The 95,174-nt window shown below is 68.4% G+C and carries 90 protein-coding genes, 3 tRNA genes and 2 pseudogenes (1 of these 95 cut by a window edge); 54 read left to right on the plus strand and 41 right to left on the minus strand.

Annotated features, from left to right (window positions below; all coding sequences use genetic code 11):
* On the plus strand, window positions 1-603 hold the 3' portion of the coding sequence (locus PKD89_RS05225; protein WP_287376292.1) for a Type 1 glutamine amidotransferase-like domain-containing protein. 81 nt of this gene lie to the left of the window's left edge; the window shows 603 of its 684 coding nt (coding positions 82-684); its start codon lies beyond the left edge, outside the window; its stop codon occupies window positions 601-603.
* 6 nt (window positions 604-609) lie between these two features.
* On the opposite strand, the gene PKD89_RS05230 is transcribed toward PKD89_RS05225, so the two are convergent.
* Window positions 610-1,422 carry a peptidylprolyl isomerase gene (locus PKD89_RS05230; RefSeq protein ID WP_287394280.1) on the minus strand — a complete coding sequence of 271 codons (813 nt, stop codon included), beginning with the start codon at window positions 1,420-1,422 and terminating at the stop codon, window positions 610-612.
* Window positions 1,423-1,464: 42 nt separating this feature from the next.
* On the opposite strand from PKD89_RS05230, the gene PKD89_RS05235 reads away from it, so the two are divergent.
* Window positions 1,465-2,706, plus strand: coding sequence for an aspartate kinase (locus tag PKD89_RS05235; protein WP_287376296.1), 1,242 nt, complete (start codon window positions 1,465-1,467; stop codon window positions 2,704-2,706).
* 57 nt (window positions 2,707-2,763) lie between these two features.
* Complete coding sequence (locus PKD89_RS05240; protein ID WP_289012067.1) at window positions 2,764-3,795, plus strand: aspartate-semialdehyde dehydrogenase; 1,032 nt, start codon at window positions 2,764-2,766, stop codon at window positions 3,793-3,795.
* Window positions 3,796-3,850: 55 nt separating this feature from the next.
* Here the strand turns inward: PKD89_RS05240 and PKD89_RS05245 are convergent, their stop codons facing one another.
* Both PKD89_RS05245 and PKD89_RS05250 read right to left on the minus strand, forming a co-directional pair.
* On the minus strand, window positions 3,851-4,105 hold the full coding sequence (locus PKD89_RS05245; protein ID WP_287376302.1) for a MazG nucleotide pyrophosphohydrolase domain-containing protein: 255 nt from the start codon (window positions 4,103-4,105) through the stop codon (window positions 3,851-3,853).
* Between the two features lie 108 nt (window positions 4,106-4,213).
* A tRNA-Pro gene (locus PKD89_RS05250) sits at window positions 4,214-4,288 on the minus strand.
* A 145-nt stretch (window positions 4,289-4,433) separates the two neighbouring features.
* Between PKD89_RS05250 and PKD89_RS05255 the strand changes: the two genes are divergently transcribed.
* Window positions 4,434-5,543, plus strand: coding sequence for a family 43 glycosylhydrolase (locus PKD89_RS05255; protein ID WP_287394284.1), 1,110 nt, complete (start codon window positions 4,434-4,436; stop codon window positions 5,541-5,543).
* 585 nt (window positions 5,544-6,128) lie between these two features.
* Here PKD89_RS05255 and PKD89_RS05260 read toward each other — a convergent pair.
* A pseudogene (locus PKD89_RS05260) lies at window positions 6,129-6,881 on the minus strand (glycosyltransferase family 39 protein); the annotation flags it as partial.
* Window positions 6,882-6,972: 91 nt separating this feature from the next.
* Between PKD89_RS05260 and PKD89_RS05265 the strand changes: the two are divergent.
* Genes PKD89_RS05265 through PKD89_RS05275 form a run of 3 tightly spaced genes read left to right on the plus strand, consistent with a single transcriptional unit; the run spans window position 6,973 to window position 10,032 of the window.
* The gene (locus PKD89_RS05265; RefSeq protein WP_287376308.1) at window positions 6,973-7,758 is read left to right on the plus strand and encodes an SDR family NAD(P)-dependent oxidoreductase; all 786 of its coding nucleotides are present in this window, start codon (window positions 6,973-6,975) and stop codon (window positions 7,756-7,758) included.
* Window positions 7,759-7,784: 26 nt separating this feature from the next.
* Entirely contained in the window at window positions 7,785-8,678 is an 894-nt protein-coding gene (locus tag PKD89_RS05270; RefSeq protein WP_287394286.1) for a decaprenyl-phosphate phosphoribosyltransferase, read from the plus strand.
* The gene (locus PKD89_RS05275; RefSeq protein WP_287376314.1) at window positions 8,653-10,032 is read left to right on the plus strand and encodes an FAD-binding oxidoreductase; all 1,380 of its coding nucleotides are present in this window, start codon (window positions 8,653-8,655) and stop codon (window positions 10,030-10,032) included. Before PKD89_RS05270 ends, PKD89_RS05275 begins: the two co-directional genes overlap by 26 nt.
* Before the next feature lie 70 nt (window positions 10,033-10,102).
* Here the strand turns inward: PKD89_RS05275 and PKD89_RS05280 are convergent, their stop codons facing one another.
* The gene (locus PKD89_RS05280) at window positions 10,103-10,525 is read right to left on the minus strand and encodes a response regulator (RefSeq protein WP_289012066.1); all 423 of its coding nucleotides are present in this window, start codon (window positions 10,523-10,525) and stop codon (window positions 10,103-10,105) included.
* Window positions 10,526-10,634: 109 nt separating this feature from the next.
* Here PKD89_RS05280 and PKD89_RS05285 point away from each other — a divergent pair, with 109 nt between their 5' ends.
* Complete coding sequence (locus PKD89_RS05285) at window positions 10,635-10,976, plus strand: STAS domain-containing protein (protein ID WP_289012065.1); 342 nt, start codon at window positions 10,635-10,637, stop codon at window positions 10,974-10,976.
* 41 nt (window positions 10,977-11,017) lie between these two features.
* Here the strand turns inward: PKD89_RS05285 and PKD89_RS05290 are convergent, their stop codons facing one another.
* A complete protein-coding gene (locus PKD89_RS05290; protein ID WP_289012064.1) occupies window positions 11,018-12,154 on the minus strand; it encodes an ArsA family ATPase in 1,137 nt (378 codons plus the stop codon).
* Window positions 12,151-13,119 (minus strand): ArsA family ATPase, encoded by a 969-nt coding sequence (locus PKD89_RS05295; RefSeq protein ID WP_289012063.1) that lies wholly within the window; start codon window positions 13,117-13,119, stop codon window positions 12,151-12,153. The genes PKD89_RS05290 and PKD89_RS05295 overlap by 4 nt, the downstream gene beginning before the upstream one ends.
* A gap of 176 nt (window positions 13,120-13,295) precedes the next feature.
* Here PKD89_RS05295 and PKD89_RS05300 point away from each other — a divergent pair, with 176 nt between their 5' ends.
* Window positions 13,296-14,609, plus strand: a complete 1,314-nt coding sequence (locus PKD89_RS05300; RefSeq protein ID WP_289012062.1) for an NfeD family protein — start codon at window positions 13,296-13,298, stop codon at window positions 14,607-14,609.
* Window positions 14,610-14,699: 90 nt separating this feature from the next.
* Window positions 14,700-14,969, plus strand: a complete 270-nt coding sequence (locus PKD89_RS05305; protein WP_287376329.1) for a WhiB family transcriptional regulator — start codon at window positions 14,700-14,702, stop codon at window positions 14,967-14,969.
* 23 nt (window positions 14,970-14,992) lie between these two features.
* On the opposite strand, the gene selB is transcribed toward PKD89_RS05305, so the two are convergent.
* Together selB and selA are read right to left on the minus strand one after the other, a co-directional pair.
* Window positions 14,993-16,741, minus strand: coding sequence for a selenocysteine-specific translation elongation factor (gene selB, locus PKD89_RS05310; protein WP_289012061.1), 1,749 nt, complete (start codon window positions 16,739-16,741; stop codon window positions 14,993-14,995).
* 13 nt (window positions 16,742-16,754) lie between these two features.
* Entirely contained in the window at window positions 16,755-18,062 is a 1,308-nt protein-coding gene (selA, locus tag PKD89_RS05315; protein WP_289012059.1) for an L-seryl-tRNA(Sec) selenium transferase, read from the minus strand.
* Between the two features lie 58 nt (window positions 18,063-18,120).
* Between selA and PKD89_RS05320 the strand changes: the two genes are divergently transcribed.
* Window positions 18,121-19,005, plus strand: a complete 885-nt coding sequence (locus tag PKD89_RS05320; protein WP_289012057.1) for an NUDIX hydrolase — start codon at window positions 18,121-18,123, stop codon at window positions 19,003-19,005.
* Window positions 19,006-19,269: 264 nt separating this feature from the next.
* Here the strand turns inward: PKD89_RS05320 and PKD89_RS05325 are convergent.
* Window positions 19,270-20,394, minus strand: a pseudogene (locus PKD89_RS05325) (P-loop NTPase); the annotation flags it as partial.
* A 39-nt stretch (window positions 20,395-20,433) separates the two neighbouring features.
* On the opposite strand from PKD89_RS05325, the gene PKD89_RS05330 reads away from it, so the two are divergent.
* The 6 genes from PKD89_RS05330 (at window position 20,434) to PKD89_RS05355 (ending at window position 25,110) form a co-directional block, all read left to right on the plus strand.
* A complete protein-coding gene (locus PKD89_RS05330; RefSeq protein ID WP_289012691.1) occupies window positions 20,434-21,108 on the plus strand; it encodes a helix-turn-helix transcriptional regulator in 675 nt (224 codons plus the stop codon).
* Window positions 21,109-21,248: 140 nt separating this feature from the next.
* On the plus strand, window positions 21,249-21,566 hold the full coding sequence (locus PKD89_RS05335; RefSeq protein ID WP_287376349.1) for an iron-sulfur cluster assembly accessory protein: 318 nt from the start codon (window positions 21,249-21,251) through the stop codon (window positions 21,564-21,566).
* Between the two features lie 49 nt (window positions 21,567-21,615).
* Window positions 21,616-23,367, plus strand: a complete 1,752-nt coding sequence (locus PKD89_RS05340; RefSeq protein WP_289012690.1) for a 2Fe-2S iron-sulfur cluster-binding protein — start codon at window positions 21,616-21,618, stop codon at window positions 23,365-23,367.
* The gene (locus PKD89_RS05345) at window positions 23,364-24,329 is read left to right on the plus strand and encodes a hypothetical protein (protein ID WP_289012689.1); all 966 of its coding nucleotides are present in this window, start codon (window positions 23,364-23,366) and stop codon (window positions 24,327-24,329) included. Before PKD89_RS05340 ends, PKD89_RS05345 begins: the two co-directional genes overlap by 4 nt.
* Window positions 24,330-24,561: 232 nt before the next feature.
* Entirely contained in the window at window positions 24,562-24,942 is a 381-nt protein-coding gene (locus tag PKD89_RS05350) for a RidA family protein (protein WP_287376357.1), read from the plus strand.
* Window positions 24,943-24,951: 9 nt separating this feature from the next.
* Window positions 24,952-25,110, plus strand: a complete 159-nt coding sequence (locus PKD89_RS05355; RefSeq protein ID WP_287376360.1) for a hypothetical protein — start codon at window positions 24,952-24,954, stop codon at window positions 25,108-25,110.
* 3 nt (window positions 25,111-25,113) lie between these two features.
* Here PKD89_RS05355 and PKD89_RS05360 read toward each other — a convergent pair whose 3' ends face one another.
* Window positions 25,114-25,875 (minus strand): winged helix-turn-helix domain-containing protein, encoded by a 762-nt coding sequence (locus PKD89_RS05360; RefSeq protein WP_287376363.1) that lies wholly within the window; start codon window positions 25,873-25,875, stop codon window positions 25,114-25,116.
* A gap of 16 nt (window positions 25,876-25,891) precedes the next feature.
* The gene (locus PKD89_RS05365; RefSeq protein WP_287376365.1) at window positions 25,892-27,268 is read right to left on the minus strand and encodes a glutamine synthetase family protein; all 1,377 of its coding nucleotides are present in this window, start codon (window positions 27,266-27,268) and stop codon (window positions 25,892-25,894) included.
* A 177-nt stretch (window positions 27,269-27,445) separates the two neighbouring features.
* On the opposite strand from PKD89_RS05365, the gene glnII reads away from it, so the two are divergent.
* The 9 genes from glnII to PKD89_RS05410 all read left to right on the plus strand — a co-directional run bounded on the left by glnII (window position 27,446) and on the right by PKD89_RS05410 (window position 37,618).
* Window positions 27,446-28,465: a glutamine synthetase GlnII gene (gene glnII / locus PKD89_RS05370; RefSeq protein WP_289012688.1), complete on the plus strand. Its 1,020-nt coding sequence runs from the start codon at window positions 27,446-27,448 to the stop codon at window positions 28,463-28,465.
* Between the two features lie 177 nt (window positions 28,466-28,642).
* Window positions 28,643-30,400: an NAD+ synthase gene (locus tag PKD89_RS05375; RefSeq protein ID WP_289012687.1), complete on the plus strand. Its 1,758-nt coding sequence runs from the start codon at window positions 28,643-28,645 to the stop codon at window positions 30,398-30,400.
* 161 nt (window positions 30,401-30,561) lie between these two features.
* A complete protein-coding gene (locus PKD89_RS05380; protein WP_287376372.1) occupies window positions 30,562-31,683 on the plus strand; it encodes a hypothetical protein in 1,122 nt (373 codons plus the stop codon).
* A gap of 98 nt (window positions 31,684-31,781) precedes the next feature.
* Window positions 31,782-34,016, plus strand: coding sequence for a molybdopterin oxidoreductase family protein (locus PKD89_RS05385; RefSeq protein ID WP_324332301.1), 2,235 nt, complete (start codon window positions 31,782-31,784; stop codon window positions 34,014-34,016).
* Window positions 34,013-34,630 (plus strand): 4Fe-4S dicluster domain-containing protein, encoded by a 618-nt coding sequence (locus PKD89_RS05390; protein WP_287376373.1) that lies wholly within the window; start codon window positions 34,013-34,015, stop codon window positions 34,628-34,630. Before PKD89_RS05385 ends, PKD89_RS05390 begins: the two co-directional genes overlap by 4 nt.
* A complete protein-coding gene (locus tag PKD89_RS05395; protein WP_289010352.1) occupies window positions 34,627-35,169 on the plus strand; it encodes a ubiquinol-cytochrome c reductase iron-sulfur subunit in 543 nt (180 codons plus the stop codon). The genes PKD89_RS05390 and PKD89_RS05395 overlap by 4 nt, the downstream gene beginning before the upstream one ends.
* A gap of 47 nt (window positions 35,170-35,216) precedes the next feature.
* On the plus strand, window positions 35,217-35,489 hold the full coding sequence (locus PKD89_RS05400; protein ID WP_289010351.1) for a hypothetical protein: 273 nt from the start codon (window positions 35,217-35,219) through the stop codon (window positions 35,487-35,489).
* Window positions 35,482-36,162, plus strand: a complete 681-nt coding sequence (locus PKD89_RS05405; protein WP_289010350.1) for an HPP family protein — start codon at window positions 35,482-35,484, stop codon at window positions 36,160-36,162. The genes PKD89_RS05400 and PKD89_RS05405 overlap by 8 nt, the downstream gene beginning before the upstream one ends.
* A 91-nt stretch (window positions 36,163-36,253) precedes the next feature.
* Window positions 36,254-37,618 carry a flavin monoamine oxidase family protein gene (locus tag PKD89_RS05410; RefSeq protein WP_289010349.1) on the plus strand — a complete coding sequence of 455 codons (1,365 nt, stop codon included), beginning with the start codon at window positions 36,254-36,256 and terminating at the stop codon, window positions 37,616-37,618.
* A gap of 1 nt (window position 37,619) precedes the next feature.
* Here the strand turns inward: PKD89_RS05410 and PKD89_RS05415 are convergent, their stop codons facing one another.
* From PKD89_RS05415 to PKD89_RS05425, 3 genes are read right to left on the minus strand one after another with little or no spacing between them, the layout of a single operon-like run.
* Window positions 37,620-37,943 carry a type II toxin-antitoxin system PemK/MazF family toxin gene (locus PKD89_RS05415; RefSeq protein ID WP_324332302.1) on the minus strand — a complete coding sequence of 108 codons (324 nt, stop codon included), beginning with the start codon at window positions 37,941-37,943 and terminating at the stop codon, window positions 37,620-37,622.
* Window positions 37,937-38,182 carry a ribbon-helix-helix protein, CopG family gene (locus PKD89_RS05420; protein ID WP_289010347.1) on the minus strand — a complete coding sequence of 82 codons (246 nt, stop codon included), beginning with the start codon at window positions 38,180-38,182 and terminating at the stop codon, window positions 37,937-37,939. The genes PKD89_RS05415 and PKD89_RS05420 overlap by 7 nt, the downstream gene beginning before the upstream one ends.
* Before the next feature lie 32 nt (window positions 38,183-38,214).
* The gene (locus PKD89_RS05425; protein ID WP_289010346.1) at window positions 38,215-38,652 is read right to left on the minus strand and encodes a hypothetical protein; all 438 of its coding nucleotides are present in this window, start codon (window positions 38,650-38,652) and stop codon (window positions 38,215-38,217) included.
* Between PKD89_RS05425 and PKD89_RS05430 the strand changes: the two genes are divergently transcribed.
* From PKD89_RS05430 to PKD89_RS05440, 3 genes are read left to right on the plus strand one after another with little or no spacing between them, the layout of a single operon-like run.
* Window positions 38,646-38,891, plus strand: coding sequence for a hypothetical protein (locus PKD89_RS05430; RefSeq protein ID WP_289010345.1), 246 nt, complete (start codon window positions 38,646-38,648; stop codon window positions 38,889-38,891). The genes PKD89_RS05425 and PKD89_RS05430 overlap by 7 nt on opposite strands.
* Before the next feature lie 12 nt (window positions 38,892-38,903).
* Window positions 38,904-39,923, plus strand: coding sequence for a class I SAM-dependent methyltransferase (locus PKD89_RS05435; protein WP_289010344.1), 1,020 nt, complete (start codon window positions 38,904-38,906; stop codon window positions 39,921-39,923).
* Between the two features lie 22 nt (window positions 39,924-39,945).
* Window positions 39,946-41,313 (plus strand): TrpB-like pyridoxal phosphate-dependent enzyme, encoded by a 1,368-nt coding sequence (locus tag PKD89_RS05440; RefSeq protein ID WP_289010343.1) that lies wholly within the window; start codon window positions 39,946-39,948, stop codon window positions 41,311-41,313.
* Window positions 41,314-41,321: 8 nt separating this feature from the next.
* On the opposite strand, the gene PKD89_RS05445 is transcribed toward PKD89_RS05440, so the two are convergent.
* Together PKD89_RS05445 and PKD89_RS05450 are read right to left on the minus strand one after the other, a co-directional pair.
* Window positions 41,322-41,762: a type II toxin-antitoxin system VapC family toxin gene (locus PKD89_RS05445; RefSeq protein ID WP_287394318.1), complete on the minus strand. Its 441-nt coding sequence runs from the start codon at window positions 41,760-41,762 to the stop codon at window positions 41,322-41,324.
* Window positions 41,759-42,052 (minus strand): hypothetical protein, encoded by a 294-nt coding sequence (locus PKD89_RS05450; protein WP_287376398.1) that lies wholly within the window; start codon window positions 42,050-42,052, stop codon window positions 41,759-41,761. The genes PKD89_RS05445 and PKD89_RS05450 overlap by 4 nt, the downstream gene beginning before the upstream one ends.
* A 102-nt stretch (window positions 42,053-42,154) precedes the next feature.
* Between PKD89_RS05450 and PKD89_RS05455 the strand changes: the two genes are divergently transcribed.
* Window positions 42,155-45,064, plus strand: coding sequence for a leucine--tRNA ligase (locus PKD89_RS05455; RefSeq protein WP_289010342.1), 2,910 nt, complete (start codon window positions 42,155-42,157; stop codon window positions 45,062-45,064).
* 68 nt (window positions 45,065-45,132) lie between these two features.
* Window positions 45,133-45,576, plus strand: a complete 444-nt coding sequence (gene arfB / locus PKD89_RS05460) for an alternative ribosome rescue aminoacyl-tRNA hydrolase ArfB (RefSeq protein WP_289010341.1) — start codon at window positions 45,133-45,135, stop codon at window positions 45,574-45,576.
* A gap of 25 nt (window positions 45,577-45,601) precedes the next feature.
* On the opposite strand, the gene PKD89_RS05465 is transcribed toward arfB, so the two are convergent.
* The gene (locus PKD89_RS05465) at window positions 45,602-46,102 is read right to left on the minus strand and encodes a GNAT family N-acetyltransferase (protein ID WP_289010340.1); all 501 of its coding nucleotides are present in this window, start codon (window positions 46,100-46,102) and stop codon (window positions 45,602-45,604) included.
* Between the two features lie 226 nt (window positions 46,103-46,328).
* Here PKD89_RS05465 and scpA point away from each other — a divergent pair, with 226 nt between their 5' ends.
* From scpA to PKD89_RS05490, 5 genes are all read left to right on the plus strand, one after another.
* The gene (gene scpA / locus PKD89_RS05470; protein ID WP_289010339.1) at window positions 46,329-48,524 is read left to right on the plus strand and encodes a methylmalonyl-CoA mutase; all 2,196 of its coding nucleotides are present in this window, start codon (window positions 46,329-46,331) and stop codon (window positions 48,522-48,524) included.
* A 54-nt stretch (window positions 48,525-48,578) separates the two neighbouring features.
* Window positions 48,579-49,202, plus strand: a complete 624-nt coding sequence (gene upp / locus PKD89_RS05475; protein WP_287376410.1) for a uracil phosphoribosyltransferase — start codon at window positions 48,579-48,581, stop codon at window positions 49,200-49,202.
* Between the two features lie 17 nt (window positions 49,203-49,219).
* Entirely contained in the window at window positions 49,220-49,807 is a 588-nt protein-coding gene (locus PKD89_RS05480; RefSeq protein ID WP_349257321.1) for a mismatch-specific DNA-glycosylase, read from the plus strand.
* A gap of 75 nt (window positions 49,808-49,882) precedes the next feature.
* Entirely contained in the window at window positions 49,883-50,674 is a 792-nt protein-coding gene (locus PKD89_RS05485; RefSeq protein WP_289010338.1) for an SDR family oxidoreductase, read from the plus strand.
* Window positions 50,675-50,817: 143 nt separating this feature from the next.
* On the plus strand, window positions 50,818-51,717 hold the full coding sequence (locus PKD89_RS05490) for a hypothetical protein (protein WP_324332304.1): 900 nt from the start codon (window positions 50,818-50,820) through the stop codon (window positions 51,715-51,717).
* A gap of 2 nt (window positions 51,718-51,719) precedes the next feature.
* Here the strand turns inward: PKD89_RS05490 and PKD89_RS05495 are convergent, their stop codons facing one another.
* Complete coding sequence (locus tag PKD89_RS05495; protein WP_289010337.1) at window positions 51,720-52,862, minus strand: hemolysin family protein; 1,143 nt, start codon at window positions 52,860-52,862, stop codon at window positions 51,720-51,722.
* A complete protein-coding gene (locus PKD89_RS05500; RefSeq protein WP_289010336.1) occupies window positions 52,859-54,205 on the minus strand; it encodes a hemolysin family protein in 1,347 nt (448 codons plus the stop codon). The genes PKD89_RS05495 and PKD89_RS05500 overlap by 4 nt, the downstream gene beginning before the upstream one ends.
* Window positions 54,206-54,300: 95 nt before the next feature.
* Here PKD89_RS05500 and meaB point away from each other — a divergent pair, with 95 nt between their 5' ends.
* The gene (meaB, locus tag PKD89_RS05505) at window positions 54,301-55,302 is read left to right on the plus strand and encodes a methylmalonyl Co-A mutase-associated GTPase MeaB (protein ID WP_289010335.1); all 1,002 of its coding nucleotides are present in this window, start codon (window positions 54,301-54,303) and stop codon (window positions 55,300-55,302) included.
* Between the two features lie 128 nt (window positions 55,303-55,430).
* Here the strand turns inward: meaB and PKD89_RS05510 are convergent.
* Window positions 55,431-55,514: transfer RNA gene (locus tag PKD89_RS05510), tRNA-Leu, on the minus strand.
* Window positions 55,515-55,673: 159 nt separating this feature from the next.
* Between PKD89_RS05510 and PKD89_RS05515 the strand changes: the two genes are divergently transcribed.
* The 8 genes from PKD89_RS05515 (at window position 55,674) to PKD89_RS05550 (ending at window position 65,720) form a co-directional block, all read left to right on the plus strand.
* Window positions 55,674-56,330 carry a DUF3662 and FHA domain-containing protein gene (locus PKD89_RS05515; RefSeq protein WP_287376423.1) on the plus strand — a complete coding sequence of 219 codons (657 nt, stop codon included), beginning with the start codon at window positions 55,674-55,676 and terminating at the stop codon, window positions 56,328-56,330.
* A 46-nt stretch (window positions 56,331-56,376) separates the two neighbouring features.
* Window positions 56,377-56,841, plus strand: coding sequence for an FHA domain-containing protein (locus tag PKD89_RS05520; protein ID WP_289010334.1), 465 nt, complete (start codon window positions 56,377-56,379; stop codon window positions 56,839-56,841).
* A complete protein-coding gene (locus PKD89_RS05525; protein WP_289010333.1) occupies window positions 56,838-58,286 on the plus strand; it encodes a Stp1/IreP family PP2C-type Ser/Thr phosphatase in 1,449 nt (482 codons plus the stop codon). Before PKD89_RS05520 ends, PKD89_RS05525 begins: the two co-directional genes overlap by 4 nt.
* A 14-nt stretch (window positions 58,287-58,300) precedes the next feature.
* Entirely contained in the window at window positions 58,301-59,632 is a 1,332-nt protein-coding gene (locus PKD89_RS05530; RefSeq protein WP_289010332.1) for an FtsW/RodA/SpoVE family cell cycle protein, read from the plus strand.
* Window positions 59,629-61,185 (plus strand): peptidoglycan D,D-transpeptidase FtsI family protein, encoded by a 1,557-nt coding sequence (locus PKD89_RS05535; protein WP_289010331.1) that lies wholly within the window; start codon window positions 59,629-59,631, stop codon window positions 61,183-61,185. Before PKD89_RS05530 ends, PKD89_RS05535 begins: the two co-directional genes overlap by 4 nt.
* A gap of 103 nt (window positions 61,186-61,288) precedes the next feature.
* A complete protein-coding gene (gene pknB, locus PKD89_RS05540) occupies window positions 61,289-63,355 on the plus strand; it encodes a Stk1 family PASTA domain-containing Ser/Thr kinase (protein ID WP_289010330.1) in 2,067 nt (688 codons plus the stop codon).
* Between the two features lie 77 nt (window positions 63,356-63,432).
* Window positions 63,433-64,401 (plus strand): PASTA domain-containing protein, encoded by a 969-nt coding sequence (locus PKD89_RS05545; RefSeq protein ID WP_287394342.1) that lies wholly within the window; start codon window positions 63,433-63,435, stop codon window positions 64,399-64,401.
* A complete protein-coding gene (locus PKD89_RS05550; RefSeq protein WP_289010329.1) occupies window positions 64,398-65,720 on the plus strand; it encodes a PASTA domain-containing protein in 1,323 nt (440 codons plus the stop codon). Before PKD89_RS05545 ends, PKD89_RS05550 begins: the two co-directional genes overlap by 4 nt.
* Here PKD89_RS05550 and PKD89_RS05555 read toward each other — a convergent pair whose 3' ends face one another.
* Entirely contained in the window at window positions 65,721-66,383 is a 663-nt protein-coding gene (locus PKD89_RS05555) for an anthranilate synthase component II (RefSeq protein WP_289010328.1), read from the minus strand. It abuts the gene before it with no gap.
* A gap of 47 nt (window positions 66,384-66,430) precedes the next feature.
* Here PKD89_RS05555 and PKD89_RS05560 point away from each other — a divergent pair, with 47 nt between their 5' ends.
* Window positions 66,431-66,850 (plus strand): hypothetical protein, encoded by a 420-nt coding sequence (locus tag PKD89_RS05560; RefSeq protein ID WP_287376443.1) that lies wholly within the window; start codon window positions 66,431-66,433, stop codon window positions 66,848-66,850.
* Window positions 66,851-66,988: 138 nt separating this feature from the next.
* Here PKD89_RS05560 and PKD89_RS05565 read toward each other — a convergent pair whose 3' ends face one another.
* The gene (locus PKD89_RS05565; RefSeq protein WP_289010327.1) at window positions 66,989-67,396 is read right to left on the minus strand and encodes a hypothetical protein; all 408 of its coding nucleotides are present in this window, start codon (window positions 67,394-67,396) and stop codon (window positions 66,989-66,991) included.
* 93 nt (window positions 67,397-67,489) lie between these two features.
* On the minus strand, window positions 67,490-68,695 hold the full coding sequence (locus PKD89_RS05570) for a thiolase family protein (RefSeq protein WP_289010326.1): 1,206 nt from the start codon (window positions 68,693-68,695) through the stop codon (window positions 67,490-67,492).
* Window positions 68,696-68,893: 198 nt separating this feature from the next.
* Between PKD89_RS05570 and PKD89_RS05575 the strand changes: the two genes are divergently transcribed.
* A complete protein-coding gene (locus tag PKD89_RS05575) occupies window positions 68,894-70,681 on the plus strand; it encodes an AMP-dependent synthetase/ligase (RefSeq protein WP_289010325.1) in 1,788 nt (595 codons plus the stop codon).
* 43 nt (window positions 70,682-70,724) lie between these two features.
* On the opposite strand, the gene PKD89_RS05580 is transcribed toward PKD89_RS05575, so the two are convergent.
* The 4 genes from PKD89_RS05580 to PKD89_RS05595 all read right to left on the minus strand — a co-directional run bounded on the left by PKD89_RS05580 (window position 70,725) and on the right by PKD89_RS05595 (window position 73,991).
* Complete coding sequence (locus PKD89_RS05580) at window positions 70,725-71,198, minus strand: DUF983 domain-containing protein (RefSeq protein WP_289010324.1); 474 nt, start codon at window positions 71,196-71,198, stop codon at window positions 70,725-70,727.
* A gap of 231 nt (window positions 71,199-71,429) precedes the next feature.
* Complete coding sequence (locus tag PKD89_RS05585; protein WP_289010323.1) at window positions 71,430-72,359, minus strand: hypothetical protein; 930 nt, start codon at window positions 72,357-72,359, stop codon at window positions 71,430-71,432.
* Window positions 72,356-73,636, minus strand: a complete 1,281-nt coding sequence (locus PKD89_RS05590; protein WP_289010322.1) for an ISL3 family transposase — start codon at window positions 73,634-73,636, stop codon at window positions 72,356-72,358. The genes PKD89_RS05585 and PKD89_RS05590 overlap by 4 nt, the downstream gene beginning before the upstream one ends.
* A gap of 55 nt (window positions 73,637-73,691) precedes the next feature.
* Window positions 73,692-73,991: a hypothetical protein gene (locus PKD89_RS05595; RefSeq protein ID WP_289010321.1), complete on the minus strand. Its 300-nt coding sequence runs from the start codon at window positions 73,989-73,991 to the stop codon at window positions 73,692-73,694.
* Window positions 73,992-74,133: 142 nt separating this feature from the next.
* Here PKD89_RS05595 and PKD89_RS05600 point away from each other — a divergent pair, with 142 nt between their 5' ends.
* A complete protein-coding gene (locus PKD89_RS05600; protein WP_289010320.1) occupies window positions 74,134-75,003 on the plus strand; it encodes a maleylpyruvate isomerase family mycothiol-dependent enzyme in 870 nt (289 codons plus the stop codon).
* A gap of 110 nt (window positions 75,004-75,113) precedes the next feature.
* Here PKD89_RS05600 and PKD89_RS05605 read toward each other — a convergent pair.
* Together PKD89_RS05605 and PKD89_RS05610 are read right to left on the minus strand one after the other, a co-directional pair.
* Window positions 75,114-75,187 (minus strand) — tRNA-Ala (locus PKD89_RS05605).
* 71 nt (window positions 75,188-75,258) lie between these two features.
* Complete coding sequence (locus PKD89_RS05610; protein ID WP_287376457.1) at window positions 75,259-76,140, minus strand: AIM24 family protein; 882 nt, start codon at window positions 76,138-76,140, stop codon at window positions 75,259-75,261.
* 112 nt (window positions 76,141-76,252) lie between these two features.
* Here PKD89_RS05610 and PKD89_RS05615 point away from each other — a divergent pair, with 112 nt between their 5' ends.
* Entirely contained in the window at window positions 76,253-77,272 is a 1,020-nt protein-coding gene (locus PKD89_RS05615) for an alpha/beta fold hydrolase (RefSeq protein ID WP_289010319.1), read from the plus strand.
* Here PKD89_RS05615 and PKD89_RS05620 read toward each other — a convergent pair.
* The gene (locus PKD89_RS05620; RefSeq protein WP_289010318.1) at window positions 77,226-78,818 is read right to left on the minus strand and encodes a peptide chain release factor 3; all 1,593 of its coding nucleotides are present in this window, start codon (window positions 78,816-78,818) and stop codon (window positions 77,226-77,228) included. The genes PKD89_RS05615 and PKD89_RS05620 overlap by 47 nt on opposite strands.
* Window positions 78,819-79,128: 310 nt before the next feature.
* Here PKD89_RS05620 and PKD89_RS05625 point away from each other — a divergent pair, with 310 nt between their 5' ends.
* The 4 genes from PKD89_RS05625 to PKD89_RS05640 all read left to right on the plus strand — a co-directional run bounded on the left by PKD89_RS05625 (window position 79,129) and on the right by PKD89_RS05640 (window position 83,113).
* The gene (locus PKD89_RS05625; protein ID WP_289010317.1) at window positions 79,129-80,037 is read left to right on the plus strand and encodes an alpha/beta fold hydrolase; all 909 of its coding nucleotides are present in this window, start codon (window positions 79,129-79,131) and stop codon (window positions 80,035-80,037) included.
* Window positions 80,034-80,729 carry an alpha/beta fold hydrolase gene (locus tag PKD89_RS05630; RefSeq protein WP_289010316.1) on the plus strand — a complete coding sequence of 232 codons (696 nt, stop codon included), beginning with the start codon at window positions 80,034-80,036 and terminating at the stop codon, window positions 80,727-80,729. The genes PKD89_RS05625 and PKD89_RS05630 overlap by 4 nt, the downstream gene beginning before the upstream one ends.
* Window positions 80,730-81,018: 289 nt before the next feature.
* Complete coding sequence (locus PKD89_RS05635) at window positions 81,019-82,719, plus strand: C1 family peptidase (protein WP_324332307.1); 1,701 nt, start codon at window positions 81,019-81,021, stop codon at window positions 82,717-82,719.
* Between the two features lie 61 nt (window positions 82,720-82,780).
* Window positions 82,781-83,113: a protease inhibitor I42 family protein gene (locus tag PKD89_RS05640; protein ID WP_289012685.1), complete on the plus strand. Its 333-nt coding sequence runs from the start codon at window positions 82,781-82,783 to the stop codon at window positions 83,111-83,113.
* Window positions 83,114-83,180: 67 nt separating this feature from the next.
* Here the strand turns inward: PKD89_RS05640 and PKD89_RS05645 are convergent, their stop codons facing one another.
* From PKD89_RS05645 to PKD89_RS05665, 5 genes are all read right to left on the minus strand, one after another.
* Complete coding sequence (locus PKD89_RS05645) at window positions 83,181-83,915, minus strand: endo alpha-1,4 polygalactosaminidase (RefSeq protein WP_289012684.1); 735 nt, start codon at window positions 83,913-83,915, stop codon at window positions 83,181-83,183.
* Complete coding sequence (gene xseB, locus PKD89_RS05650; RefSeq protein ID WP_289012683.1) at window positions 83,912-84,187, minus strand: exodeoxyribonuclease VII small subunit; 276 nt, start codon at window positions 84,185-84,187, stop codon at window positions 83,912-83,914. Before xseB ends, PKD89_RS05645 begins: the two co-directional genes overlap by 4 nt.
* Window positions 84,184-85,722: an exodeoxyribonuclease VII large subunit gene (xseA, locus tag PKD89_RS05655; protein WP_289012682.1), complete on the minus strand. Its 1,539-nt coding sequence runs from the start codon at window positions 85,720-85,722 to the stop codon at window positions 84,184-84,186. The genes xseB and xseA overlap by 4 nt, the downstream gene beginning before the upstream one ends.
* A 114-nt stretch (window positions 85,723-85,836) precedes the next feature.
* Window positions 85,837-87,720 (minus strand): ABC transporter ATP-binding protein, encoded by a 1,884-nt coding sequence (locus PKD89_RS05660; protein WP_289012681.1) that lies wholly within the window; start codon window positions 87,718-87,720, stop codon window positions 85,837-85,839.
* 189 nt (window positions 87,721-87,909) lie between these two features.
* The gene (locus PKD89_RS05665) at window positions 87,910-89,544 is read right to left on the minus strand and encodes an acyl-CoA synthetase (RefSeq protein WP_289012680.1); all 1,635 of its coding nucleotides are present in this window, start codon (window positions 89,542-89,544) and stop codon (window positions 87,910-87,912) included.
* Window positions 89,545-89,744: 200 nt separating this feature from the next.
* On the opposite strand from PKD89_RS05665, the gene PKD89_RS05670 reads away from it, so the two are divergent.
* Window positions 89,745-91,154: a wax ester/triacylglycerol synthase domain-containing protein gene (locus PKD89_RS05670; protein WP_289012679.1), complete on the plus strand. Its 1,410-nt coding sequence runs from the start codon at window positions 89,745-89,747 to the stop codon at window positions 91,152-91,154.
* Window positions 91,155-91,521: 367 nt separating this feature from the next.
* Here the strand turns inward: PKD89_RS05670 and PKD89_RS05675 are convergent, their stop codons facing one another.
* The 5 genes from PKD89_RS05675 to PKD89_RS05695 all read right to left on the minus strand — a co-directional run bounded on the left by PKD89_RS05675 (window position 91,522) and on the right by PKD89_RS05695 (window position 94,545).
* Complete coding sequence (locus tag PKD89_RS05675; protein WP_289012678.1) at window positions 91,522-91,878, minus strand: DoxX family protein; 357 nt, start codon at window positions 91,876-91,878, stop codon at window positions 91,522-91,524.
* A gap of 535 nt (window positions 91,879-92,413) precedes the next feature.
* Window positions 92,414-92,536 (minus strand): hypothetical protein, encoded by a 123-nt coding sequence (locus PKD89_RS05680; protein WP_289012677.1) that lies wholly within the window; start codon window positions 92,534-92,536, stop codon window positions 92,414-92,416.
* 246 nt (window positions 92,537-92,782) lie between these two features.
* Window positions 92,783-92,992 (minus strand): YlcI/YnfO family protein, encoded by a 210-nt coding sequence (locus tag PKD89_RS05685; RefSeq protein ID WP_289012676.1) that lies wholly within the window; start codon window positions 92,990-92,992, stop codon window positions 92,783-92,785.
* Window positions 92,993-93,868: 876 nt separating this feature from the next.
* Window positions 93,869-94,288: a type II toxin-antitoxin system VapC family toxin gene (locus tag PKD89_RS05690; protein ID WP_289012675.1), complete on the minus strand. Its 420-nt coding sequence runs from the start codon at window positions 94,286-94,288 to the stop codon at window positions 93,869-93,871.
* Entirely contained in the window at window positions 94,288-94,545 is a 258-nt protein-coding gene (locus PKD89_RS05695) for a type II toxin-antitoxin system Phd/YefM family antitoxin (protein ID WP_289012674.1), read from the minus strand. The genes PKD89_RS05690 and PKD89_RS05695 overlap by 1 nt, the downstream gene beginning before the upstream one ends.
* Window positions 94,546-95,174: the final 629 nt, after the last annotated feature.

Genomic DNA, 95,174 nt, shown 5'->3' on the forward strand with positions numbered 1-95,174 from the left:
TCGGCCACCGAGGTGGTCGTCCTGCCGACGGCGACCGCCTATGAAAACCCCGGTGCCCGCGTCGAAGCGGCCCGGCGGGCGTTCGAGCCGCTCGGGCTCTCGGTCACGGTCCTTCCGGTGTACAAGCGGGCCCAGGCGATGGAGCCCGAATGGGCCGACCTGGCGGCCGGGGCCTCGTGGCTGTACCTGAGCGGCGGGTCGCCGATGCACCTGCGCTCGGTGCTCCTCGACACACCGCTCTGGGACGGCATCACCGAGGCCTTCGAGCGCGGGGCGACGCTGGTCGGCGCTGGTGAGGCGGCATCGGTGTTCTGCGATGCGTTGCCCGACCCTCGGGGCGGCGCGTTCACCGTGGGCCTCGACATGATCGACACGCTGACCGTGCTGCCCCGCTACGAGCGGTGGTCCGAGGACACGTTGCATCGCACGGTGTCGCTGGCACCCGCCGGGCTGCCGGTGGTCGGGCTCGACGCCAAGACGGCGCTGCTGCGATCGCCCGACGGTACCTGGAGCGCCGAGGGCCCGGGCAGGGTCGCCGTGTTTATCGACGGCCACCGGGCCGAGGTGTCCGATCTACCCTCCGAGCTGCGCCGAGCCTCGTAGGTTGCCCTACTTCTCGGTGATTTGAACCGACTCGATCGTCACCGGTTTCTCGGGCGTGTCGCCGTTGGGCCCGCCGACGGGGGCGTTGCCGATGGCGTCGACGACGTTCTTGCCGTCGGTGACCGTGCCGAACAGCGAGTAGGTGGGGCTGGAATTGAGGGGAGCCGGGTCGCCGGTGACGACGAAGAACTGCGAGCCGGTGCTGTTGGGCTCCTGCGTCTTGGCCATCGCCAGGTCGTAGGTGTCGTAGACGCCGTCGGTGGGTGGCTCCTCGGGGATGGTGTAGCCGGGCCCGCCCGCGCCCAACTGGGTGAGGTCGTCGGTGTCGGTGGGATCGCCCGCCTGAATGACGAAGTCCGGCACCACCCGGTGGAACGGGATGCCGTCATAGAAGTGTGAGCGGGCTAATACCACGAAGTTGTTGACGGTCGTCGGCGCCGCCTGGGCATCGAGCGAGGCGGTAAAATTCCCCGCCGACGTGACGAACTCCGCCGAGTACTCCTTGGACGGGTCGATGCATTCCCGCGGCGGTCCGTCGAAGCTGGTGATGCGCTCGTCGGTGCCCCCCGCAGGTGGACACGGGGCATCGGACGCTGTCTGGCCGGTCGCGTCCGCCACGGTCGTCCCCGAGGCGGTGCTCACCGTGTCGTCGCCGCCCCACAGCGCCCACGCTGCCACCCCGATCACGGCGATGACCGCCACCAGGGCGGCGCCGCCCATCAGGTTGCGGCGCTGCTGTTGTCGCTTGAGCTCCGCCCGGACTGACTCCTGGTGCTGGCGGTGCTGGTCCTTCTGACGATCACGGCGTTCGGTACCCACGTGGGGTCACGCTACTGCCCCCGGCGTGTAGCCTCGCCGCCCGTGGATACCGTCGTGCAGAAGTTCGGTGGAACCTCGGTGGCGGATGCCGATCGCATCCGCGAGGTGGCCGACAACGTCGCCCGCTATCGCCGTCGAGGCGACCGCGTGGTGCTGGTCGTGTCGGCGATGGGCAAGGAGACCGACCACCTGCTGCGGTTGGCCGAAGAGGTTTCCTCGGTGCGCCCGGGTCGCGAGATGGACATGCTGATCACCGCCGGCGAGCGAAAGGCGGTCGCGCTGGTGTCGATGGCGCTGGCCGACATCGGGGTGCCATCGGCGTCGTTCACCGGCAGCCAGGCGGGGTTCATCACCGACACCAACCACATGGCGGCCAAGATCATCGAGGTGAAGGGCGACCGCATCCGAGCGGCCCTCGACGCCGGCCAGGTGCCGGTGGTCGCCGGGTCACAGGGCTATTCCACCGACGGCGACGTGACGTTTCTGGGCCGGGGTGGCTCGGACACGACGGCGGTTGCATTGGCCGAGATGCTCGGCGCCGACAGCTGCGAGCTCTACACCGACGTCTCCGGGGTGTTCACCACCGACCCGCGTCTGGTCCCCGAGGCGACCAAGATCAAGCGGATCAGCTTCGATGAGATGCTGGAGATGGCTGCGACCGGTTGCCCCAAACCGGCGATGCGCTCGGTCGAATACGCCTCGCGTCACGGGGTGGCACTGCACGTTCGTTCGGCATTCACCTGGGAGCCGGGCACCTGGATCGTCGAGGAGGAACCCGACATGGAACAAGCCGTTATCCGTGGGATCACACAGGACCCCAGCCAGGCCAAGGTGACCGTCGCCAACCTGCCGGACCGCCCCGGCGTGGCCGGCACGCTGTTCCGCGCCCTGGCCAACCGTCACGTCAACGTCGACATGATCGTCCAGAACACCTCCGAGGCCCAGAAGACCGACATCTCCTTCACCGTGCCCCACGACGAGCTGGAGGTCACCCTCGAGGAGGCCAACGCCCTGATGGGCGAGCTCGGCGCCAGCGGCGTGTCGGCCTCGGCGGACATCGCCCGGGTGAGCGTGATCGGCGCCGGGATGAAATCCCACCCGGGCGTGGCGGCCACCATGTTCGAGACGCTGGCCGACAACGACATCAACATCGACATGATCTCGACCTCGACGATCCGCATCAGCTGCGTGGTGGCCCAGGTCGACGCCGAGCGGGCGGTCAGGTTGCTGCACAAGTGCTTCGGCCTGGGCGACGGCGACGAAGCGGTCGAGTTCGACGCCTGAGGCCCGCCCCCCGCAACTTGGTTGGGTGCCAAGGCCTCACCGCTTAGCCTGGGTGGCATGAAGATAGGAATCGTAGGAGCCACCGGTCAGGTCGGCGGGGTCATCGCACGCCTGCTCGACGACCGTCACCTGCCCATCGACGAGCTGCGGCTGTTCGCCTCCGCCCGCTCGGTGGGCAAGGTGCTGTCGGCGGCCGGACGCGAGGTGACCGTCGAGGATGCCGCCACGGCCGATTACACCGGCCTCGACGTGGCGCTATTTTCCGCCGGCGGAGCCACCTCGCAGGCGCTGGCGCCCAAGGTCGCCGCTGCCGGTGTGGTCGTCGTCGACAACTCGTCCGCCTGGCGGATGGACCCACGGGTGCCGCTCGTCGTGCCCGAGGTCAACGCCGACGCGCTGGACGACCTGCCGCTTGGGATCATCGCCAACCCCAACTGCACCACGATGGCCGCCATGCCGGTCCTCGGCCCGCTACACGCCGAGGCCCAGCTGACCCACCTGGTCGTCAGCACCTATCAGGCCACCTCCGGCGCCGGCCTGGCCGGGGTGGACGAGCTCGACTCGCAGGTCACCCAACTGGGCGACACCCGCACCGGGCTGACCGAGGACGGGTCGCTGGCCGACGGCCTCACGCCCAAGAAGTTTCCGGCGCCGATCGCCTTCAACGTCGTGCCCCAGGCCGGGAACTACGTCGACGACGGCTCCGGCGAGACCGACGAGGACCAAAAGCTGCGCAACGAGAGCCGCAAGATCCTCGGCATCGACGGCCTCGTCGTCTCCGGCACCTGCGTGCGCGTGCCGGTGTTCACCGGCCACGCCCTGTCGATCAACGCCCGCTTCGCCCGCCCGATCAGCCCCGAGCGGGCCACCGAGGTGCTGGCCGACGCTCCCGGGGTGGAGCTGAGTGACCTGCCCACGCCGCTGGATGCCGCCGGGCGCGACCCGTCGCTGGTCGGACGCATCCGTGTCGACCCCACCGTCGAGCACGGCCTCGCGCTGTTCGTCGTGGGCGACAACCTGCGCAAGGGCGCCGCCCTCAACACGGTGCAGATCGTCGAGGCCCTCGTCGAGCGCGGCCGCTTCGGCTGATCGGCTGAACCCAACAGGTCCACCGCAGTATCACTCCCGCTGGCGGTGTCGGCAGCTACAGCGGCGGGTCGGTGACGTAGCGCCCCATCGCCTCGTCCAAGGTGATGTCGCACTGGTTGGCCAGCGACGCCAGCCAGGCGAGCACGTCGCCGAACTCGTGCACCTGTTGGTCCCGCGTGCCCTTGCGCACCGCCTGGGCCAGCTCGCCCAGCTCCTCGCACAGCCAGGCGACCGTGGCCGGCACGCCGCGCTCGCGGTCGGCCTCGCCGTAGAGACGATCCATGAGGGATTGCACGTCGCTGAGCTCCATCGGGCCAGTCTCTCAGCCCCACTCCGGGCATCGACAACGAGCGGGCCATCCCGAGGCGACGGCTGCCCTGGGGGATCACGTTGACGTGACCCCCCAGGGCGGACGCAGTCGGGGAGGGGAGATTTGAACTCCCGGCCTCCACGTCCCGAACGTGGCGCGCTAACCAAGCTGCGCTACTCCCCGGATGTGGTGGTCATGTTACCGCCGCGTCGCCCTCGCCCGGCAATACGGTTGGGAAGTGGCCTGGTGACTTGAAGAACGCTCATGGTAACTTTCTGCTCGCGAGCTGGCACCGTTGGGGTGTCACCCTGACGGAGAGCAGACCCCCATGACCTCACCGAAGTTTCGTCGAGGGCGCTGCTGGGCGGCCGCAGGTGCTGCCCTATGGCTCCTCGCCGCCTGTGGTCCCGTACCGGGCAACCCCGCCCGTCGCCAGCCAGCGGCCGCCCCCCGGGTGTGGGACCAGTCCGATCCGGCCGTGCTCGTGGCCGGCACGACCACCTACCTGTACGGATCGTCGAACAACAAGAAGCTGCCGGTGCGCAAGGTCACGACCTTTCGAGGTTCGCTGAGCGCCAGCCAATCGGACTGGGCGGCCAATGCACGCGACGCCATGCCGACCCGGCCGGGGTGGATCAACCCCGGCAACGCCGGCATCTGGGCGCCGTCGGTCATCAAGATCGGCAGCCGCTACTGGGCCTACTTCGCCGGTCACCGCGCAGGCGCCACCGATCGCTCCAACGACCAGTGCATCGGCCGGGCCTCGGCCACCTCTCCGATGGGGCCGTTCTCGCCCGAGTCGAGCCCGATCTACTGCGGCCTCACCAAGGAACGGGGTTCGAACTCGTGGGGTCGCGGTGCGCTCGACCCAGAGGTGATCAGGGGGTCGGACAACAAGCTGTACCTGCTGGTGGCGCTGTCGCGCACGAAGGCCAACATCGGGGCGCTCAAGTTGAACACTGCGGGCACGGTGGTCGGCGGCACCAACGCCAAGCCCACCACGTTGGTGTCACAGTCGGCGCCGTGGCACGACGGAGTCGACGACAAGACCATGACGTCCAAGGCGTTTCTGGAGAACCCGTCGATGGTCTACGAGCCCAAGTCGAGGACCTACCTGCTGTTCTACTCGGCAGGCGAGTGGTACTCCGCCCGCTACAACACCGGGTTCGCCCGCTGCTCGAGCCCGGTCGGGCCGTGTTCACCCGATCTGGCCGGCCCGATGCTGATCAGCAGCTCCACGCGCACCGGTCCCGGCGGCCTCACCGCCTTTCGTGACGCGTCCGGGACTCTTCGAGCGGGTTACGCCACCTGGCAGAAGGGGTACGAGAGCCCCCGCAGCAATCCCGGCGGTCGGTACTCCCGCCACCTCAGCTGGGCCACGATCAAGGTGTCCGGGTCCTCGCCGCAGACCCAGGCCGTCTCGCTCGGCGCTCCGTAGCGTTCGGGTCCGGTCTGAGGGCCAGCGCCAATCGGCGAACCAACCGAGCAACAGCCCCAGGCCGATGCTGCAGGCCAGGTCGAACGGCGCCCGCAGGCGCGGAGGAGCGACCAGCAACAGCGACAGCACGACGTACTGGGCCGTGATCGCTGCGATCACGCGAACCCGGTTGTCGCGCCAGTGCCTGGCCAGACCGACCAGCCCCAGGATCGTGGTGAGGAAGAACAACGGTCGCACGAGCGGCAACAGACCGAGGCGTCGGCCGTCGATCCGCTGGGCGACGACCGAACGGCTCGGGTCGATCTCGAAGAACGCCGGCAGGTTGCTGCCGACGACCTGGGGGATGTAGCCGGGGTTGCTGGTGATCCCCTCGATGGCCCGATCGGTGAGTAGCGCGTTCCATTCACCCTCGTTGAACTGGGACAGGCGAACCTCCGGGTCGCTGAACGCCGGACTCAGCACCGGGTCGGTAAAAGTACCGGCGGCCTGGGCGGGTTGGGCGTAGATGGCGGCCAGCGTGAACCCGTCGGAGGTATTCAGGGTCCACGTGCCCAGCTGGACGCGGTTGCGCACCAGCCACGGCACCAGGACACATGCGGCGACGGCGACCAGCGCGACTGCGGCCCGGGGGCCCAGCTTGCGCCACACCCACAACGCCAGGATCGCCACCACCAGGTAGCCGTTGGGGCGGGTGAGCAACAACAGGCCGGTGACGAAGCCGGCCTGGAGGTATCGGCCCTCGTCCAGCAGCAGGATCGCCGCCAGGCCCAGCAACAGTGCCAGCGGTTCGGTGAGGGTGATCGTGTCGTTGGCCAGGAGTGGGGGCGAGAACATCACGACCAGAGCGGCGAGGTAGCCGGCGCGGCGACCGCCGATGCGTGCCGCCAGCACGCCGGCGAGCACCACGACCGTGCTCCCGAGGATCACGCTGAGCAGCCGCCCGGGCCACAGCGCCTCGCCGAACAGCCAGTGGCCGGGGGTCAAGAGCAGCGGCAGCAGCGGTGGCCGGAACGCGGTTGGGTGGTGCACGATCTGCGGGAACTGCAGGCCGTAGCCGGTGCCGTTGGCCAGCGACCTGGCGATCTTGTCGTACTGGTCCGCGTCGGAATCGGGGATCCAGTGGGGTTGGACGACCACCCAGTAGGCGATCCGAACGGCGACCGCGGCCAGAAAGGTCGGACCCCAGCGCCGCACCCGGTCGGACAGCGCCGCACCCGGTCGGGCAGTGACACCTGGTCGGGCAGTGACGTGCGATTCTGCGATGACTGCTTCAGCGGACTCACTCCCCCCGGCCCAACCGGCTGGCCAGCGCCCGACCACCGGTGTCGATTCTGGCACGAGGCCGACACGAAATGGGTGACCGATGCGACTACCTGGGGGTCGGACAACGCATCGGAACTAGTGTCATGCCCGCTCTGACGTCGAGCCGATGAAGGACCCCGCCTTGGAAGACGCACACGGCGAGCCGCGCACCGCCCTGATCTTCGGCGGTACGTCGGAGATCGCACTGGCCATCGCCCGCAAGCTGATCGATGGTCGCCTGCGTCAGGTGGTGCTGGCGGTGCGCGACCCCGAGGACGAGCGCACCGTGCAGGCCCGCGCCGACCTCCAACGGGCGGGCGCCACCTCGGTCGACGTGGTTGCCTTCGACGCGTTGGCCCCCGAGACCCACCAGGCGGTGGTGGCCGCAGCGGTGGAGGCCGTCGGTGACCTCGACCTGGTCGTGTTGGCCCACGGCCAGCTCGGCGATCAGGAGTCGCTGGTCGACGACCCGGTCGGCGCCGCGCTCCTGGTCAACGTCAACTTTGCCGGTGTCGTGTCCGCCGGCCTGGCCGCCGCCGCCCGCCTGCGGGGGCAGGGCCATGGTCGGTTGCTGGTGATCTCGTCGGTCGCCGGCATCCGTCCTCGAGCGACCAACTACCTGTACGGGTCGACCAAGGCCGGGGTGGACGCCTTTGGCCGCGGCCTGTCCGACGACCTCGAGGGCTCCGGGGTGCGGGTGTCGGTGCTGCGTCCCGGGTTCGTGCGTTCCCGCATGACCGAGGGCATGGAGGAGCAACCGTTCACCGTCGACCCCGACGAGGTGGCCGAGGCCGCGGTGACCGGCATGTTGAAGGACCACCGGGTGATCTGGGCGCCCGCTGCGTTGCAGGGTGTCTTCGGTGTGATGTCGGTGTTGCCCGGTCCGATCTGGCGTCGTCTGTCCAAGCGGTGAGCGAACAGCGACCAGCGGTCCGAGCGGTGAGCGAGAAGCAACCGTCGTTGATCGTCGGCCTCCTGCGGGCGCTGCGTCCCCAGCAGTGGACCAAGAACCTGCTGGTGGTGGCCGCGCCGCTGGGCGCGGGCGTCCTGGGCAGCGCCGATGGGCTGGCATCGGTGGTGATCGCGTTCGTCGCGTTCAGCCTGGGGGCGGGCGCCACCTACGTGCTCAACGACCTGCGCGACCTGGAACGCGACCGGATCCACCCACGAAAGCGTCACCGACCGTTCGCCTCCGGTGCGGTGCCGGTGGGCGTTGGTGTGGCCTGGGGGCTGATCGTGTTCGCTGCTGCGATCGGCGTCTCGTTGCTGCGCCCCAACCTGGTGTGGGTGCTGTTGGGCTACGTCGCCCTGACGACGGCGTACTCGCTGTGGCTCAAGCACCTGGCCGTGATCGAGCTGGTGGCGATCGCGGCCGGCTTTGTCGTGCGCGCCGTCGCCGGTGCGGTGGCCGCCGACGTGCCGATCTCCCCCTGGTTTTTCGTGGTCGTCTCGGCCGGGGCGCTGCTGATGGTCACCGGCAAGCGGTCCGCCGAGATGTTTCACCTGGGCGAGGGGGCCGTCGTCGCCCGCCCGGTGCTGGCCGAGTACACCGCCGGCTACCTGCGATCGGTGGAGATCATCGCCGCCTCCCTCGCCCTGATCGGCTATGCCCTGTGGTCCTTCGATTCGGCCGTCGCCCTCCAGGGCGGCCTGGCCGACGTCTTGTTCAAGGTGTCGCTGGCGCCGTTTGCGGCGGCGCTGTTGCGCTTCGTGTTGATCGTCGACCGGGGCGAGGGTTCCGAACCGGAGTACGTGTTGGTTCGTGATCGCCAAATGCTGATCGTCTCGTTGGTGTGGTTGGGTGTGTATGGCGCGGGTGTCCTCCTTACCTGAGCCGCGCCGATCGGCGCTGCTGACCGGCTGGGGGCGCACCAGCCCCACGCGGGCCGAGGTGCTCGCGCCCGTATCGGCCGCCGAGCTCGACCGTGCGCTGTGCGACCCACCGTCGCGGGGGATGGTGGCCCGGGGCCTGGGCCGGTCCTACGGCGACGCCGCCCAACGCTCCGGCGGACGGGTGATCGACCTCACCGGGTGGACCGACGTCGACCTCGACATCGACACGGGCGACTGTCGAGCCCGGGCCGGCACCAGCATCGACACCCTGTTGCGAGTGCTCGTGCCGCGGCGCTTCTTTGTGCCGGTCACCCCCGGTACCCGCTTTGTCACCCTGGGCGGTGCCATCGCCGCCGACATCCACGGCAAGAACCACCACCGCCGGGGTTCGTTCGGCTCGCACGTCAGCTCGATGGTGCTGCGAACCGCCGACGGGCAGAGGCGCACGATCAGCCCCGACCGCGAGCCGGCGCTGTTCTGGGCGACCGTCGGCGGCATGGGGCTGACCGGGGTGATCGAGGAGGCCACGTTCCGTGCCCGCCCGATCGCCTCCTCCCGCATCTCGGTGCTGGCCGAGCGCACCCGCAACCTCGACGAGTCGATCGCCCGCCTGATCGAGCTCGACCAGACCGCCGAGTACACCGTTGCCTGGGTGGACCTGGCCGCCACGGGGGCCAGGGCCGGTCGGTCGGTGATCACCTCCGGTCGTTTCGCTCAGCCCGACGAATTGCCCAAGCGCTGGGTCGGATCCCCGTTTGCGTACGACCCGGGGCTGCCGATCGACGTGCCGGTCACCCCGCCGCCGATCGTGTTGAACCCGCTCTCGATCCGGGCGTTCAACGAGGCCTGGTTTCGCAAGGCACCCCGTCGACCCAAAGAGATGATCAGTTCGATCCCCGGGTTCTTCCACCCCCTCGACCTGGTCGGCAGCTGGAACCGCATCTACGGTCCCAAGGGCTTTTTGCAGTGGCAGTGCGTCGTTCCCGACTCGGCCACCGACGTCCTCGCCGGGATCATGCGGCAGTTCACCCGCACCGGCGGTCGCTCGTTCCTCACCGTCCTCAAGCGTTTCGGTCCCGCGAACGAGGCCCCGCTGTCGTTTCCGCTGGCCGGTTGGACCCTGACGGTCGACGTGCCGGTCGGCGACCCCGACCTGCCCCGTCTGCTCGACCGGTTCGACGAGCAGGTGGCCGAGGTCGGCGGGCGCATCTACCTGGCCAAGGACGCCCGCATGCGTCCAGAGCTCTTGGCGGCGATGTATCCGAGGCTGGCCGAATGGCAGGAGGTGCGGGCATCGGTCGATCCCCACGGCCTGATCCGCAGCGACCTCTCGGAGCGCCTCGGCCTCAGCTGATCCGGAACTCGGGAGCCCGCATGACCGTCAGGGCGCGGTTTGGGCTCCCCGGTTCGGGTCTGAGCCCGGGTCAGACGGCGGGTTCGCCCTCGTCGATCATGCCGTCGGCGTGCTCGAACCAGCTGCGACCGTCGGCGACAGCATCGGCGGCACGTCGCAGCCGAAACGAGTCGATCGGCTTGATCATCCAGCCGTCGGCCTCGGACTCACGGGCCAGAAACACGTCGGCGCCGCGATCGAGGAGCAACAAGATGCGTTGGGGGGCGAGGCGGCGACCGCCGGCCTCGTTGCGGAGGTGCAGCGAGGTGGCCATGCCGCCCATGTTGCCGATCTGCAGGTCGAGGACAACCAGGTCGGGCTGGCGCTCACGCACCGCACCGAACACGGCGGCGCCGCTGTTCACGCGGCCGACCTCGCAGCGGTCGTCGCCCAGAGCGGCGTCGACGTCGTCGAAGAGATCGTCGGAATCGGTGGCGACCAGCACGTATTCCACGAGGGCAGCGTAGTGCAAAGCGGTAGGGGTCGATCTACACTGTCCCGGCAGGTCTCCGTTGCTGGGCTAGCTTCGGTCGGGTTTCGGCAACCGCTGGGGGAGAGGTCGCATGGTAAAGATCGGGTTTGATCACGCAGACGGGTTGACCGTGTGTCAGCCGGTTGGGGAGCTGGACGCCTATACCGTGCCCGACTTTCGTGAGCGCCTCACCGAAGCCGCCACGATGGGCAACGTCATCATCGACCTGTCCGAGGTGCCGTTCATGGACTCGGCCGGCCTCGGCGCACTGGCCGGAGGCATCAGGCGCACGCGCGATGCGGGGGGCGACATCGTCGTGTCCTGCAATCGGGCCACCCTGGTGCGCCTGCTGCAGACGACCGGCTTTGACAAGATCGTCTCGGTGGTCGACAGCGTCGACGAGGCCCGCCTGTCGCTCCAAGGCGACGGTTAGCGCCAGGCCGACCAAACGCTCGGCGACCCCGCCGGCGTCGCTCAGGCGGGGTCGGGGTCGAGCAACGACTCGCCCACGCGGTTGAGGCCGGCCACGTCGTGCACGTCGGTGGCGAGCGACGGCACGTAGACGATGACGGCCGACGCCACCTGGGCGGTGAGCTGGGCCAGGTTGGCCAGTTCCTCGGACGCCAGGCGCCGCAGATCGGCTCGGGCACGGTGGTAGTCGGCCAGCGCGTCGCCGCCCGGTGCCCCTCGCAGCTCACCGTCGGCCTTCTCGTCGGCGGCGGGGTCGGCTTCGCCAAACGGCGGGTGCATTCGGTTGACGATCAGCGCGCGCACGTCGATGTCGTCCTCGGCCAGGCGCTGGGCGAAGAAGCTGGCCTCGGCCACCGAGTCCTCGCGGGGAGCGGTGACGAGCACGAAGGCGGTCACCTCGTCGGCGAAGAGCTCGGTGACCGAAGTCGCGCGCCGGCGAAAGCCCTCCTCCATACCTTCAAAGGCCTGAAAGAACGCCACCGCATCGCTGATCACCTGCGAGCCGACCACCTTGCCCACCTGGCGCAGGGCGGCGCTGGTGGCGGCGTTGAAGACCCGCAACACGCCCCGGCTGGGAGCGGTGACCGCTCGATAGATGCGGTGGTTCAAGAACCGCGACAGCCGCTCGGGTGCTTCGAGAAAGTCCAGCGCGTTTCGGGTGGGGGGCGTGTCGACGACCACCAGGTCGTAGGCCTCGTTCTGGTGCAGCTCGTACAGCTTCTCCGACGCCATGTACTCCTGGGTGCCCGACAGGGTGCCCGAGATGTTGCGGTAAAAGGAGTTGGACAGAATGCTCGATGCCTGGGCGTCGCTGGCGGCGTAGCGTTCGACCAGTGAATCGAAGGTGGACTCGGCGTCGAGCATCAGGGCGGACAGCTCGCCGGGCCACTCACCGTCGATCAGCGACGCCGTCGCACCGATGTGGTCCAGCCCGAGCGCGTCGGCCAGGCGCCGGGCCGGGTCGATCGTGACGACGACCGCCCGGCGGCCGCGCCGGGCGGCGGACAGGCCGATGACCGCAGCGGTGGTCGTCTTGCCCACTCCGCCCGAGCCGCAGCACACGATCACCTCCGCCGTGTCGATCAGCTCGGCCATCGTCGGGCGGGTCCCGCGTGCGTCGTTGGTTCCTGGGACGCTCACAGCGCCGCCCAGTTCGGGTCGAGGGCCTCGATGCCGCTCAACAGGTCGTCGGCCAGCGTCCGCAGGTCGTCGCTCTCCAGCTCGTTGGTGAACACAAAGTCGAGGTCGAGGTGGGGCAGCGGCAGCTCTGTTGCGAGCCGCTCGGTCAGCTCTTGTTGCAGCTCGCTGCGCTCGGTCCGGTAGGCCCCTGCCGAGGCCAGCGACACCCGCTCCTCGGCGGACAGGTCGACCGAGGCCCTACGGGCGGCCTCCGCGAGCGGAGTGTCCAGCCCGGGAAGCGGCGGCCAGGTGCCGTTGAGGATCACCGGGCCCAGCATCACGCCCACTTCCTCCTCCAGGCTGAAGGCGGTTTCGACCAGCTCGTTGATCGGCGTCTCCTCGGGCAGCGTCACCAGCATCACCCGGGCTCGGGATGGGTCGCCCAACATGGCGAGCGCCTCGGTGGCCTGGGTGTGCAGCGCACCGCTGGTGGCGGCTTCGGCCACCCCGGTCGGGCTGCGCAGAAAGCTGATGGCGTGGCCGGCCGGCGCATCCAGGATGATCAGGTCGGCCACCCCCTCCTTCTCCAGCTGACGGATCTTGCCGAGCACCAGCAGGTCGCGGACGCCCGGCGTTGCGGTCGAGACGATCTCGAGGATGCCGGAGCTCACCATCAGCTTGGCCACCCGCTTCAGCCCGTGATCGGCCAGGTAGTCCATCAGCGACTCGTCGGGGGTGATCAGCCTGGTCGTGATGGTGCCGGGCGTGTCGGCGGGGAGGGGCACCTCGACCGGTTCGTAGTCCAGCGGCTCGCAGCCGAGCAGTCGGGACAGGCCGGTCTTGGCGTCCAAGGCCACCAGCAGCACCGACAAACCGCACTTGGCGGCCGCCACGGACAGTGCGGCGCTGGCGGTCGTCTTGCCCACACCCCCCTTGCCAGCGACGATAATGAGTCGCGATGCAGCAAAGAACTGTGTCGGATCCACGTTCTCCCCTCGGAGGCCTGCCTGTGGGCACACTACTTCAACGCATCTCGGGTTCTTTTCCTCGTGCCAACGCGAGGCGTCTCGCCGCGGGTGGACCGGCCGGCCGGGGTCCGATCGGGCAGGAACGGTCCCGTGCTGAGAGGTTCCATAGTGTTCGGGCTCTCATCGGCGCATTCATGGTCGCAGGAGCGGTGTTGGCGCTCGGCGGGGTGGCCGGGGGCTCGCCGGCGGGCGCTCAGAGCGAGCGCTCCGAGATCGCCCAGGGGGGCGACGGCGGCTGTGGCCCGGCCGGTTGCGTCACGGTCATCGCCGTGTCTGGCCTGATCGACCCGCTGGTCGCTGACGGTATCATCGAGGAGCTGGACGAGACGCAACGCTCCGACGACCTGGTCGGCGTGGTGCTCCAGCTCGACAGCCCCGGCGTGGTGCTCACCGACGGGCAGTTCACCAACCTGGCCCGGCGCCTCGACCGCTTTCCCAAGAAGATGTCGGTGTGGGTGGGCCCCAGCGGCGCCGAGGCCATCGGCGGCGCCGCCGAGCTGGTCGCACTCAGCCCGGATGCGTCGATCGCCCCCGGATCGACGGTGCGCTTCGACAGCACCCAGCGGCTGGACCCGGCCGAGTTCGGCGACCTGTTGCCTAGCGAACCAGGGCAGCTCGACACCACGCTCGAGGCCGAACCCGCCCAGAAGGCGGGCGTGGTCGCCGTGGTGGCGCCCACGCTGGGTGACGCGCTGGTCGGCCTCGATTGGTTCGAGACCAAGGTGGTCGACGTCGGCGGCGAGAGTCGGCGCGAGCCGGTCACCGTCGTGCGCTTCGTCAAGCTGCCACTGCCCAAGCAGCTGCTGCACACCGCCGCCAGCCCGGCGGTGGCCTACCTGGCCTTCGTGATCGGCCTGGGCCTGTTGTTGTTCGAGTTCTACACCGCCGGTGTGGGCGTCGCCGGGGTGGTGGGTGCGGTTGCCCTGCTGCTCGGCGGGTACGGCCTGGGGGTGCTGCCGGTGCGGAACTGGGCGGTGGCGCTGGTGGTGGCGTCGATGATCGCGTTTGCCGTCGACGTGCAGACGGGCATTCCCCGATTCTGGGCGGCGGTGGGCATGGCCGGGTTCATCGTCGGGTCGCTCACGCTTTTCGACGGCGTCCCCTTCCCGTGGATCGCCGTTGTCGTCGGGATCATCGGCATGGCGTCGATGATGTTCTCCGGCATGCCGTCGATGGTGCGGGCCCGGTTCGGCACCCCGACGATCGGGCGGACCTGGATGGTCGGCGAGATGGGGGAGGTCACCGAGTCGGTCGACCCCGAGGGCATGGTGCGCATTCAGGGTGGGCTGTGGAAGGCCCGCGCCAACCGGTCCACGCCGCTCAGCGTGGGTGACCGGGCGCGCGTGGTGGACGTGGACGGCCTGTTGTTGGAGGTCGAGCCCGAGGAGGGCGGCGCCAAGGACTACCGCGAGCTGCGCAAAAACCGCGGCGGAGATGCCGCCGAGTAGTGCCGTCGGGCACGCCTGACTTTCGCTGCGCGGGGCGGGCTCTCTACAGTCGTCGGGGTAGTCATCAGCGAGCTCATCGGGGGATAGAGCGTGAGCATTCAGTTGTCGCCAGTCGCTTGGCAGTTACGGGCCGCCTGTCGTGGTCCGCAGTCCGAGGTGTTTTTCCCGCCTGCACAGACCGAACGCAAGCACGAGCGCCTTGAGCGTGAAAGGCGGGCGAAGGCCATCTGCGGGATCTGTCCGGTTCGGTCGGACTGCCTCAGCTACGCAATCGAGATACACGAACCTCACGGCATCTGGGGCGGGCTCAGCGAGAGCGAGCGTAAGTCGATGCTCGAACGCCAGCTCGCTGCCAGCTGATCCAGCAGGGAGCCGGTCGAGGCTCAGCGGGCGTCGAGCGGCTCGCCGTCGGCGACCGCTGCGAGCCGCGGCCCGGCGACGCGCAGGTCGCCGCGCCGACGGGTGATGCCGTTGGCGTCGAAGAGGCCGAGCACTGCCAGGGTGGGCTTTCGCGAGCTGTCCAAGGCATCGCGCACCTCGGCGACCGTGATGCCGTCCGGGCGGTCACCGAGCGCGGCGGTCACCCGACGGGCGGCCTCGGCAACAGCGGTGGCGGCCCACCAGGCGTCACCCACTTTGACGACCCGGCCGTCGGCCACCCAACTGCGCAGCGCCGCGGTCTCGATGCCGGTCGGGGGTGGCGGGTCGAACCCCGCCTGCGCGATCTCGTCCAACCATGGATGATGGAGGTCGACGCCGGGCAGGACGAGGCGGCCGTCGCGCAGCGCCAGGCGTTCGCCTCGGTCGGCCAGCACCTCGGCCAGCGCCCGGTCGCGGTCGTCGAGCTCTGCGAGGGCCAGCCCGAGGGCGCCGGCCGCGTGTGTCCGGGCCTCGAGTTCCGTCTCGGCACGGTGGCGCACCCCGGGGTCGACCAGCCAGTCGCCGACGTCGGCCGGCCGGGCGACGCCGGTCAGCCGTCGGAACTCCTCGGCCCGCACCCACCCTCGGTCGGCGATCACGCGCTCGGGGTCGGCGCTCGGGTCGGCCAACGCGGCGCGACGCTGCGGTGCGACCTCGAGGATCGTGCCCCCACCCTGGGTTTCGCCCCGCCCGCTCTCGCGCAGCACGTAACGGTCGCCCGGGGCGAGCGGGAGCGGCTGGGGCAGGTGGATGCGCAGGTAGCCCTCCTCACCCGGTTCGAGCGCCTCGCCGCCGAGCACCCGCACCTTCACCGGCCACTCGCCCGACCCGAGGTGCAAGACGTGGGCGCCGCGCCGCGACAGGGAATGGTCGAGGCTGGGCAGCACGGTCACCGTGGCGTCAACCATCGTCGTCGGTGACCAGTCCTCAGGGCCGACGACCGCGACGCCACGACCCACCAGGTCGCGGGGCACGCCGCTGAGCGCCAGGGCATAGCGGTTGCCCGGCTCGGCCCGCTGCACGGGCGCATGGTCGCTGTGCAGGTCGCGGATGCGGGCGCTGCGGCCTCCCGGCGCCAGCACGATCGGGTCGCCGATCGCCAGGGGCGCACCGCTGAGGGTGCCGGCCACCACCGTGCCGGCGCCCGGCGCGCTGAACGCCCGATCGACCCACAGGCGGGCGCGGCCGGTGACGGCGGCCGTGCCGACCCGGTCGACCAGCCGGTCCATCTCGGTGCGAAGCGTGGCCAGGCCCCGGCCGGACAGCGAGTCGATCGCGATCGGGTCGGCGTCGGCCAGCGGCGAGCCCTCCAGAAACTCGAGTACCTCCAGCGTGGCGTCGTCGAGGCGGTCGTCGTCGACCGCGTCCGCCTTGGTGATCACCACCAGGCCGTGCTCAACCCCGAGCAGTTCGAGCAGCATCAGGTGCTCGCGGCTCTGAGCCATCGGACCCTCGACGGCATCGACGACGAAGATCACCCCGGACACGGCGCCGGCGCCGGCCAACATGTTCTTGAGGAACCGCACGTGTCCGGGTACGTCGACCAGGTGCACGCGACGTCCCGAGGGCAACTGGGCGACGGCAAAGCCCAGGTCGATCGTCAGGCCGCGCTCTCGCTCGGCGGCCAGGGTGTCCGGATCGGTGCCGGTCAGGGCGCGCACCAGGGTGGACTTGCCGTGGTCGACGTGTCCGGCTGTGCCCAGCACGGTCATGGCAAGCGCCGCCTCATCGGTCGGCTGAGCCGGAGAGGACGGCGTTCAAGGCGGAGCCAAGATGGTCGTCCTGGTCGGCGAACACCGTGCGTAGATCGACGATGGTGTCGCCGTCGGCCTGGCGGGCGATCACCGGGGGGTCGGCTGCGCGCAGCGCGGCGGCGTGGTCGCCGGGCAGCGCCAGGCCCACCGACGGGATCTCCGCCCCGGGCAGCGTCCCACCCCCGGTCGTGGCGACGGTGTCGATCACCCGTGCCGCCGCCACTCGCCGGGCCAGCGCGTCCGCTCGACCGGCCAGGGCCTCGACCGGCTCGGTTGCGAGGGACCAGAACACCAGCGCGTCCAAGTCGCGTGCGGCGTAGGCACCCAGCGTGTGCTCCAGCGCGGCCAGCGTGGCTCCGCCGCAGCGCAACGCCCGCATGAGGGGGTGGCGGGCGCAGCGGGCGATCAGGTCGGCCCGGCCGACGAGCAGCCCGGCCTGTGGGCCGCCCATCAACTTGTCGCAGCTCACCGCCACCAGGTCGGCGCCGTCGGCAATCACCTGGGCGACGCCGGGCTCGTCGACCAGCCAGGCGGGCGGACCACCGGGCAGCCAGCGGCAGCGGGCATCGAGCAGCCCGGACCCCAGGTCGGCCATCACGATGACGTCCTCGGGGGCCAGCTCCCGAGCCTCGGCAACCGACACCGACTCGGTAAACCCGACGATGCGGTAGTTGGACTGGTGCACCTTCAGCACCATGGTGACGGGTGGGCCATCCCCCGGTGCGCGCTCGAAGGCGGCGATGACGTCGGCCGGTTTGGTGCGGTTGGTCGTGCCCACCTCGACGAGCGAGGCGCCGGATTGGGCGAGCACGTCGGGTATTCGGAAACCGCCGCCGATCTCGACCAGCTCGCCGCGGCTGACGATGACCCCGCCGCCACCGGCGACTGCGGCCAACGCCAACATGACCGCGGCGGCGCAGTTGTTGACGACCAACGCTGCCTCCGCCCCGGTGAGCACGGTCGCCAGGTCGGTGACCGCCGCCGCCCGGGGGCCGCGCTTGCCGCCGCTCAGGTCGAACTCCAGGTTGGAGTAGCGGTCGGCCGGCGCCGGGTCGACCGGCGCCCGACCCAGGTTGGTGTGCAACAGCACGCCGGTGCCGTTGATCACCTCCTGGGTGCGTTGGGCCAGCCGGTGGGCCACCGCCGCCGCCAGTGTGGTCTCGACCGCTTCGGGGGCGACCTCGGCGACCGTTCGGCGGGCCAACGCCACCAGCGTGGGGTGGGCCAGCCCCGACGCCGCATGATCGCGGGCCAGGCGGTCGATCGAAGGTGGACGCACGGAGCGGAGGCTAGCGCCGAGGGGTCGGACCGGGATCGTGGGAGTAGCCTGGCCGACCGTGGCTGTAGGGATGATCTCCGAAGAACCTCACCTGGTACCGATCCTCGATGCGGCCACGGTCGTGTTGTTGCGTGACAGCGATGGCACCGAACCGACCGGCACCCCGGGGCCCGGCCTCGAGGTGCTGATGATGCGCCGCAACCTCGACAGCGACTTCGTCGGCGGCGCCTACGTCTTTCCGGGCGGTGCGGTCGACCCCGACGACGACCCGGTGGCCCAACCCCGCATCGTGCACGAGCAGTTGCCGAGCAGCTGGGAGCTCGCCCCCCGGGTGGCGGCGGTGCGCGAGGCGTTCGAGGAGGCGGGCCTGCTGCTCGCTCGTCGCAGCCATCAGGCCGACATGGTGTCGTTGGATGAACCCGAGGCCGCCAGGCTGATCGACGGTTTGCACCCCGAAACCGGGGGGGACCGCTCGTCCACCCCGTCGTGGCGCGAGTTGATCGACTCGGGCTCGGCCAACATGGCCCAGCTGTGCGTCGCCGAAGATCTGGTGTTGGCGGTCGATCGGCTGATGCCGCTTTCGCGTTGGACCACTCCGCTCGGGGCCAACCGCCGCTACGACACACGCTTCTACGTCACGGGGGCGCCGCCCCGCCAGGTGGCCCTGCACGACAACGTCGAGCTGGTGTCGACCCGCTGGGTCGCCCCGTCCCAGGCGCTGTCCGAGGCGGCCGCGGGCACGATCACGATGATCTTTCCCACCGTGGTCACCATGCACTGGCTGAACCGCTTCGAGTCCACGTCGGAGGCGTTGGCGGCGCTCGATGGTCGAGACGACCCCACAGCGGTCACGCCCGAGCTCGTCGTCGAGGGCGACCGGTTGGTCATCATGCTCCCCGATGGCAGCCGCTACGACGCCGAGACCGCCGCGCCGCTCGACTGAGTCACTGAGTCACTGAGGCACCGGGCTCGCTCAGGTGAGCTGAACGACGGTCTCGCCCGGAATGCGCATCGTCTCCAGGTCGACCGGACCAAAGTGGGCCGTGCATCCAGCCATTTCGATCGGCGGGGACACCTCGGTGGCGACCAGGCGGGCCAGCTCACCGAACGCTCGGGCGGCCGGGCTGGGCGGAGCGGCGGAAGCATCGATGTGGCTCAGCTGCAACGCCACCGGCTTGCCGTCGTCGCCGAGCAGGGCGAGCCCCGCCTCCGTCGGGGTCTTAGCCCGAAGCAGCGCCCCCGGATCACGGGGGGGGGAAGCGCCGCCCCCCCAGCCCAAAAGATCCTGGTTGGAGCCGTCGGGCGCCACATAGCTCGACAGGTTCTCGACGACGCCGATCACCCGCAGGTAGTTGTTGCGGGCCATCGACACCGCGCGCCGGGCCACCCGGCTGGCGGCGAGTGACGGCGTGGTCACCACCAACATCTCGGCGCGGGGCAGCAGGCGGGCCAGGCCCATCTGGACGTCGCCGGTTCCGGGTGGCAGGTCGACGAGCAGGTAGTCGAGCTCGCCCCAGGCGACATCTTCTAAAAAGTGCTGAACCGCTCGCTGCAGCATGAGGCCGCGCCACATCAGGGCCACCGATTCGTCGTCGACGAGGAAGCCCATCGACACCGCCTCGACCGCGCCTCCCGGCCCGTCGTGCAGGGTCGACGGGACCTGGATCCGATGGGGGCTGATCTTGGCGTCGCTGTCCTTGCCGTCGTCGCCATCTTCGGCCGCGGCCTGCAGGCGCCCGTCGATGCCGAGCATGCGGGGGATCGAAAAGCCCCAGATGTCGGCGTCGATCAGGCCGACGGTCATGCCGCGCCCGGCCAGCGCCACCGCCAGGTTGGCGGTGACCGATGACTTGCCCACCCCGCCCTTGCCCGAGGCGACCAGGATGACGCGGGTCCTGGCGGGCAACAGGTCGGTCGGCGCCCGCTCGCTTGCCCGCTTCCGGGCGATCGCCATGGCGTCGGCCTTCTCCGCCTTGGTCATCTCCGCCCAGCTGATGCGGACCTCGCCCACCCCGGGCAACGAGCCGACCCGTTCGATGATGTCGCGGCGCAGCTGGGCGCGCAGTGGACACCCGGAAGTGGTCAGCGCCAGCGTGACGACGACCACGGCACCCTCGGGGGTGCCACCGTTGGCCCGGTCGGGGCCGTCGTCGGTGCGGCTCAACACGATGCGCGGCACCCGGGCGGCCAGCTCGCCCTGGGCGGCGACGACCACCTCGCGAGCCATGCCCAGCTCGACGATGTTGGCACCCAGCTCGGGGTCGACCACATGGGTGAGCACGGCCGTCACCTCGTCGACCGATGGAGCCTGCGGAAGCTGCGTCGTCGCCATGGCGACATTCTACTGGCGAGGACCGTGTAAACTGTAGCCGTGCAGTCGAACCAACTGGCCATGTTCAAGGCGCTCGGTGACAACACCCGGTATGCGATCTACCTTGAGCTGGCACGAGCCGCGTCACCACGGTCCACCGTCGAGGTGGCCGAACTGCTCGACCTGCACCCCAACACGGTGCGGCCCCATCTGGAGCGCATGCGCGAGTTGGGTCTGCTCGAGGTTCGCCCCCGCACCAGCGGGGGGGTCGGCCGGCCACAGCACCTGTACTCGCTGGCCGCCGATGCCCCCAGCCTGGGGCTTGAGCCCCCGGTGTACCCGGCGATCGCCGGCATGCTGTTGGCGCTGGCTTCGGAGGCGGGGCTCTCCGGCGCGGACGCGGCCGAGGTGGGGCGCGATCATGGCCGCACGCTGGCCGGGACGCACCCGGGCGATGCGCTGGAGGCGACCATGTCGCTCATGGGGGCCTGGGGCTTCGACCCCGAGCCGGTCGGCGCCGAGCCGTCGTGGGTGTGGTTCGGCCACTGCCCGTTCTCCGAGCTGGCCGAGGCCAACCCCGAGTTGGTCTGCTCGCTGCACCGCGGCCTGATCGAAGGGCTTCTCGAGGCCCGCGGTGACGCACCCCCGGTCGACTTTCACGACCGCACCGCCCGCGAGCCGTGCTGCGTCGTCATCGACAAGGACCGCCCCCGACCGCAGCCGGCGGACGTCTGACCCGCTGAGCGGCACCAAACCCGACCGCACGCGACGCCCGACCCCTCGGTAACCTGTACGGCGAGGTCGACCCGTGACCGATCGTTCGACCACAGCTACCATGGCCGCATCGCCGGCTCGCCAACCACCTGGGAGACAAGATGATCACGCTGACCGATACGGCAGCCGACAAGGTTCAACAGCTCATCGCGGCTGAGGGCGACGATGCCCTGGCGTTGCGGGTGGCCGTTCGTCCTGGTGGCTGCTCGGGCTTCTCCTATGAGATGTTCTTCGATTCCGAGACCGACGCCGAGGACGTCTCCGAGGCTTATGGAGCGATCAAGGTCGTGAGCGATCCGTCCAGCGCCCAGCTGCTCGACGGGGCCACCCTGGATTACAAGGACGGGTTGGAGAGCGGCTTCGCCATCACCAACCCCAACGCGCAGCGCACCTGCGGCTGCGGCTCGTCCTTCAGCTGAGCCACACTCTCCCGAGACCAAACAGCACTCGACGGCCGTCGGTCTCACGGTGAGTTCACTCACGCTGGTGGTCGACGGCGTCACCGTCGAGGTACCCGAGGGCACCCCCACGCTGCTCGACGCACTGCGCGACCATGCCGGCGTCATCTCGGCCAAGGATGGGTGCAGCCCGCAGGGTCAGTGCGGGTGTTGCACCGTGCTGGTCGATGGCGCCCCTCGAGTGGCCTGCGTGACCCCCGTGCGGCGCCTGGCCGGACGCTCGATCACGACGTTCGACGGGCTGGACGTCGACCGGCGTCGGGCGTGGACCGACGCCTTCCTGGCCACCGGGGCCTCACAATGCGGCTTTTGCACCCCCGGGATCATCTGTCGGCTCGAGGGCCTGGCCGCCAAGACGGAGCGCGGCGCAGCGGCGCGTTCGGGGTCGGATGGGGCGCCGGAGACCCCGGTGCGTCTGGAGGCCCCGGCGGTTCAACGGGCGCTCGCCGCCCACCTGTGCCGCTGTACCGGCTGGCAGACGATCACCGAGGCTGCACTCGGTGTCGGCGAGCTGACCGCCCCCGAACGTGACGACGCTGCGGTGACCCGCGCTGCATTCCGGGCGGTGATCGAGGGCGGCGCACCCCAGAGCGTCGGCGCCGACGTGGTGGCGGGCCGAGCCGGTTTCGCCGCCGACGCCGCACCGGCCGATGCCGTCGTCGTCGTGCCCGACGGAACGGGGGGCTGGACGGCGGGCGACACGCTCGCCAGCGCCCGTCTCGCATCGGGCAAGGTGCAGGGGCGGCGTTCCACCGTCGCGACAGCGCCCCCGCTGTCGGTGCCCGAGGGCGACTGGGCGGTGCGGCTGAGCACCTCATGGGTTGAGCCGGCCTACCTGGAGACCGATGCCTCCTGGTGCGAACCGGGCGGCGAGCCCGCCAGCCCGCTGGCCAACGGTGGCGCCTTCGGCGGCAAGATCGAGCCGGTGTTGTCCGGCGATTCCGGCGCTTCCGCAGGCGGGGTTCAGCGCGTCGGCGTGGATGCGATCGCCCGGGAGTGGGCCGACCGTCTCGGCCGGCCCGTGCGGGTTTTGCTCAGCCGGGAGGATGTCGTGCGGTTGGGGGCCAAGCGCCCACCGATCGCAGCGGGGCTCCGCAGTGACGGCTCGGGCCGTGTGCTCGTCGGCTGGTCGGGCCCCGCCGACCCGTCACCGGCCGTCGCCCGCATCGAGGCGGTGTTGCCCGCCGCCACGGTCGAGGTGGTTCCGATCGCCGGACCGTCGACGTCGGCGGAGCTGCGCGGGGCGGGCTGGGCGGAGGCCCAGACACTGGCGGTCGCGCTGGCCGGCACTGCGCCCGACCGGGTGAGCGTCACCGCTCCGGAGGGTGGGTGCGCCACGATCACCGCATTCGGTCCCGACGGCATCGACGTGACCGTCTCGGCCGGTACGCCGCTCGATGAGGTGGTGTTGCGCTCGTACGCGATCGGCGCCGTCCACGCCGGGCTCGGCTGGGTGTCGACCGAGGGCCTGGCGGTGGACGAACAGGGCGAACCCCAGGACCTCACCATCCGCTCGTTCGGGATCCTCAAGGCCTCCGAGTTGCCGCCGGTGTCGATCACGATCGACGACGATGCCCTCGACGAGTCGGCACGTCCGGTCAGCACGGCGGTGTTCGCCGCGGTGGCCGCGGCCGCCTGGTCGGCCAGCGGATTCGTGTCCGCCTGGCCGCTCGGCGGACTCCCCTGGGGCCGGCCGCCGCGAGCCCGGCAGCCCGGGTCCCCGGCGCCGCGCCCCCAGGCACCGGACACCGAACCGACGTGAGCGCCAACAGTGGCCGCGCACTGGTGGCGATGTGTCGCTCCCTCGCCCAACGTCATCGCTGGACGGTGTCGACCAGCGGCGCCGACTGGGTGGTCCGGATCGAGGACCGAGCCGGTCACCGGGTGGGCATCTATGGGTACTCCTTCGATCTCAACCCGGCGGCGGTCGCCCTGATCTGTGACGACAAGGTGGCCACGGCGCAGCTGCTCGCCGCTGCCGGGGTGGCGGCGGTTCCCCACGAGCTGGTGATCGCCCCCGAGTTCGGGCGGTGGGTGGGCCAGTCATCGGTTGGGCGGCGCACCGACGAGCTGACCGGCCAGTTCGGCTGGCCGCTGGTGGTCAAGCCCAACGACGGCACCGGCGGGGCCGACGTGTACCGGGCCGCCGACCGTGGCGCTGCCGAGGTGGCGCTGAGCAGCATCCTCACCCGCCACCGGGGTGCGGCCCTCGGCCCCTGGCGCGAGGTGACCGCCGAACACCGGGTGCTCGTCGTCGACGGCTCCACCCCGCTGATCTACCGCAAGGACCGGCCCAGCGTCACCGGCGACGGAGCGTCGGCCGTGATCGAGCTGGTGTCGGCTGCGGTGGTGGCCGGTGGGATCGGGCCGGACACCGTTCGGGACTGGATGGACACCCACGACCCGTCGCTGCTGCGCCGGGTGCCGGCCGACGGTGAGTTGGTGCACCTGGGACTGCGCCACAACCTGGGCGCCGGGTCGATCCCGACGCTCGTCGATGACGGACCCCTCGTCGACGAGCTTTCCCGGCTGGCGCTGTTGGCCGCAGCCGAGCTGGGGGCGGTGTTCTGCTCGGTCGACGTCGTCGACTCCGAGGCGGGACGAGAGGTGCTCGAGGTGAACTCCGGCGTCATGTTGGAGCGCCTGGCCACCGAATCGCCGGCCTGGTGGCACCGGGCGGAGGCGGTGTACGAGTCGGCGCTGCTGCTGGCCCTCGACCCCTGACCCCGGACGGCATCACCCTCAGGCTGCACCCAAACCCAAACCCGACCCTGCGCCCGACCCTCCCACCGCCCAACTGGGGAGCCCGGAGCGCGCTCTGGCGGTCGTGTGGGCTCCCGAGTTCGCAGCTCGTGCCCAACTGGGGAGCCCGGAGCGCGCTCTGGCGGTCGTGTGGGCTCCCGAGTTCGCAGCTCGTCCCCTGCGCTCCCCAGTTGGCCTGTGACACCCTGGGGGCATGAGCGACACTCCGATCGGGCCGTATTCACCGTGGGTTCGAGCCGGGGAGTGGGTGATCCTCTCGGGTCAGATCGGCATGATCGACAACACGATGGCCGACGGGCTGGGCCCGCAGTGCGACGCGGCGCTGGCCAACCTGGGCCTCCGCCTGGCCGAGGCGGGGCTGGTGCCAACCGACGTGGTGAAGACGACGGTGTTCATGGTGTCGATGAACGACTACGGCGTCATCAACGAGCATTATGCGGCGTTCTTCGACGGTCACCGGCCGGCCCGCTCGGCCGTTGCGGTCTCGGCGCTGCCCGCAGGCGCACTGGTCGAGATCGAGGCCTGGGCGCACGCCCCGCTCGGGGACCGGGAGCGCAGCGCAACCGCTCGCTAGGCTGGCCGCATGCTTGGTGCGCTCATCATCGTCGTCGTCCTCTTGGTGGTCATCCCCGTGCTCGTCATGGCGACGAGCCCCATCCTGGCCGCCGCATTCGGTCAGACGCTCACCGCTGATGCCGAGGCCCGCCATGAGGGCTCCGAGCTGATCGAGCTCAACACGTAACGGCTACCCCTCCGGTCCGGATTCGTGGCGACCGAAGCGATATCCCACCGACCGCACGGTCTGGATCATGCGGGCGTGCTCCTCGCCCAGCTTCGAACGCAGGCGACGGATGTGCACGTCGACCGTGCGGGCCCCGCCGTAGTAGTCGTATCCCCAGACCCGGCTCAACAACACCTCCCGGCTGTGCACCCGGTCCGGGTTCTGGGCCAGAAAGGCCAGCAGCTCGTACTCCATGTAGGTGAGGTCGAGCGTTCGTCCGGCGATGCGGGCCTGGTAGCTCTGGGTGTTGAGCAGCAGCGGCCCGTAGTTCACCAACTCGGACGCGTCGTCGGACGCTCCCGAGAGGAGGACGGCTGCACCGGCCGGGGCGGACGTGGCCAGCAGGTGGGCGAGCCGGGCCGCCGCTTCGGCCGGATGAAAGGGCGTGAGGCAGAAGTCGGCGAACAGGTCGTCGCGGCCCTCCAGCTCGCCCAGGCGGGTGCCACCGACGAGCACGAGCACCGCTCGCAACGGTGGCTCCCGGCGGGCGAGGGCCGTGAGCACCGCCCAGGCCGGGTCGGAACCGTCGTTCTCCGAGGCCGGATCGGCCGTGCCGAAGCCACGATCGACCAGCTCGACGATGGCGCCACACGGTTCGCCCTCGGCATTGCGAGCCTCCAGGTCGTCGGCGACGGCGCACCAGGGCCGGCCGGCCAGGTCGAGCAGACGGGCAAGGTCGGGGGAAGGGCGCGGGTAGACGAGCAGGTCGCCCGCGCTGTCGCTCATCTGTCCGCCCACCGGCTCACCACGCTCGCAGGTAGCGGTCGAGTTCGAACTGGCTGACGTGGGCCTTGTAGTCGGCCCACTCCGAGTTCTTGTTGCGCACGAACCACTCGAAGATGTGGGGTCCCAGGGTCGATCGCACCAGCGAGGAACCCTCCATCACCTCGAGGGCCTGGGCCAGCGATTTGGGCAGCGTGGCGATGCCGAGGTCGGCCCGCTGATCCTCGCTCAGCAGGTGCAGGTCGTCGGGGGCCTCGGCCGGTAGCTCGTAGCCCTCGCGCACGCCCCGCATGCCCGCTGCGAGGATCAGCGCAAACGCCAGGTAGGGGTTGCAGGCGGCGTCGGGGGAGCGGAACTCGATCCGGGTGGAGGAGTGCTTGTGGTGCTTGTACTCGGGGATCCGCACCAGCGCTGAGCGGTTGTTGCGGGCCCAGCTGATCGAGTTGGGCGCCTCGAATCCGGGCACCAACCGCTTGTAGCTGTTGACCAGCTGGTTGGTGACGGCGGTGATCTCGGCGGCATGGCGCAGCAGTCCAGCGACGAACGCCCGGCCGACCTCGGAGAGCCCGTACGGGTTGTCGGGGTCGTGGAAGGCGTTGGCGTCGTCGCGGAACAGCGACATGTGGGTATGCATGCCCGAGCCCTGCTGGTCGGCGAGCGGCTTGGGCATGAACGTGGCATGGATCCCCTCGGCGTGGGCCTCCTCGCGCACCACCATGCGCAGCGCCATCACGTTGTCGGCCATCGACAGCCCGTCGTCCCAGGTCAGGTCGATCTCGTGCTGACTGTTGCCGTCCTCGTGGAAGGAGTACTCGACCGGGATCGCCATCGCCTCCAGTCGCCCGATCGTGCGCCGGCGCAGGTCCGAAGCCACATCTGCGATCGTCACGTCGAAATAGCTGGCCTCGTCGAGCGGTTCCGGGGGACGGGACGGATCGCCGGAGAGGAAGTAGAAGAACTCCACCTCGGGGGCACACATGAACTCGTATCCGGCCTCGCGAGTCTCGGCCATCACCCGGCGCAGCACCGCTCGCGGGTCGCCGGGGTAGGGCTCGCCGGCAAGCGTTTCGATGTCGCAGAACATCGTGGCGGTGGCAGGATCGCCGTCCCGCCCGGAGCGCAGCACCCCGAAGCTGGACGGGTCGGGCCGGGCCAACACGTCGCTCTCGTGCACCCGGGAAAACCCGTCGATCGCCGAGCCGTCGAACTGCAGCCCCTCCTCGAACACGGTGTCGAGCTCCACTGGCGAGATCACCACCGACTTCATCTGGCCCAGCACGTCGCAGAACCACAGTCGGATCAGGCGGATGCCGCGCTCCTCCACCGTGCGTAGCACGTAGTTGCGTCGGGCGGAGCTGTCGGGCCGGTCGGGTCCGCTGGGGGTCGCAGGCGTCATGGATGCCATTTCACCATGGGCGTCACGCGTTGACACCTCCGATCGTGCGCTGCGGCCATCTGTTCACATTCCCGTGACATTCGGGTCATGACGCCGAAACGCAGCCCGCCGATCATGGTGTTCGTCAACCCCCGTTCATGCCCGGCGCGCTGCGCCGCCACCCCGAGGAGCCCACCGATGGCCTACCGAGCCGAATACATCTGGATCGACGGAACCGAGCCCGTGCCCCTGATCCGTTCGAAGACCAAGATCGTCCCCGACGGCACCGAGCTGGGACTGTGGGGCTTTGACGGATCGTCGACCAACCAGGCCCAGGGCGCCAACAGCGACTGCGTGCTCAGCCCGGTGTTCATCACCCCCGACCCGATCCGCAGCGGCGACGACAAGCTGGTGCTGTGCGAGGTGCTCGTGCCCGACACGCTGTTGCCGCACCCGACCAACAGGCGAGCCGCAGCGGTCGAGGTGGCCAAGAGCTTCGCCGACCAGGAGCCGTGGTTCGGCATGGAACAGGAGTACACGTTCTTTGAGGAGGGCCGACCGATGGGCTGGCCCAAGGCCGGTTACTACTACCCCGCCCCCCAAGGCCCCTATTACTGCGGGGTGGGGGCGATCGAGACCGCCGGGCGCCGGATCGTCGAGGCACACGCCGACGCCTGTCTGGCCGCCGGTCTGGCCATCTCGGGCACCAACGCCGAGGTGATGCTGGGTCAGTGGGAGTTTCAGATCGGTCCGGTGGGCACGGTCGAGGTGGGCGACCACATGTGGATGGCCCGCTACCTGCTGTACCGGATCGCCGAGGACTTCAACGTCAACGCCTCGATCTCCGCCAAGCCGATCGAGGGCGACTGGAACGGCGCCGGCTGCCACACCAACTTCTCGACCAACGCGATGCGGGAGAGCTACGACGCGGTTATCGCAGCGTGCGAATCGCTCGGTGCGCCCGGCAAGCTCGAGGAGCACCTGGCCGCCTACGGCCACGGCTATGAGGCCCGTCTCACCGGCGATCACGAGACCGCCCACTACTCGGAGTTCCGTTACGGGGTGTCCGACCGGGGCGCCTCGGTGCGGATCCCGTGGCAGGTCGCTCAGGATCAGAAGGGCTACATCGAGGACCGTCGACCCAACGCCAACATCGACCCCTACGAGGTGGCAGCGCTGATGACCAACACGGTGTGCTCGGCCTGGGCCAAGCGATAGCCGAACCGTCTGGACGCCACTCCGACCATCCAACCTCACGGGAGGTGTGGAGGTGTGGAGGTGGGAGGTGTGGAGGTGTGGAGGTGTGGAGGTGTGCCCACCATTCTGGCGGGCACACCTCCACACCCGAGCGCTTCGGCGGGTTCCCGCTGGGAGGTCACTCGGTAAGGTCACGCGATGCCCACGTTGCGTGTCGCCCTCGGCCAGATGAACCCGCACGTGGGCAATTTGCCCGGCAACATCGCCCGGTTGGGCGAGCTGTACGACCAGGCCGAGGCTGCCGGGTGCGACCTGGTGGCGTTTCCCGAGCTGGCCGTGCCCGGCTACCCGTCTGAGGACCTGTTGATCCGGCGGGGGTTCCTCGAGGACAACGTCGAGGCGCTCGACCGCCTGGTCACCCGCACCGGGCGATGCGTGGCGCTGCTCGGTTACGCCGACGATGACCTGGCCATCGATTCGGTGGGCGGCATCCGCACGGCCAACACGGTGGCGGTCGCCTCGGACGGTGTGATTCACGGTCGCTACCAGAAACAGCGACTGCCCAACTACGGCGTGTTCGATGAAGACCGTTACTTCACCGAAGGTCCCGAGGATCAGCCGCTGTTTCGCATCGGTGGCCTGGTCGTCGGCGTGTCGATCTGCGAGGACATCTGGTACGTCGACGGCCCCCCCACCCATCAGTCGGCGGCGGGCGCCGACGTGCTGATCAGCTTGCACGCTTCGCCTTTCGAGGAGGGCAAGGTGGCCGTGCGCGAGGCCCTGTTGTCCGACCGGGCGCGCCGGGCGGGCATCCCGGTCGTGTACGTCAACCAGGTCGGCGGGCAGGACGAGCTGATCTTCGACGGTGCGTCGACGGTCGTCGACGGCGACGGCGAGGTGCTCGCCCGGGCACCCCAGTTTGTCGACGACCTGATGATCGTCGACCTCGAGTTGGAACCCCGCGGCCTGGAGATCGCCCTGCCGCTGGTGACGATCGAGCCCGGCGCCGCAGCGCCGTCCGAGCTCCCGTCGATCGATCCCCCGACGATCGCGCTGGAGCTGCCTCCCGACGCCGAGGTCTGGGAGGCGCTTCGTCTCGGGCTGGCCGACTACTTCGCCAAGGGCGGCTTCACCGATGCCTGCCTGGGGTTGTCGGGCGGGCTCGATTCGGCCCTCGTCGCCATGCTGGCCGCCGATGCACTGGGCGCCGAGCACGTGCACGCCGTGTCGATGCCGTCGCAGCACTCCTCCGAGCACAGCCGCGACGATGCCGCAGCACTGGCGACCAACCTTGGGCTCGACTACCGAACCATCGCCATCGCGGACGTCTACGGGTCGTTCATGGGTGAGCTGGCCCCGAGCTTTGAAGGGACCGAGGCCGACCTGACCGAGGAGAACCTGCAGGCCCGCATCCGCGGCACCCTGGTGATGGCGCTGTGTAACAAGTTCGGCTGGCTGGCGCTGGCGACGGGCAACAAGTCCGAGTTCGCTGTCGGCTACTCCACGCTGTACGGCGACAGCAACGGCGCGTTGGCCCCGATCGGCGACATCTACAAGACCCGTGCCTTTCAGCTGGCGCGCTGGCGCAACCAGCTGGCGGTCGAGCGGGGCGACACGCCGCCGATCCCCACCTCGACGATCATCAAGGCGCCGTCGGCCGAGCTGCGCCCCGACCAGCGCGACGACCAGAGCCTGCCGCCCTACGACGAGCTCGACGTCGTCCTGGAGCGCTACGTCGACGACGACTTCACCGTCGAGGAGCTGCTCGAATCCGGCGCCGATCCCGAGTTGGCCCGGTGGGTGGCCCGCCTGGTCGACCGCAACGAGTTCAAGCGGCGCCAGACGCCCTTCGCCCTTCGGGTGACGCGCAAGGCCTTCGGTCGCGACCGACGGATGCCCCTGACCAATGCCTACTCGGAGGTCCGCTGGGCTGCGGATGAGGTGATCGCCGACTGACGCCGAAGGTGATCGATTCGTCGGGTGGGGCATCCAGCCTGGCCGCCAAGGTGTGAATGCAGAGGGTTGCCGAGCGGCGTGACCGACGACCGGTTTGAGCGATCCGGTCATGGCTGAACAAATCGCCTAGGTTGACGAGCATCCGAGCGAAGGGTGCTCCCGTGGCGCAACCAACCGCCCAGCAGACGCGACCGACCCCTCCACCGCCTGCGGCCCCACGGCGGCAGGCGTCCTACGCGGCGGGCTCGTGGCGATCGAACGTCGACGTGCGCGCCGGTGTCATAGCTACCGCTGCGGTCGTCGTGCTGCTCGTTCTCGTGTACCTGGGCAGCGGCGGGCTGAAATGGTTTGATGCGGCACTGGCCGGCTACCTGGTCGGGGTGGTGCTGGCGGTATTCGCCACCGTGTATCGCTACCTGATCTGGATCAAGCGGCCGCCCACCGCCATGCTCCAGCGTCGCGGCTGGGAGTCGTTCCGCCGGTCGGGCAGCCGGGGCAAGAACGTGGTCGGCCTGGGCGGGCTGGTCGTCACCAACCTGCTGACCCAGGGCTTCATCCGGCGCCGCTCGACCTCGCGCTGGGCGGCCCACCAGCTGGTGTTCTGGGGCTGCATCCTGGCGGCGCTCGTCACCTTCCCGCTCACGTTCGGCTGGGTGCACTTCGAGTCGGTCGGCCAGCAGGGTGGCCGCTACGAGGCCTTCCTGTTCGGAGTCGGCAGTGGCACGTTTGAGGCCGAGTCGGTCATTGGTTTCACCACGTTCCACCTGCTCAACATCGCGGCGTTTCTCGTCATCGCCGGCGTGGTCATCTTCCTCTACCGGCGCCTGAACGATCCGGGCGCCCTGGCGGTCGAGCGGGCCGGCGACTTCGCAGCCCTGGCCGGACTATTCGCCGTGTCGATCACCGGGCTGTTCCTCACCGCCAGCTCGCTCTGGTTGGAGGGCAAGTACTACTCGTTCCTCAACAACCTGCATGCCCTCACCGTGATCGTCGGGTTGATGTACATCCCGTTCGGCAAGCTGTTCCACATCTTCCAACGCCCGGCCAACCTGGGCGTGAAGTTCTACCAAGATGAGGGCAGGGAGGGCGGGGGACAAACCTGTAGAAGCTGCGACAAGCCCTTTGCCACCGAGATGCAGGTCTCCGACCTCAAGCAGGTCCTCCCCGAGCTGGGCTTCGATTACTCCGACGGGGCAGGCGGCAACTGGCAGGACACCTGCCCGGCGTGTCGGCGCGGTCAGGTGGCCCTGGCTCAGACCGCCCGGGTCGGTGGTTTTGGATGAACCCAGGCCCGACTGTTCTCGGCACCGACTTGGCGAGGGAGCCACGTATGTACCTGTTGAATTCCACCGCTACCCAGCACCTGACTGGAGTGTGACCAGTGGCAACCAAGCCCGTCACCGACGAAGAACTGATCGAAAAGTACGGCCCCCACCTCAACCAGGCGCCTCCCGGTGGCTGGAATGCCGGGTTGAAGGTCGAGAAAGAGGTCGAGACCCACTGCTGCTTTTGCGGCCAGCAGTGCGGCATCAAGTTGAAGGTGGCCAACAACGAGGTCGTGGGCTTCGAGCCCTGGTACGACTTCCCGTTCAACGAGGGCAAGCTGTGCCCCAAGGGCGTGAAGCGCTACCTGCAGGGCAGTCACCCCGACCGGCTGCTCGACCCGCTGGAGCGCGACCCGTCGTCGCCCGGTGGGTTCCGCACCATCACCTGGGACGAGGCGCTCGACCGCACGGTCGCCGAGATCCGCCGCATCCAGGACACCTACGGCAGGGACAGCTTTGCCATGCTGTCCGGTGTATCGCTCACCAACGAGAAGTCGTACCTGATCGGCAAGTTCGCCCGCCTGGCGCTGCAGACCGCCAACCTGGACTACAACGGACGCCTGTGCATGGTGTCGGCCGGGGCCGGCAACAAGAAGGCCCTCGGCATGGATCGGGCGTCCAACCCGTGGAGTGACATCCCGCTGGCCGACGTCGTGTTCGTCGCCGGTGCCAACGTCGCCGAGTGCGCGCCGATCACCACCAGCTACATCTGGCGTGCCCGCGACCGGGGTGCCAAGCTGATCGTCGCCGACCCTCGGGTCACCCCGCTGGCCCGCACGGCCGACGTGTTTCTCGGGATCAAGCCGGGCACCGACTCGGCGCTGATGGGTTCGATCCTGCACGTGCTGATCGCCAACGACTGGATCGACCACAACTACGTCGACGCTCACACGGTCGGCTTCGCCGAGTCGGCGGCCGCGGTCGCCGACTACACCCCGGAGTGGGCGGCCGGGATATGCGGCGTGCCCGCCGACCGCATTGTCGAGGCGGCCCGTCTGTGGGGCACGTCGGCCACCGGCATGCTGCTGCACGCCCGCGGTATCGAACACCACTCCAAGGGTGTCGAGAACGTGCTCAGCTGCATCAACCTGGGCCTGGCCACCGGCAAGTACGGCAAGCCGGGTTGCGGGGTCACCACGATCACCGGCCAGGGCAACGGCCAGGGCGGGCGCGAGCAGGGTCACAAGTGCGACCAACTGCCCGGCAACCGCGACGTCGAAAACCCCGAGCACCGCGCCTACGTGGCGTCGGTGTGGGGCTGCGACGTCGACGAGATCCCCGGCAAGGGCATCACCGCCCCCGAGATCATCGAGGCGATCCACGAGGGCGAGATCAAGGGTCTGTTGTCGATCTGCTTCAACCCGGTCGTGTCGCTGCCCGACTCCAACTACACCAAGGCGGCGCTCGAGAAGCTCGAGTACTACGGCAACATCGACTTCTTCCTGTCCGAGACCGCCCAGTACGCCGACATCGTGTTTCCCGGCTCGCTGCACGAGGAGGACGAGGGCACGGTCACCACGGTCGAGGGCCGTACGGTGAAGATCAACGCGGCAACCGATCCGCCCGGCAACGCCTGGCGAGACTGGGAGGTTTTCACCGAGCTGGCCAAGCGGCTCGGTCGGGGCCAGTACTTCGACTATTCGAACACCGAAGAGATGTTCGAGGAGATGAAGGTGGCCTCCCACGGAGGCACCGCCGACTACAACGGCATGACCTGGGAGCGCATCGTCGACGAAAAGGGCATCTTCTGGCCCTGCCCCGAGGAGGGTCACCCAGGCACGCCACGGCTCTACGAGGGCGGACAATTCGCGCACCCCGACGGCAAGGCTCGCTTTCATCCGATCACCTACCGTCCACCCGCCGAAGTGGTCGATGACGAGTACCCGGTGTGGTTGACCACCGGCCGGGTGATCTCCCAGTACCTGTCGGGCACCCAGACCCGTCGCATCAAGCCGCTGGTGGAGCAGTACCCCGAGCCGCTGTGCGAGATGCATCCCAGGTTGGCCGCCAAAGTGGGCGTCGCCGACGGCGACCTGGTGCGGGTCAGCTCGCGCCGGGGCGAGATGGTTGCGCCGGCCCGAGTGGTCGAGTCCATCCGTCCCGACACGGTGTTCCTCCCGTATCACTGGGCCGGCAAGAAGTCGGCCAACCAGCTGACCATCCGGTCGCTCGACCCGATCTCCAAGATCCCCGAGTACAAGGTGTGCGCGGTAAAGGTGGAGAAGGCCGAGGGCCACGTCGAGATCCGGGACCGTCGGGTCCATACCCTCCAGGAGAAGGCACGCAGATGACCTCGTTGATCTCCGACAAGATGTTCGTCATCGACCAGAGCCGTTGCATCGGCTGCGAGTCGTGTGTTCAGGCGTGCGAGGAGTGCGGCACCCACCGGGGGCAGTCGCTGATCCACCTCGAGTACCTCGACCGGGGCGCCAACACCCAGACCGCCCCGATGGTGTGCATGCACTGCGAGGACCCCACCTGCGCCGAGGTGTGCCCCGCCGATGCCATCAAGCAGAACGAGGACGGCGTGGTGCAATCGGCGCTGAAGCCTCGCTGCATCGGCTGCTCGAACTGCGTTGTCGCCTGCCCGTTCGGGGTGCCCAAGTACTTCGCGCTGCCCGACCAGATGATGAAGTGCGACATGTGTTACGACCGCACCTCGGTGGGCCTGGCCCCGATGTGTGCCTCGGTGTGTCCCAGCGAGGCGCTGTGGTACGGCACTCCGGCCGAGTTCGAAGAGACCCGCACCGGCGAGCTGATGTTCGAGTTCCAGTTCGGCCGCCAACTGGTCCCGACCCAGGTGGCCACCGTTGTTCGCGACCCCAACCAGGGCCCGGTCGACGTGATGGGCGGACAACCGACGGCCGGGTGGCAGGACGACCCGTTTGCATTGGAGGGTGAGTGAGCAACGAACCTCAACCGGAGGATGGCCCGGGGGGCGCGAGCGCCTCCGGCGGTCAGCCAGGCGACCCATTGTGGCGGGATGAGTTTCCGCTGACCAGCGAGGGTGAGGACTATGTCGCACGTCGCGACTTCACCCGCTACCTGATCGCCGCGTCCGGCGTGTTCGCCGCCGGCGCGGTCGGGGCGGGCACTTGGGCGACCATGCAGCGGGCCAACACCGGCGAGGCCAAAGCGATCATCAAGGAAGCTGACATCCCCGAGGATGGCGAGTACCTGTTCAAGTACCCGGGCGACGACGATCCGGCGATCCTGGTGAAACTGCCCAACGGAGACCTGCGGGCCTTCACCCAGAAGTGCACCCACCTGGGATGCGTCGTCTACTACAAGCCCGAAGAGGCAACGTTGTACTGCCCCTGCCACCACGGCTTCTTCGATCCCGACTCGGGCGCAGCCACCGCCGGACCACCCGACCGCCCGCTGGCGGCGATCGACGTCGAAGTGCGGGGCGACACGGTGTGGGCGCTGGGGATCGAAACATGAGCACTGTCGAGCCGCATGCTCCAGCGACCGGGGCGAGCTCCCCCGAGATGAGCGCTCCTGCGGGCCCGCACGTGCGCGGTGGTACTCATCGTCCGGTTGGTCGTGCGGCGGTCGCCCCGCCGGACCGGTCCCGGTACAAGCGCTCGGGTGGCATCGCGGCCTACCTGCTCGTGATGGTGTCCCTCCAGATCTTCCTGCTCGTCGTTGCGGTCGAAGGGGTGCTGGCCCACGAGGGCGGCTTGGCCCGCGCTGCGGCCGGCCTGTCGGTCGGCCTGTGGCTGATCGTCGTGGCGCTGAGGCGCCTCATGCCTCATGAGTGAGCCGACGAGGGAGCAAACCGGCGCCGATCACCCAACACCGAAGGGCTCTGGCGACCTGGCGTCGAAATCGCCGCGCTCGGGGCCGATCGGTGGCGACATCTCCGCCATCGTCGAGGGCTTCGGCACCCGGTTCCGCATCCCGGTCCTGGTCAGCCGCCACTCGCAGACGTCGGTGATGGGCCTGTTCGCCCTGGTCAACGGGGTGCTGTCGATCGCGCTGATGTCGATGGCCGCCGTCGTCACCGGGCAGGCGTTCATCTTCCCGTCGCTCGGGCCGACTGCGTTTCTTCTTTTCTATACGCCGACCCTTCCAGCAGCGTGCCCTCGCAACACGATCTTCGGCCACGCCATCGGCGTCGCCGCCGGGTACCTGGCGCTGGTCATCTTCGGGCTGACCGAGGCCGCACCGGCCCTGGCCACCGAGGTCACCTGGCCACGGGTCGGTGCGGCGGCAGTGTCGCTCGGCCTCACCAGCGGGTTCATGGTGTGGTTCAAGGTGCCCCATCCCCCCGCCGGAGCCACGACGCTGATCGTGTCGCTCGGCATCCTGAAGACGCCCGCCCAGCTGACGGTGTTGATGATCGCCGTCGTGTTGATGGTGGGGCAGGGCATGGTGATCAACCGCCTGGCCGGCATCGACTATCCGTCCTGGGCGCCCAGGCGTCCCGCCTGAGCGGGTCTGCACCTCCCGCTGGGGAGGGCTGGACATGGTGGTTCTGATCGAAGCGATGCTCGACTGTTGATCCGGCCGGTACGGTTGAGCCATGCGGGATTCTGGAAACAGGGTGATCGTCGTCGGGGCCGGGCTGGCGGGGCTCAGCGCCGCCCGCCGCCTGGTGACCCAGGGGTTCGAGGTCACCGTGCTCGAAGCTCGAGACCGGGTGGGCGGGCGCACCGAGGGCGCAGTCACCGCCGACGGCACGTCGATCGAGCTGGGCGGGCAGTGGGTCGGCCCCACCCAGGACCGCATGTACGAGTTGATCGCCGAGCTGGGCCTGGAGACGTTCCCCACCTACAACGAGGGTCAGACCCTGGTGCAGTTGGGCGGCAAAACCATGCGCATGGCACCCAAACGGGGGGCGGTTCCCAAGCTCAACCCGTTCGTGCTGGCCGACCTGGCCCAGGGCATGGCCCGCTTCAACCGGGCGGCCAAGACGGTGTCGCTCGACGAACCGTGGATGTCCAAGGAGGCGAAGCTGCTCGACGGCCAGACGTTCGAGACCTGGATCCGCAGCCACCTGCACACCCCCACCGGACGGGAGTACTTCCGGGTGGCCTGCGAGGCGGTGTTCTCCACCGAGTCGACCGACCTGTCGGCACTGCACGCGCTGTTTTATGCCCATTCGGGCACCGACCTCGACACGCTTCTCGGGGTGGACCGGGGCGCCCAACAGGATCGCGTGGTCGGCGGGACGATCCGGATCGCCGAGACGATGGCCGCCCAGCTGGGCGACCGGGTGCGGCTGAACACCCCCGTGCGTCGGATCGTGCACGACGGCGACGGCGTGCGGGTCGAGACCACCTCGGGCGAGGTGCTCGAGGGACACCGGGTGATCGTCACCCTGCCGCCGACGTTGGCCGGCCGCCTCGAGTACTCGCCGGCGTTGCCGTCGTGGCGGGATCAGCTCACCCAACGGCTGCCGGCCGGCTCGGTCGTCAAGCTGTACTGCGTCTACCCGGAGCCGTTCTGGCGCGCCGACGGCCTCAACGGGCAGGCCGCGTCCGACGAGGGCCCGGTGAAGGTCACCTTCGACAACACGCCGCCCTCGGGCACGCCGGGCATCCTCGTCGGGTTCATGGAAGCCAACGACGGACGGACCTGGGTGCGGCGCCCGCACGCCGAGCGTCGCCAAGCGGCCATCGACTGTTTCGTCCGCTATTTCGGCTCCCAGGCCGCCGATCCTGTCGAGTACCTCGAGCGGGACTGGATGGCCGAGGAGTACAGCCGTGGCTGCTACGGCGCCCACTTCACGCCCGGCGTGTGGACCGCGTTCGGCCACGCGCTCCGGGAGCCGGTCGGCCGAATCCACTGGGCGGGCGCCGAGTGCTCACCGGTGTGGAACGGCTACATGGAGGGGGCCGTCCGCTCGGGCGAGTCAACCGCCGACCAGATCGCACGCCTGTTGTAGGTCAGTACAGGATGTCGAGGGCGTAGCGCAGTGCGGCGTCCAGCTCCGCTCGTGTGGCAACGTCCAGGCGTCCAACCGGTTTCGAGTCGAACAACGACAACGGCACCGTTACCAAGGCATCACAGGCGATGACGCTGGGCTCGGGGAGCCCATGGGCGGGACCGACCCCCACCTCGCTCCGAATTCCTCGGATCGTCCGGGTGATCGGCGCACACGTGATTGCCGTCAGGCTGCCGAGCGCAGCATCTCGAGTGAGCACGCACACGGGACGTCGACCCGACGGCGGGCCCAGGTCGGCCCAGAACACATCGCCTCGCGCTACCACTCCGGGGGGGTTTGTGCGGCCAACCGTGCCGCCGACTCGACGAACGCCGGGTCTTGGGGAATCCGTCGATAGGCATCCTGCAACTCACGGTCGGCCTGGGCTAGTTCCGTCGCTTCGAGGACGGCCGCTGCGCCGCGGCGGAGGAGTTCGGAGCGATTGGTGCCTTGCTCAGAGGCGACTTGGTCGAGCCGTTCCACCAGGTCGTCATCGAGTTGGACCAGGACTTCTCGTCGCGCCATGTGCATATGGTATGTCATATGTGTCGACGCATTTAGAGCGAGGTCGTAGGAGCTTTGTGGCGGAGTCGCCACCAGCGGGCAGTCTGCTCGGAGGCGGCTGAAACGGCGACGATGAAGAGTGCCAGCAGCAGGCTGGCGATGCGCGCCGGCCACGAGATGCCGCAAACGTCTGTCTCGTCCAAGCAGAACCCGCCGAAGTGGACGAACTGGGTCAGGTACGCGACGGCCAGTAGGCCCACCACCCACAGGGTGACGAACAAGCCGCGAACCCACGGTCGGGCTTCCGTCGCCAGGCCTGTCCCCACCGACCCGGCCAGGAGGATTGGGGCTCCGATGATGAGCAACGTTGCCCACCAGAAGATCGGGGAGGCGGTGCCGAACCCGGACTCCGGGGCACCCCAAACGATCAATCCTGCGACCCAGGAGAGGCACACCAGGCCGGCCGCCCCCGCCCAACGGATCGGTGACATTGCGATCAACCGGCGTTGACGTCGTGGCCGAGCGGCGCCAAAAGGCGGGCGACGATCAGCTCGGCGGGGTGACGATCCACCCGATCACGTTACCGGTCGAGCAGCAGCGAGGCTTCTCCCGTCAGTCCGCCCCTGAGTCGCCGCTGGCCGACTACGTTCCCTTCGGGGAAACGGCGGGCGACCGTGCGGATCAACCCGCAACGGGCGTGGGGCGATTCGCTCACTGCCGCGACATATGAGGGGGACTCAGAGTGAAGCAACACCAGCCCACCACGATCGTGGACCGACTCAGGGCGTTCGGCGACCTGTGGCGACTGTCCGACGAGGACTACCACGCCTACATGGGCACCTACACCGAGCTGTTTACCGACTCGCCGGAGAACACCAGGGCCGACTACGAGGCCGGCATCGCCATGAAGGGCTACGACCAGGGCTCGAGCGACGAGATCAGCCAGTTGTACAAGGTGATCCACATCATGTGCACGCTCGGCTCGGTCGAGAAGATGTACATGCCGCCGACGGTCGACCCGACCAAGTCGGTGCTGGAGAATCAGATTCTGTTCGAACAGATCGTGGCCGACGACCTCGACGTGAAACCCGGCGCCAAGGTGCTCGACCTCGGCTGCGGCTGCGGTGCGATCGCCGAACACATGGCCGAACTGACCGGCGCCGAGCTGTTCGGTATCAACATCGACCGCTCGCAGATCGCCAAGGCCTGGCGCAACCCCAACCTGAACGGGGCCAACTTCAACGTCGGCGACTTCAACGTGCCGCTCAACTTTCCGGACGAGAGCTTCGACGCGGTCTACGCCATCCAGCCGATGACGTACGTGACCAACCTGGAGGCCACATGTCGCGAGGTGCTACGGGTGCTCAAGCCGGGCGGTCGCTTCGTGGTCAACGACGTCGCCGCCCTCGACGCCTACGACCGTGACAACGCACACCAACGGGGGCTGATCCAGGACACCCGTGAGCTCACCGTTTTTGGCGGGTTCTGGTACTACAAGTACTGGGAGGACGCCTACCGGGAGGTCGGATTCGAGCTGCTCGACTCGGAGGGCAGGAGCGCCGTCGAGATGATCAAACGCGAGGTGTCCCTGTACGGCAAGTACGAGGCGGCGGTGGCGGCGCTGGCCAAGGTGCACATCATCCCCAAGAAGGTCAACGCCATGATCCACCGCATGAACACCAAGGCCGACTCCTACATCCAGGCCGAGGAGGAGGAGCTGCTCACCCTCAACTGGAAGACGGTCGCCAAGAAGCCGGGCTGACCGTTCGGGTACCGTCTTGGTCATGGCCGACGACATGCCCACCAAGATCCTCCTCAGCGAAGACGAGCAGCCCACCCAGTGGTACAACGTCATCGCCGACCTGCCGACGCCGCCGCCACCGCCGCTGCATCCGGGCACCCACGAGCCCGCCGGGCCCGACGACCTGGCGCCGCTGTTCCCGCAGGCGCTGATCGAGCAGGAGATGACCGCCGAGCGCTACATCGATATCCCGGGCGGCGTGCTCGACGTCTACAAGCTGTGGCGTCCGAGCCCATTGTTCCGGGCCCATCGCCTGGAGGCGCTGCTCGATACGCCGGCCAAGATCTTCTACAAGTACGAGGGCGTCAGCCCGGCCGGTTCGCACAAGCCCAACACTTCGGTGCCCCAGGCGTATTACAACCACCAGGAGGGCGTCACGAAGCTGACGACCGAGACCGGCGCCGGCCAGTGGGGCTCGGCGCTGGCCTTCGCCACCGCCCAGTACGGCATGGAGTGCGAGGTGTGGCAGGTGGCGGCCTCCTATCGGGCCAAGCCGCACCGCAAGACGATGATGGAGATCTGGGGTGCTTCGGTGCACTCCAGCCCGTCCGAGCTGACCGAGTTCGGTCGCGAGCTGCTGGCTGAGAACCCCGATCACCCGGGCAGCCTGGGCATCGCCATCTCCGAGGCGGTCGCCATGGCGGTCGCCGACCCCGAGGCCCGCTACGCCCTGGGCTCGGTGCTCAACCACGTGCTCCTTCACCAGACGGTGATCGGCGAGGAGGCGTTGCTTCAGCTGGCCAAGGTGGGCGTGACCCCCGACGTGCTGGTGGGCTGCACCGGTGGTGGCTCCAACTTCGGTGGCCTGGCATTCCCGTTCCTGCGCGAGAAGCTGGCCGGCAACATGAACCCGACGATCCGCTGCGTCGAACCGGCGGCGTGCCCCAGCCTGACCAAGGGCGAGTACCGCTACGACTTCGGCGACACGGCCGGCCTGACCCCGCTGCTGAAGATGCACACCCTGGGCCACGGGTTCATCCCCGAGTCGATCCACGCCGGTGGCCTGCGCTATCACGGCATGTCGCCGCTGGTCAGCCACGTCTACAACGAGGGCCTGGTCGAGGCGATCTCGATCCCCCAGACCGAGTGCTTCGCCGGCGCGATCCAGTTCGCCCGGGCCGAGGGCATCGTGCCCGCACCCGAGCCGACCCACGCCATCGCCGCCGCCATCCGCGAGGCCCAGGCCGCCAAGGAGGCGGGGGAGGAGCGAGTGATCCTCACCGCACTGTGTGGCCACGGCCACCTCGACCTCGCCTCGTACGAGAACTACCTGGCCGGTGGGCTGAAGGACTACGACCTTCCCGACGAGGCGATCGCCGCCGCCATGGAGGCGGTGCCGGTCCTCGACTGAGCGGAGACCTAGCCGAGAGTGGCCGGTATCAGGCCGAATCGTTCGGCGGATGCCGCTGCCCGCAAGTCGTTGTCGAACGCAGCGAAGCGCTCAAGGCCCCCAAGCTGTGTCCGGGCCTCGACCGCCGACGCCAGTTGGACGGCGTCGTAGGCGCGGAGTCCGTGTCGAGCCACCATGTCGAGAGCGGCATCGAGGATGGACGGATTGGTCGCAACCAAGGCGATGTCTCCAACCGGATCGTCGAGGTCTGCTTCGAATCTCGCCGTGAGCGTGTGCGCATCGGATGGGTCCAGTTCGCCCATCCGATGTTTGCGCCACAGCGCCGACGCCAGTTCCACTCTGCTGATCTCAGCAGTCACCAGGGTGGAAGTGATCGCCCGGATCTGCTCGTGCCCTCGTTCGGGCACGTACAGCTTGACCAGCGCGGAACTGTCGGCATAGACGGTCACCGGCCAGTGGAGATCAGCTCGTCGAGTGGCGTTCCAGAAGCTGCCCGCTCGCCGGCGGCCTTGACCTCAGCGTCGGACGGTCGGGACCGAGGCGCCCTGGTCGCTCCCAGCAATCCGGCTGCCGCCAGTCGTTCTCGAACGGCTTCAGACTCGGAGCCGGCGAAGTCCGGGTTGGACGCCGCCGATACGACCAGCGTGATGTATTCGTTGAGGGAACGATTCGACCGCGCCGCAGCGTGTTTCGCTCGCTTCACGATCTCGTTGTCTGCGCGCCAGCTGACCTGTGCCATGCAAGCATGCTAGCAAGCATGATCAGATTCTGGAACACCTCCGGCGGCGGCGCCTCCTCCTCTCGTTCCGTACCCGAACGCCCGAGCGCCTAGCCTCAGCACGTGGCAGACACGCTCCCCCCGTACCGATACACCCCCGAGTTGGCCGCCGACATCGAGCTTCGGTGGCAGGAGCGCTGGGAGGCCGACGGCACTTACGAGGCGCCTAACCCTTCCGGGCCGCTCGCCGATCCGGAAGCGGTGGCCGGCCGGCCTCGCCGCTACGTGCTCGACATGTTCCCCTATCCCTCCGGTGCGGGTCTGCACGTCGGGCACCCGTTCGGTTTCATCTCGACCGACGTCTATGCCCGCTATCGCCGCACCCGGGGCGACAACGTGCTGCACGCGATGGGCTACGACAGCTTCGGCCTGCCCGCCGAGCAGTACGCCGTCCGTACCGGCGCCCACCCCCGCACGACGACCGAGGACAACATCGCCATCATGCGTCGCCAGCTGCGACGCATCGGCCTGGGCCACGACGCCCGCCGTTCGGTCGCCACCACCGACGTCGACTTCTACCGCTGGACCCAGCGGATCTTCACCCGCATTTTCGAGTCGTGGTTCGACCCGGACGCTGACGTCGCCCGGCCGATCGCCGAGCTGGAGGCATCGTTCGAATCGGGGGAGCGGGCGACCCCGGACGGCCGTGTCTGGGACGAGCTGACCGAGGGTGAGCGGCGGGCGATCATCGACGCCCACCGGCTCGTCTACTCCGCCGAGATGCCGGTCAACTGGTGCCCGGGGCTGGGCACGGTGTTGGCCAACGAGGAGGTCACCGCAGAGGGACGCTCCGACATCGGCAACTATCCGGTGTTCCGCCGCAACATGCGCCAGTGGGTGATGCGCATCACCGCGTACGCCGACCGGTTGCTCGCCGACCTGGACCTGCTCGATTGGCCCGAGCCGATCAAGGTGATGCAGCGCAACTGGATCGGCCGCTCGACCGGCGCCCAGGTTCGCTTCGCCAGCGACGCCGGCGACATCGAGGTGTTCACCACCCGGCCCGACACGCTCTTCGGTGCCACCTTCATGGTGTTGGCGCCCGAGCATCCGATGGTCGACGCGCTGGTGCCCGACGCATGGCCGGAAGGCACGCCGGACAGGTGGCGTCGGGCCACCGCCGACGGCGCTGCGGCGGCGACACCTCGAGAGGCGGTCGCCGCCTACCGGGCCGCCGCCTCGGCCAAGACCGATCGCGAGCGCCAGGAGGACCGCCAGAAGTCCGGCGTCGCCATCGGCGCTGTTGCCACCAACCCGGTCAACGGCGAACCGGTACCGGTCTTCATCGCCGACTACGTCCTCATGGGTTACGGCACCGGCGCCATCATGGCCGTGCCGGCCGGCGACGAACGCGACTTCGAGTTTGCACGCGACTACGGGCTGCCGATCACCGCCATTCAACAGCCGTCGGATGAGTGGTTCGCCGCACGCGACCTGGAGCCCACCCTGGAGACCGCCACATGGCCCGAGGCCTTCGTCGGCGAGGGCGCCTACGTCGGCTCCGCCAACGAGAACGTCGATCTGAACGGTCGGCGCACGATCGCCGAGGCGGTCGCGCTGATCAACGGCTGGCTCGAGTCGGTCGACCGCGGCGAGGCCGCCATCACCTACCGGCTGCGGGACTGGCTGTTCAGCCGCCAGCGCTACTGGGGCGAGCCGTTTCCCATCGTGTGGGATGAGCACGGCCCGCGGGCGCTGCCCGATTCGGAGCTGCCGGTCGAGCTGCCCGAGGTGGACGATTATTCGCCCCAGGCCCACGACCCCGACGACGCCGACTCCAACCCGGTGCCACCGCTCGGTCGGGTGGAGGAGTGGGTCAACGTCGAGGTTGACCTGGGCGACGGGCCTCAGAGGTACCGCCGCGAGCTCAACGTGATGCCCCAGTGGGCCGGGTCGTGCTGGTACGAGCTGCGCTACCTCGACCCGACGAACGCCGAGCGCTTCGTCGATCCCGAGGTGGAGCGCTACTGGATGGGGCCGCGTTCCCCACATGACAGCCCGGACGCGTTGGGCGACGGACAGACGGTCGGCGGCGTCGACCTGTACGTCGGCGGCGTCGAACACGCCGTGCTGCACCTGCTGTACGCCCGCTTTTGGCACAAGGTGCTGTTCGACCTGGGGCTGGTCAGCTCGCCCGAGCCGTTCCACCGGCTGGTCAACCAGGGCTACATCCAGGCCTACGCCTACACCGATGCCAGGGGCCAATACGTCGAGGCCTCCGAGGTGACCGAGGTCGACGGGGAGTTCCTCTTCGAGGGTCAGCCGGTCAACCGCGAGTACGGCAAGATGGGCAAGAGCCTGAAGAACATGGTGACGCCCGACGAGATGTACGACGCGTTCGGCGCCGACACGTTCCGGCTCTACGAGCTGTCCGGCGGGCCGCTCGAGTCCAGCCGCCCGTGGAGTACGCGGGACGTGGTCGGCATGCAGCGGTTCCTTCAGCGGCTGTGGCGCAACCTGGTCGACGAGGACACCGGTGAGCTGACCGTGGTCGATCGGCCGGCCGACGACGAGACCCGGCGCCTGGTGGCCCGCACCGTGGCCGGGGTTGGGGAGGACCTCGACGCCCTGCACGCCAACACCGCCATCGCCAAGCTGATCGAGCTGAACAACCACCTCACCAAGGCGGCCGCTCCGGTGGCCCGGGAGGTGGCCGAGCCGCTGGTGCAGTTGCTCGGTATCGTGGCCCCCCACATCGGCGAGGAACTGTGGGCCAAGCTGGGCCACGACACGTCGGTGGTGTGGGCCCCGTTCCCGATGGTCGACGAGGGTCTGCTGACCGAGGACACGATCGAGCTCCCCGTGCAGGTAAACGGCAAGGTGCGCGGTCACATCACGGTGGCAGCCGATGCCGACCAGGCCACGATGACCGCCGCCGCTCTGGCGATCGACAACGTCGCCGCCCACCTCGAGGGCGCCGACCCCCGCAAGGTGATCATCGTCCCCGGCCGCATGGTCAACGTCGTCGTCTGAGTTGCGCCGCAGCGCGATGGGGGCGGCAGGGATGCGACCGTCGGCGCCAAATCGGCGACACTGGACTCATGGCCGGCGAATCACATAAACCCGTTCCGTCCGAACGCGGGCTGAAGGTGAACGAACGCCTGACCATCCCCGAGGGGGAGCTCGTCTGGCAGTTCACGCGGTCGGGTGGTCCGGGCGGGCAGCACGCCAACACCTCGGACACCCGGGTCGACGTGCGCTACGACGTCACCACGTCGGCGGTGCTCAGCGACCACCAGCGCGCCAGGCTGATCGAGCAGTTCGGCGACGAGGCCCGTGTGATGGTCGATCGCCACCGCTCCCAGTGGAAGAACCGGGTGGAGGCCCGCTCTCAGCTGGCCGGCCGGATCCGGGCTGCGCTGGCGCCACCGAAGGCGCCTCGTCGGGCCACCCGGCCCACACGCGGCTCCAAGCGGCGGCGGCTCGAGGCCAAACGCCAGCAGAGCGAAAAGAAGGCCAACCGCCGCCGTCCGCCGATCGACTGAGTGCCATGGGCTTCGGCTCAGCCGGCTACAGCATCAGCTCGAGCTCCCATTCGGTATAGGTGTCGCGCGGCGGTTGGAAGGTGTCGGTGCGACCGGTGCGGGTGAACCCGAGGCCGGCGTACAGCCGGTCGGCCCCGGCGTTGGCGCTGGCCACCCAGAGCACCACTCGTCGAAACCCCGTGTCACGAGCGTGGCTGACAACGGCACCGCTCAATGCCTGGGCGGCGCCGCACCGCCGTGCCGACCGGTCGACCCACAGGCCCGACAGGTGGGCGGCGTTCGGATCGTCCCAATCCGGGCTCGAGGTGACGACGCCGACGTCGCCTCCGTCGAGCACCGCAACCCATGTGTTGGCCGACGCGAGCCGCGACCTCCACTCGGCCTCGGCCAGGTCGATCTCCTCGGACAGCAGCTTGAAGAACGCCTGGGGATCCTGGCGGAGGCTCGCCAGCCGCAACGCCTTGACCCGCTCCCACTGCTCGGCGCCAACAAGCTCAACGATCACCGGCGTTGTAGTGGCGCTCACGTGCCGATTCTGCCAGCGCTGCGGGTCGCCCCCCAACGCAGTAAAGGCACCCATGATTGAACTGGGTGCTTTTACTGCACCCCCTCGGTAGTAAAGACACCCAGATGTGTCTTGGGTGTCTTTACATTCACCCTCTCCGACATCTCAAGGGCCCAGCTCAGGCAAGAGTTCGTTCCTGCGGGCCGGGGCTGCGATGCGGCCTGGAGGGCTCCGGTAGCCTGAGGGGGTGAGCGCTCTTCCCGATTACACGACCATCGGCCCGCCCCCGACCGCCGCCCCGCCCGAAGGCGCCGCGGAGCGCTGGCGCAGCGAGGCCGCAGCGATCGCCGGAGGCGAACCGGGCGACCTGAGCGTCTCCACGCCCGAAGGCATCGACATGGCGCTGCTGTCGACCGCCGCCGACACCGACGAGCTGGGCTTCCTGGACTCGCTGCCGGGCATCGCCCCGTTCGTTCGTGGGCCGTACCCGACGATGTACACCAACCAGCCGTGGACGATCCGCCAGTACGCGGGCTTCTCCACCGCCGAGGACTCCAACGCGTTCTATCGCCGCAACCTGGCCCAGGGCCAGAAGGGCCTGTCGGTGGCCTTCGACCTGGCCACCCACCGGGGATACGACTCCGACAACCCCCGGGTGGCGGGCGACGTGGGCATGGCCGGGGTGGCGATCGACTCGATCTACGACATGCGCACCCTCTTCGACGGCATCCCGCTCGACAAGATGTCGGTGTCGATGACGATGAACGGTGCGGTGCTCCCGGTGCTGGCGCTGTACGTCGTGGCCGCCGAGGAGCAGGGCGTCGCCCCCGACAAGCTGGCGGGCACCATCCAGAACGACATCCTCAAAGAGTTCATGGTGCGCAACACCTACATCTATCCGCCCAAGCCCTCGATGCGGATCATCTCGGACATCTTCGCCTTCTCCTCCGAGCACATGCCCAAGTACAACTCGATCTCGATCTCCGGCTATCACATGCAGGAGGCCGGGGCGACTGCCGACCTGGAGCTGGCCTACACGCTGGCCGACGGCCTCGACTACGTGCGGGCCGGCATCGAGGCCGGGCTGGACGTCGACGCGTTCGTGCCCCGGCTCAGCTTCTTCTGGGCGATCGGCATGAACACCTTCATGGAGGTGGCCAAGATGCGGGCCGCCCGGCTGCTGTGGGCCGGCCTGGTGAAGCAGCACTTCAACCCCAAGAACCCCAAGTCGCTGTCGCTACGCACCCACAGCCAAACCTCGGGCTGGTCGCTGACCGCCCAGGACCCGTTCAACAACGTGATGCGCACCTGCCTGGAAGCGATGGCCGCCACGCAGGGTCAGACCCAGAGCCTGCACACCAACGCGCTCGACGAGGCGCTGGCGCTGCCGACCGACTTCTCGGCCCGCATCGCCCGCAACACCCAGCTGTTCCTCCAACAGGAGTCGGGCACCACCGACGTGATCGACCCGTGGGGCGGCAGCTACCACCTCGAGTCGCTCACCGCATCGCTTGCCCGCAAGGCGCTGGCACACATCGGCGAGGTGGAGGAGCTGGGCGGCATGGCCCAGGCGATCGAGGCGGGCATCCCCAAGCTGCGTATCGAGGAGGCGGCCGCCCGCACCCAGGCCCGCATCGATTCGGGCCGCCAGCCGCTGATCGGCGTCAACGCCTACCGGCCGGACGTGGAGGACCCCCTCGAGGTGCGGGTGGTCGACAATGCGGCGGTGCGCTCCGGCCAGATCGAGAAGCTGCGCCGACTGCGCGAGGAGCGTGATGATGAGACGACGACAGCGGCGCTCGACGCCCTGACCAAGGCGGCCGACACCGGGGAGGGCAACCTGTTGGCGTTGAGCATCGACGCTGCCCGGGCAATGGCGTCGCTCGGGGAGATCTCGGATGCGATCGAGCGGTCCTACGGACGCCATCAGGCACAGATCAAGACGATTTCAGGGGTGTACCGCAGCGAGATGGGCGAGAACGCAACACAGGTGATGAACGTGCGCGAGCAGGTGGAGCGCTTCGCCGAGGCCGACGGGCGCCGTCCGCGCATCCTGCTGGCCAAGATGGGCCAGGACGGTCACGACCGTGGCCAGAAGGTGATTGCCTCGGCCTTCGCCGACCTGGGCTTCGACGTCGACATCGGTCCGCTGTTTCAGACGCCGGCCGAGGCCGCGTCGCAGGCGGTCGAGGCCGACGTCCACATCGTCGGCGTGTCGTCGCTGGCCGCCGGCCACCTCACCCTGGTGCCCGAGCTGCGCGACGCTCTGGCCGAGGCCGGGCGGGACGACATCATGATCGTCGTCGGCGGCGTCATCCCGCCCCAGGACTTCCCGGCGCTGCGGGAGGCCGGTGCGGCGGCGATCTTCCCGCCCGGCACCGTGATCGCCGAGGCGGCCGAGGGGTTGTTGGACCAGTTGCTGGCAAGCGTCGCTCAAGCCTGAGGTCGGCGGCGTCGGTGCCGCGTCCTCACCGCCGCGATGGGTCAAGATGGGACGATGCAGCTCACCGTGGTCGATCATCCGCTCGCCCGGGTGGCGCTCAGCGTGCTGAGGGATGAGTCCACCGATGTGGCCGGATTCCGGCAGGCGATGGGAACGCTGTCGAGCATCCTGGCCTATGAGGCGGCGCGCGGACTGAGCGTCACCGAGTTGCCGGTCAGGACGCCGCTGACCGAGACGACCGGCGCCCGACTCGATGAGCTGCCGCTGGTCGTGCCGGTGTTGAGGGCGGGCCTTGGGCTGCTGCCGGGCATGCTCGAGCACCTGCCCGGGGCGCCGACCGCGTTCGTCGGGGTAAAACGCAACGAGACCACCCTGGTGCCGGAGCCCTATCTGGACACCGTGTCCGAAGGACTCGACGGAATTGAGGCGTGGGTGCTCGACCCGATGCTGGCCACCGGCGGATCGCTCAACCATGCGGCGGAGCTGCTGCGGCGCCGCGGCGCCGAGCGGGTGACAGCGCTGTGCGTGCTCGCCGCCCCCGAAGGAATCGCCGCCCTGCGCCGGGAGGGGTCAGTCGGTCACCTCGTTGTTGCGTCGATCGACGACTACCTCGACGACGATGCGTTCATCGTGCCCGGGCTGGGCGACGCCGGCGACCGGCTGTACGGCCCGGCCTGACGTGTGATGAGGTGAATGTGGGTTTCGGCCGCGCTGAGCTCGAGTCGTTTCGCGATGCAACCGTGCCCGACATGGTGGGCCCCGGGCTGAAGCTGTTGTTTGTCGGCATCAACCCCGGGCTGTGGACGGCGGCCGCCCAAACCCACTTCGCCTACCCGGGCAACCGGTTCTACCCGGCGCTGCTCAAGGCGGGGATCATCGAGCGGGACATCGACCGCTCGGCGGGGATGTCCGACGCCGACCGCAACTATTTTCTCGAGCGGGGCCTGGGCATCACCAACGTGGTCGGTCGCGCCACCGCCAAGGCCTCCGAACTCAGCCGGGACGAACTGCGCACAGGGGGCGAGCAGCTGCGGGCATTTGTGGCCCACCACCGACCGAACGTCGTGGCGGTGGCCGGCATCACCGCCTACCGCGACGCCTTTGGCCGGCCGAAGGCGACGATGGGACGTCAGGACGAGACCCTGGGCGGCGTCGAGCTGTGGGTGGTGCCCAACCCCAGCGGCCTGAACGCCCACGAAACGGTCGATTCCCTGGCGGAGGCGTACCGGGCCCCGGCGCTGGCCGCCGGGCTGGACCTGCGCCCGTCGACGGCCTCGGACTGAAGCGTGCTGCCCGGCACCAGACGCAACGGCCGTCCCCGCCAGCGGAGGGCAGGTGCGGATGACAGGCTGAGCGCCATGCGCATCCTCATCACCGGTTGTTCCACCGGCTTCGGCCGTGCCACCGCGGTCGAGGCGACCCGTCGGGGACATGAGGTGATCGCCACCGCCCGCGACGTCGCCACGCTCGACGACCTCGACGTGGCCGAGCGGCTGAGCCTCGACGTGACCGATCGGGCGTCGATCACCGCTGCGGTGGCCCAGGCCGGACGCCTGGACGCGCTGGTCAACAACGCCGGCGTCGACCGCCACGGCCCGGTCGAGTCCTACCCGGAGGATGTGGCCCAGTGGGTGATGGACACCAACTTCTGGGGCACGTTTCGCATGACCACAGCGGTGGCGCCGGCCATGCGCGCCCAGGGGTCGGGCGTCATCGTCAACATGTCGTCGGTCCAGGGTCGGGTCGGCACGCCGTTGGGCGGTGTCTACTCGGCGAGCAAGGCGGCGATCGAGAGCTACAGCGAGTCGGCGCACTTCGAGCTGAGCCACTTCGGCGTGCGGATGGTGGTCGTTCAGCCCGGCTACTTCGATACGCCGATGGCCACCAAGGGCTCCGACGAGCTGATCGAGGGCACGGTCTACGAGGAACTGGCGGCACAGTGGTCGTCCGGCTCGGACTCGCTCAACCCCGCCGGTCGGCCGGGGCCCGACGTGGTCGCCACGGCGATCGTCGACGCTCTGGAGGACCCCGAGACGCCGCTGCGGGTGCCGGTGGGCAACGATGCGGTCATGGTGCTCGGGGCGCGAGGTTCGATGGATGATGTTGCCTTTGAAGCGGTGATGCGCGGCACCCTCAACCTCACCTGGTAGCGCTCCCGGTCGTCGACGGCAATGGGCCGCGGTCCCCGTAGTCGAGCTTCCAGACCCTCGATACCGTCGTCATCGGGGCCGACCGCACCGGCCTCGATGGGAGGAATCGAACGATGGACACCTTCGGTACGCGACCAGGCGACATGGAGCAACCCGGCGTGGCGGCACTCGATGGGTTGGCGCTGCCCCCCTGGGCCCGGCCGTTGCGCTCGCAAGGTCGGGCCCGGGAGCTCCTGAAGGTGACGACCGCGGTCGTCACCCACCGCTACAGCGCTCCGGTGGTCGACGGGTGGGAGGGTTCGCTTGCCGTCCCCGACGGTGGCCCGGTCTTCGGCATGACCACGCTGGCCGAGGTGGCCGCCCGTATCCCTCGGAGCGAGTGGCGGCTGCTGGTCTACGACATGATTTCGGCGTTGGATCAGCTCGACGCTCCGGCGATGGACGCGATGCTCTCCGACTGGGACGAGGTGAAGGACCGCTTGAGGGTGCGCATCTTCGGCGGGCGCAGCGACGAGCGGCCCGTGCCGGTGGTCGCCAAGCCACTTGGGCCCACCTCCTACATCGGCCTCGGCGTGGAGCTCGATCGGGTGATGGCCTCGGTGAGCGTGGTGCATGCGGGCCGGTGGGGAGTGCCGATGCCCGATGTGTGGGCGACAGCGGCGGTCAACCGGGCCGAACTGGTGTCGGTCACCTACGAGATCCAGTTGCACGACTGCTGCCCCTTCGCCCTGGTCGACGGTGATGGGCTGGCCGTCACCGGACACGCGCTCGACCTGACACTGGCCATCCCCGAGCTGTCGTGCCCACCCGATGTGGCGGTGATGGCGCCAAGCGCCCACAACCTGTTGGTGCTGCCCCAACCCCTGGACGGCCTCGAGAGCGCCGGCGAGTTGCTCCGTGCGTTTCACGGGGCGGGCATCGACCGGGCGGAGGCCAGCGGCAACCGGGTGTCGTTCGACGTGTTTCGCTACCGGGGGCCGGGCCTGTTGACCTACGAGGCGGCGTGGTCCAGGCCGGCCCCCGCACGGTCCGTCTACAACTGAACTCAGTCGCTCTCGGGCAGCATGGGGGTGCGGCGGCGGGCGTTGTGGCGCACGCTGCGCAGGCGGCCTTGAACCTTGACCCGCACCGGTGGCTCGGCCAGGTCGCCGACCGCCTCCTCGATCAGGTCGCGCAGGGTGACCAAACCGAGGGTGAGGCCGCTGTTGCTCACGACGAGGGCGACGTGGGCGTCTCCGCTCTGCAACAACAACAGCACGTCCTCGGTCAAGTCGTCCGGTGAGACCGACACTACCGGCCGAAGCAGATCACCGGCGGTTTTCTCGGCCCGCTCAACCTCATCCAGCAACAGAACGTCGCGCACGAGGACCATGCCGGCGACATCGTCCAGATCGGCGTCGTGGGTTACCAGCAGGCGGCTCCGTTCGGTTCGCCGGGCGGTTTCCTCGATCGCGTCGGCGTCATCGTCGATGCTCACCTCGACGATGTCGTTGCGGCTCGTCATCACCGAACCGAGCGTCGTTGCGCTGAGGTGCAGCCCGCGGGTGAGCAGTTCCTGGTCGGCCGGATGGATGCCCACCCCGCCCTCGGCGTTGGCGCCCGATTGTCTGATGAGCAGCCCGAGGTCGGCGGCGCTGTAGGCGGCGGCATCGTCGCGTGGGGTGGTGCCGGTCAGCCTCACGGTGACGTTGGCCATCCAGTTGAGGGCGGCGATCAGCGGGCGAAAGAGCGATACGAACCCGACAAAGGGCCGGGCGAGCACGAGCATCGACTTTTCCGGCGACGAGATGGCGATGCTCTTGGGCGCCATCTCGCCGAGCACCATGTGCAAGAAGACGACGATCGACAGCCCGATCGTGAACCCGATCGCACGGACGACCCCGCCCGGTAGCTCGATCCTGCCGTCGAGGACAGCGTTGAGTGCGCCCTCGATCAGGTGGGCGATGGCGGGTTCGGCCAAGGCACCGATGCCCAGCGAGCACATCGTGATCCCCAGCTGGGCGCCGGCGAGCATCACCGACAGTTCCTTCGAGGCCTTGATCCCGGCGAGGGCGCGCCCGTCGCCGTCTGCCGCCAGTTGTTCCAACCGGGACCGGCGGGCCGCCAGCACGGCGAACTCGGCGGCGACGAACGCACCGTTGGCGGCCAGCAGCAACAGCGAGAGCCCGAGGGCGATCGGGGTGCTCATCGCTCGATGCCCCCGGCACCTTGGTCGGACTGTCGGATGTGGATCCACTCGGCGGCCCGGTGGTCCATCGACTCGACCTCGAGTTCGAGGGCCGTGCCGCCGTCCCCGGACACGACGACGACCTCGCCGACCGCGGGGACGGAGCCCAGCAGGGTCATCACCAGCCCGCCGACGGTGTCGTAGGGCCCTTCGGGCAGCTCGAGACCGAACTCGCGCTGCACGTCGACGACCAATGCGGAGCCGCGAATGCGCCAGCCGTCATCGACGACCGATCCCAGCTCCGGCCCGACCGCCGGCAGGTCGTACTCATCCTCGATCGGTCCGAGCAGGCGCTCGACCAGATCCTCCAGGGTGACGATGCCGGACAGGTCGCCGTACTCGTCGGTGACGACCGCCAACTCGCTGCCCCGCTGACGGAACCGCTCGAGGACCTCCTGCGCCGAGGTGGATTCGACCACTTCGGTCGGGTACGCGGTCATCAGGTCGACGACACGCGCCGACGCCCGCTTCTCCGGCTTCACCCCGACGAGCTGTTTCAAGCTGACCAGCCCGCGCACCTCGTCGATGCCGTCCTCGCTGCGGTGAACGACGGGAAAACGGGTGTAGGCAACCCGGGCGGCGGTCATCAGGTCGGCGCCGGTGGCGGTGTCGGGCAGCGTGACCACCTTGCGGCGCGGCACCATCACCTGGTCGGCGGTGAGGGTGCGGAACTCGAGGACCCGGCTGAGGAGCCGGGCCTGGCCTTGCGAGAGGTTGCCTTGCTCGGCCGCCGCCTCGACGATGTAGTCCAGTTCCTCGATCGTGACCGACGAGTCGAGTTCCTCGACGGCGTGCAGCCCAAAGCGGGCGAGGAGCGCGTTGGCCGACCCGTCGAACAGCCGGACGATCGGCCCGAAGATCCGCATGTAGATGTTCAGGCCGCGGGCCAGGCGAAGGGCGACGCGCTCCGGTTTGGTGATCGCATAGTTCTTCGGCGCCAGCTCCCCCAGCACCATCTGGGCGACGACCGCCACCAGGAAGGCGAGGGTCGTCGACACCGCCGTCCGCGCCGCTCCGGCGAGACCGATCATCTCGAACAGCGGGCGGAACAGCTGTTCCAGGACCGGTTCGGCGATGAAACCGAGGACGAGCGAGGTGGCGGTGATGCCGAACTGCGCGCCGGACAACATGAACCCGACACGACCCAGCACCGAGAGTGCCCGTTTGGCGGAGGCGTCTCCGGCGGCCTCCGCCTCCTCGAGCCGGTGCCGACGGACAGCGACGTAGCCAAACTCCGCAGCGACGAACCAAGCATTGCTGCCGATGAGGGCAAAGATGGCGAGCAGGCCGAGGAAGGTGTTCATGGGATGCGTGGGCGCTCGGGAGAGACTATCGGGGTGTCGATCGGCCCCGGGCCGGAACCGGGCGGGGTGCGCCCCGGCTGTAGCTTGGACGCCCGATGGCTGCGCCGTGGGACGTCGAACGTTACGTGGAGGGCACTCGCTCCGGAGACCGGGCGGCCGTCGCCCGCACGATCACCCTGATGGAGAGCAGCCGTCCGGACCATCGGGAGGTCGCCCGCGAGGTGCTCAGGGCGCTGTTGCCGCACACCGGCGGGGCCCAGCGGGTGGGCATCACCGGGGTGCCGGGCGTGGGCAAGAGCACGTTCATCGATCAGCTGGGCGTTAACCTCACCGCCGCCGGCCACCGGGTGGCGGTGCTGGCGGTCGACCCCTCCAGCTCGCGCACCGGCGGGTCGATCCTGGGCGACAAGACGCGCATGTCCCGGCTGGCGGTGGACCCGGCGGCCTTCGTTCGTCCGTCGCCCACCGGCCGCACCCTGGGTGGGGTGACCAGCGTGACCCGCGAGACCATGCTTGTGTGCGAGGCCGCCGGGTACGACGTGGTGCTGGTCGAGACCGTCGGCGTTGGCCAGTCCGAGACGGTCGTCGCCGACATGGTCGACATGTTTTGCGTGCTGATGCTGCCCGGTGCGGGTGACGAACTTCAGGGCATCAAAAAGGGCATTCTGGAGTTGGCCGACCTGGTGGTGGTCAACAAGGCCGACGGCGACAACGTCAACCGCGCCCGGCTGGCGGCAGCGGAGCTGAAGCGGGCGCTGCACCTGCTGGTGCCGGCGAGTCCCAACTGGTCGCCGCCCGTGCTGATCGCCTCGGCCCTCGCCGACACCGGTCTCGATGAGCTCTGGGAGCAGGTGGGCGAGCACCGACGGCGGATGACCGCCTCGGGCGAGCTGGAGCAGCGACGACGCGACCAACAGGTTCGCTGGCTGTGGGGCCTGTTGGAGGACCGCCTGATGGCCGAACTGCACAGCAACGAAGCGGTGGCCTCGGCGGTGTCCGCCGCCGAACGTCAGGTTCGGGATGGGCAGATCCCCGCACCGGTGGCTGCCGAGACGGTATGGGCGAGCTATCGCTCCGAGGTGGCCCGGCTCGACTGACCGCCGGGTTCGATCGATCCGCCGCTCTGTCCGACGAGCTTGCTCAACCGCCCGGAGGGGGCGCCATCGAAGGTGCGCCGCCCGTGATCCGGAGCCGGGAGCCGGTCCTGCCGGGAACTTTTCTGTTGTGCGCGAGGAGGGACTTGAACCCTCACGTCCTTTCGGACACTGGAACCTGAATCCAGCGCGTCTGCCAATTCCGCCACTCGCGCGTGGCTTGCCCGGCCCAGCGTAGAAGGTTCGCGGCCCCGGCGCACACCGACGGGGCGCAGGCCCTTGCCCAGGTACTCGCCGACCGGCGGGGCCGCATCGGTCGCTTGGGATCGGGAGGGTTAACCCCCTGCGGTCCGCCGGTGGGTATCGTGTGAGCTGTGGGTATCCAAGGATTTGAACGTCGGCTGGAAAACCTCATCGAGGGCACCTTCGCCCGGGTGTTCCGCAGTGGTCTCAACCCGGTCGAGCTGGGTCGCAAGCTGGTCCGCACGCTGGACGACAAGCGCTCGGTCGGTGTCAACGGACGGGTGATCGTGCCGAACGACTTCACGTTCGTGCTCGCCGAGGACGACTACGAGCAGATGGCCGACATGGCCGGGGTGCTCGCCCGCGACCTGGGCGACGCAGCGCGTGAGCACGCTCGTGACATGGGCTACTCCTTCGCCGGACCGATTCAGACCACCTTTGCCGTGTCGACCGACCTTCGTCCGGGGGTATTCGAGGTGGAGGCGGCCCACAAGGAGGGCGACGGCTCGCCGGTGGGAAGCCTGCTGTTGCCGACCGGCGACCGGGTTCCGTTGGGTCAGTACGTCGTGTCGGTGGGCCGTCAGACCGACTGCACGATCGTGCTCGGCGACCCCAAGGTGTCCCGCCGCCACGCCGAGGTGCGCCCGTCGGGAAGCGGTTTCGTGCTCGTCGACCTCAACTCGACCAACGGCAGCTACGTCAACCGGCAACGCATCAGCCAGCACCAACTGGTCGACGGCGACGAGCTGGGCTTCGGTCACACCTACTTCTTCTTTGAAGCGTTCTGAGTCGGAGCGTCCCCGGGTGCCCTCCCGGGGCCGGTAATCTTTCGCCGTGCCCGAGCAGCTGCTCAACCTCCTGAAGATCTGTCTTCTCGTTCTGTTGTACCTGTTCTTTCTGCGCGTGCTGCGCGCCGTCTGGGCCGAGGTCAGCGTGACCAACGGGGCGTCGGTGATCGCAGGAACCGATCGGCGTCGCTTCGGTCGGCGGCGTTCCACCGGCGGCGCCAAGGCGCCTCAGGGACTGCGGGTACTCGAACCGCCGGATTGGGCCGGACGGGCGATGGGCATGGCGCCGCACATCACGATCGGGCGAGACCCCAGCTCGACGCTGCCGATCTCCGACAATTACCTGTCCCATCACCACGCCCGCATCGTCGACCGGGACGGCGATTACCTGTTGGAAGACCTGGGGTCGACCAACGGCACCTACCTCAACGGCAAGCGCATGACCGCACCGGCGCCGCTGCGCCGAGGCGACCGGGTGCAAGCGGGCAACCTTGTGATGGAGGTGACATGACCTCCTTCACCTGGGGTGGAGCCACGCACACCGGTCAGGTCCGGGCGATGAACCAGGACAACCTGGTGACCGCCGACGGTCTGTTCGCGGTCGCCGACGGGATGGGCGGCCACCTCGGCGGTGAGGTGGCCTCCGAGCGGGCCGTCCAACTACTCAAGGATCGGGCACCAGCCGGGCTGGAGGCCCTGATCGACGCGGTGAGGGCGGCCAACCTGGGCGTTCATACCGAGGCGGCGGGCAACCCCGAGCTGCGGGGCATGGGGACAACCCTGGTGGCGGTGGTCGGCACCGATGACGGACTGGGGTTGATCAACGTCGGCGACTCGCGCATCTACCTGTACCGCGCCGGCGTGCTCAAGCAGCTCTCCGAGGACCACTCGCTGGTCGAGACGATGGTCCGCCGGGGTGAGATCACCGCTGAGGCCGCGCTCACCCACCCCCAGCGCAACGTGGTGTTGCGCGCGCTTGGGGTTGACTCCGAGGTGGACCTGGACGCGTGGACGCTCACGCCGGCAAACGGCGACCGCCTGGTGCTGTGCAGCGATGGGTTGTTCAACGAGGTCTCCGGCGTGCAGATCGCCGGGATCCTGGAGAGCAACGCCGATCCGCAGGCGGCGGCGGACCGCCTGGTCGAGGCGGCCAACGAGGGGGGAGGGCGGGACAACATCACCGTGGTGGTCGTCGACGTCGAGGCCGACGCCGTCAGCTCTCCGGTCGAGGATCGACTCACGCAGGTGCTCTTCGCCGACCAGGCGGCGCGGGCACGAGCCGACGACGCCACCCGCGAGGTGGCCGTTCCGGTCGGCGCACGAGCGCCGGAGGAACCCGACGAACCGCTCCCCCCGGCGCTCTCGCCCGAAGTCGGTCCCCCAAACCAGGATGCGGATCGTGTTCCCGCCGACGACGATGGGGCCGACGCCGACGAGGTGTCCGAACCGGTCGGGGCGGCGCCGACCCGTTCGCTGTTGCGAACCCTTGCGTTCCTGATGGCGATCATCGTCACGTTTGGGGTGGCGGCGGCCGGCGTGGGCATGTGGGGGCGCATGTCATGGTTCGTCGCGCTCTCGCCCGACGACCAGGTGACGATCTACCAGGGACGACCCGGCGGCTTCCTGTGGCTGGAGCCGACGGTCGCTGAGCGCTCGACGCTGCGGCCCGACGACCTCGAGCAGGCCGACCTGCTGGAGATGGACGGGGGCAAGGTGGTCGGCAGCCTGAACGCGGCCGAACAGTACGTGGAGAACCTGCGCAACCGCGCGATCGAACGGGCGACGACGACCACCCGGGCCACGACGACGACAAAGAAGCCGACGGCGACGACCAAGAAGCCGACGGCGACGACCCTCAAGCCGCCGACGGCCACCACCGCCCCACAGCCAAGCGTCACGACCAAGGCGAACTCGCTGCGGAGCCCGGTGGCCCGCCCGCCGATGGGCGCGCCCTAGATGAACGGCCCTGCATGAACGGCAAGGACCGACGTACCACCGAGCTCGGCCTGATCCTGCTGGGCCTGGTGATCATTGGCGCCGCCTACACCCTGGCCGGCCTGGGCAGCCGGGCCTCGTTGCCCGCCGATGTGGTGCCGTTCCTCGTCATGATCGTCGTCCTGGTGCTGATCGCGCACCTGGCGGTGCGACGTCTGGCCCCCAACGCTGATGGGATCATCCTGCCGGTGGTGGCACTGCTCAACGGGCTCGGTTACGTGTTCATCGCCCGTATCGACCAGGACCTGGCCGTCCGCCAGGCCGGTTGGACCGCGGCGGGTGTGGTGGCGTTCGTAGCGACGCTGGCGCTCGTGCGACGGGTCAAGAGCCTGGCGGACTACGGCTACACGTTGTTGTTTCTCGGCCTCGGGTTGTTGTTGTTGCCCCTGCTGCCCGTGATCGGCAAGACGATCAACGGAGCCCGGATTTGGATCGGCGTGGGCCCCTTCTCGGTGCAGCCCGCCGAGTTCGCCAAGATCGCCCTGATCCTGTTCTTCGCCACCTATCTGGTGACCAACCGGGAACTGCTCGGGCTGACCAACTGGCGGGTGGGCCCGTTGCACCTCCCCGCTCCCAAGTTCTTGGCCCCGGTGCTGCTGGCCTGGGGAGTCGCCCTGTTGATCATGGTCGTGCAAACCGACCTGGGCTCGGCGTTGTTGTTTTTCGTTCTGTTCCTGTCGATGCTGTGGATCGCCACCGAGCGCCTGATCTATCCGGTGGTCGGCGGGCTGTTGTTCGGTGTGGGTGCCACGCTGGCGTGGACTCAACTCGGTCACGTGCAGGACCGTGTGGCGGCCTGGTTGAACCCCTGGGACCTGGCCGACGGCTCTGGCTTTCAGATCGTTCAGGGAACCTACGCGTTGGCGTGGGGCGGCATCGGCGGGCAGGGGCTGGGCCGGGGCTACGGCATCCAGGGCTTGGGCAAGGCCTTCGTCGCCACCGACTCGATCTTCGTGATCATCGGCGAGGAGTTGGGGATCTTCGGCTCGACGGCCGTGTTGGCGGCATTTCTGTTGATCGCCGGCGCCGGCTTTCGCATTGCGATGCGGGCCGATGACCCCTATCACAAGCTGCTGGCTGCAGGACTGACCGTGTCGCTGAGCTTCCAGGCGTTCGTCATCCTCGGCGGGTTGTTGCGGGTGTTGCCCTTGACCGGCATCACCTTGCCGTTCCTGTCCTATGGAGGTTCGTCGCTGATCGCCAACTACGTGTTGGTGGCACTGCTGCTGCGAACCTCCGATGAGGTCTCGACCCGTGCCGAGGGAACGGCTCGCGGCGGCCGGGTCCGGGTGGGGACGAACGTGTGAACGTCCAGATCCGGCGGCTGGCGGTGGGGATATTGGTGCTGTATTCGGCGCTGTTTGTGCGGCTGAACGTTGTGCAGGTGTACTCGGCGGGCGACCTCAACGCGCGCGAGGGCAACAACCGCCAGGTGCTTCGAGACTTCGATCGCCCGCGAGGCAAGATCCAAACCTCCGACGGCACGGTGCTGGCCTTCACCACCGAGACCGGAGGCGACGGCTTCGAGTACCAACGCAACTATCCGACCGGCGAGCTGTTTGCCCAGGTCACGGGCTACTTCACGCTCGGGCTGGGGTCGACCGGCGTCGAGCGCAGCTACGGCGACGACCTGTCCGGCCAGTCGGGCGCGTTCGAACTGCGGGCGCTCACCAACCTGTTCGATTCCGAGGGGACGACGGGCGACGTCGTGTTGTCGATGCGCAACGACGTTCAGGAGACCGCACGCGACGCTTTGGGCGACCGGCGCGGGTCGGTGGTGGCCCTCGACCCCCGGACCGGGGAGATCCTGGCGTTGTGGTCCACGCCGTCCTACGACCCCAACCTGCTGGTCGATTCGACGGGCAGCGAGGCCATCCGGGTGAAGACCCTGCTCGACGAGTCACCGGACAAGCCGCTGCTCGCCAGGTCCTTTCGCGAGTTGTTTGCCCCGGGCTCGACGTTCAAGGTGGTGACCGCCTCCGCCGGTGTGCGTTCGGGTGCGGTCACCATGGACACGCCGTCCTACCCACAGCTGACCGAGTGGACACCTCCCGGCACCACCAAGGCGATCCGCAACTTCGATGGCGCCCTGTGCGGCGGTCCGCTCGACGAGATCCTGCGGGTGTCGTGCAACACGAGCTTTGCCGAGATGGGTGCCCGCACGGTCGGGCCCGACCAGTTGGTCGAAACCGCCGAGGACTTTGGCTTCGGTTCCAAGCCACCGATCGACATTCCGGGGGCGGTCGCCTCGGAGATCCCCACCGATTACGGCCGCCCGCTCGGACCTTTCCCCGACGGCGAGGGTGGCACGGTGTACGAGAACACGGCCGGGTTGGCCCAGGTTTCGATCGGGCAGGGCGATGCCCGGGCCACACCGCTGCAGATGGCGATGGTGGCCGGCGCGATCGGCAACGGGGGGATCGTCATGGAGCCCCACGTCGTTGCCGAGGTACGCGACACCGAAGGCGATGTCGTGCGCGAGATCGAGCCCGCCATCTGGAAGCGGCCGCTCGACCAGAAGCAGGCGGCGGTGGTGAGAACCGCGATGGACGGCGTGGTCGACGACGGGACGGCGGAGGCTTTGGACATCGAGGGCTTCGAGGTGGGTGGCAAGACCGGTACGGCCCAGACCGTCGCCGGCGAGGACCGCTCGCACGCCTGGATTGTCGGGTACGCCGGCGTCGAGGGGGAGGCTGCCGAGGTTGCGGTGGCGGTGATCGTCGAGGCCCAGCAGGGCATCTCCGAACAAACCGGGGGCCGGGTGGCCGCCCCGATCGCCCAGAGGGTGCTGCGCACCGCCCTCAACCCGGCGCCGGTATCGGCGCCGGGCGATCTTCCCGGCCAGCTCGGAGGCAACTGATGAGGCCAGAGCGCACCCCGGGAGGCACCTGCGTGAAGGGATCCCGCCAACGGAGGGCCGATGCCCCAAAACCGCGTCGGGCCACCGGTAGTGTAGGCACACGATGACGCAGCAACTCGAGGTGCTGAGTGATCGCTACGAACTGCACCGCAAGCTGGCCACGGGCGGCATGGCGGACGTGTGGCTCGCTCGCGATCGGGTGCTCGATCGACCGGTCGCGGTCAAGATCATGTTCGCCCAGTTCGCCACCGATCCGCTGTTCGTCGAGCGATTCCGACGCGAGGCCAAGTCGGCGGGCAACCTGAACCATCCCAACATCGTCGGCGTTTACGACTGGGGTGAGCAGGGCGGCACGTACTTCATCGTCATGGAGTACATCGAGGGCCCGTCGGTGGCCGAGGTGCTCAAGTCCGAAGGCCCGCTCCATCCCCGCCGGGCGGCCGAGATCGCCGCCGACGTCGCCGAGGCGCTGAGCTTCGCCCACGTGGAGGGGGTCATCCACCGGGACATCAAGCCGGGCAACATCATGTTGACCAAAGCCGGGCGGGCCAAGGTGACCGACTTTGGCATCGCCAGGTTGGCGACGGCCCCCAACAACGAGCTGACCAAGGCCGGCTCGGTCATGGGTACCGCCACCTACTTTTCGCCCGAGCAGGCCCAGGGCCACACGCTGGATGGTCGTTCGGACCTGTATTCCCTCGGCGCGGTGCTCTTCGAGATGCTCACCGGCCAGCCGCCGTTCCAGGCCGAGTCGCCCGTGGCCATCGCCTACAAGCATGTGCAGGAACGACCCCGGCGACCGGCATCGATCCAGCCCGGCCTTCCCTTCGCCATCGAGGCGATCACCCTGCGGTTGCTCACCAAGAACCCGGCCAACCGCTACCCCGATGCAACCGAGCTGCGCGACGACCTGCACCGGTTCCTTGCCGATCAGACCACGCGCGCCGAGCTGGCGCTGCAGCGCTCCCAGCAGGCCGCACCCGCCGCCACGGCCGCCACGCAGGTGGTCACCACCACGCCCGGTGTTGGCGACGCCACCCAGGTGGTGGCCGCTGCGCACCCGGAGGACCCCGACGACGAACTGACTCCGGAGGAGGAGCCGTCGCGCTCCAAGCGGTTCGCCATCATCCTGGCGGCCCTCCTCATCCTGGCGGCGTTGATCGCCGGCGGGATCGTCGCCGCGCTCAACGCCGGCAGCAGCACCCGGGAGGTGCCCGACGTGATCGATCGGCCCCTCGCCGAGGCCACCGACCTGCTCGAGGCCGATGGGTTCAACGTCGAGGCGGTCGCCGAACCGAACGACAACGTCGAGGCGAACATCGTCTACCGCACCGACCCGGCGGCCGGGGTCGAGGCCGATGAGGGCTCGACCGTCACCGTGGTCTACAACCCTTCGGCCGAGCCGGTCGAGGTTCCCAAGGTCACCGGCCTTCCGGTCGACGAGGCGTTGAAGCTGCTGGCGAGCAAGGGATTTCGCAACGTGGAAACCCAGGACGCCGAGGGCGCCCAAGGTGAGCCGGGCACCGTGGTGAGCCAGAACCCGGTGGCGGGCAGCGAGAAGCCGGTGAAGGACAAGGTCGTCTTGCGCATCGTGCCGATCCCGGTGCTCAAGGACATCCCCGAGGTGGCCGGGCTCTCCCCGGACGAGGCGACGGCCAAGCTGCAGGCGGCTGGGTTCGTCGTGGCCAGCACCAGCTCGGAGGCTTCGAACAGCACGCCCAACGGCAAGGTGACCCGTACCGACCCGACCGGCCGTGTGGAGCAGGGCAGCGAGCTCACCCTGTTCGTGTCGAGCGGTCCGTCGAGCGTGAAGGTGCCGACGGTGGAGGGCAGCACCGAGCAGGCGGCGCGCCAGCGCCTCCAGGAGCGGGGCCTCAAGGCGGCGACCGAAACGGTCCGGACCGAGGATTCGTCGCTGGACGGGGTGGTGTTGTCATCCAACCCCGAGGGTGGCGAGTCGGTGGACGCCAACTCGACGGTCACCCTGCGGGTGGGCAGCTACCGGGCCCCGCCGACCGCAGCGCCGACGACGGCGCCGCCGGCCACCGAGCCCCCGGCGACCCAGCCGCCGGTCACCCGTCCCCCGGCGACGACGAGGCCGCCGACGACATCGCCGCCCCCCAGCACCACGGTGGCGCCGACCACGACAGAACTACCAGCGGGCGACTGAACATGACCGATCCGACCCCATCGTCGGGACGCGGAGACGCACCGGTGACAGCGGATCGACAGCTCGGCCAGCGAAGGATGACGTTCGCAGAGCTGCGCCGCCGGGGCTTCGAGTCCGGCCAGCTGGTCGTCCTGAGCTTCCTCCTGGTCCTGGGCGCCGGCATTCCGTTGCTGGCGCTGTCGCCGACGCTCAACCCGGCCGACCTGCTGTTGGGCCGGTACCGGTTTCAGGAAACCCCGGACCTGATCGGGTTGACCCAACCAAAAGCGATCCAGGCGCTCGTTCGCGAGGGTTTGGACTCGACGGTCCGCTTCGATTACTCGGCGACGGTGCCGAGGGGTGAGGTGGCCGCCCAAGACCCACCGTCGGGCGATCCGGTACGGCGCGGTGGCAAGGTCACCGTCACCGTGTCTCGGGGCAAGGCGGAGTTTGTTGTACCCAAGTTGGTCGGCACCACCAGACGGTCGGTCGAGAAGCTCTTTGCCGACACCGGGGTGGCCCTCGACATTGCCGAGTTCCCCACCGAGGACGCTGTCGCCGGCGAGGTGATCCGCCAGGATCCGTTGCCCGGCGAAGTGGTTCGCTCCGGCGACACGCTGGCGCTGGTGGTGTCCCAGGGCGCCCAGAAGCGGAAGGTGCCGGAGGTGCGCAGGCTGCCCGCCGCCGGGGCGGCGTTCATCCTGGGCAACGCCGGGTTCGTCGTCGATGGGGTCACGTTGGAACGGGATCCGTTCCTGCCCAAGGGGGCGGTGGTCCGAACCGATCCGGCGGTGGGCAAGAACCTGAACAAGGACACCGTGGTCGAGTTGGTCGTCAGCGATGGACCCCCTCAGGTCAAGGCCCCCACCCTGGTCGGCACCCAGGAGACCCAGGCCCTGGAATCCCTGGAGTCGATCGGCCTGGTGGCGGCGACCACAACCCGGTTGGTGGGTCCGTCAGACCCGATCAACGGCGAGGTGCTGACCCAAAAGCCCGATGCCGGCACGTTGATGGATCCGGGCCAGGTCGTCGAGATCTTGGTGGCACGCGGGGGGACGCCGGGATGAGCCTGCTCTCGACCCAGCCGGTCGACGTCGAGCCCGAGGATGGCGTGGCCAACGCCGAAGCAGCCGCCAGCGCCGAACCAGCTGCGCCGGGGGGTGCCGCCGAACCCGGCGGGGTGACCGATCCCGCCGGAGTGCCAGATCACACCCGGGTGACCGAGATCGGCGACTACGAGGTGGTCGAAGGTGGTCAGCGTTGGACCTCGCTGGCGGTGGCGCTCATCGCGCTGGTGTTGTTGATGTGGCTGGCGGTCGATGCGTTCACCCAACGCCTCGGCATCGAGCGCGACGTGGTCGTTCCCGACATCCAGGTTCAGGACTTCAGCGGCCAGGGCCTGGCCGATGCCCAGCGCGAGGTCGAGGCCGGCGGGCTGGTGGCAGCGATCGAGTTTCGCGCCAACGACCTGGAGGAGTTCCCCCCAGGCACCATCTTCACCCAGCGTCCTCTGCAGGGCGCCAAGCTGCCGGCCGGGTCGCGGGTGACCCTGGTCGCGTCGTCGGGGCCGTCCCAGTTCGTCGTTCCCGACGTGGCTGGCCAGGAGTTGGACGAGGCCCAGCGCCTGGTGAGCGCCATCGGGCTGAAGCCCAAGGCGGTCCCTCAGTACTCGGACTCGGTGCGGGTCAATGAGGTGATCGAATCCCGTCCGCGGCCGGGCACCGAGGCTGCGGAGAACAGCGAGGTCGAGATCGTCGTGTCGGCCGGATACGCCCCGCGCAAGGTGCCCAAGATGGTCGGCCTGCCGGCGGAGGAAGCGCTCAACCTGCTGGGCCGAAGCGGTTTGGGTGCCGGCGACCTCGACACGCAGTACCGTGCCGGCGCCGAGGAGGGAACCGTGCTCGAGGTGTCGCCGAACGTCGGGACCGTGCTGTCGCGCAACTCGGCGGTCAACGTGATGATCGCCGGTCCGCCCCCGATGGTCGGCGTGCCCTCGGTCGAGGGTCTGGGCCGGGAGCGAGCCGAGGGCGAGGTGGCCGACGCCGGGCTGGATGCGAGGGTTCTCGTTCTGCGCGTTCCGCTGGGCAGCCCCGATGACGGCCGGGTGATCAGCCAAGGGGTGCCTCCTCAAACCGAGGTGGCCCCCGGGTTTGAGATCGAGCTCATCGTCGGGCAGGCACCACCACCTCCGACAACGCGACCGCCGCCGCCGACCGTGCTGATCACGGTGCCACCGACCGCGCCTCCGACGACGCAGCCACCTCCGACGGAGCCTCCGACGACGCAGCCGCCTCCGACGGAGCCTCCGACGACGCAGCCACCTCCGACGCCGCCGCCGACGACCCAACCGCCCCCCGTCACTGGGACCCCACCGGTCCCGGGCTGATCAGCTGGGCGAGGATACGACCGGCGGCTGCGGTGCCGGCCGGCCGGCCAGCGTCAGAAAATTGCCGAGCAGTTGGTGGCCGGCGACGGTCAGGATCGACTCGGGGTGGAACTGGACCGCCTCGGTGAGCTGGTGGCGATGGCGCAGGCCCATCACCAGCCCGTCGTCGCTGCGGGCGCTGATCTCGAGGTGCTCGGGCACGGTGGCCTCGTCGACGATCAGCGAGTGGTATCGGGTGGCCACCAACGGGTTGGGCAATCCGGCAAAGACGCCCCGACCATCGTGATCGATCGACGAGGTCTTGCCGTGCATCACCTGCGGTGCGCGCACGACCGACGCTCCGTTCACTTCGCCCACGCATTGCAGGCCGAGGCAGACGCCGAAGATCGGTACCTCGCCGCCGAGCTCCCGGAACACCGCCTTCGAGATCCCCGCTTGCGGGGGCCGCCCGGGACCAGGCGAGATCACAACCCCGGCGGGGCTGAGGGCACGAATCTGCTCGATGGTCACCGCATCGTTGCGAAACACCTGCGGTGCGACCCCGAGCTCGCCCAGGTACTGGACGAGGTTGTAGGTGAAGCTGTCGTAGTTGTCGATGACGACGATGCCGGTCGGCGTCGCCCCGACGGCGGGTGCGGGGGCGGACGCAGCGTGGGCAGGCACGGGGGCAGGCTACCCGTGCAGGCGGTGTGGGCCGGTAGGCTGAGGCGATGGCCAAGCCCACCAAACGTCGAGTTGAGGGCGAGCATTCTCGCCGAGTGACCCCCAAGGCAGGCGCCGCAGCCCCCGCTAAGGCACCCTCGACGGGTGCTGCAAGCGATACCTCGACCGGCGCCGACCAGAGGCCGTCGAAGCCGGGCACCGCAGCCTCTGACGCCACGCGTCGGTCGAAGCGGGTCACCGAGCATGCCGAGTCCCGCCGTTACACCCCGCCGAGCCCTGTCGACATGCCCTCGCCATGGTGGGTGCCCGCCATGATGTGGACGTTCATCGGTGCGGGCGGACTGGCGATCATCTTGAACTACGCCGAGATTCTGCCCGGGACGAGCAACGGTGCCAACGGCTGGTACCTGATCGGCGGCCTGGTCGCCATCCTGGCGGGCATCATGACCGCCACCCAGTACCGCTGAGCACAACCCCGACCGATATCGCCGGGCGAGGGTAGGGGAGTGACGCCAGGCGGGGTGTGAAGTTACACCGGTGTCACTTAACCCCAGGTTTATCCACAGGTGGGGATAACCGGTTCGGAGGGGGTCGGCGCGATCGGGTTACTCCTTCGGCGTGATCAGGTCCATGTCCTCCATGCAGTGGCGGGGAGGTTCGGGATCCTCTTCGAGCGCGGCGGTCATGCGCACCTCGGTGCTGCACAGGCTGCAGCGGTACACCAGCTTCACCTTGCGCAGCGTCCCAGGGTCGGGCGGCGGCGGCAACGGTGTGGCAACCGAACGGGCCATGGCGATGCCCGGAAACAACAGCAGGCCGATCGCAATCACGGCGATGACAGCGCGCCAGGGGCCGACGCCCCAGATGCCGACCATCGCCCCCCAGACGGCCGCGCCGAAAGCCGCCCTGAATGCCCAGGCGCGAAGCCGCGAGTGCCCAGCCGGGGCCGGGCTGGGCGCTTCGTCGGCTGACGGCCGGGTCGCCGGGCTCAGCGCTGGGGTCGTGTCGTCCACGTCACCAGTCTGGCCCGGCGCCCTGCTCCGGACACACCGCCGCTCCCGTTGACAGCGGACCAGGCCGAGTCAGCGGGCATGGGGGCGGGGCGCTCAGCCCAGGCGCTCGATGATGGCGGCGTTGGCCAGGCCACCGCCCTCGCACATCGTCTGCAGGCCGTAGCGGCCGCCGGTGCGCTCCAGCTCGTTCACCAGGGTGGCGAGCAGCTTGGTGCCCGATGCGCCCAGCGGGTGGCCCAAGGCGATGGCGCCGCCGTTGACGTTGACCTTGGCGTCGAAGGTCTCATCGTCGAGGCCCATCTCCGCCTTCCAGGCCAGCACGACCGAGGCGAAGGCCTCGTTGACCTCGAACAGGTCGATGTCGTCGATGCTCATGTTGGCGCGCTCGAGCACCTTCCGTGTCGATGGGATCGGTCCGGTCAGCATGGTCACGGGGTCGACGCCGGCCAACGAGAAGGCGTGGAAACGGGCCCGCGGGGTGAGCCCCAGCTCGGCGGCCTTCTCCTCGCTCATGATCAGGGCAGCCGAGGCGCCGTCGGTGATCTGCGAGCTGTTGGCCGCGGTCACCTTGCCGTCGGGCTTGAAGGCGGGCTTCAGCTTGGCCAGGCCCTCGGCGGTGGTTCCGGGGCGGATCCCCTCATCAGCGGTCACCGGGGCATCCTCGATGGTGACGTCGCCGGTCTCCTTGTCGCGGCGGCGACCCTGCACCGGGATGATCTCGTTGTCGAAGCGGCCCTCGTCACGGGCACGCTCGGCGAACTGCTGGGACCGGGCACCGAAGGCGTCCAGGTCTTCGCGGCTCAGGCCCCACTGGTCGGCGATCATCTCGGCGGAGATGCCCTGCGGGACCAGCCCACCCTGCTCGGAGTAGCGGTCGTTCATGCCCTCGGTGAAGGGAAACCCGACGCCTTTGGAGACCGAGGCGCCCATCGGCACCAGGCTCATCTCCTCGACACCGGCGGCGACGACGACGTCGTACGCACCGGCCATCACGCCCTGGGCGGCGAAGGTGTAGGCCTGCTGGGACGACCCGCACTGCCGGTCGATCGTGGTTGCCGGCACCGTATCGGGCCAGCCGGCGGCGAGGACGGCGTTGCGGCCCACGTTGAGGGCCTGGGCGCCCACCTGCATGACGCAGCCCACGATGACGTCGTCGACGATCGCCGGATCGAGGCCGTTGCGCTCCTGGAGCGCCTTCAGCGCCTCGGCGGCCAGGTCGGCCGGATGCCAACCCGACAGGACACCGTTGCGCCTTCCCCCTGGGGTGCGGACGACATCGACGATGACTGCGTTTGGCATGGAGTACTCCCGATGGTGGTGATCGTTGCTGGCTGAAACGGCCTCTTGACCGGACGGTCAAGTCTTCCTCAGCCCGGGGGAGGGGGTCAACCACGGGTTGTCACGGCGGTCTGTGACCCAACGCACATCAGCGCGACTACCCTGCTCTCAGACGTAGACGAGCATCCGCATCGAACGGGTGCCACGGGGAGGACCACCATGCCGCTAACCGACCAAGAGATCCTGAGCCGAGTCGAGGGTCAGACCGTGCCGACCGCGTTCATGGCGACGCTGGCCGAGCATGGCGATCTGGTGGCGCTTCGCTGGATGTCGGGCGAGGACTGGTTGCAGCTGACGTTCGCCGAATACGCCGATCGTGTGGCGATCGCCGCTGCGGGGCTGCGGGCGTTGGGGGTGGGCCCGGGTGACCGCGTGGTGATCATGATGCGCAACATGCCCGAGTTTCACATCGTCGACATGGCGGCCGTCTTCCTCGGTGCCACCCCGATCTCGATCTACAACAGCTCCTCGGCCGATCAGATCGCCTACCTGGTCGGTGACTGTGAGGCCAAGGTGGCCGTACTGGAGCATCAGGGCTTTCTCGATCGCTTCCAGTCAGCTCGCGACCGGCTGCCGGCGCTCGAGTCGATCGTCACGCTGCACGACGGGGGCGACGGCACGGTGGCATGGGACGACTTCATGGGCCACGACCCGGTCGACCTGTCCGTCGAGGTCTCCAACGCGTCGCCCGAGGACCTGGTCACCGTCATCTACACCTCGGGCACCACCGGTAACCCCAAGGGTGTCATGTTGAACCACCTCAACGTGGTGTGGACCGGCGAGTCGCTGCGCGAGACCTTCCCGTTCGACGAGACCGCCGGCGTCAAGGTGATGTCGTATCTTCCGATGGCCCACGTCGCCGAACGCATGGTCTCGCACTATGCCCAGACGATCTTGGGCTTCCAGGTGATCTGCTGCCCGGAGTTCTCCGAGCTCACCACCCACATCGGGGCGGTGCACCCCCAGATTATGTTCGGCGTGCCCCGGGTCTGGGAGAAGATTCACGCCGGCATCAGCGCCGCCCTGTCCGCCGACCCGGAGAAGGAGCGCCAGGTGGCCGAGGCGGTCGAGGCAGCGCTGCCGATCATGGTGAAGATGGACGCGGGGACTGCAACCGAGGACGAGATCGCCACCTGGAACTTCCTCGACGAGGTTGCCTTTTCCACCATCCGGGCGCTGCTGGGCTTCGACGAGATGATGCTGGCCGTTTCGGGCGCCGCACCGATCTCCCAGGAACTGTTGTCGTGGTTCCGGGCGATCGGCATCAACCTGTGCGAGGTCTACGGCATGTCGGAGTCGAGCGGCCCGATGACCTTCACCGTCGAGAAGCCCAAGGTGACGGGAGCGCCGGCGATCCCTGGATCCGAAGTGGCACTGGCCGACGATGGCGAAGTGATCTTCCGGGGTTCCAACGTGTTCGTCGGCTACCTCAACCAGCCCGAAAAGACCGCCGAAACGCTCATCGATGGTTGGCTCCATTCCGGCGATATCGGCACGATTGACGAGGACGGATACCTGACGATCGTCGATCGCAAGAAGGAGCTGATCGTCACCGCCGGGGGCAAGAACATCAGCCCCGCCAACCTGGAGGCCGAGCTGAAGATGATCGACATCGTCGGCCAGGCCGCCGCCATCGGGGATCAACGCAAGTTCGTCTCTGCGTTGTTGGTGCTCGACCCCGATGTGGCCCCCGTGTGGGCCAAGAAGCAGGGCATCGAGTTCGAGTCGCTCGACGACCTGGCTCAGGACGAGCAGGTGCGGGCCCACATCGACGAGGGCGTCGCCGAGGCGATGGACGGGTTCAACAGCGCCGAGGCGGTGAAGCGTTGGGTGATCCTCGGCGACGAGTGGGAGCCGGACTCCGACGTGTTGACCCCGACCTCCAAGCTGAAGCGTCGGGGCATCCTGGCCCGCTATCAGGACGAGATCGACTCGATGTACGCCTGAGCACTGCCGACGGGGTGGGCCGCTGGCCCGTCGGCCGGAGGGTTCAGTTCAAGTCGGGCCGTGCCGGCACCTTGGGTTTTGTGCGGGCCTTGGCGGCCCGCGGCGAGTTTCCACTCGGCAGCACCCGAGGTGCATGTGGGGCCTCGTCGTCGCGCAGCGGCGACAACAACAGGTCGATCGCCAGCCAAAGAGCCTTGGTGAACGGCAGACCCGCCAGCGACACGAAGATGGCCCAGCTCACCGCGACCACGGTCAACGGCACGGTCGGGATGTCCGGTTGGGTGAGCACCACCCCAATGGCGACGACGCCCATCAGCGATGCAAACGTCACGATCGTATTCATGCCGATCGCCCCGATGAAGGTGCCGGGCTCCCGCTCGAAGCGCAGCCCGCATCGGGGGCAGTGCTTGGCCAGGTTGAACCACTTGGAGAACAGGTGGCCCGAACCGCACACCGGGCAGCGCCGCGTCGCCCCGCGGAACAGGATGCGATACGAGGTGATACCCAGCTGGGTCATGGTCGTGGGCGGCTCGCCGCTGGGCCGGGTCGGGCGCGGGCGGCCGGTGCGTGGGTCGATTCGGGTCACTGGATCCTCACAGGCGGTGCGGCCGCAGCGGCTGACGACCGCCTTCACTCTCCCCCGCTGCGGTAGCGGGATGCCAGTCGCCTGTTCGTCATCGGCTCGAGGAGAGAAGCGGAATCCGTCGACGGTGCCGGTGGCGACCCTCGATGGCCGTCGGACTCATGCTCATGCGGACGCAGCCACGTGAGCCAGATCGGACAGCAGGGTCCGGAGGGCTGAGGCGTGTTCGATGGTTGCGTCGACCCCAAACGTTCGACCTACCAGTGCGTTGGGCTTGGTGGGCAGCCCGCCGGGCAGCGCCGAGATCCCGGCCTCATAGTCCGTCAGCGCCGAAGCGATGCTCGGCGTGGCGAGAGCTGATGCCGGGTCATACCCCAGCGTGAGGTCGGTCAGGCTGCGCCAGCCAGTTTGGCCGGTAGGAAATACCCACGCCACCGAGAGCGCTTCGGGACGATCGCTCGTCGCCACCCGGATGGAAGCGCCGACGGTGCCCCAGTTGATAAGGAGGCCCTGCCCCTCGCAGAAGTCGAGAAACTCGTCGAGCCAGGCCCGATGGTGAGCGTCGGTTTCCTTCTCAAGGAACTGCGCTCGGTTCAGGATCGAGGAGCTTGATGCTCTCGTCGTTGTAGCGGCCGGCTTCAATACGGTGCGCGCCTCGAAGGCTTCCAGCCCAGCTCCGTTGGTGAAGTGGATCAACTCCACCAAGTAGACGCCGGCGCCGGTTCCGGTGCTGTTCAGATACTCGGCGGTTCGTTCCATCGTGGAGGTAAAGCGCTGCGCAACGACGGCGAAGTGAAATCGACCCGCATCTAGCGCCACCCGGACGCGCTCGCAGAATTGGCTTCGGTCCTCCTCCGGCCAGGAGTCGCCCCACGTGGCTTCGGCGGCATCGAAGAGAGATCCAGCATGGCGGCTTGGGGCACCGTTCGGGCAGTACGCCCCACCGAAGTACTGCAGGGCCACCGTCGTTTCGAACTCGTCATAGGACATGCCCCACAGGTCGGCGCCGTAGTCCATCGCCTGGGCGAGGGCGCCGCGGAAATCGGGGTTCTTGGGTCCGGTCTTGAACTCGGCGACCAGGATCTGTCGGCTCATCGGATTTCAGCGGGGTTGAGGGTTGGGAGTAGGTCCCAGTTGGGGCCGCCGGCGTAGAGCAACGCTCGGATCCGGTAGTTGGCGAAGTTGCGGAACCCGAACGCGGCTCGCTTGACGCGTTTGATCAGGTTGTTGACGGCTTCTGTTGGGCCGTTGGACACCCACGAGTGGTGCCACGCTGCGATCTGGTGGGACCAGCGTTGCAGTGTCCGGCCGAGCTGGCGGATCTCCGGTGGCGCCTCGTCTTGGAGGTCGGCTGCGAGCCTGGTGACCCACGCCAGGGCGGTGTCGGGATCCCGCGTCAAATAGATGTCGCGTACACACTCTTTCGCGATCCACGCGGTGCGAACTTCGCCGTCAGGATCACCGGCCAGCAGCAGGCCTCGCAGGCGTTCTTTGCGGTCCTCTGGCAGCCGCTCGTCGGCGATGACCAGCAGCTTGCGGGCCCGGTAGAGCGGGTCACCCTTGTGGCCCCGATGGCCGAGCTGTTCGGTCTGAACCCGTCGACGAACCAGATCGAGTTTCAGGTTGGCAAGCTTGACGACGTGGAACGGATCGGCGACCTGTGTCGCGTTGGGCAGCGCAATGTCATAGACCCGCCGGTAGGGCCCGGACAGGTCGAGCGCCGCCCATTTCACGCTCGAACACCACGCCTGTCCTTGGTTGGTGAACCACTCGATCGGCCCGGCAGAGTTGCGGCCGGCCACGACATCGAGGAGCCGTCCGGCACGGACATCGACGATCCCGGTCAACCATTCCTGGGTGCGAAACGGGCCCCGTCGGACCGCGAGTGTTTCGTCGATCCCGATCGCGTCGGGTGTGCCGATCCTGTCGACATCAGCGTCGAGAAGCGCTTGTCCCCAAGCGGTCACGGCGGTGTTGACGGTGTGCCAGTCAGCACCGAGCTCACCGGCGACCTCAGACACGGTGCGGCTGTGCTGGCCGACCTGGACACATGCCCACATGCCGGCCCGGCGGGTGAGACGCTGGCGTGGCGACGCAATGGCGTGGTCGACCTCGACCCATGACCCGGCCGGACAGCGCGCCTCGGGGCACCGCCACCGGCGTTTGCGCCAACACAGCCGGGCTGGCCGGCCGAAACAAGCCAGGTCGACCAGCATCGTCGGCTGGTATTCCTTCAACGTCGCAGCCACACCACAGTCGGAACAGAACGCCCGGCTAGTGCGAGTCTGGACCGTCACCTCAACGAAGTCGCCGCCAGCGTCGTCAACCCCGAGGACATCAACGTCACCAAGTCCGACAAGCAGCTCGCACATACGCGTAGCATCAGTTTCCACAGGGGCTCTCCATCATCTGATCGGCTCAACACCTTCAGATTTGCAGAGCCCCTGTACCGCGCACGCGGACCCCCACACCCGGCCCGACCCCGCTCATTTCCGATGTGCCGATCTGTCCGCTGGGCGCGATTGCGACGAGGTCGGGAGCTCCCGATGGCAGTGAACACTCGCGGCCGACCACCATCAACGGACCCGACCAACCGAACTCCTCGATGGGGATCATCGTGGGGTGTTCGTTGAGGTGGGACTGAAGCTGGGCCTCGTCGTGTGTCATTACTTCGGTGAGCAGCGGCATCTTGCCGTCTGGTGTCAACACGATGATCCTTCTCGCCATCAGGTCTCCGTTCAGGGCGTCGTTGCGCCCGCGTTCGGACGACGCCATCAGCGTATGGCCCGAGCGCCAGCGGACAGCCGCCGATCACACGGCGTCGCCACTACGGTCGCGAGACGACCAAGACGATGACCCGGGGGCGCGCATGACCGATCACGACCAACCCAGCCAGGCACGCGGAACAGGCGAACAGGTGGTGGCTCTGCTGTCCGAGCAGTTCGCCGCCGTGCGGGCCCTTGCCGACGAGGTCCCCGACGAAGCCTGGGCTGGGCCGACGGACCTTCCGGGGTGGACGGTGCAGGACTGTTTCAGCCACATGATCGGCGTGGAACGGGGCATGTTGGGGCACAGCGAGGACACGCCCTCGGTCGATCACCTGGCGCACGTCGACGATGACTTCTCTCGGATGGTCGAGGCACCGGTCGAGTTGCGCCGCAACCGCACCCCGACGGAGGTGCGCTCCGAACTCCACGACACCCTCGCTGAGCGACAGAGCGCCTTGGAGGGCTTCGGCTCCGAGAAGTTCGACGAGGAGTCGTGGACGCCCGCCGGGCCCGGCACCTACCGCGACTTCATGGTGATCCGGTTGTTCGATCTGTGGATGCACGAACAGGACGTTCGCCACGCGCTCGACATGCCCGGGCACCTGTCCGGGCCGGTGGTGGCCTCGGTGCTTGCCAACAATGCCGGTAGGGCCCTGCCGCTGGTCGTCGGCAAGCGGGCCGACGCCCCGGTCGGCGCGGTGGTGGCGATCGACGTCGTCGGGCCCACCGAGGCGTCGTTTGTCGTCCAGGTCAACGACGTGTCGGGCAAGAAGCGGGCGGCGCTCATCGACCCGGGCAGCTCCGGCAACCCGACGGCCACGGTCGAGGTCGATGTGGACACGTTCATGCGGCTGTGCGGCGGCCGCGTCGGCGCCGCGTCGTTGATCGAGGCTCACCCCGATGCGGTCACCCTTGGCGGCGACGTGACGCTAGGTCGGGCCGTCGTCAACAACCTGGCCTTCACCCCGTGACGGCGGCGGCGCCAGGGACCGGCGGTGCCACCCCCGCCGAACCGGCCAAGTAGACCGGGGGGTAGGACCGCCGATCCGTCGCCCTGGGTTGAAAACTGCCTCGACTGAAGTGGAGCTGACGGGACTCGAACCCGTGACTTCCTGCTTGCAAAGCAGGTGCTCTAGCCAACTGAGCTACAGCCCCAATGAATTGCCCATGATACTCCGGTCTCGGTGCTGATCCTCCAATGGATGGTCCAGCGTTCGACCGGTTCGTCAGGCGTTTGCGATGGAGCGCCCTTCGGAGGGCTGCACGATGACGATACCGTCGCCTTGGAACGTGAGTTGTACCGCCTCGCCCGAGCCGAGGCCGATGGCCGCCTTGGCCTTCATCGTGCGGTTCAGGCCGGTCTGCAGGTTGGAGCTCCAGGCCACGACGGCATCGGTGTCGACGAACGTCGGGGCGTCGGTGCGCAGCACCACCGGGTCGCCATCGGTGGTGATCGCCACCCAGCCGCGTCCCTCAAGGCGGGTGTTGAACAGCCCCCCGGCGGCCATGCCGGCGCCCTTGATCCGCTCGATGTCCCAGGTGAGCGTCGGCTCGAAAGCCAGGATGCTGCGGCCGTTGACGGTGAGGCCGCCACCCTCGAGGTGGATGATGTGCACCTGGTTGCCCTGGTCAGCCAGAAACAGTTCGCCCTGCCCCTTGCAGCGCATGAGGGCCAGGCCTTCACCGGTGACGGCCTTCTTCATGAACTTGGCCATGCTGGAGCCTTCATGGTCGAAATCGATGTTGCCCTGCACGGCCACCATCGAACCCTGCTTGGCCAGCAGATCCTCACCCAGCACCACCTTGAGCAGCCGGCTGTTCTGCTTGACCACCCGCTGACCCGAGCCGACCTCGGCGTAGCGCGCATCGCTCAACAGGTCGGTGCGGATCCCGGCCACCAGCGTGTTGCCGGGGGTGGTGGTGCCGGGTGCCGCTGCGGTCGCCCCGACGGTGGCTCGGGTCGGGTCATCACTGGGTCGGGACGCAGAGGTGGGCGTTGCCGCCGTGATCGAAACCGCGTGGGTTTGCGCAGTCCATTGCGACCCGTCCCAGTAGCGCTGTGCGGACGGGTCGGACGGGTCGGGGTACCAGCCGGCGGGAGTATTCATCGGCGACACGATAGGACGATCAATGGTCAAGCGCAGGTTTCCGGGTCGCCCGACCAGAACGCGTTCGGGTGCCCGTGAGCAGGCTGCCGAGTGGCCTCGATACGGTTGGGACGTGGACCGTCGCAGAGCAGCCATCATCGGAGGTGTGGGCCTCGGTGCCCTCGCAGCGGTGGCCGCCGTCCACGTCGCCGGCACAAGGATCCGCCGTCGGCACCATATCGATCTCGACGAGTTGATGGTGCCACCCGAAAACGTGACGCACCACCGCATCGCGACCAGTGACGGCGGAACCCTGCACCTCGTCGAGGCGGGCAGCGGTCAACCGCTGGTGCTGTTGCACGGCGTGACGTTGCAATGGTGGGTGTGGAGCCCGCTGTTTCACCTGCTGTCCGATCGCTTCCGGGTGATCGCCTGGGACATGCGAGGTCACGGCGGCTCCGAGGCCGGCACTGACGGCGTCACCCTCGAGGCGGCCGGGCGCGATCTTGTCGAGGTGCTCGAACACCTCGACCTGTCCGACGCCATCGTCGTCGGGCATTCGATGGGCGGCATGGCGATCGGTCGAAGCGTGGTCGATCATGCGGACCGCCTCGACGCTCGCAGCGCAGGGCTGGTATTTCTGGCCACCGCCGCCACGTCGGTGTCGCCCCGCTTTGTCGCCGGGTACCTCGGCGCCGGGGCTGGCGTGCTGGCCGGTAAGGCCGACCGGGCGAACGCGGTGCCGGTCGATCGTCTGTGGCGGCCCGGCGACCTGTCGGCGTCGCTGATCCGGATCGCCTTCGGCAAGGAACCGTCGGCGGACGCCATCGAGGCGGTGCGCCAGATGATCATCGACGTACCGACGATCACGTCGGTCGAGGCGGGTGCGGCCATCCTCAACCACGACCTGACCGACGATCTGGGCGCCTACGAAGGCCCCGCCATGGTGATCGTCGGCTCCGACGATCACCTCACCCCGCCACGGCTGGCCGAACGCATCGCCAGACTGTTGCCCCAGGCCGAGCTCCACGTGCTCGAGGGCGTCGGCCACCAGGTGATGCAGGAGCAGCCGCGTCGGCTCGGCGAACTGCTGGAGCGCTTTGCGTTCAGTGCTCGCGCAGCGCGCCCTCGGCGAGCAGCCGGTCGAGCGTGAGCTCGGGCTGGTCGGCGATCACCCGGTCGAGCCAGTACGGGCTCTCGAAGAGGGCGAGCAGCACCCCGTCGGAGCGTTCCAGCACGGTCACCCCAGACATCTGTCGCAGCGGCACCGCCGAGTCGGCATCGGTCTGACGGGCCACCTGATACGGCGTGGACTCGAGCAAGGTCGGAGCGCCGAACTCCTGTTCCAGGCGCCATTTGGCGACGTCGAACTGCATAGGGCCCACCGCCGCCAGCGTCGGGGCCTGATCGCCGAGGTCGGGGTCGCGCAGCACCTGCACCACACCCTCCTCGTCGAGCTGGTGGATGCCGCGTCGAAACTGCTTGAAGCGGCTGACGTCGGCCGGGCGCGCCACCCGGAAGTGCTCGGGGGCGAACGCCGGGATCGACGGAAACTCGACCGGTTCTTCAAGATAGAGGGTGTCGCCGACTCGCAGGTCGGTGGCGTTGACCAGCCCGACGACGTCGCCGGGGAAGGCCTCCTCGACCGTTTCGCGATCGTTACCGAACGCGGTGTGGGCGTACTTGGTGGCGAAGGGCTTGCCGGTGCGGGCGTGGGTGGCCACGTCGCCCCGTTGAAAGCGACCCGAGCAGATCCGCACGTAGGCCACCCGGTCGCGGTGGGCCTTGTCGGTGTTGGCCTGCACCTTGAATACGAAGCCGGACAGCGGTGCGTCCAGGGCGCGGGCCCCGCCGTCGGCGGTCGTGCGAGGACGAGGCGAGGGGACGAGGTCGATCACGGCGTCGAGCAGCTTGCGAACCCCGAAGTTGGTCATCGCCGAGCCGAACAGGGTGGGGGTGGTGATGCCGGCCAGGAAGGTCTCGACATCGAACTCGGAGCCGACCTCGTCGAGCAGCCCGAGCTCCTCGTTGGCGCGCAACCACAGCTCGCCGTCGAGTTCCTCGGCCCGGGCGGGGTCGAGGTCTTCCTCCGGGGCGATGCGGGCGCCGCCGGTCGTGCGGGAGTAGCGGGTGTAGCTGTGGTCGCGCCGGTCGATTACTCCCCGAAAGTCGGTGTCGGCGCCGACCGGCCAGGTCACCGGCGTGGGGATCAGGCCGAGCTGGCTTTCGATGTCGTCGAGCACCTCGAGCGGTTCGCGCGCCGGCCGATCCCACTTGTTGACGAAGCTCAGCAGCGGCAGGCCCCGGTCGCGGCACACCTCGAACAGCTTCAAGGTCTGCGGCTCGATACCCTTGGCGGCGTCGAGCACCATGACGGCGCCGTCGCAGCCGGCCAACACCCGGTAGGTGTCCTCGGAGAAGTCGCGGTGACCCGGGGTGTCGAGCAGGTTGACCACGCAGTCCCGATAATTGAACTGCAGCACGGTCGAGGTGATCGAGATGCCGCGTTGCTGCTCCATCGCCATCCAGTCCGATGTGGCCGAACGGCGACCGCCCTTGCCCTTCACCGAGCCCGCCTCCATCGCCAGGGCGCCGCCGTAGAGCAGGAACTTCTCGGTCAGGGTGGTCTTGCCGGCGTCAGGGTGCGAGATGATGGCGAAGGTGCGGCGCCGGGCCGCCTCACTGAGAACGTCGGACATAGACAACAAACCTTGCGTGGGGGCCGAAGGGTGGGGAGGAGAGGGGAGGGTCAGCGCCCCGGGCGTGTCGATGGTACCCCCACCACGCCGTCATCGGCCCGACGCAGCGTTGACGACTGCGTGTACCCTCCCCGGCAGTCCTCCGCCGGCCGTCGAAACCCACCACGTTTGTCGGCGAAACGCGGAGTGCCAGGGTTCGAAACCGCATCGCTCGCCGGCGCTGCGGCCCACCGGTCAGCGAGGTCATGGAGTGAACGAGGTGTCAGCACATCCGCCGCCCGGGGAGACCGCGACCGGCCAAAGCGTCCCGGTGAGCGCCGCCGTAGCGGGGGCGTATCCCGGGGCGCACCGGCCGGATCGACGGCGCCGGGTCGACTCCTCAGGCGTCGGCATCTCGGTGGTCGAGTGGGGCGACGAGGGCGATCCGCCATTGTTGTTCGCCCATGGCGGGTTCGACTTTGCCGAGACACTCAACGTGTTCGCACCGATTCTGGCCCGGGCCGGATGGCGGGTGGTCAGCTGGGACCAGCGGGGTCACGGCGACTCCGATCACGCCGACCTGTACTCGTGGCACGCCGATACCCGGGATGCCGCCGCCGTCGTGCACAGCACCACCGACGAAGCGATGCCGTGGATCGGCCATTCCAAGGGTGGCGTGCTCACCATGCAGCTGTCCGAGGTGCTGCCGCATCGGTTGAGCAAGCTGGTCAACCTCGACGGGTTGCCGTCACGCCGCTTCGTCCCCGACGTCGCCGAGCAGCGCAACGCCATGATGAGCGAGGCGGCCCTCGGCTGGCTCGACCATCGGGCATCTCTCGAGGGCAAGCAGCGACGCCCCGGCACGATCGAGGGCCTGGCCCAACGGCGGGCCCGCATGAACATCCGCATGTCGCCCGAGTGGTTGCAATATTTGGTCACGGTCGGGGCACGGCAGGACACCGACGGTTGGCGCTGGAAGATCGATCCGACCCTGCGCATGGGCGGCTTGGGCCCGTGGCGACCGGAATGGTCGATGGCACGCTTGCCCGCCCTCGGGGTGCCGTTCCTGGGCGTGCTCGGCCTGGAACTCGAGGAGATGGGGTGGGGCACGCGTCCCGGGGACGTCGAGGCCTACCTGCCGCCCGGCGCCCGGTTTGAGACGCTGGACGGCGTCGGACACTTCGTGCACATCGAAGCCCCCGAGCGGGTGGCCGACCTGATCTTGGAGTTCCTGTCGTGACCACACCGTCCGCTGCTTTTCAATCCGCCGTTGCATCGGCGACCGTGCTGCGCCACGGACGCATCGAGCTGGCGTTGCACCGTCTGGTCGACGCCGACGGCCCCAACCTGCTCCTCCTCCACGGCCTGGGCGAGTCGACACCCTCCGATCCGCCCCGTTCGATCGTCGAGGAGTGGCCCGGTGCCATCTACGGGCTGGACTTCACCGGCCACGGGGCATCGTCGATACCCAGCGGAGGCGGCTACACGTCGGAGGTCCTGGTGGCCGACGCGGACGCTGCGCTGCGGCACCTGGGCTCGGCGGTGCTCTTGGGCCGCGGCCTGGGCGCCTATGTCGCCCTGATCCTGGCCGGCCTGCGCACCGACGCGGTGCACGGCGTCGTGCTGGCCGATGGCCCGGGCATCGCCGGCGGCGGCACCGAGCCGGGCAGCCCATCGATCGTCGCTCCGGCGGAGCGCTGGGAGGGTACGCCCGACCCGTGGGCGTTGGCCGAGCTGGCGACCGATGTGCGGCCCCAGGACTACGCGCAGGCCTTCGCCCGGTTCGTGCTGACAGCTCACCCTGATGCCCACCCGCTGTGGGTGTCGGCCCGGGTGCGCCCGCCGTGGCTGGAGGCGGTCGTCGAGGAAGCGGGCGTGTTGGAGGGTTCGATTCCCGACGCGTTGGCCGATCTGGGGCGCGTCCAAGGCTGAGCCTGAATCCACCGGTCTGATTGGGGTGGACGGGGTCGCTGATACGCCGAAAGTGTCTTCCTGTCTGGGAGAATGACGGTGTTCAAAGCCAACCGTTTCCCAATTCAGAAAGACACTTTCTGTGAGCGATGGATTCAGGCTCAGTCCTTTCATGCCCTTGACTCTGCTTTAGCTCGGGCGTACGTTGCTTACGGGCGGTCGGGCGGACTTGGGACAGTGGTTGTTTCGGGGAAGCGGCCGACGTGTCTAGCGGGACGACCGCGATTTTTTAAAGAAGTGAGGCATTTCCATGTCCGTGCAGCTTTCAGCCCTTCAAGACCAGATTGCCGAGCTCGGCCTTCAATGGGATGCGGGAATCACATCCAATTCAAGTGATACTGAAGAACAGGCCAAGAGTCACTTGGGCTACGTTCCAGGGCCGAACGACCTGGCGCTGGAGGAAGCCGAACGGGTTGCCGTTCAAGCTGCGGCCCGGCTCGAGCTGAGCAGCGCCGCAGCAGCAGCCCCAGCGGCGTTCGACTGGCGGGATAGGGGAGGGCAGAGTTACGTCACTCCGGTAACGAACCAGGGTGGCTGTGGCTCATGCGTCGCCTTCGGCGCAGTGGCTGCGATGGAATCCCTGGTTCGCATCACTCGAGGTGCTCCCACGTCGAGTGTCGACTTGTCTGAGGCTCACCTGTGGTACTGCTGGGGGCCATCGCACGGTGCTGGCGCCTGCCCAGACGGTGGTTGGTGGCCTGACGAAGCCTTCGATGGGTTGCAGCAGGGCATCGTGGACGAAAGTTGCTACGCGTACACGGGTGCAAACGAAGCGTGCAACGTCTGTGATGGTTGGGAAAATGGCCTGACCAAGATCACTGGGTGGCACAAACTGACAGACCTTTCAGCGATGAAAGAGTTCGTATCCACAGTGGGCCCCGTGACGGCGTGTTTCACGGTGTATGAGGACTTCTACCATCACTACGCCGGAGGCGTGTACAGCTACGATGCCACGACGGCCGGCAATGTTATTGGTGGGCATTGCATTTGCATCGTGGGATATGACGACAGCAACAGCTGCTGGATCGCGAAGAACTCGTGGGGAACTGGCTGGGGAGAGAACGGATACTTCCGGATGAGTTATGGAAGCTGCGGTCTCGACGCGGAAATGTGGGCCCCTGAGGGGATTGTGGACGGCGCAGCGGGTTCCCGTTTGGAGCTTTTCGCACGCGGCTCGGACCATGCGTTGTGGCATGTGTGGCAGACCGCCCCGAACAACGGGTGGAGCGGCTGGGCGTCGATGGGTGGGTGGATCGATTCCCCGGTGGTTGCTTGCAACGCCGACGGTCGCCTTGAGGTGTTCGTCATCGGCTCGGACCACGCGTTGTGGCATGTGTGGCAGACCGCCCCGAACAACGGGTGGAGCGACTGGGCGACGATGGGCGGGTGGATCGACAGGCTGGCCGTTGGCCAGAATGCCGACGGGCGTATCGAGGTTTTCGCACGCGGCTCGGACCATGCGTTGTGGCACGTGTGGCAGACCGCCCCGAACAACGGGTGGAGCGACTGGGCGTCGATGGGTGGGTGGATCGATTCCCCGGTGGTTGCTTGCAACGCCGACGGTCGCCTTGAGGTGTTCGTCATCGGCTCGGACCACGCGTTGTGGCACGTGTGGCAGACCGCCCCGAACAACGGGTGGAGCGGCTGGGCGTCGATGGGCGGGTGGATCGACCGCATGGCGGTGGGAATGAATGCTGCAGCGGGTGTGACCAAACCTTCAATGCCGGCCCCAGCCATGGTCGGAGTTGGGTCGGCGGTGGCCCAGAACAGTGGGGGGCCAAGCGAAGAAATGCCAAAGCCCAGCATGGGGACGACCGTGTCGGCTCCGCCGTCCCCTCCCCCTCCCAAAATCGGCGTCGGCGCCGTAGTGGAGGACACCCCCATGCCGGGACCCACCGCGATGAACCGTGCAATCGACGAAGAAAGCGCCATGCCCCTGCCTCCAACGTAGGGCCGAGCGAGAGTCGTCACCAGGATGCGGCACCCGTCGATATGGACGACAATGTAGGGATATGAACGTGCTGGAGGACAACCTCGATCTTGTGGTGGGCGACGAGCAGACGATCGCGTTGCCTGGGTTGGGTACCGCCGGGTACATGTGGCAAGAGCGGGTGATCGGTCCACCGGACGTCATTGCGATCTCCTGGAGTCGAGGATTTGCTCCAGGGATTGAGCCGGCAGCGATCGGCGTGTCCGCGCCCGAGCGCATCACCATCCGAGGGGTACGGCCTGGCGAAGCGCAGTTGCGTCTCATCCAAGTTCGGCACTGGGAGCCAGACGAGGCGCCAATCAATGAACGTCGGATAACGGTGCGAGTCGCCGTCTCGAACCCGATCCCGACCTAGCTGATTCAGGCTGAGACAGTGCTTAACCCGGTCGATCGGCGAGGCGTCGGAGGTGGCATCGGTCCGGTCACTCGGCCGCCGGGCAGGCGATGCGGTAGCTGTCGTCCAGGTCGAGCGGCAGGATCAGCGTCGTGGTGCGGGCCGCCTGGGCCTGGCGCACGTGGGCTCGCGCTGTCGCTCGGCCTCTGCCGCCGTGTCCGGGTCGACGTACTCGGCGTTGAAAACCGGCTTGCCCGGTTCGCGGAACGGCGCCGACTCGGCGCACTCGCCGTAGCGATGGCACTGTTCGTTGACGGCGAAGTCGAACTCGCCGGCCAGGTCGTCGGCCAGGTTCAAGGTGTTCTTCAGCCCGATGGCCAGCCCTCGCCGATGGACCTCCTTGCCCAGCCAGCGCAGGTAGGAACGGGTGTCGGCCTCGGTCAGCCCGAGACCATTGCTGCTGGTCGGCGTCGGTGAAGCGGTCGTCGTCTCGTCGGACCTCGGAGGATCCGGCGGAGAAGTAACAGATCACCCGGCGTCCGTCGTAGTGCAGCGCGTCGATGGTCGTCTGTGGGGTCTCGACCAGGTCGAGGTCGTACACGTCGACGTCGTAGCCGATGTTGGGTGGATCATCGTCGGGCGCCGACAGCTGCCACTGCCAGGTGGCGTCGGCGGCGGGCGTCCACCGTGCCGGTTCGCTCGCAGACCGGTCGTCGCCTCCGCAGCTGACGGTCGCCAGGGCCAGGATGGCGATCATTGCAATGAGCGACGCGCCCCGGATCGCCAACGGTGTTGCGCCGGACCGGGAGCGGACGACGATCACCCGGTCGGGTCCTCGGGGATCAGTTCGGCCACCAGCTCGTCGACGCGCAGGCGGGTGCCGGCGATGCGTTCGCGACAGACCGAGATCAGCCAGGCGGCGCGCTCCACCCGGTCGGCGAGCACGTCGAGGTCGACATCGTCGCGTTCCAGCTCGGCGAGGATCCCCGACAGCTCGCCCATCGCCTCGGCCCAGCCGAGTTCGGCGCCGGTCGGGTCGCCGGGCGTAGCCGCCTCGGGCGGGGATTCGGCGGGGGTGTTGGTCGTCTCGTTCATGGGTGGTCCTGGGGGTCCTCGGTGCTGGTGGGGTCGATGCCGTCGGTCGTGACGGCCGTGCTCGCCGGCTCGGTCGTGCCGGGGGCCCGGGGGGTCGAGCCGTCGGTGTGGTGGCTCTCGTCGGCGTCGTCCGTCGGTGGGCCTGTTGTGGCGGTGGCGGTGGCGGTGAGGGCTCCGTCGACCAGCCGGATGGTCAGGAGGTCGCCGGCGGCCACCTGGCCAACGCTGCGAACCAGACAAGCGGGTCGATTCGCAGGGGTGCTGCGCACGATCGCGTAGCCCCTGGCCAACAGGAGCGCCGGGTCGGCTGCGCGCACGAGCGCTTCGGTGTGATCGAGGCGTTCGGCTGCCCGGTCCAGGCGGGACCCGACTTGGGAGAGCCGGCGGGTTGGTTCGTCGAGGCGTCCTTCGGCGGAACGCAACGCGGCGCCGACCAGCAGCGGCACACCCGAGGTGGCAGCCTGCACGCTGCGCTCGCTCTGGCGGACCGAGCGGCGTGCGGCGGCCGCCACCCGTGGAAAGGCGGCGGCCACCCGGGCGTCGGCCAGGTCGGTGGCGCGGGCGGCGGCGTCGCCCACCCGGCGGCGGCGCTCGGCGAAGTCCTCGGCGGTGCGACCCAGCGCCCGGGTCGATGCCCGGCCGAGGCGGGCGGCGCACTCCTCGGTCTCCTGACGGCACAGCGTCACCGCCTCGATCAGCGCTCCGGCGGCTGCGGTCGGAGTCTTGTACGCGCGGTGGGCCACCTGGTCGGCGACCGAGGTGTCCACCTCGTGGCCGATGCCGGTCAGCACCGGGTGCCGGCAGGCGGCCACGGCGCGGGCGACGATTTCGGCATCGAAGGCGGCCAGGTCGGTGCGGGCACCGCCGCCGCGCACCAGCACGACGGCGTCGAGGGGCAGCGAGGAGGCCAGCGCGAGGGCTGCTGCGACCTCGGCAGGCGCATCGACCCCCTGCACCCGGGAGTCGATGCGGGTGACGTGGAAGGCCAGCCGGCTGAGCTCCAGCTCGTGGAGAAAGTCCGCCTCGGCGGCCGAACCTCGGCTGGCGATCAGGGCGATCCGCTGGGGAAGGGTGGCCAGGGGCCGGGCGGCGTTGGCCACCAGCAGGCCCTCGGCCTCGAGCTGTTGCAGCAGGGCGGCGCGTTCGGCGGCCAGGCTGCCCAGCGTGAACGTTGGGTCGATGCCGACCATCACCAGCTGAAACGAGCTGCTCGCCGGGTAGATCGCCACCGTGCCGCGCAGCCGCACCCGCACCCCGTCGTCCATGCGCACCTGTCCGTGCGCCCGGCGCAGGTGGCGGTTCACCCGGTCGCGGGCCTTGTTGAACAGCGCAACGTTGACGGTGGCGGTCTGCTTGCGTCCGGTCACCGGGTCGGTACGAGCCTCGACCAGGCTGAAGTAGGTGTGTCCGGCGGCGGAGGGGCGGCCCTTGTTGTGGATTTCGCCCTCCACCCACACCTCGCCGGGAAACACGTCGACCAAGGCCTGGTTGGCTCGGTCGACGAGCTCGCCGACGGTGAAGGTGGGAGCGGCCACCGGTTCAGGCTACTGGTGCGCTGTGACAGCAACTGTGCTGCCGTCGCTTCGGATCGCGCCACGCAGCGCAGGCGCGCCGAGCCGCATTGGCGAGCACATGGTGCGCCGAAGCGCCTACGGCGCGACGGTCTCGATCCTGGGGAGCAGGGCTTCGGAACCCTCGACCAGCGTGCGGTACAGCGCGGCGTACAGGCCGTCGTCGGCCAACAGCTCGCTGTGGCGACCCCGCTCGACCACGCGGCCCTCGTCGAGCACCAGGATCAGGTCGGCGCCGACGATCGTCGACAGCCGGTGGGCGATCACCAGGGCGGTTCGGCCCTCGAGGGCCGTGGCCAGCGCCCGCTGCACGGCGGCCTCGGACTCGGTGTCCAGGCTGGAGGTGGCCTCGTCGAGGATCACCATCGCCGGGTCCTTCAGCAGCATGCGGGCGATCGCCACCCGTTGCTTCTCGCCTCCGCTCAGCCGGTAGCCCCGTTCACCGACGACTGTGTCGAAGCCTTGGGGCAGCGCCTCGATCACCGACAGCACCTGGGCGGCCCGTGCAGCCTGGCGCAGCTGGTCGTCGGTGGCGCCGGGCCGGGCATAGCGCAGGTTCTCGGCAACGGTGATGTGGAACAGGTGCGGGTCCTGGGGCACCACCCCGATGGCCGCCCGCAGGCTGTCCTGGGTGAGGGAGCGCACGTCGTGGCCGTCGAAGGTGATCGACCCGGAGGTGACGTCCCACAGGCGGGGCACGAGCGAGGCCAACGTGGTCTTGCCGGCGCCCGACGGGCCGACCAGCGCCACCGTCCAGCCGGGCTCGACGTTGGCCGAAACGTCGCGCAACACCGGCCCGCCCTCGCGGTGGTCCTCGCCGACCGCCTCCAGCGAGGCGATCGAGGTCGACTCGCTGCCCGGATAGCTGAAGTCGACGTGGCGAAATTCGAGCGCCCCGACGGGCGCTGTCAGCTCGGTGGCGTCGGGCGCATCGGTGATCGGGTTGGGCAGGTCGAGCACCTCGAAGACCCGGTCGAAGCTGACCAGTGCGCCCATGACGTCCACCCGGGTGTTGCTCAGCGCGCTGAGCGGTTGGTAAATGCGGGGCATCAAGATGGTAAGTGCGGCCAGTGTGCCCAGCGTCAGCCCGCCGTCGATCACCAGCAGGCCGCCCAGCCAGTACAGGACACCCAACGCCACCATGCCGACCAGCTCGAGTCCGGTCATGAAGGTGCGCACGGTCATCGCCTGGCGCACCCCGATGTCGCGCACCCGGGCGGCCTGGGTGTCGAGCGTGGCCTGTTCGTCCTCGTAACGGCCGTACAGCTTGACCAGCTGGGCGCCCGAGGCGCTGAGACGCTCGGTGAGGCTGGTGTTCATCTCGGCGTTGAGGTTCATGCCCTCCAAGGTGATCACCGCCAGCCGCTTACCGACCCGGCTGGCAGGCACCAGAAACAGGGGCAACAACACCAGTGACAGCAAGGTGAGGCGCCATTCGAGCGCGAACACCGTGATCAGCGTGGCGGTGAGCGCCGCACCGTTGGAGGCGACCGAGCCGAGCGTGCCCGTGAGCGCCCGCTGGGCGCCGATCACGTCGTTGTTCATGCGGTTGGTGAGCGCGCCGGTGCGGGTGCGGGTGAAGAAGCCCACCGGCATGCGCTGTACGTGGTCGTGCAGCGCCGTACGGAGGTCGTAGATCAGCCCTTCGCCGATGCGGGACGACCACCAACGCTCGAGCAGGGACAACGCGGCGGTGACCAACCCGACTGCGATCACGATGGCCGCCAGCAGCGCCAGCTGCCGGGTGTTCTTGTCGGGGATTGTGTTGTCGATCAGTGCCCGGAAGACCAGCGTCGGCACCAGGGCCAGCACCGACTCGACGACGATCACGGTGACGAAGGCGATCAGCTGGGAGCGGTACGGACGGGCAAAGGAGAGCACGCGCCGAATGGTCTGACGGGTGGGTCGCTCGGTCTCGTCAATGCCCATCCGGGCGTTGCGCATGTAGCTAAAGGCGTGCATGGTGGTCGACTCAACGTACTGCGGCCGCTCGGTGTTCCCGCTGCGCTCGGCTTGGGCCTCTGTTGACGGGCGGCTCGCCGCTGCCGTTGCGTCCGAAACGGCACGTCACCCTCGGCAGGCACGCCGACGATCGGACCGGCCTGTGCCGATGTTCGTGGTGGTGGGCGCCAGGTCACCCGGCCCGCAGCGTCAGGGGGTGTGGTCCAGTTGCTCGCCGGCCAGGCCGGAGGCCCAGCGATAGTCGGGTTTGCCGCTGGGCGAGCGAACGATCTGGTCGCTGAGCACCAGGTGGCGGGGCACCTTGTAGCTGGCCAGGTGGTTGCGGCAGTGATCGGCCAGTTCGGCCAGTTTGGGCGGGGCGTCGGCGTGGCGGGGCTGCACCACGGCGCACACCGCTTGGCCCCAGCGGTCGTCGGGCACACCCACCACCAGGGTGTCGTACACGCCGGGGTGGGCCTTCAGTACGCCTTCCACCTCCTCGGGGAAGATCTTCTCGCCGCCGGAGTTGATAGATACCGAGCCGCGGCCGAGCAGGGTGATCGTGCCGTCGGCCTCCAGGGTGGCGAAGTCGCCCGCCACCGCGTAGCGCACGCCGTCGGCGGCGGTGACGAAGGTGGTGGCCGACTTCTCGGGGTCCTTGTAGTAGCCCACCGGGATGTTGCCGCCCCGGGCCAGCCGGCCGATCACGCCGGTGCCCGGCGCCATCGGGTTGAGGTGGTCGTCGAGCACGACGGCGTCGCGCCCGGCCGTCACGGTGGGGCCGCCGCCGCCGTGGGTGCTGGTCTGGCCCTTGGTCTGGACGACCATGCCGTTCATCCCGCTCTCCGAGGAGCCGATGGCGTCGACGATGATGATGTCGGGGAGCAGTTCCAGCATCTGATCCTTGACCGACGGGCTGAACACGACGGCGCTGGAGGACACGACGAACAGCGAGGACAGGTCCCAGCGGCCGGGGTTTTCGGCCAGGGTTTCGACCAGCGGGCGGGCCATGGCGTCGCCGGTGATCACGATCGTCGTCACCCGGTTGGCCTCGATGGCGTCAAACACCGCCTCTGCGCTGAAGTTGCGGACGAACACCACGGTGTTGCCCTCGAAGAGAAACCGCAGCGAGCCCCACTGGGCGGCGCCGTGCATCAGCGGCGGGGTGTTCAGCGCCACCATTGGCGCGTCGGATGCTCTGGCCTTGTCGGCCAGTTCCTGTCCGTGGGTGATCCGTTCGTTGGTGTAGGCGTCCACCCCGCCGCCGAGCGCATAGAACACGTCCTCGTGGCGCCACACCACCCCCTTGGGCATGCCGGTGGTGCCGCCGGTGTAGAGCACGTAGAGGTCGTCGCCCGAGCGTTCCAGCTGGGGACGCTCGGTGCTGGCGTCGGCAACCGCGTCGGCCCACGGCACCGAACCCACACGGGTCGGGTCGGCGTCGCTGCCGTCCTCGATCATCACGAAGTGCCTCAGGCCCGGCACGCGTGCGGTCACCGCCTCGATGCGGTCGAGGTAGGCCCGGTCGTGGACGAGGGCGACCAGGTCGGCGTTGTCGAACAGGTAGGCCAGCTCGTCTTCGACGTAGCGGAAGTTGATGTTGATCGGCACGCCGCGCACCTTGAACGCCGCCATCATGGCGATCAGCCACTCAACGGAGTTCTGAGCGTAGATGCCGATGTGGTCGCCTGCGCCGATGCCCTCGGCGAGCAGGTGGTTGGCCATTTTGTTGGCCTCGACGTCGAACTCGGCGAAGGTCAACGAGGCGTCACCGCACACCACCGCCGTCCGGTTGGGCACCGCGTCGACGGCGCGTTCGAACAGGTCGGCGATGTTGAACCCCATCGGGCGGTTCTAGCACCGAATCAGAACACGGTCTCGTTCTTCGGCCGAGGGAGGTCCCGACATCCGGGTCCGAATCGACTGCCGTGTTTTGGTCGCAGCGGTCGAGAGACACTGCCGTCTGGCCTGGATGACCGGCCGACCCTGGCCGTCCGACGGTTCCGGGTCTAGTTTCAGGGGCCGACGTGCCAGGGGGAAATGCAATGGTCGAGAGCCTCGATCCGGTAGTGCGTGAGGTGGACGCATTCGCCGTGCACATGGAAGAAGACCCGTTGCTGCGGTCGACCATCGTGGCCGTGGCGCTGTTCGACACCACGCCCGACTGGGACGTGTTCGTCGACCGGATGGAGCGCGCAACTCGGCTGGCGCCCTCGTTCCGCTCGCTGCTCGTTCAACCGCCGCTGCGGCTCGGTCCTTTGCGCCGTATCCCCGATCCGGATTTCGACCTGAGTTGGCACCTGCGCCGGATGGCCGCCCCGGCACCGCACACCCTCGATGAAGTGCTCAGCTTCGCATCCACCTCGGGAATGACCGCCTTCGATGTGGCCCGTCCACTCTGGGAGTTCACCCTCGTGGAGGACCTCACCGATGGCCGGGCGGCGCTGGTGATGAAAGTGCATCACTCGTTGACCGACGGTATTGGCGGGATCCAACTGGCCCAACACGTGGTCGACCTGCAGCGGGAAGCGCCGGAGCTCGGACCGATGCCTGAGGTTCCCCCGGCCGAGCCCACCAGCACGGCCCGCTTGGTCGTCGACTCGTTCTCGTCCAACCTGACCCGGACCGCAGCGTTGGCGGGGGACCGGCTGCGTCGTCTGCCCGGCGACCTGGTCGGCCTGATCCGCGACCCGATCGGTGTGGCGGGGCGCGGCCTTGAGGTGGCCGGCTCGATCATCAACTTCGCCCGGCCGGTCACCCGGACCATGTCACCGCTGATGACCGACCGACGGTTGGCGTGGAGGTACCACGCTCTCGACGTGCCGTTCGCCGAGCTGCGGTTGGCCGGAAAATCAGCCGATGGCACCGTCAACGACGCGTTTATGGCCGCAGTGGCCGGCGGCCTGGCCCGCTACCACGACCGACACGGCCTGCCCGTCGAGGAGCTGCGGGTGACCATGCCCGTGTCGGTGCGGGCGAGCGACGATGCCGAAGGCGGCAACCGCATCACGCTGGCACGGATTGTCATTCCGGTGGGTCTGGCCGATCCAGCGGAGCGAATTCGGGCCATCCGCAGCATCAGCCGGCAGTGGCGCAGCGAGCCGTCGATCCCCTACACCAACGCCATCGCCGGTGCCCTCAACCTGCTGCCTCGGACGATCACGGGTGACATGCTCAAGCACGTCGACTTCACGGCCAGCAATGTCCCGGGATTTTCCGACGCCATCTATGTCGGCGGCGCGCGCGTGACGGCCTTTTACCCGTTCGGACCTCCGATCGGGGCGAGCGCCAACTTCACGCTCATGTCCTATGCGGGCACCTGCAATATCGGTCTGACGGCCGACCGGGGTGCGATCACCAATCCCGAGGAGCTCATGTCGTGTTTGGTCGAGGGGTTCGATGAGGTGCTTGGACTCGGCGGTGGCCAGGACGACAGCGTGCGCCGGCCCACCTGAGGAGCAGGGTGCCGGCGGACGCTTCGGGCGTTTGACAGCGGCCGTCGGGGCTGGCGAGTTGACCCAGACCGAACTCTCTGAGCCGGGCGACCCTCTCAGTAATGAAGCCACTTGGAACCAAGTGGCTTCCAGCACGACTGACGGTGTGTCGCCACATGCGACCAGGCGCTGGAGTTCGGCCATCGTCGGGACACCGATGAGGCGCTCGGCCTCCTCGCCGACCGGGTCGAAGAGCACCACCGTCGGGATGGACTGCCCGACCATCGACGCCGTCTTGGGTGCGGGTTCGACCAGGATGCTGTCGGTGCGGTTGATGGAGTCGCGAGCTCGGCCGTGGGCGACCTCATGGTCCGGCCACTGCGAACGCTCAGATTGTGGCGGCCCGAACGGCTGCGGCCACCGCCATGATCCCTGCAAGGGCCAGCGGGCCGCCGAAGCCGGCTATCTGGTCGCCGACCCGCAGGTGAAACCCGACGGCGCCCAGGAAGTACAACGTCAGCCCGACGAGAGCGGCCACGCCGAGCCAGGGGGCCACGAACAACCCGGCCAGGGCACCGAGCCCACCGGCGATCTGCACGTACGGCAACGTTTGACGAACCACGCCGGTGACCTGGACATGATCGAGCAACTCCACCACGGGCTCGGTCTCGGCGAATTTGCTGCTGGCCGACACTAACGCGATCAATCCGCAGATGGCGGACAGGAAGATACCGAGGGTGGTCATAGGTGGCTTTCGATCGGGAGCACGGGACCGGAACTCGCGGCCGGACGTGGTTCAACCAAATTACCAAGTCGGATGGGTCGAACGGCCAATCCCCCAACTAGTCCGGGCAAGGAGATTGTCCAGGGATTGGTTGATGGTCATTTCCGAGGGTGGCTTCAGGACCACCACCCACTCATATCTGCCGTGCCTCGCCAAGCCGAAGACTCCCCAGAAAACCGTTCTATTCGCACCGGCTGGCTCGCCCATCTCGCCGACCCGACGGATCGGCTACATCCAGTCGCCCCCAAAACCCCCAGAAACCGCGATGTCGTGGCAGTTCCAAGGGCTTTAATAGCCTCATTGAGGGTTCCAATCATGGCCAACTTCATGGCCAAGCGCCCCGGGCGGTGTTCAGCTGAGGATGGGGGTAAGTATCCGGCTGTTCGTCTCTCTAGGGGCTGTCCAAGGGGGCGCTCACAACGGAACCAGCCGGATTCCGGTCAACGGGGTCGTGTGGCCGCGCAGTTCATGCTTGGAAGTCGACGCGGTCCTTCAATCAGGTCGCTAGCCATGTCTCGTCGACGTCATGGGCTGCGACGGCGAGCATTGCTTCGACGGCGTCATCGGTGTCGGGCCGTTCGTTGTTCCATGACCCGTCGTTGAGGTCGATGAACAGCACGACGCATGCCCACGCTGCCCGCTTGTTGCCGTCCGGCAGCGGATGGTTCCACGCGGACCCGACAGGCCAACACAACGGCCTTGTCGTGCAGGTCAGGGGAGAAGTCGGTGTCGCCGAAGCCAGCTTGGGGCGCGTGTAGCGCAGAGTCAGCAAGGTCAACGCGGCTGGCATTGATGAGGGTTGCAGCGTCGACGCCGGTGACGTGCTCGGCGAGAAACCAGAATTCAGCGAGGCTGAGGTAGCGGGTCACCGAGCGAGTCGGTCGAGGATCTCCTGGTCGCGCTCGAGCAGCTTTTTGGCCCGTGTGGTGAAGCTCTCGTCAGCGCGGACTCGCTCGATCTCGGCGGCAAGGGAGTCGATGATCAGCTTGTTGACACTTTCACCGCGAACCCGGGCGACTGCTTCAGCATCATCGGCGAGACCGTCCGGCACCCGGACCGTGGTTTGCTTTGTCATGACATCATGATCCCGCAAGGCCTTTCATCCCGTTGAGCTAGACGCCCACGGACGACCCGTTCCGTAGCGTCGTGTTGGCTTCCGACGTTTCAGACGATGGACCAGGGGCCTCAAATTGTCTGTCCAAGTGGCAGGGATGGAATGGTTCAGCTCACCTTTGAGATCCGTCTCACAAACGAAGGTTTGTGAGACGACCCAAGGCTCCGCTGCCCGGCCCAATCTTCGCCACGAAACCGCCGGTTTCGGTCGCTTTTGGCCGGGATTACGCTGTGTTCGGGAAGGGCCGAAGTAGAGCGGGGCGCACGGACCAACGGTGCGGGAATACGTGGCGTAGATATGTGTGGCCCGGTCGTCCAGAGCGCTCAGGTGCTCACGAGCCGGATACGGCACGTGACACAACAGCGACAGCGCGCTCGCGGCGACGACGCCCAATGGAATCGTCAACAGCCCAATGCCACTGGTCGAGCTGGTGCTGTCGTAGAGCCCGGAAAGGGCAATCAGCGATGCTGCCAGGGCGAAGACCTAGGAGCCCCCGGCTATGGCCGGAGGCCGGACAAAAGTGAGAGCGGGCAACGGGCTCGTAGCCCACCAGCAGGCATATACGAGTGCCACCGGTAGCACGACAGCTTGAATGTTCTCGCCGTCGGTCGTTGCAAAGACCACAGCGAGGCTCCCGACGGTCAATACGGCCAGGAGTTTGCGGATGAGATCCCTTGGTCCCAACTCAGGGTCGCCTGCGGTGAAGTTCCTCGCCGGGCTCTGTTCATCGCTCGAGTCTTTCGACCAGGCCATCTCGGGTCTGTGGCGTCGATGCGTGCGGGGCCAGGTGCGCCGATTCTCGTCGAACTCTCGGGAGCGGTGCCATGTCGGGCTCGTTTAGGTCCACGGGTTTGTGACGGTGAGCTTGTCGAAGCGGTCGAAGTCGCTGGTGTTACGGGTGATCACGGTCATGTCGTGGTGGAGAGCGGTGGCGGCGATGAGTGCATCTCTAAACGGAGCGGGGTTGGGTACGTGCAGCGCCGCTGCTTGGCGGGCGATCTCGGCATTGACTGGCAGGAGTCGGTCTTCGAAGGCGGGCATGACGCTGGAATCGAGCCAGGTTCGGAGGATGGCTCCCTTCTTCGGGTCGCTGCGTTCGGCGAGCAGGATTCCGTGTTCGAGTTCGTGAAGTGAGATGACTGAGAGGAACATCAGCGTCGCGGGCACGCTCTTTGCCCAATCAGTGACGCCCTTGTTGGCACGGCCACTTGCCGCTTTCCGGAGTTCGGAGACGACGTTTGTGTCCAGGACGAACATCAGTCGAACTCGGCGGGTGTGGCGATCTCGGAGGAGGCTGGGGTGTGAAAGCCGATCTCTTCGATCCCAGATGGCTGGGCAAGGAGTTCGATGATGCTCGGTCGGTTGGCTGCGAGCCGTTGGTAGTCGGCGAAGGTGAGCAGTACGTAGGAGGGTTTGCCCCGGTCGGTGATGTAGACCGGTCCGTTCTTGGCTGCGGTTTTTGCGTCGCCGGTGTTCCGGTTGAATTCTCGGCTGGTGAGCTGCTTAGTCGTCATGATGCCTCCTCATCGAATGTAGCAATGTTGCTACATTCGATGGGTGTTGGCAAGAGTTGGGAGTTCCTGACGGTTCGAGCCTGGTTCCGAGCCACTCGATAATTGCGACTCCGACCAAGCGAGCGGCCACTCGATATCCGGCGAAGTGTGGCGCCGCTGGTCAAGTTCGTAGCGCCTCATAACGCTCACCGGCCCGAATCCGGCCGTCTCAAATACGGCCGTTTGGGAGAGGCTCCGGCTCTCAGGGCAGAAGGGCGTTGGCGGGCGTTTACAACTCGTGTCCACAATCAACGTCTCACCGACTGCCGGTGCCACCGTAGTTGGAACACTCGGGGGGTGACTCGATGGGCACAGGGTTGAAACAGGCCCGAGCGCGACTAGCAATCCTCCTGCGGATGCGTCGTGCCCCCACGTTTGGTTCGAATTCGCGGTGCACCGACCGACGCCAGAAGCTCCCGGCAAAACCGTTCTATTCGCGCCAGCGCTCAGGCCCGATGCCTGTCCGCCAGATCGGCTACATCCCAGTCGCCCCTTGGGTTGTAGTGGCGGAGAGTAAGGGATTCGAACCCTTGGAACTGACGTTCCGCACTTCTCGGGGACGTTATAGCTGCATTTAGCTGACCGGTCGG

Source organism: Candidatus Neomicrothrix sp. (assembly GCF_035329545.1).
Lineage (GTDB): Bacteria > Actinomycetota > Acidimicrobiia > Acidimicrobiales > Microtrichaceae > Microthrix > Microthrix subdominans.

What these genes read in the sequence shown, in the direction of transcription:
- PKD89_RS05570 (WP_289010326.1), bottom strand. Translation starts at nt 68,695, where the DNA reads ATGCCAAACGCAGTCATCGTCGATGTCGTCCGCACCCCAGGGGGAAGG.
- PKD89_RS05390 (WP_287376373.1), top strand. Translation starts at nt 34,013, where the DNA reads ATGACCTCGTTGATCTCCGACAAGATGTTCGTCATCGACCAGAGCCGT.
- PKD89_RS05675 (WP_289012678.1), bottom strand. Translation starts at nt 91,878, where the DNA reads ATGACCACCCTCGGTATCTTCCTGTCCGCCATCTGCGGATTGATCGCG.
- PKD89_RS05425 (WP_289010346.1), bottom strand. Translation starts at nt 38,652, where the DNA reads ATGTCACCGATCCGTTGGGCGGGGGCGGCCGGCCTGGTGTGCCTCTCC.
- xseB (WP_289012683.1), bottom strand. Translation starts at nt 84,187, where the DNA reads ATGAACGAGACGACCAACACCCCCGCCGAATCCCCGCCCGAGGCGGCT.
- PKD89_RS05590 (WP_289010322.1), bottom strand. Translation starts at nt 73,636, where the DNA reads ATGTGCGAGCTGCTTGTCGGACTTGGTGACGTTGATGTCCTCGGGGTT.
- PKD89_RS05265 (WP_287376308.1), top strand. Translation starts at nt 6,973, where the DNA reads ATGAAGGACCCCGCCTTGGAAGACGCACACGGCGAGCCGCGCACCGCC.
- PKD89_RS05665 (WP_289012680.1), bottom strand. Translation starts at nt 89,544, where the DNA reads ATGGGGTTCAACATCGCCGACCTGTTCGAACGCGCCGTCGACGCGGTG.
- PKD89_RS05285 (WP_289012065.1), top strand. Translation starts at nt 10,635, where the DNA reads ATGGTAAAGATCGGGTTTGATCACGCAGACGGGTTGACCGTGTGTCAG.
- PKD89_RS05355 (WP_287376360.1), top strand. Translation starts at nt 24,952, where the DNA reads ATGCTTGGTGCGCTCATCATCGTCGTCGTCCTCTTGGTGGTCATCCCC.
- upp (WP_287376410.1), top strand. Translation starts at nt 48,579, where the DNA reads ATGCAGCTCACCGTGGTCGATCATCCGCTCGCCCGGGTGGCGCTCAGC.
- PKD89_RS05240 (WP_289012067.1), top strand. Translation starts at nt 2,764, where the DNA reads ATGAAGATAGGAATCGTAGGAGCCACCGGTCAGGTCGGCGGGGTCATC.
- pknB (WP_289010330.1), top strand. Translation starts at nt 61,289, where the DNA reads ATGACGCAGCAACTCGAGGTGCTGAGTGATCGCTACGAACTGCACCGC.
- meaB (WP_289010335.1), top strand. Translation starts at nt 54,301, where the DNA reads ATGGCTGCGCCGTGGGACGTCGAACGTTACGTGGAGGGCACTCGCTCC.
- PKD89_RS05350 (WP_287376357.1), top strand. Translation starts at nt 24,562, where the DNA reads ATGAGCGACACTCCGATCGGGCCGTATTCACCGTGGGTTCGAGCCGGG.
- PKD89_RS05530 (WP_289010332.1), top strand. Translation starts at nt 58,301, where the DNA reads ATGAACGGCAAGGACCGACGTACCACCGAGCTCGGCCTGATCCTGCTG.
- arfB (WP_289010341.1), top strand. Translation starts at nt 45,133, where the DNA reads ATGGCCGGCGAATCACATAAACCCGTTCCGTCCGAACGCGGGCTGAAG.
- PKD89_RS05560 (WP_287376443.1), top strand. Translation starts at nt 66,431, where the DNA reads ATGGCCAAGCCCACCAAACGTCGAGTTGAGGGCGAGCATTCTCGCCGA.
- PKD89_RS05595 (WP_289010321.1), bottom strand. Translation starts at nt 73,991, where the DNA reads ATGGCGAGAAGGATCATCGTGTTGACACCAGACGGCAAGATGCCGCTG.
- PKD89_RS05620 (WP_289010318.1), bottom strand. Translation starts at nt 78,818, where the DNA reads ATGTCCGACGTTCTCAGTGAGGCGGCCCGGCGCCGCACCTTCGCCATC.
- PKD89_RS05575 (WP_289010325.1), top strand. Translation starts at nt 68,894, where the DNA reads ATGCCGCTAACCGACCAAGAGATCCTGAGCCGAGTCGAGGGTCAGACC.
- PKD89_RS05300 (WP_289012062.1), top strand. Translation starts at nt 13,296, where the DNA reads ATGGTCGCAGGAGCGGTGTTGGCGCTCGGCGGGGTGGCCGGGGGCTCG.
- PKD89_RS05690 (WP_289012675.1), bottom strand. Translation starts at nt 94,288, where the DNA reads ATGTTCGTCCTGGACACAAACGTCGTCTCCGAACTCCGGAAAGCGGCA.
- PKD89_RS05490 (WP_324332304.1), top strand. Translation starts at nt 50,818, where the DNA reads ATGGAGCAACCCGGCGTGGCGGCACTCGATGGGTTGGCGCTGCCCCCC.
- PKD89_RS05600 (WP_289010320.1), top strand. Translation starts at nt 74,134, where the DNA reads ATGACCGATCACGACCAACCCAGCCAGGCACGCGGAACAGGCGAACAG.
- PKD89_RS05410 (WP_289010349.1), top strand. Translation starts at nt 36,254, where the DNA reads ATGCGGGATTCTGGAAACAGGGTGATCGTCGTCGGGGCCGGGCTGGCG.
- PKD89_RS05580 (WP_289010324.1), bottom strand. Translation starts at nt 71,198, where the DNA reads ATGACCCAGCTGGGTATCACCTCGTATCGCATCCTGTTCCGCGGGGCG.
- PKD89_RS05420 (WP_289010347.1), bottom strand. Translation starts at nt 38,182, where the DNA reads ATGGCGCGACGAGAAGTCCTGGTCCAACTCGATGACGACCTGGTGGAA.
- PKD89_RS05660 (WP_289012681.1), bottom strand. Translation starts at nt 87,720, where the DNA reads ATGCACGCCTTTAGCTACATGCGCAACGCCCGGATGGGCATTGACGAG.
- PKD89_RS05685 (WP_289012676.1), bottom strand. Translation starts at nt 92,992, where the DNA reads ATGACAAAGCAAACCACGGTCCGGGTGCCGGACGGTCTCGCCGATGAT.
- PKD89_RS05400 (WP_289010351.1), top strand. Translation starts at nt 35,217, where the DNA reads ATGAGCGCTCCTGCGGGCCCGCACGTGCGCGGTGGTACTCATCGTCCG.
- PKD89_RS05405 (WP_289010350.1), top strand. Translation starts at nt 35,482, where the DNA reads ATGAGTGAGCCGACGAGGGAGCAAACCGGCGCCGATCACCCAACACCG.
- PKD89_RS05245 (WP_287376302.1), bottom strand. Translation starts at nt 4,105, where the DNA reads ATGGAGCTCAGCGACGTGCAATCCCTCATGGATCGTCTCTACGGCGAG.
- glnII (WP_289012688.1), top strand. Translation starts at nt 27,446, where the DNA reads ATGGCCTACCGAGCCGAATACATCTGGATCGACGGAACCGAGCCCGTG.
- PKD89_RS05500 (WP_289010336.1), bottom strand. Translation starts at nt 54,205, where the DNA reads ATGAACACCTTCCTCGGCCTGCTCGCCATCTTTGCCCTCATCGGCAGC.
- PKD89_RS05335 (WP_287376349.1), top strand. Translation starts at nt 21,249, where the DNA reads ATGATCACGCTGACCGATACGGCAGCCGACAAGGTTCAACAGCTCATC.
- PKD89_RS05585 (WP_289010323.1), bottom strand. Translation starts at nt 72,359, where the DNA reads ATGAGCCGACAGATCCTGGTCGCCGAGTTCAAGACCGGACCCAAGAAC.
- PKD89_RS05275 (WP_287376314.1), top strand. Translation starts at nt 8,653, where the DNA reads ATGGCGCGGGTGTCCTCCTTACCTGAGCCGCGCCGATCGGCGCTGCTG.
- PKD89_RS05360 (WP_287376363.1), bottom strand. Translation starts at nt 25,875, where the DNA reads ATGAGCGACAGCGCGGGCGACCTGCTCGTCTACCCGCGCCCTTCCCCC.
- PKD89_RS05485 (WP_289010338.1), top strand. Translation starts at nt 49,883, where the DNA reads ATGCGCATCCTCATCACCGGTTGTTCCACCGGCTTCGGCCGTGCCACC.
- PKD89_RS05525 (WP_289010333.1), top strand. Translation starts at nt 56,838, where the DNA reads ATGACCTCCTTCACCTGGGGTGGAGCCACGCACACCGGTCAGGTCCGG.
- PKD89_RS05375 (WP_289012687.1), top strand. Translation starts at nt 28,643, where the DNA reads ATGCCCACGTTGCGTGTCGCCCTCGGCCAGATGAACCCGCACGTGGGC.
- PKD89_RS05365 (WP_287376365.1), bottom strand. Translation starts at nt 27,268, where the DNA reads ATGACGCCTGCGACCCCCAGCGGACCCGACCGGCCCGACAGCTCCGCC.
- PKD89_RS05255 (WP_287394284.1), top strand. Translation starts at nt 4,434, where the DNA reads ATGACCTCACCGAAGTTTCGTCGAGGGCGCTGCTGGGCGGCCGCAGGT.
- PKD89_RS05450 (WP_287376398.1), bottom strand. Translation starts at nt 42,052, where the DNA reads ATGGCACAGGTCAGCTGGCGCGCAGACAACGAGATCGTGAAGCGAGCG.
- PKD89_RS05695 (WP_289012674.1), bottom strand. Translation starts at nt 94,545, where the DNA reads ATGACGACTAAGCAGCTCACCAGCCGAGAATTCAACCGGAACACCGGC.
- PKD89_RS05640 (WP_289012685.1), top strand. Translation starts at nt 82,781, where the DNA reads ATGAACGTGCTGGAGGACAACCTCGATCTTGTGGTGGGCGACGAGCAG.
- PKD89_RS05545 (WP_287394342.1), top strand. Translation starts at nt 63,433, where the DNA reads ATGACGTTCGCAGAGCTGCGCCGCCGGGGCTTCGAGTCCGGCCAGCTG.
- PKD89_RS05670 (WP_289012679.1), top strand. Translation starts at nt 89,745, where the DNA reads ATGGTCGAGAGCCTCGATCCGGTAGTGCGTGAGGTGGACGCATTCGCC.
- selB (WP_289012061.1), bottom strand. Translation starts at nt 16,741, where the DNA reads ATGACCGTGCTGGGCACAGCCGGACACGTCGACCACGGCAAGTCCACC.
- PKD89_RS05495 (WP_289010337.1), bottom strand. Translation starts at nt 52,862, where the DNA reads ATGAGCACCCCGATCGCCCTCGGGCTCTCGCTGTTGCTGCTGGCCGCC.
- PKD89_RS05550 (WP_289010329.1), top strand. Translation starts at nt 64,398, where the DNA reads ATGAGCCTGCTCTCGACCCAGCCGGTCGACGTCGAGCCCGAGGATGGC.
- PKD89_RS05610 (WP_287376457.1), bottom strand. Translation starts at nt 76,140, where the DNA reads ATGAATACTCCCGCCGGCTGGTACCCCGACCCGTCCGACCCGTCCGCA.
- PKD89_RS05635 (WP_324332307.1), top strand. Translation starts at nt 81,019, where the DNA reads ATGTCCGTGCAGCTTTCAGCCCTTCAAGACCAGATTGCCGAGCTCGGC.
- PKD89_RS05440 (WP_289010343.1), top strand. Translation starts at nt 39,946, where the DNA reads ATGGCCGACGACATGCCCACCAAGATCCTCCTCAGCGAAGACGAGCAG.